Here is a 115,343-nt window from a genome sequence, read left to right as displayed (position 1 = left end):
GCCGCTGGCTGCCGCCGGACCTGGCCGCGCTGTCCGCGGAAGGCGGCACCGCGCACCGGCACATCGCCGGCTACTGCGGCCAGATCCGGCGCGTCGACGAGGGGCTGGGCCGGCTGCTGGACGCCCTGCGCAGCATGGACCTGCTCGACGACACAATCGTGGCGTTCACCTCCGACCACGGCAGCCACTTCCGTACCCGCAACTTCGAGTACAAGCGCTCCTGCCACGACGGTTCGATCCGGGTGCCGCTGGCCCTGCGCGGCCCCGGCTTCGCCGGCGGCCGGGTGCTCGACGCTCCGGTCAGCACCCTGGACCTGCCGCCGACCCTCCTGGACGCCGCTGGGCTCGACGTCCCGGAGGAGATGCACGGACGCTCCTTCCTGCCGCTGGTCCGCGACCCGGACGCCGACTGGCCGGAGGACGTCTTCGTCCAGGTCAGCGAGTCCGAGTGCGGACGGGCGCTGCGCACCTCACGGTGGAAGTACTACGTCGTCGACCCGGCGGCCGACGGCTGGCGCACCCGCTCCGGCAGCAGGTACGTCGAGACGGCGCTGTACGACCTGGCCCACGACCCGTACGAGCTCGACAACCTTGTCGGGCTCGCCTCGCACCGCGCGCTCGCCGACGGGCTGCGCGCACGGCTGCTGGCGCGGATCACCGCGGCGGGCGAGCCGGAGCCGGTGATCGAGGCGGCTCCGGAGCGGCGCGCGATGCAGCGCCGGGTCGATCCCACCGTGCACGGATTCAAGCTGGACGGCGTGCGCTTCGGGCACCAGCGCAAGCACCCCTGAACCCCGGTGGGGCGAGCCCATGGCGGCCGCTCAGGCGGCCGCCATGGGCGGGCAGATGCAGCGGACGCGACCGCAGCGCGGGCACACCGGCACACGTGCGGTCGCATGCTGCTGGGGTGGGTGACTGGTCATCTCGGATCCTCCGCCCGGCTGTGAGAACGTGATCTCCTACTCGTTAGACGCAGCGGGGAGCGATCAGGTTTATGGACAGTGGTGCCTGGGACGAACGCTATGCCGCGAAAGACCTCGTTTGGGGCGGTGAGCCCAACCGCTGGGTGGCGCGTGAGGTGGCGGAGATCACGCCCGCGCGGGCCCTGGACCTGGCCGCCGGCGAGGGGCGCAACGCGCTGTGGCTCGCGGCCCGCGGCTGGCGCGTGACGGCGGTCGACTTCTCGCAGGTCGCGCTGGAGCGGGGCCGGCGGCGCGCGGCGGAGCTGCCGCCGGAGGCCGCGGGCCGGATCCGGTGGGTACGGGCCGATCTGCTGGAGTACGCGCCGGAGGAAGGCGCGTACGAGCTGGTGGTCGTGGCGTATCTGCACCTGCCGGGCGCGGAGCGGCGCCGGGTGCTGCGGCGGGCCGCCGCCGCGCTCGCCGGCGGCGGCGAGCTGCTGGTCGTGGGGCACGACTCGGCGAACCTCACGGAGGGCACCGGCGGGCCGCAGGAGCCGCGGGTGCTCTTCACGGCGCAGGACGTGCTGGCGGACCTGGCGGACGAGCCGCTGGAGACCGTACGCGCCGAGCGGGTGCGCCGGCCGGTGGCGCAGGAGGCGGGGCCGCCGAAGGAGGCGATCGACGCCCTGGCCCGGCTGCACCGCCCGCTCTGAGACCGTCGCCGGACCCACCGGCCCCCGTGTGACCAGCCGTTGTTGACTTGAACCATTCTTCAAGTTGCACGGTGGGACACATGACGACGACCCTCACCGCACCCCGGCGAACGCCCGCCGCCTACGACGATCTGCCACGCCTCATGGGCCTGATGACCGGGGACGAGAAGCACGGCCCCGCGGCCACCTCCACCCTCGACGCCCTGTGGGTCCTCTACGACCGCGTGCTGCGGGTCACCCCCGCGACCGCCGAGGCCCCGGACCGCGACCGGTTCCTGCTCTCCAAGGGCCACGGCCCGATGGCGTACTACGCCGTGCTCGCCGCCAAGGGTTTCCTGCCCGCCGACTGGCTGCCCGGCTTCGGCTCGTACGACTCGCCGCTCGGCCACCACCCCGACCGCACCCTGCTGCCCGGCGTCGAGGTCGGCAGCGGCTCACTCGGCCACGGACTGCCGCTGGCCGTCGGCACCGCGCTCGGGCTGCGCGCCCGGGGGCTGTACGGCCGGCCGAGCCAGGACCCGCGCGTATGGGTGCTCGTCGGCGACGCAGAACTGGACGAGGGCAGCAACCACGAAGCCCTCGCCTACGCCGGCTCCACGGGCCTGGACTCCCTGCACACCCTCGTCCTCGACAACGCCTCCGCCACCCACGCCCTGCCCGGCGGCATCGCCGCCCGCTTCGAGGCGGCCGGCTGGTCCACCGCCACCGTCGACGGCCGCGACCACGAGGCGCTGTACGCCGCCGCCACCGCCCCGCACCCCGGGCGGGCGCGCGCCGTCATCGCCCGCGTCGAGCCCGCGCACGCCTGACCGACCCCCTCCTCCGGAAAGGACGCCCGACCATGGACACGATGCGCGAACGCTTCGCCTCCGTCACCTCCCGGCTGCTGGACGAGGAACCCCGGCTGGCCGTCGTACTCGCCGAGATCGGCACTGACGGCTTCGCCGCCGCGGCCCGGCGGCACCCGGACCGCGTGCTCAACGTCGGCATCCGCGAGCAACTGCTCGTCGGCGTCGGCGGCGGGCTCGCCCTGGCCGGGATGCGGCCGGTCCTCCACACCTTCGCCAGCTTCCTCGTGGAGCGCCCCTTCGAACAGCTCAAGCTCGACCTCGGCCACCAGGACGCGGGCGCGGTGCTGGTCAGCGCCTACGGTTCGTACGACTGGCCGGCCGGCGGCTACACCCACATGGCGCCCGGCGACATCGCGCTCCTCGACACCCTCGACGGCTGGACGGTGCACGTGCCGGGCCATCCGGACGAGGCCGGGACGCTGCTGCGGCAGGCGGTCGCCGCGGGCGACGACAAGGTGTACGTGCGGCTGTCCGAGCAGACGAACGCGGCGGGCCGGCCGGTCGACGGCGCGGGGTTCCTGACCGTGCGCGAGGGCCACGCGGGCGTGGTCGTGGCGGTGGGCCCGCTGCTGGACGACGTGCTGGCCGCGACCGAGGGCCTGGACGTGACGATGCTGTACGCCACGACCGTGCGCCCGTTCGACGCCGCCGCGCTGCGGGCCGCGGTGGGCGCGGGGCGCGCCGCGGACGTCGTGCTGGTCGAGCCGTACCTCGCCGGCACCTCCACCGCGTACGCGAACGACGCGCTGGCGGACGTGCCGCACCGGGTGCTGGGGCTGGGCACCGCACGGGGCGAGCTGCGGCGCTACGGCACGGTCCCCGAGCACCTGCGGGCCCACGGGCTCGACCCGGCGTCGCTGCGCGAGCGCATCGCGGCGTTCACCGGGGCGGCGGCCGGGACGCGGGCTGCGGCCTGACGTACGGGCCCCGGGCCCTCAGGACTCGCCGGCCAGCTCCGGGTGCTCCGCGAGCAGCCGGGGCGGGGCCGCCTGGCGCCAGGAGTCGGCGACGATGATCTGCAGTTCGTCGCGGTCCTCCAGGGCCTCGATCCGTACCCGCACCCAGGCGAACGGCGCCTCGTGGTCGGCGACCCAGAACTTCTCCGGCTCCGCCAGCGCCAGTTCGTCCCGCTCCACCTTGGGGCAGCGCACCGCGAACGACGTCTCGTCCTCCGGCAGGGTGAGGAACATCTTGCCCTTCACCCGGAAGGTGGGCATGCCCCACGCCAGCTTCTCCGCGGTCTGCGGCAGCGCCAGGGCGGTCTTGCGTACGTCCTCGGCGGTGAGGGTCATCGGTGCTCCCCCGTCGGTCACACGTGCTTGTCGAGCCAGTCGAGCAGGTCGTTTTGGACCTCGGCGCGGTTCGTCTCGTTGAGGATCTCATGGCGGGCGCCGGGGTATGCGCGCCAGGTCGGCTCGCGCAGGCCGGCGTAGCGGAAGTCCTCCAGCAGCTCGGCGACGTGGGTGAGGCCCTGGTTGCACGGATCCCGGTCGCCCACAGCGATGTGCACGGGCAGGTCGACGGGGATCCGGGCCACGTTGTACGGGTCGTTGATCTTCCGGGTGCCGAGCACCCAGCCCAGCGACAGCGCGACGTCGAACGGGAAGCCGCAGCGCTCGTCGGCGACGTAGGCGTCGACCTCGGCGGTGTCGCGGGAGAGCCATTCGAAGCCGGTGCGGTGCTCGTACGGGTCGTTGAACGACGCGAAGATCTCCGGCACGAAGTCCGAGAGCGCACCGCGCCCGCGCTCGGCCGCCTCGCCCGCCAGCCGGCGCACCGCGGTCTCGGTCTCCACGCCGGGCAGGCTGCGCAGGATGCCGGTGAGGACGAGGCCCGCCAGGCCCTCGCCGTGCTCCTGGGCGTAGTCGCGGGCGAGCATCGAGCCCATGCTGTGGCCGAGGAGGACGAAGGGCAGCCCGGGGTGGGCGGCGCGCAGCCGGTCGCCGACTGCGGTGAGGTCGTCGACGACGGCGCGCCAGGGGTCCGCGTCGCCGGTGGCGGTGACGCCGTAGCCGCCGGTGGCGGCGGCGGTGGCGCCGTGGCCGCGGTGGTCGGAGGCGGTGACGCCGTAGCCGTGGGCGGCGAGGAAGCGGGCGAACCGGTCGTAGCGCAGCCCGTGCTCCGCAGCGCCGTGCACGATCTGCACCAGCGCCCGCGGCCGGCCGCCTTCGGGCAGCCAGGTGTACGCGGCGACGGGGGTGCCGTCCGCGGCCTGCAGGTGGTCGGAGTGCATGCGGCTCGCCTTCCTCGCGATCGGTCCCGTCCCGTGCGGGACTTCCCGGCCCCAGCCTCTCTCGCCGGGCCGCCGTACACCAGATCAGCCGTCGAAGGAGATCACGAGGTGGTCCTCCACGGGGACGTAGCCGAGGCGCTGGTACAGGGCGTTGCTCGTGGGGTTGGCGAGGTCGGTGAACAGCAGGACGTGGAGGGCGCCTTCCGCCGCCCTGCGGCTGACGGCGGCGGTGACGGCGGCCGCGTAGCCGCGGCGGCGCAGCGGCGGCGGGGTGTAGACGGGCGCGACGCGGGCCATGCCGGCGACGGTGCGGGTGAGGCCGGCGTACGACACGGGCCGGCCGCCGTCCTCCCAGAGCGTCGCGCCGCCGTAGGAGAGCCGGTCGGCCACGGCCCGGGCCGGGTCCCCGGCGCCGCCGCCGGCCTCGGCGGCGAACTCCCGGGTCCACTCGACCAGCAGGTCCCGGTCCTCCTCGGTGGCGGGTCTGGCCCGCCCGGACGGCGCCGGATCCGGGGGTACCAGGTCCCCCAGCCGGTACAGCCGGTGCCGCTCCTCGACGGTGCCGCGCTCGCCGGTACGCGCGGTCCACGCGCCCGCGAACGCCTCGGCCGCCGCCCGCCCGGCGTTGACGCCGGTGGCCGGCAGCCCGGACGCCGCACGCAGCTCCGCCAGCTCCACGGCGGCGGCATCCGGCATCCGGGCCAGCACGAGCGGATACGGCGGGGTGGCCAGATACGCCCCGGCCACCCGGCCGTCCGGGGCCCGCCACCACCCGAACTCGGGCGTCCCGCCGCCGTACCGGTCGAGGCCGGCGGCGTCGAGCGAGGCGGCCACCGTCAGCAGGACGGTGTGCGGCGCGGGCTCCGCCCGCAGGAAGGGCCCCGCGGCGGCGGTGAAGGCGTCGAGGTCGTGCGTCGTGATCCAGCTCATGCCCCACCCTGCACCGCCACCGCGGACGAAGGCACCCGCATTTCCGCGCCCCGCCCCCGCGTTGCCGGATCCCGGCCACCGGCAGAGCGTGAAGCGGCCACCGGCGTAGCCGCCCGCGCCCTGCCGGGTCGGGCTGACGATCAGGGCTGCGGGACGGCCGGTTGCTCCACCTCCTGGATGCCGGGGCGGCCCGCCGTCACGTGGACGCGGGCGCGGGTGGTGACCGGGGCGCCGGGGGTGGAGACGTACGGGACGACGCGGTAGTCCGTGCGCCAGCTCTCGGGGGTCACCTCGCAGACGCCGTAGCCGCGCTGGACGTTGTGGAACCTCATGTGCGGGTTCTCCTGCAGCCAGACCCGGCCCCACTCGTCCTGGTCCGAGCCGTTGCCGCCCGAGGAGATGGAGGTGCCGAGGAACTCGACGCCGACGGTGGCCGAGTCGGGGTCGTCGAAGTCGTGCTTGAGGTCGGCGGCCACGCTGCGGTGGGCGTCCCCGGTGACGACGACGAAGTTGCCGATGCCGCGCTTCTCCACGCCGTCGAAGAGGCGTTGCCTCGCCGCGGCGTAGCCGTCCCAGGTGTCCATGCCGAACGCCTGCTCGATGCCCTCGGCGGAGTCGCCCTGCATGGTCATGATCTGGTTGGCCATCACGTCCCAGGTGGTACGGGACCGGGAGAGCCCGTCGAGCAGCCAGGCCTCCTGCTCGGCACCGAGCATGGTGCGCGCCGGGTCCAGCCGGTCGTCGCAGTCGAACTGCCGCCCGTCGCCGCACGCCTGGTTGTCGCGGAACTGGCGGGTGTCGACGACGTGGAACTGGGCGAGGGTGCCGTAGGACAGCCGGCGGTAGAGCTGTATGTGCGGGCCCGCGGGCAGGGAGGAGCGGCGCAGCGGCAGGTTCTCGTAGTACGCCTGGAAGGCGGCGGCGCGCCGGGCCGCGAACACGGCGCCGCCGACGTCGTCGCCGTCGAGGCCGTCGGCCCAGTTGTTGTCGACCTCGTGGTCGTCGAGCACCACGATCCAGGGGTGGGCGGCGTGCTCGGCCTGCAGGTCGGGGTCCAGCTTGTACTGGCCGTAGCGCACCCGGTAGTCGGCGAGCGAGTGGATCTCGCGGGCGGGCAGGTGGCCGCGGCCGGCGGTGCCCTGGCCGCCGCCCTCGTAGATGTAGTCGCCGAGGTGGACGACGACGTCGACGTTCTCCTCGGCGAGGTGGCGGAAGGCGGTGAAGTGGCCGTCGGGGTAGTTCTGGCAGCTGATGAAGGCGAAGGCCATCGAGGCGAGGGCCGCGTCCACGGCCGGCGCGGTCCTGGTGCGTCCGACGGCGCTGACGTGCCGGCCGGCCCGGAAGCGGTACCAGTACTCCCGGTCCGGCGCCAGGCCCTGAACCTCGGCGTGCACGGAGTGCCCCAGCTCCGGTACGGCCCACTCGGCCCCGGCGCGGAGGACCCGCCGGAACCGCGGGTCCTCGGCGAGCTGCCAGCTCACGGGCACCTTGTACCCGGGCATCCCGCCCGTGCCGTCCTCGGCGAGCGGCTCGGGCGCGAGCCGGGTCCAGAGCACGACACCGTCGGGCGCCGGGTCGCCGGACGCGACGCCGAGGGCGAACGGGTCGCCGCGGAAGCGGGGCTCGGCCCGGGCGGGCGCGGCGGACAGGGCGGCGAGGGGCAGCGCGGCGGCCAGGGAGAGCCCTGACCCGAGCGCGAGGAAACGGCGGCGGCTGAAACCCGGGGTGCTGGTGAAACGAGACACGGGGCCTCCCAGTGAGCGGTGCCTGAGTCCTGAGCGACGCGTGGGGGGCCGCCCCAACATAGGGGCGTGCGGGCGCAGTCGGCACCTCTTGCGGCTGTACCGGTGGAACGGGAACGGCGGGCGGGCGCGGCACACCCTGTCCGATATCGCTCGGCGCATTCCGTCGTAGGTATAGCCAAAGAAGATGCGAACAGGTTGCCGCAGGCAGGCACACGGGCAGGTTCGGCAGGTCACTGTCGAATCCCGGTCCCGAGGAGACAGATCATGACGCTCAAGAGGAACAGGAGTGGCGTAACTCCTCACAAGACAACTCCCGTGGAGGTCACTTTTCCGCCGATCTGGTGTCCGATTCCGGCACGGCTGCACCCCGAGGCGGCCGGTCTGGACGACCACATCATCGCCTGGGCACGCCACGCCGACCTGATCCGCGACGGGTCAGCCGTCACCCATTTCCACCGCGCCGGCTTCGGCCGGTTCGCCGCCGCCGTCTACCCCCGCGCCGACCGGCTGGAGCTGGTCGCCGAGTGGCAGGTCTACAACTGGATCGTCGACGACCAGCTCGACGAGGGCCACGTGTCCCGGACCCCCGCCCAGCGGCTGCACACCGCCGCCGAGCTGGGCGCCCAGCTCGACCCCGACCTCGACGCGCCGGCGCCCACCGGGCCCCTCGCCGCCGCGCTCGCCGAGCTGTGGGAACGCACGGCCAAGCCCCTCTCCCGGGCCTGGCGCGAGCGGTTCGCCGCGCACTACCGCGACTTTCTGTGGTACACGGTCCTCCCGCACGCCGAACCCGCACGGATCGCCGGCCAGTCGCTCGCCGACTTCGTACGGCGCCGGCGGCTCAACTCGGGCTGCGAGATGAGCTTCGACCTGATCGAGCCCGCGAACTCCGCCGAGATCCCGGCCGCGGTCGCCGCCAGCGACGCCTACCGGGCGGTCCGGGACGCCGCGAACGACGTCATCTCCTGGACCAACGACATCTACTCGGTGCACAAGGAGACCGCCCGCGGCGACCACGACCACCTCGCCGCCGTGCTGTGGCGCCTGCACGGCGGCACCTTCCAGGCGGCGCTCGACCGGGCGGCGGCCATGGTCGGGCAGCGCACCGAGGACTTCAGGTCCGCCTGCGAGGACGTACGCGGCATGCAGCCGCTGTTCGGCCCCGACCCCCACCGGTGGGCGGCCGTCGAGGACTCGCTCACCGATCTCGGCTCGTGGATCGCGGGCAGCCTCGAATGGCACGGCTGGTCGCCGCGCTACCGGGAAGTGGCCACCACGAGGGTCGGCAGCGCACCCGCCTACATAGAGCCGCACCTCGCCTAGGGGCGGCTCAGGACCCGCGCCACCACGCGACCAGCGTCCGCCACAGCGACGGCCGCCGTCGCCTGCCCGACTCCGTACGCGCACCCGCCGGGAGGCCGTCGGGCTGCGCCCCGGGCCCGGGGGCGGCGGCCCGGCCCGCGGGCTCCGGCGCGGTCGCGCTCGCCACCGCCGCCGGTACGCGCTCCTTCGCGGCCGGCGCCGGCACCCCGTCGGCGGGCACCGAAGGACCCGGCACCGCGGCTGCGGCCGGCTCGCCCGGGGCCGCGCCCGTACCCGGCCCGGGCGGGGTGAAGGTCACCGGCAGCTCGACCAGTTCGCGGGAGAGCAGCGACGTGCGGTGCTTCAGCTCCTTCTCCTCGACCGCCAGGCTCAGGTCCGGCAGCCGCGACAGCAGGGTGTCGATCCCTGTGTCGGCGATGGCCCGGCCGATGTCCTGGCCCGGGCACTCGTGCGGTCCGCCGCTGAACGCCAGGTGCGAGCGGTTGCCGTGCACCGGCACGTCGAGGTCGGGGCGGATCTCCGGGTCGAGGTTGCCGGCGGCCAGGCTGAGGATCAGCAGGTCCCCGGCCTTGATCTGCTGCCCGGCCAGCTCGGTGTCCCCGGTGGCGTACCGCCCGTAGACGGCGGTGAAGGGCGGCTCGTCCCACAGCACCTGCTCCAGCGCGTCCGGCAGCGTCATCTGGCCGCCCGCCAGGTTGCCGCGGAAGCGGCTGTCGGTGAGCACCATGCGCAGCGTGTTCGCGATCAGGTTGGCGGTGGTGGAGTACGCGGCGATCAGCACCAGCCGCAGATGCTCGACCAGCTCGTCGTCGCCGAGGCCCGAGTCGTGTGCCACCAGCCAGGAGGCGAAGTCGTGCCCGGGCGCCGCCTGCTTGCGCACGACCAGGTCACGGAGCGTCTGCACGATGTAGTCGTTGCTCGCGATCGCCGTCTCGGAGCCCTTGACCATGTCCCGGGCGGCCTCGACCAGTTGCGGGCCGTACGACTCGGCCATGCCGAGCGCCTTCGTCATCACCAGCATCGGCAGGTGCTCCGCGAACTGGCCCACCAGGTCCGCGCGGCCGGTGGCCGCGAACTCGTCGACGAGCTGTTCGGAGAAGCGGGTGACGTGCCGCCGGATGCCGTGCCGGTCGAAGCGCTTCATGCTGTCGGTGACCGCGGAGCGCAGCCGCCGGTGCTCGGAGCCGTCGACGAAGGAGCACATCGGCACCCAGGTGACCAGCGGCAGCAGCGGGTTGTCCGGGCCGACCTGGCCGTCCCGCAGGAAGCGCCAGTTGCGCGAGTCGCGGGAGAAGCGGGTCGGGTTGCGGGTGACGTCCAGCAGTTCGCGATAGCCGAGGACCAGCCAGGCGGGCAGGTCCCCGTGGACGAGGACGGGGGCGACCGCGCCGTGCTCGGCGCGCAGCTTCTCGTACAGCCCGTACGGGTTCGACGCGGCCTCGGGGCCGTGCATCCGGGCGGGGCCGTCCGCACCGCCGGCGTGCGCCGGACAGCCGGGCGGGGGCGCCGCGGCGGCCTGCCCGGCGTGCTTCTCGGGTGGGTCTGCTGCCGGTACGGGGCCGGAATCGGTCGTCACGACGCCTCCGTGGTCAGGGCGATGGAGTGCAGGAAGCGCACCAGGGACTTCAGGACGCTGCGGGAGGACTCCTGGTCGCGGGCGTCGCAGGTGATGAGCGGTACGTGCGCGGGCAGGTCGAGCGCGGCCCGTATCTCGTCCAGGGAGTGGGAGGGGGCGTCCGGGAAGCGGTTGACCGCGACCAGGAACGGCACGGCGCCCTCCTCCAGCCGGCCCAGCACGTCGAAGCAGGCTTCGAGCCGGCGGGTGTCGACCAGCACCACCGCCCCGAGGGCGCCTTCGAAGAGGCCCTGCCAGAGGAACCAGAAGCGCTGCTGGCCGGGCGCGCCGAACAGGTAGAGCACCAGCCGCTCGTTGAGGCTTATGCGGCCGAAGTCCATGGCGACGGTCGTCTCGCTCTTGTCCGGCACGCCGGCGAGGTGGTCCACCCCCTCGCCGGCCCGGGTCATCGTCTCCTCGGTCGTCATCGGCTCGATCTCGCTGACCGCGCCGACCATGGTCGTCTTCCCGACGCCGAACCCGCCCACCACCACGACCTTGACCGATGTCGTCGCCGAGGTGGGCAGGAGGTCCTCGCTGCGCGGACCCACGACGGCGTCAAAGCTGTTCGAGTCCATCCATTACTTCCTCGAGGAGTCGCAGGTCTGCCACGGGCGGCACGGTAGAGCGGGTCTCGACCGCGCCCTCCGCCATCAGGTCCGCGACGAGCACGGCCACCGCGCTGAAGGGCAGGCGCAGATAGGCGGTCAGCTCGGCGACGGACAGCGGTGCACGGCACAGCCGGACGATGGCCGCGCGCTCGGGCTGCATCCCGGGCGCCGGCTGCGCCCGGGAGATGACGAGCGTGACCAGGTCGAGTGCGCCCTGGGCGGCGGTGCCGCTGCGCCCGCCGGTGATGACGTAAAGCCGTTCGGGACCGTCGTCGTGCCACTCGTGGTCCGCTTCCTTCATATGGCCTGTCCGTCGCTCCGCGGTGGGCTTGTCAGATGTGCCCCGATGCGTGCGACGAGATCGCGCATGCGCTGGCCCATGAGGCCCGCGTCGACTCCTTCGTCGGCCGCGACCGCCAGATAGGCTCCGGCGCCCGCGGCCATGAGATAGAAGAAGCCGCCGCTGACCTCGATGACCAGCATCCGCATCTTGCCGTTGCTGTGCGGAAACACGCCGGCGATCGACTTCGCCAGGCTCTGCAGCCCGGCGCAGGCGGCCGCGAGCCGGTCGGCCGTGTCCGGCTCGGTGCCGTGCTGGGCCATCCGCAGCCCGTCGGAGGACAGGACCACGACGTGCCGGGTCTCGGGGACGCTCTCGGCCAGATCCCGGAGCATCCAGTCCATGTCCGCTCGCTGCGCCACGTCAGTCCTCCTCGCCCGATGATGGATTCGACGGTTCCGGTGCTCCGTCGCCGTGCCGGAGGCGGGCGGAGCGCTCCGGGCGTATCGCCTCGGCCGCCCCTTCCCCGCCGCGGGCGGAATCGCCCGGCTCCTGCGGCTCTGCCGCGCCGCCCGCGTCCCCGGCCTGCGGCTCGCCGTCCAGACCGCGGGTGAAGTCGCCGAGCCACAGGCCCGGTTCGACGCCGCGGCTCTCCGCCGCGCCGTTCTCGGTCCCGGCCGGCTCCGCGGTGGCCGTACGCCGTCCGGACGGCTGCCCGGCCGCCGCCGGGGCGGCCGGCGGCGCGAGCGGAGTCCGGCGGCGGCGCTGCGGCAGGCTGCCGGCGACCGGCTCGGCGTGCGCGGGCGGGGAGGGCTGCGGGCCCGCCTGCCGCGCGGGCGGCACCCGGTCCCGGCTGCGCTTGAGGCCAGCGCGCGCGTCGGCGCTGCCCTCGATCCCCGCCGGCGGCGGGGTGGGGTTGCGCAGCGGGCGCGGCCCGGAGGTGGCACCGATGCCGTGGGCCGTGCCGGTGGCGGGCGTGGTGGTGAGCAGGACCTGCGGCACGACGAGCACCGCGCGGACGCCGCCGTACGCGGACGGGCGCAGCGAGACGCGGAAGTCGTACGTCTGCGCCAGCCGGCCGACGACCGCGAGCCCGAGCCGCGGGGTCTCGCCGAGATCGTTGAGGTCGATGCCGGCCTGGGCCTCGGCGAGCATGTGCTCGGCGCGCTCGCGCGCCTCCTCGCTGAGGCCCACGCCGCCGTCCTCGATCTCGATGGCGACGCCCGACTGCACCTCGGTGGCGGACAGGTGGACCTTGGCGTGCGGCGGCGAGTAGCGGGTGGCGTTGTCGAGGAGTTCGGCGACGGCGTGGATCAGCGGCTCGACGGCCGAGCCGACGACGGCGACCTCGGCCACGGGGTGCAGTTCGACGCGCTGGTAGTCGATGATCCGGGACATGCCGCCGCGCAGCACGCTGTAGAGCGCGATGGCCTTGCCCCACTGGCGGCCGGGGCGGTCGCCGCCGAGCACGGCGATGCTGTCGGCGAGCCGGCCGACCAGCGCGGTGCCGTGGTCGAGCTTGAGCAGGTCGGCGAAGAACTCGTGCCGCCGGCCGTGCCGGTCCTCCATCTCCCGCAGGCTGCGCGCCTGCTGGTGGATGATGGCCTGCACCCTGCGGGCGATGTTGACGAAGCCGCGCTCGGCGGAGACACGCAGGTCCTCGGCGTTCTGCACCGCCTCGACGACGGCGCGCAGCGCGGCCGCGTGGGCGGCGCGCACCTGCGGCGTCAGGGACTTCTCCGCCTCTATGTCGGTGAGCACGTCCTCGGCGTACTCGCCCCGCTGCAGCCGCGCGACGGCCTGCGGCAGCAGGCCCGCGAGCCGCACCATCTCGGCTTCCTGGGCGGCGAGCCGGCGCTCCCACTCGGCCTGGTGGTCCGCGTGTCTGGCGTACAGCTCGCTGGCGGCCCGCCCGCGGCGCTCGGCCTCGGCGGCGGCGAACGCGACCACGAGGGCGGCGACGGCACCGCACACGGCGACGGGCGTACGCGCGTCGGCGGAGACGAGCGGCAGGGCGATGGCCGTGCTCACGACCACGACGGCGGTGGGTATCAGCCACCAGCGGACGAATCCCGTCCGCCGGCCGCCGGTGGCGGGTCCCGCTGGATCCATGAGCATCCTCAGGGTCGAACGACTGTGTGACGCCGAGCGGTCACACTGAGCATCGCAAGCAGCTTAGTGCGCTCCGCTTGCCGCTGGCATAGGTTCTCAGCATGTCCAACCAACGCCTGCCTCACGTTAGTTGACGATCACTCAGCGAACGGGTTCCGATCGATTTTCAGCCAGTACCGAGCAGTTCGAGCACGTCGGCATCCGTAAGCTGCTCGAACTCGTCGTACCAGAGCCCGACCGCGCCGAAGTCCGGCGGCGTGTACAGGCAGGTCACGTCGTCGGCCTCGCCCCGTACGGCCCTGAGCCCGGTCGGCGACGCCACGGGCACGGCCAGGGTGAGCCGAGCGGGCCCCGCCGCCCGGGCCGCGCGCAGCGCCGCGCGGGCGGTCGCGCCGGTGGCGAGCCCGTCGTCCACGACGACGGCCCAGCGCCCGGCGAGCGCCGGCGCGGGCCGGCCGCCGCGGTAGAGCGACTCCCGGCGGCGCAGCTCGGTGACCTCCCGCCGGGCGGTGGGCGCGAGGTCACGCTCGGTGAGCCCGGCCCCGGCGAGCGCCTCGGGGTCGTAGAGCGGCGGGGCGTCGCCCGCCACCGCGCCGAGGCCGTACTCGGGGTGGTGCGGGTGGCCGATCTTGCGGACGAGCAGGACGTCGAGGGGGGCGCCGAGGGCACGGGCGACCTCGTACGCGACGGGCACGCCGCCGCGGGGCAGCGCGAGCACCACGGCGCCGCGCGGGGCGCCGGCGGCGGGCGCGGGGCCGGCCTCGGGCCGGACGTCCCGCAGCCTCCGGGCGAGCGCGCGGCCCGCCTCGCTACGGTCGTGGAAGCGCATGGTTCCGCTCCGTCGGGGTTCCCCCGGTCACGTCACATTGTGCGACGGCCCGCGGGCTCACGCACCTCGCGCGCACGGTCCGGGGTACGGGCCCGGCCGTCAGCGGCGGCGCAGGTGCACCACCGTGGCGTCGAGGTCGCCGTGCAGCCCCGTGTGCAGGCCCCGGTGCGCGAGCACCGCGCCGCGCAGCACCTCCCCCGGCTCGCCGCCGGCCAGCACCTCGTACTCCGCGGCCGTGTCGAGCGCGGCGAGGCGCAGCGGCGGCGGCGACTCGTTGTAGCGCTGCGCCTGGAGCCAGGCGAGGACGACGACCTCGTCGGCGCGCTCGGGGTCGTCGCCGAGGACGTACTGCACCGCGCTCAGGCCCTCCTGCGGCTCCCGCAGCCGGTAGAGCCGGCCGAGCTGAACGGCGGGGCGGATCCGCTTGTACAGCTCCACCCAGCGGCCGGCCTCGGCCAGCTCCTCGCCGCTCCACCGCGCGAGGTCGCCGCCGACGCCGAGCACGCCGGCCATGGCGCTGACGAAGCGGTAGCGCAGGCTGCTGACACGGTCCTGCATCTGTTCGTTGGGGCTGTCGGTGACCCAGGCGGCCGTGACCCGGGCGGGGTGGATCTGGCCGATACCGTGCTGGATGGGCAGCCGGTCGAGCGGGTCGGTGTTGTCGGAGGTCCACACCTGGTCCGTACGGGACAGGATGCCCAGGTCGATCCGGCCACCGCCGCCCGAGCAGGACTCGAAGGCGACGTGCGGGTGGGCGGCGCGCAGCCGGTCGAGCAGGCCGTAGAGGCCCTGCACGTGCGGGACGGAGGGGTCGGTGTGCGCGCCCGGCTCGGTGAGGGAGCGGTTGAAGTCCCACTTGACGTAGTCGACGGGCGCGGAGCGCAGCAGCTCGTCGAGTTGCTCCCACAGATACGTCCGGACCTCGGGCCGGCCGAGGTCCAGCACGAGCTGGTGGCGGAACTCGGTGCGCCTGCGGTCCGGGCGGTGGTGCACCCAGTCGGGGTGGGCGCGGTAGAGGTCGCTGTCGGGGTTGACCATCTCCGGCTCGACCCAGATGCCGAAGTGCATGCCGAGTGCGTGGACCTCGTCGGCGAGCGGCTTCAGCCCGCCGGGGAAGCGGTCGGGGTTGGGTGTCCAGTCGCCGAGGCCGGCCTTCGCGTGGGTACGGGCGCCGAACCAGCCGTCGTCGACGACGAACAGCTCCACGCCCATCGCCGCGGCCCGCCGCGCCAGCTCGCGCTGGTGCTCCAGCTCGACGTCGAACTTGGTGGCCTCCCACGAGTTGTAGAGGACCGGCCGTGGGATGTGGGCGTCCGGCACGACGTGCGCGAGCTGCCAGGCGTGCCAGGCGCGGGACGCGGCGCCGAAGCCGCCGTCGGTGTAGAGGCCAGCGAAGACGGGCGCGGTGTAGGACTCGCCGGGTGCGAGCCGGACCAGCCCGGAGTCGTCGTGCCCGGCGCCGCCGACGGCCTGTACGACGCCGTCGGCGAGCTGCTGCACGGCGATGCGCCAGGACCCGGACCAGGCCAGCGCGCAGCCGTAGACCTCGCCGTGCTCCTCGCCCGCGGTGCCGTCGTCCAGGGCGATCCAGGGCAGGTGGCGGTGCGAGGTGTGGCCGCGACGGCTGCCGATGACGGTCTCGCCGGGGGTCAGCTCGGCGCGGGCGAGCAGGCTCTCGGCGGCCCAGCGGCCGTGCAGGTGGGAGAGCCGGCGGCGGTCGGCGCGGGGCAGCGTCCAGGCCGCGGAGTCGAGCCGCAGCAGCTCCAGCGCCGGGTCGTCGGGGCCTCCCTCGTGGACGGCGGTGGCCCAGCGCTCCAGCACGTCGGCGCCGGCACGCATGCGGTAGTGCAGGGTGACGGCGAGTCGGTGTACGGGGTCGTGGAAGGTGAGCCGCAGCACGTCGCCCTCGGTCTCGGCGCCGCGGAACTCCCACTCGCTGCCGCGCCCGCCGGCGCCGTCCGCGGCGCGTACGGCCAGCGCGGGCCGCACGAAGCGCGGGCCGCCCTCGACGGGGTACTCCTCGCGGCCGTCGAGGCGTGATTCGAAGGACCGGAAGCGCGGCGGCGGTTCGGCGGCCAGCGCCTCGGCGTCGGCGAGCGTGAGCCGCGGTCCCCAGTGGAGGTGCAGCAACTCGTCGCGCCGGTTCAGCCGCAGGGCGTAGCTGCTGTGCGGACCCGAAAGCAGCCAGATCCGACCGTTCCCACCGACCTCGACCATCTCATCTCCCATAACTCAACAGAGACACACAACATCGCAGCCGGGGGGGTCCTTGTCCAGCGTGCCTTTGTCGTACTGTCGAAGTGCCGCGCCCTCCCGACGTTACGGAGACCCGATGACGCAGACGACCGAGCCGGAGCTGACCGGTGTCCGCAACTTCCGCGACGTCGGCGGACTGCCCACCACCGGCGGCGGTCGGACCCGGACCGGCCGGCTCTACCGCAGCGGTCATCTGGCACACGCCACCGCCGAGGACGCCGCCTTCCTCGGCTCGCTCGGACTGCACACGGTCTTCGACTTCCGCAACGCCGCCGACATCCGCCTCGACGGCCCCGACATCGACCTGCCGGGCGTACGGAACGTCAACGTGCCGCTCAACGACCCCGCGGAGGGCAAGGAGTTCTGGAAGCTGGTCCGCGACGGCGACATACCGACGCTGCGCGCGCTGCTCGGCGACGGCCAGGCGGCGGCCCGCATGGAGGACTCGTACCGGGACATGATCCTCCACCGCAACGCGGAGCACTCCCGGGTCCTCCACGCGCTGGCCGACGACGGCACCCCCGCCCTGCTGCACTGCGCGGCGGGCAAGGACCGGGCCGGGCTGACGATCGCGCTCGCGCTGCTGGCAGTGGGCGTCGAGCAGGAGGCGATCGAGACGGACTACCTGGAGTCCAACGCGCAGCACCGCCGCTACCGGGTCCAGCGCGGCGAGGGCGCACAGGGCGGCACGTCGCCGGAGGTGATGGAGCTGCTCAGCCCGCTGTTCGACGCCCGGACGAGCTACCTGGGCGCGGCCTTCGCCACGATCGCCGAACGCTGGGGCACCGTCGACCGCTACCTCCACGAGGCCCTGCACCTGAAGGACACCACCCGCGACCGTCTGCGCGCCAACCTGCTGACCGCCTGAGCCGCGGGCCGCCGCCCGGATGCCGCGCCGTACGGGCCGCGGCCGTCCGGGCGGCAGGCAGCAGGGCAACCGCCGGTCAGCGGCCGGAGACCGCCTGCTTGGCCAGCGTGCGGCCGAACTCCCAGATCAGTCCGCCGCCCACGTGCGCCTCGTCCATCACGGACGTGAACGCATCCAGGAACCGCTGCACCTCCGCCTCTCCGATCACCAGCGGCGGCAGCAGCTTGATGACCTCCTGCCGGTCGCCGGAGACCTGGGTGAGGATGCGGTGGCGCTGCAGCAGCGGAACGACGATCAGCTGCGCGAACAGCCCCTTGCGGGCGGCCTGGAGCAGTGTCCAGCGCCCGCGCAGCTTCAGCGACGCCGGCTTGCCGAACTCGATGCCGACCATCAGCCCGCGCCCGCGCACGTCGTGCAGCAGCTCGTACCGGTCGATCAGCCCGGCGAGCTTGGTGCGCAGCAGGTCCCCGGTGTGCCGGGCGTTCTCGACGAGCCGCTGGTCCTCCAGGACGTGCAGTGTGGCGAGCCCGGCCGCCATCGCGGGCGCGTTGGTGCCGAAGCTCGCCGAGTGCACCAGCACGCGGTCCATGGACGAGTAGACCTTCTTGAAGATCCACTCGCGGCCCAGGGTGGCGCCCACGGGCACGTACCCCCCGGACAGCGCCTTGGCCAGGCACACGAGGTCCGGCTCGACGCCCTCCTCGTGGTCGTACGCGAAGAACTCCCCGGTACGCCCCATGCCCGTCTGCACCTCGTCCACGACGAGCAGCCCACCGTGCTTGTGCAGCAACTCCCGCGCCGCGCGCAGATACCCGGGCGGCGGCGCGTGCACGCCCTTGCCCTGGATCGGTTCGACCACGAGCGCCGCGACGTCCCCCGCGCGCACCTCCCGCTCCAGCGCGTCCAGGTCGCCCAGCGGGACCGAGGTGTCCGGCAGCAGCGGGGCGAAGCCGTCGCGGAACGCCTCGACGCCGTTGACGGAGAGCGAGCCGGTGGTCAGGCCGTGGAAGGCCTGGTCGCAGTAGAGGACGCGCGGCTTGCCGGTCGCGTAGCGGGCGAACTTCAGCGCGGTCTCCACGGCCTCGGTGCCGCTGTTGGAGAAGAACACCCGGTCCAGGTGCGGCGCGTACGTCAGCAGCTTCTCCGCCAGCAGCCCGGGCAGCGGCTGGCAGTCGAAGCGGGTGAGGTCGGCGAGGTCCAGGTCGAGCACGTCGTGCAGGGCCTTGCGGATCACCGGATGGTTGCGGCCGAGGCCCATGACGCCGAAGCCGGCGAGGAGGTCGAGGTAGTCCCGGCCCTCCTCGTCGTAGAAGTACGCACCCTGCGCGCGTACATAGGTCTTGTCGAACCCCAGCGTGTGCAGCATCCGCGGCAGTTGGTGGTTGAGGTGCCGGGCGTGCAGGTCGTACCGCTCCCCCCCGCGCTCGGCCAGCAGCGCCCCGATGTCGAAGCTCATCGCGTGCTTTCTTCCCTCTCCCTGGTACGGGCCGGCTCCCCGGCGCGGGCGGCGGGCACCCCGCCGACGGCGGCGGCGATCCGGGCCGGGGTCAGCCCGGCCCCGGCCAGGACCTCGGCCCGCTTGCCGTGCGGCAGGAACTTCTCCGGCAGGCCGAACGTGCGCAACGGCACGTCGACTTCGGCGTCCCGCAGCGCCCGCCCGACGGCCGCGCCCACGCCTGAGCTGACGCTGTTGTCCTCCACCACGGCGACGACGCGGAACCGGTCCGCCAGCGGCGGCAGGTGCCCGTCGACGGGCTTGACCCAGCGCGGGTCCACGACCGTGCAGCCCAGCCCGCGCGCGGCGAGCAGTCCCGCGGCCTCCAGACAGACGGACGCCATGGCGCCGGCGCCGACGAGGAGCACGTCCTCGCGCTCGTCGCGGCGCAGCACGTCCATGCCTCCGATGCGCGCGATCGCGGGTATCGGCTCGGACACCGTGCCCCGGGGAAAGCGGACGACGGTGGGCGCGTCGTCGACGGCGACGGCCTCGCCCAACTGGGCGCGCAACTGGTCGGCGTCGCGCGGGGCGGCGATCCGCAGCCCGGGGACGACCTGGAGGATCGACATGTCCCACATGCCGTGGTGCGAGGCGCCGTCCGGCCCGGTCACACCGGCCCGGTCGAGCACGAACGTCACCCCGCAGCGGTGCAGCGCGACGTCCATCAGGACCTGGTCGAAGGCCCGGTTGAGGAACGTGGCGTAGACGGCGACGACCGGGTGCAGCCCGCCGGTCGCCAGGCCCGCGGCGGACACCGCGGCGTGCTGCTCGGCGATGCCGACATCCCACACCCGCTCCGGGTACGCCGCGGCGAACGCGGCGAGCCCGGTGGGGTGCAGCATGGCGGCGGTGATCGCCACCACGTCGTCGCGTTCGGCGCCGATGCGCACCAGCTCGTCGGAGAAGACCGAGGTCCACGACGGTGCGCTCGGGGGCGCGACCGGCTCGCAGGTCAGCGGGTCCATGACGCCGACGGTGTGGAAGTGGTCGGCCTCGTCGTCCAGCGCGGGCTGGTAGCCACGGCCCTTCTCGGTCAGGCAGTGCACGAGAACCGGTCCGTGGAACCGCTTGGCGCGGCGCAGCGCGGACTCGACGGCGGCGATGTCGTGCCCGTCGACCGGGCCGACGTACTTCAGCCCCAGGTCCTCGAACATGCCCTGCGGCGCGAAGGCGTCCTTGAAGCCCTTCTTCGCGCCGTGCAGCGAGTCGTACAGCGGCTTGCCCACCACCGGTGTGCGGTCGAGCAGTTCCTTGCCCCACGACAGGAAGCGCTCGTAGCCGTCGGTGGTGCGCAGAGTCGCCAGGTGGTCGGCGAGGCCGCCGATCGTCGGCGAGTAGGAGCGTTCGTTGTCGTTGACGACGATGACCAGTGGTCGGTCCCGGGCGGCGGCGATGTTGTTCAGCGCCTCCCAGGCCATACCGCCGGTCAGTGCGCCGTCGCCGATGACGGCGACGACGTGGTCGCTGCTGCCCTGTACCTCATGGGCCTTGGCCAGGCCGTCGGCCCAGCCGAGGACGGTGGAGGCATGGCTGTTCTCGATCACGTCGTGGTCGGACTCGGCCCGCGACGGATAGCCGGACGGGCCGCCCTGGCCGCGCAGCCCGGAGAAGTCCTGGCGACCGGTGAGCAGTTTGTGTACGTACGACTGGTGGCCGGTGTCCCACAGGATGCGGTCGGCCGGCGAGTCGAAGACCCGGTGCAGCGCGAGGGTCAGCTCGACGACGCCGAGGTTCGGCCCGAGGTGGCCGCCCGTACGGGCGACGGCGTGGATGAGGAACTCGCGGATCTCCCCGGCCAGTTCGTCCAGCCGCTCCGGCGGGAGGGCCTTCAGGTCACGGGGGCCGCCGATGCTCTCCAGGAGCGACATCTCATTCTCCTCCCGCTCGCACTCCCCCTCGGGCGCGGTTGCCGCCGACGGTCTCCCGCGCGGCGCGCAGCGACTCCTTCAGCGACGCGGTGGTGGCGAGGATGGAGGTGGGTTCGTAGCCGCAGTGGGCCATGCAGTTGGCGCACCGGTCGTCCCGGCCGCGGCCGTACTTGTCCCAGTCGGTGTCCTCGACCAGCTCCCGGTACGTCGGCACGTACCCGTCGCTCATCAGGTAGCAGGGACGCTGCCAGCCGAAGAGCGAGTAGTTGGGGATGGCCCAGGCCGTGCACGGGAAGTCGACCTTGCCCTCCAGGAAGTCGAGGAACAGCGGGCTGTGGTTGAGCCGCCAGCGCTTGCGGTTGCCGCCGGCGAAGGCCTTCTTGAACAGCTCGCGGGTCTGCTCGACGCCGAGGAAGTGCTCCTGGTCGGGCGCCTTCTCGTAGGCGTACGCGGGCGAGATCATCATCTCGTCCACCTGGAGGTCGTCGTTGAGGAAGTCGAGGACCTCGACGACGGTCTGCGGGGTGTCGGTGTTGAAGAACGTGGAGTTCGTGGTGACCCGGAACCCGCGCCGCTTCGCCTCCTTCATCGCCGCCACGGCCTCGTCGAAGACGCCTTCCTTGGCGACCGACTCGTCGTGCCGCTCGCGCAGCCCGTCGATGTGCACGGCGAAGGCGAAGTAGGGCGAGGGCTCGAACTTGTCGAGCTTCTTGCGCAGCAGCATGGCGTTGGTGCAGAGGAAGACGAACTTCTTGCGGGCCACGAGCTGCCGCACGATCTCGTCGATCTGCGGGTGCATCAGCGGCTCGCCGCCCGCGATCGAGACCATCGGCGCGCCCGACTCCAGCACGGCGCCGACCGCCTGGGCCACCGGCATGCGCTGCTTGAGCACGCCCGCGGGGTGCTGGATCTTCCCGCAGCCTTCGCACTTGAGGTTGCAGGCGAAGAGTGGTTCCAGCTCCACGATCAGCGGGAACTTCTCCCGTCGCTTGATCGTCCGCTGCGAGAAGAGATAACTGGCAACCTTGAGCGATTGACGCAGTGGCATGGCCATCAGGTTCGCCTCCTGGGGATCATCACATGACGGTGCCATTCGAAGAATGCAGGAAGAACTGAGCTGAGCACGCGGTACGCGGCGATGCCACCGCGCAGCGTTCCGAAACGGACGAGTTCATGCTCGGGCGCGTCCACGACCACCCGGACGGCGGCCACCGGCCGGGTCCCGGAGGTCGCCACGGCCGTGCGCAGCGTGGCGGCCGACTCCATGTCGACGGCGACCGCGCCGCGCTCACGCAGCCGGGTGCGGCCGGCCGCGCCGCGTACGACGTGGTCGGTGCCGAGCAGCAGCCCGGTGTGCACCCGGGCGTCGAGGAGTGCGAGGGCGTCGAGCAGCGGCCCGTTGTCCGGGCAGCCGGTGGTCTCCGCGCCCTCGCCGTCGGCCCGTACGGCGCCGGCGACGACGACGTCACCGGGACGCATGTCCGGCAGCAGCCCGGCGCAGAAGCCGGCTGCGATCACGGGGGCCGCGTGGTACGGCTCCTCCGCCAGCCGGCGGGCCACCGCCCGCTCGGCCCGCTCGGGACCCATGCCGGTGCGCAGCACGGCGACCGGACCCGCGTCGCCGGCCGCGCCCTCGGCGGGGCCGGTGCCCGAGGCCAGCGCCCGGCGCTCGATGCCGAGCGCACAGACCACGAGCAGCGGCGCGGGGGCGTCGGGCATCAGGCCTCCCGGCCGTCACCGGCGGCCGGCGTCACGCCGGCTGTCGCGGACAGATAGCGGCCGAGCGCGGTGAGCGGGAAGACCATCCGGTACAGGTGGTAGTTGATGGAGAAGTCCCACGGGAAGCCGGTGCCGGTGAACTGCGGCTCGTCCCAGGACCCGTCCGGGAGCTGGGTACGGGCCAGCCAGGCCACGCCGCGCTGGACGGCCACGCTGTCGTGCTCGCCCGCGGCCAGCAGCGCGAGCAGCGCCCAGCCGGTCTGCGAGGCGGTGGAGTCACCGCGGGCGATCCACTTCGGGTCCGGGTACGAGCGCAGGTCCTCACCCCAGCCGCCGTCCTCGTTCTGCACGCTCTCCAGCCAGGCGACGGCCCGCCGGATCGCGGGGTGCGAGGTGGGCAGCCCGGCGGCGACCAGCGCGGGCACCGCGGAGCCCGTGCCGTACACGTAGTTGACGCCCCAGCGGCCGAACCAGCCGCCGGCCGCCTCCTGCTCGGCGAGCAGCCAGGCGACGCCGCGGCGGGCGTGCGGGTCGTCGGCGAGCTTCTCGCCGGCGAGCATCTCCACGACGTGCGCGGTGACGTCGGCCGACGGCGGGTCGATGACCTCGCCGAAGTCGCAGAACGGCAGCTTGTTGGGGAGCGCCGAGGTATTGTCCGCGTCGAACGCGCCCCAGGCGCCGTTCTTCGACTGCATGCCCGCCAGCCAGCGCACGGCGCGCTCCACGGCGGCGTCGACGCGCGCCTGGTCGGGGTGGGCGACGCGGCGCAGGGCGAGGACGACCTCGGCGGTGTCGTCGGTGTCGGGGTAGTTGTCGTTGTGGAACTCGAACGCCCAGCCGCCGGGGGTGAGCCCGGGGCGGCGTACGGCCCAGTCGCCGGTGGCCAGCACCTGTTCGGCGAGCATCCAGTCGGCGGCCTTGACGAGCTGGGGGTGGTCGGCGGGCACGCCGGCGTCGACGAGCGCGATGGTCGCCAGACAGGTGTCCCAGACCGGGGACTGGCACGCCTCGATCATCCGGACCGGGCCGTCGTCGCGCGTGTCTCCCGTGTCACTCGCGACGTCGGTGTCCGCCGCGGGCTTCTCCGCGGGGTCGGTCCAGACCGCGAAGCGGTCGAGGGATTCGAGACCGGCCTTCAAAACCGGGTGGTCGAGGTCGTAGCCGAGCAGGTGCAGCGCCATCACCGAGTAGACGGCGGGCGGCTGGATGCCGCCCCAGCAGCCGTCGCTCTCCTGCCGCTCGATGATCCAGCGGGCGCAACTGCGCAGCGCCGCCTTGCGCAGCGGGCGCAGCGCGACCTTGCGGTACACGTGCAGCGCCCGGTCCAGCCGCTGGAAGAGGCCGTCCCAGCTCGCCGCCGGCGCCTGCGGCCGGGGCGGGTTGGGCACGGCGGGGTCGGTGTGCAGCTCGTCGAGGGCGAACGGGGCGGCGTGCACGGGGCGCTTGGCGGAGACGACGGTCAGCGGCACGACCGTCTGCCGGGCCCAGCAGCCGAAGTCGTAGATGTTCAGCGGGAACCAGGACGGCAGGTAGATCAGCTCGGGCGGCAGCTCGGGCAGGTCGTCCCAGCGCCACCAGCCGAACAGCGCGAGCCAGATGCGGGTGAAGACGCGGGTCGCGGCGATGCCGCCGTGCGCGCGCACCCAGGCGGCGGCCCGCGCCATGTGCTCCTCGTCGGGCGCGTCGCCGGCCAGGCGGAGCGCGACGTACGCCTCGACGGTCGCGGAGACGTCGCCGGGGCCGCCGTAGAACGTCGCCCAGGCGCCCTCCGGGCCCTGCTCGCGGCGGACGAAGCGGGCGGCGGCCCGGGTGGTGTGCTCGTCCCGTACCCCCAGGAACTCGCGGAGCAGCAGATCCTCCGCGTCCATGGTGACGTTGGTCTCCAGGTCGCCCTTCCACCAGCCCTCGACGTCCTGCCGGCCGAGCAGGTTGGCGCTCGCCCGCTCGACGGCCTGCCTCGCGGCCAGTAAGGCAGCCGCCGCCCCTGCGGGGGCGGTGTCGGTTGCGTTGCCGCCATCGGCAGTGGCTTTCATGCACACCCCTTTCGAAGGGACGTCCGGACCCGGGCCCGGGCGTCGGTGTCAGTGCCGGCGTACGACGACGAAGTCGGCGAGTGCGACGAACCGTTCGCGGATGTCGTCGGGCATCTTCACCCCGTCGAGCGAGGTGAGAGCGCTCTCGTGCTGCCTTTGTGCCTCCTCCTGAGTCCACCGACGTCCGCCGGCTTCTTCGATCAACGCGGCCCGGGCCGCGAATTCTTCCTCGTCGAAGTCGCTTTCTGCACCGGTATTTCTGCCGTCGGCACGTTTGGCGTCGGCGGCGAGCGTCTTCGCCAGTTCGGCGGAGGCCGGGCCGCCAGCGGCGAGCGCCGCGCACACCGGGAGGGACTTCTTGCGCTGGCGCAGATCGCTCCACGTCTGCTTGCCCGTGACGGCGGGCTCGCCCCAGATGCCGAGCACGTCGTCGACGGCCTGGAAGGCCAGGCCCAGATGGAGGCCGAAGCGCTCCAGCCCGTCGGCCACCTCGTCGCCCGCGCCGCCGAGCACGGCGCCGATGGAACAGGCGCAGGCGATCAGCGCGCCGGTCTTGTTGCCCTCCATCTCCAGGCACTCGGCGACCGTGACGCTCTCGCGGTGCTCGTACGAGATGTCCTGTGCCTGGCCGTCGATGAGCCTGCGGGTGGCGGTGTTCAGCCGGCGGGCGGCGCGCGCCGCCTCGGGCGTGTCCAGTTCCAGCAGCAGTTCGCAGGCGAGCGCGAAGAGGGCGTCGCCGACGAGGATGGCCTGCGCGGGACCGTGCGCCTTCCACACGGTGTCGCGGTGGCGCCGCTGCTCGTCGCCGTCCATCAGGTCGTCGTGCAGGAGGGAGAAGTTGTGCACCAGCTCCACGGCGACGGCGCCGGGGACGCCGGTCTCGGCCGAGGCGCCGGCGGCCTCGGCCGCGAGCAGCGAGAGAAGAGGGCGTACGGCCTTGCCGCTGTCTCCCTCCGCGGGGTTGCCCTGCGCGTCGATCCAGCCGAAGTGGTAGGCGGCGACGGTGTCCATGGGAGGTACGAGCCGGTCGACGACGGTGCGCAGCACGGGGTTGGTCAGATCCCGGGCCTGGTCCAGCAGGGCCAGGACTCCGGCGGCGCCGGGGGTGGCCGCGGTGTCGGTGTCCGGTTCGGGACGGGGCACGTTCTCTCCTCCGATGACGGATCTCAAACTGCTTCCAGCAGGTTCCGCGGCACTTCTCGACCCAGGCCGCCGAGGGTCTCGCGGACCGCGGCGAGGCCGCTGAGAACGGCGCTCTCCATGGTCGCGGGCCATCCGGTGGCGGTCCACGCGCCCGCGAGTGCGAGGCCGGGCGCGTGGGTCCGGGGACCCGGGCGCAGCCGGCCGACGCCCGGTGCCGGGGCGAAGGTCGCGGTGCGCTCACGGGTGACGAAGAAGTCGCGTACCTCGGCGCCGCGGGCGTCGGGCAGCAGCTTCGCCAGCTCGGGGAGGTAACGCTCGCGCAGCTCGCCGACGGGCCGCTCGATGTCGTCCTGCGCGGCGGACTGGGAGACCGCCACGTACTGGCAGCCCCGGCCACCGGGGGTGTCGGCGAGGCCGGAGGTGTCCGTGCGGTCGAAGATCCACTGCACGGGGGTGCCGATCGCGGCGACGAACGGGGAGTGCAGCACCCGTCGGCCGTATACGACATGGAGGTTGAGGATGGGCGCGGTGCCGATCTGCAGCAGCCGGTCCTTGTGATCGAGCGCGCCGGCCGGCAGCAGTCCGTGCGCCTCGCGCTGCGGTACGGCGAGGACCACGGCGTCGGCGTCCAGCGTCGTGGGGGTGCCGCCCGCCCGCTCGGGTCCGGTCGCGACGTCGACCTGCCAGCCGCCGGCGGGGGTGCGGCGCAGCTCGGTGGCGCGGGTGCGCAGCATGATGCGGGTGCCGGACCGCTCCAGCCGGCGGCGGGCGAGCCTGTCGTGCAGTTCGCCGAGCGGGACCCGGGCCCAGCCGATGTCGGCGGCGCCGCGCTCGGTGAGCAGCCCGGTCCTGAACACCATCGCGGCCAGCCCGAGGGAGACCTGCGGGGCGAAGGCGTTGAGGGTGGCCACGCCGACCATGTCCCACAGCGCCGAGACGGCGCGCGGCGACTGGCCGTGCTGGTGCAGCCAGCTGGCGAAGTCCACGCCGTCCAGGGCGGGGTCGGCCGGGTCGAGCCGCCGCATCGCCAGCGCGGCGCGGCCCACGCTCGCGCGCTCGGCGAACGACAGGTGCGGATAGCGTGCGAGGCCGCCGGCCAGGTGCATCGGCACCGGCAGGTCGGTGCGGCCGAGCGTCCCGGCGCGCGGGCCGGGGCCCTTGCGGGCCGCGGTGGCCGCGTCCAGCACGCGCACCTCCAGGCGCTCCTGGAGCGGCGCGAGTCCGGTGCCGCCGACCTGGTCGAGGAACCAGCGGTACGCGGTGCAGCAACGCAGGTAGACGTGCTGGCCGTTGTCGACGGAGAGGTCGCCGCGGCGGAAGGAGAAGGCGAGTCCGCCCAGGCGCGGCCGGCCTTCGAGGAGCGTGACGTCGACTCCGGAGTCGGCGAGTCCCATCGCGGCCGTCATCCCGGCGAGCCCGCCGCCGACGACCACGGCCCGCGGCCGTCTTTCCGGGCCGGGATCAGCCATCACCGGCCACCTCCCCACCCGTGTCGACACCCACTATGTCTGGCCCTCCGGGCCGCGCCGCACACCTGGCGGGGCCGCGGCGCACACCCCTGCGCCCCGTGCGCCGCGGCGCACACCGAGGGCGCCTCCGGGCGCTCCCGATCCGTCTCGCGCGCCGCGTTTACGGGGCCCTCGTCCCGTACGTACGGCAGGGCCGCCGGAGCGGCGGACGCGGGGCTCACCGTGACCTCCGGCTCGCCTGCCGGGCGTCGACGCCGGCCAGGCCGCGGACCGCGACGTAGACCTTCTCCCGGCCCGGCAGCGACACCCGCCCGCGCAGCACGGCCTCGGGGTCGGCGGCGATCCGCTCCAGCAGCCGGTGGTAGATCCCGGCCATCGCCGCGACGCAGGCGCCGCTGCGCCGGTCGAGCATGGGCAGCAGCCGGTAGCCGTCGGCGAAGAGCGCGCGGGCGCGGCGCACCTCGAACTGCACCAGCCCGGGGAAGTCCGAGCCGGCGGGCGCCGCGTCGCCGTGGAAGCCCGCGGAGCAGCCGAACTTGGCGAGGTCGACGGCCGGCAGGTAGCCGCGGCCCTCGGCGGCATCCTCGCGCAGGTCGCGCAGGATGTTCGTCAGTTGCAGCGCGAGCCCGAGCGTGTCGGCGTAGCCCGGGGCGCGCTCGGAGTGCCGCGCGCCGGGGACGGTGCCGAACACGCCGAGGGAGAGCCGCCCGATGGCGCCGGCCACGCAGCGGCAGTAGTCCTTCAGGTCCTCCCAGGTCTCGTACTCCTGGCCGCGGACGTCCGCGAGGACGCCGTCGATCAGCTCGTCGAGCCCGCCGAGCGGGATCGGGAACCGGTCCGCGGCGTGGGCGAGCGCCACGGCGACCGGGTCGGTGTCGTCCTCGGCGACCTGGCCGGCCCGGATGCGGTCGAGCTGGCTCCGGGTGTCCTCCAGCCGGGCGCGCTTGGTCTCGGGTGGCAGCTCGCCGTCACCGATGTCGTCCACGCGGCGCGAGAACGCGTACAGCGCGGACATCGCCAGCCGCTTGTCGTACGGCAGGAGTCTGATGCCGTACGCGAAGTTCCGGGCCTGCCGGCCGGTGACGGCCTCGCAGTACCGGTACGCGGTGAGCACCTGTGCGGATGCGTAGGCCGCGCGCGACGGTGTCGTCACGGTGCGGTCACCCCTCTCGTCGCAGGGTCGACCCCACCTCGCGCAGCAGCCTGCGCCGGGTGGGCTTCGGGGGTCCGGGGAGCACGTCGTGGCCGGCGGCGGCGACGGCGGCGAGTGCCGCGCGCCCGCCGGCCACGAAGCCGGCGAGCAGCAGCCGCAGCCGGCCGCGCACGCTGGCGACGAGGGGCGCGCCCTCGTCGAGGAGCCGGGCGGCGCGGTCGGCTTCGTACCGGATCAGGGCGCGCACCGGCTCGTCTGCGCGGGGCCGGGCAAGGTCCGCTTCGGTGACGCCGAAGCGGCGCATGTCCTCGGCCGGGAGATAGATGCGGTCCCGGCCGAGGTCCTCGGTCACGTCCTGGATGTGCTCGACGATCTGCAGAGCGGTGCAGATCGCGTCCGAGCGCCGGATGCGCTCGGGACTCTCGGTACCGGTCACGGCGAGGACGAGCCGGCCGACCGGGTTGGCGGACAGCTCGCAGTAGCCCTCCAGCTCCGCGTACGTCTCGTAGCGCCGGACCTTCTGGTCCTGCCGGTTGGCCTGGAGCAGGCCGTGGAACGGCTGCGGGGACAGCCGGTGGCCGCGGACGGTGGGCCGCAGCCGCCGCAGCAGGGGGTGGCCGGGTGTGGCGCCGGGGGTGAAGACCCGCTCCAGGTCGGCCTCCAGCGCGTCGAGGAGGGCGAGCGTGTCGTCGGCCTCGTCCGGGCCGAGGCCGAGCGCGGCGGCGTCGGCGCCGCCGGGGGCGAGGTCCCCGTCCCCGATGTCGTCGACCAGCCGGGCGTAGCCGTAGAGCGCCATGAGGTCCGCGCGCCAGGCGCGGGGCAGGAAAAAGGGGGCCACGGGGAAGTTCTCGTCGGCGGCCTGGCCGAGTACGGCGCGCGACGGAGCGTCGTCCGCCGGGGTCACCGGCGACTGCCCTGGGCTGCCGCCCCCGGGGCGCAGACGGCGGGCGCACCTTCGAGCTGGGGTTTCGTCTTCGCCAAAGCCGTCACGCCTCCCGTTCTACACCGCGTACCCAGATGTGCCCATTCCGGACACGCCGCCGCCGGCGTCGTGACCCCGAGCAGGTCCGGGGCAACCCCCAAGCTCCCTTATCGCCCACATGCCGCCAAACAGCACCGGTCCAGCGTACGCCGTACAGGACGAAGACGCGGCATGCGGTGGTCACCTCAATGCGCCCGCGCCGGAAGAAGCGCGAAACGCCGTCGTGCGCAAGGGGTTTGCCGGGTCACACGGTCAGCCCGTCCAAGATCATGGCGAGCGTGCGGGTGACGATCGCCTCCTGCTGCGGGGGCGGCAGGTCGCTCAGCGGCCCGTCGAGGAGGAGCATGGCCAGCCCGTGCACCGAGGACCAGGCGGCGAACTCCGCGCCGGTCCGTACGCCCGGTCGCATCACGCCCGCGGCGTCGAGGGCGTCCATGGCGCCGACGAGCAACTGGAAGGAGCGGACGTCGCCCGGGTGGAGGTCCCCGACGCCGTCGCCGCCGGTCCACTTCTTCGGGTGCTGATCGACCCGGCAGAAGGCCGCGCGGTACATGCCCCCCTCGGTGACGGCGAAGCGGACGTAGCCGACGCCGAGCGCCGTCAGCCGGGCCTTGGCGGCCTCGGCGCGATGGGCGGGATCGGCGGGATCGCCGCCGCCGGAGTCCCGCTCGACCTCGGCGATCTCCTGCTCCATGGAGTCCGCGAGCCGCCGCTGCCCCTCGTCCTTGACCGCCTGGAGCAGATCGGCCTGGTTGGCGAAGTGGCGGTACGCGGCCGTCGGCGACACGCCGACGCGCCGCGCCGCCTCGCGCAGCACGACCGCCTCGGGCCCGCCCCCGCGGGCCAGCTCCGATGCCGCGTCGACCAGCGCGTTCCGCAGGTCCCCGTGGTGGTACCCGGCCTTCCCGCTCCTGCCCTCGCTCATAGCCGCATCATGCCTCATGTTGACAGCATTAACATTACCTGCAAGGGTCAATGTTAACGTCATAAACATGGGAAGGGGAGCACCGTGCTGACACGCATTGCGGAGCTCGTACTGCGCAGGACCCGGCTCGTGCTCACGCTCGCCGCCGTCGCGGTCGTCGCCATGGCGGCACTCGGCTTCGGGGCCTTCGGCAAGCTCAGCGCCGGCGGCTTCAGCGATCCAGGGTCGCCGTCGAGCAAGGCTCAGGAGGTGATCGACGACAGATTCGGGGGCGATACGAACCTGGTCCTGCTCGTCTCCGCCGAGTCCGGGGGGCTTGGCGGAGACGCGGCGCGCGAGCGCGGGCTGGAGGTGACCGAGGGGCTGCGGGCGGAGTCCACCGTCACCAGCGTCGTGTCCTACTGGGACCGCGGCGGCGAGGGGCTGACGTCGAAGGACGGGAGCCAGGCGCTCGTCCTCGCGCATGTCTCCGGAGGCGACGAGAAGGAGGCCGACCACGCCAGGACGCTGAGCGACGATTACGCGGGCACCCGCGACGGCGTCACCGTGCGGGCCGGCGGCGGGGCCGCGGTCGGCAACGACGTGTCCACGCAGGTCGCCGCCGACCTGGCGCTGGCCGAGTCGATCGCCGTACCCGTCACCCTCGTGCTGCTGGTCCTCGCCTTCGGCAGCGTCGTCGCGGCGCTGCTGCCGCTGGCGATCGGCCTGGTGGCCATCTTCGGCACGTTCGCCGAGCTGTGGGTGCTCGGCAGTCTCACCGACGTCTCGGTGTTCTCGGTCAACCTCACCATCGCGCTGGGCCTCGGCCTCGGCATCGACTACGGGCTGCTGCTGGTCAGCCGGTTCCGCGAGCAACTGGCCGCGGGCGACGAGGTGCCGGCGGCCATCCGGCGTACGGTGGCGACCGCGGGCCGTACGATCGCGTTCTCCTCCGCGACGATCGTCGCCGCGCTCGCCGCGCTGCTGGTCTTCCCGCAGTACTTCCTGCGCTCCTTCGCCTACGCGGGCATCGGCGTCGTGGCCATCTCCGCGGTCAGCGCCCTGGTGATCATCCCCGCGCTGCTCGCCGTCCTCGGCCACCGCGTCAACCGTGGCCGGGTCCCGGGCGCCCGGGCCATGCGGCGCACCGACGCGCCGCTGTGGGGCCGGATCGCCGGCGCCGTCATGCGCCGGCCCGCGCTCACCGCCCTGCCGGTGCTCGGCGTGCTGCTGCTGGCCGCCTCCCCGCTGCTGGGCGTCAGCTACGGCACCCCGGACGAGCGGGTGCTCCCGGAGAGCGCACAGAGCCGGCAGGTGGGCACCGCGCTGCGCGAGGACTTCGCCGTCGACGACAGCACCGCCATCGACGTCGTGACCACCGACGCCGTCGCCGGGCCCGACCTCACCGCGTACGCCACCGAGCTGTCCCTGCTCGACGGCGTCACCCGGGTCGACGCGAGCAACGGCTCGTACGCCGACGGCGCGGCCGGCCCCGCGAGCCCCGCCGCCGAGGGGCTCGGCCGCCCCGACGCCCAGCGGCTGACGGTCTCCGTCGAGCCGGCGCCCAAGTCGGGCGCGGCGCAGCAACTGGTCGAGGACGTCCGCGCGGTGGCCGCACCCGGCGGGGTGGAGACCCTTGTCGGCGGCACCGACGCGGAGCTGGTCGACGCCAAGGACAGCATCGGCAGCCGGCTGCCGCTGGCCGTCGGGATGGTCCTGATCACGACGTTCGTGCTGCTGTTCCTCTTCACCGGCAGCGTCGTCCAGCCGCTGCGGGCGGTCGTCCTCAACGCCGTCAGCCTGGCCGCGGCCATGGGCGTGATGGTGTGGATCTTCCAGGACGGCCATCTCGGCGGACTGCTGGGCTTCACGCCGCAGCCGATGGACACGGCGATGACCGTACTGATGTTCTGCATCGCCTTCGGCCTGTCGATGGACTACGAGGTCTTCCTCACCAGCCGGATCAAGGAGCTGCACGACGCCGGCGCGGACCCGGCCACGGCGGTGACCAGCGGGCTGGCCCGCACCGGCCGGATCGTGACCATGGCCGCCGGGCTGCTGGCCGTCAGCTTCTTCGCCTTCGGTACCGGCGAGGTCAGCTTCCTGCAGATGTTCGGCCTGGGCACCGGGCTCGCCATCCTCATCGACGCGATCGCGGTGCGCGGCGTGCTGGTGCCGGCCGCGATGCGGCTGCTCGGCAAGCGCGCGTGGTACGCGCCGCGCTGGTTGCGCCGGATGCACGGCCGCGTGGGCCTGAGCGAGGCCGGGCCCGGTCCCGCGGCGCCCGAGCCCGAGCCGGAGCGCGCACCGGCCGGGGTGTGAGCGTCCGGAACGTACGGCAAGGGCCCCGCCGCGACACGCGGCGGGGCCCTTCGGCGCGTACGCGCGGCTACCGCTTGGAGAACTCCTGATACTCCTTCAGCACCTCGTCCGTCGGCCCGTCCCTCACCAACTCGCCCTTCTCCAGCCAGAGCACCCGGTCGCAGGTGTCGCGGATGGACTTGTTGGTGTGGCTGACCAGGAACACCGTGCCGGCCTCCTTGCGCAGCTCGCGCAGCCGGGCCTCGGAGCGCTTGCGGAACCTCAAGTCGCCGGTGGCCAGGGCCTCGTCGATCATCAGGACCTCGTGGTCCTTGGCCGCGGCGATGGAGAACCGCAGCCGCGCCGCCATGCCGGAGGAGTACGTCCGCATGGGCAGGGTGATGAAGTCACCCTTCTCGTTTATGCCGGAGAAGTCGACGATGCTCTGGTACCGCTCGCGGATCTGCTCGCGGGTCATGCCCATCGCCAGCCCGCCGAGCATCACGTTCCGCTCGCCCGTGAGGTCGTTCATCAGCGCCGCGTTCACGCCGAGCAGCGAGGGCTGGCCGTTGGTGTAGACCTTGCCGCTGTGCGCGGGCAGCACGCCGGCGATGGCCTTCAGCAGCGTCGACTTGCCGGAGCCGTTGGAGCCGATCAGGCCGATGGCCTGGCCGCGGTACGCGGTGAAGCTCACCCCGCGCACCGCGTGCACCTCGCGCACCCTGCTGCTCTTGTCCCGGCGCAGGATGCGGTTCAGGGCGGCGGCGCCGCTGCCCTTGCTGCGGCCCCCGCCCTGCACCCGGTACACGATGTGCACGTCGTCCGCGATGACCGTCGGTACCCGCCCGTCGTCGGGCGTGTCGGCGTCGGCGCGGCTCGTCGGATGTTCAGCCACGGCCATATCGCTCCTCAGCCTTCCAGAAGAACACGAAACCGAGCACCCCGACCACCACTGCCCAGCCCGCCGCCAGCAGCCAGACGTGCGGCGGCAGGTAGCTCATCGGGTAGTCCCCCATGAGGGCGAAGCGCATGAGGTCCATGTATACAGCGGCCGGGTTCATCGCGACGAGGTCGGCGGCCCACTGCGGTGCGTCCGCCCGCACCGTCATCATGTACTGCAGCGGGAACATCACGCCCGAGCCGTACATCCAGGCGCGCAGGATGAACGGCATGAGCTGCGCCAGGTCCGGAGTGTCGCTGCCCAGCCGGGCCACGACCATCGCCAGGCCGGCGTTGAAGACGTACTGGAGCGCCAGGATCGGCAGGATCAGCAGCCACGTCCAGTCCGGGTACCAGCCGAAGGCGATCAGGATGACGGCGAGCACCGTCATCGAGTACAGGAGCTGCTGCAATTGCTGTAGCGAGAACGAGATCGGCAGGGCGGCCCGCGGGAAGTGCAGTGCCCGCACCAGGCCCAGGTTCCCGGAGATCGACTTCACGCCCGACATCACGGACTGCTGGGTGAACGTCCAGACGAACACCCCCGTGACGAGGAACGGGATGTAGACGTCGTTGCTCATCCCGGCGCGGCCGCCGAGCAGCACGCCGAAGATGAAGAAGAAGACCGTGGCGTTCAGCAGCGGTGTCAGCACCTGCCACAGCTGGCCCAGCTTCGCCTTGCTGTACTGCGCGGTGAGCTTGGCGCGCGAGAAGGTCATGATGAAGTGGCGGCGCGCCCAGAGCTGCCGCACGTATTCGGGCAGTCCGGGGCGCGCGCCGCTCACCGTGAGGCCGTACTTGGCGGCCAGCTCGGCCGGGGTCAGCCCGTCATCGGGATGGCGCTTGGGCGGAGCGCCCACTGCCGTTTCGCTCACAGTCGGTAACTTTCGTCCTCAGACACTCAACGGTACGAGCTTGTCAGATCACGGGCGGTCGTCCCAGCCGGGTCAGCCGCCACACCGTACGCCACTTCATGGGCTTGCGCGGCCCGCAGGGCGCGCGCCAGCCCTCTCGGAAGCCTACGAGCCATGATTTCAGCACAGCCGGCGAGGGGCTGCGTGCCACGGTGAGCAGGAACCAGACACCCAGATAGACGGGGACCAGCGGCGCGGGCAGGTTCCGGCGGGCCAGCCAGACGCGGTTGCGGGCCACGTTGTGGTGGTAGGTGGCATGTCTGCTGGGCGGCATCGTCGGGTGGTGCAGCACCATGTCGGCGCGGTAGTCGATGTGCCAGCCCGCATCCAGCGCCCGCCAGGCGAGGTCGGTCTCCTCGTGGGCGTAGAAGAAGTCGTCCGGCAGCCCGCCGACCTCCTGGAACACCTCCGTGCGCACCGCGTTGGCGCCGCCGAGGAACGTGGTGACGCGCGAGGAGCGCATCGGGTCGGAGGCGCGCAGCCGGGGCACGTGCCGGCGCTGGGTGACCCCGGTCTCGGGGTCGGCGATGCGGAAGCTGACGATGCCCAGGCGCGGGTCGGCGGCGAACGCCTCGCGCACAAGCCGGGCCGTGTCCTGCTGTGGCAGAAGACCGTCGTCGTCGAGGAAGAGCAGCACGTCGACGTCGCGGCCGCCGTCGCCGAACGCCTCGATGCCGACGTTGCGCCCGCCCGGGATGCCCAGGTTCTCCGGCAGCTCCACGACCCGGACGCCCTGCGGGATGTTCGGCACGGTCACGCCCTGGGCGACGACGACCACCTCGACCGGCGCGCCGTCCTGCTTGGCGACCGACTCCAGCAGCGCGCGCAGTTCCTCGGGGCGCTGGCCCATCGTGATCACGACCGCGCCGACCCTGACGTCCTCCGGACGCGTGGCCGCCGGCTGCCGGGGCTGGTGTTCATATGTCATTCGGCTCACCGCAACCTGCTGGAGGCCAGAATGCTGACCAGGTGAAGGAGGGTCTGCAGCATCGCTATCGCGGCGAGTACGGCGACACCGAGCCGGGAGAAGTACAGGTCCCCCTTGATCAGGTCGAGGATCGCCAGCAGGAGGATGACGAGTGACGCCTCGATCCCCAGGATCAGCCGGTGGAACTTCAGCGCCGACGCCGCCTTGCGGGCCACGGCGACGCCCGACGAGCGCGGCTCGGCCGCGGACTCCTTGACCGGCGGCAGGCCCTGCTGGTGGCGGGCGACGCCGACCAGGTCGGTCTCGGCCTTGATCAGCACCGCGCCCAGTGCGGCGAGCGTGCCGAGGAAGGCCCAGAGCCAGTCGACGGAGCCCTCGCCCCACGGGTCCGCGGCGCGCAGGCCGAAGCCCACGAGCACCGCGGCGTCGCAGAGGTACGCGCCGACCCGGTCGAGGTACACGCCGCCGATGGAGAACTGCTGCTTCCAGCGGGCGACCTCCCCGTCGACGCAGTCGAGCAGCAGGTACAGCTGGACCATCAGCACGCCCAGCAGGGCCCCGGCGATCCCGGGGACCAGCAGCGCCGGTGCAGCGAGGACGCCGGCGAGCGTCATGACGTACGTCAGTTGGTTGGGCGTCACCCGGGTGTTCACCAGGTGCCGGTCGACGCGCAGCGAGATCTCGCGCATGTACAGGCGACCGGCCCAGTGTTCACCGCTGCGCCGGTCCTTCACCCCCGGAGGGTGGACCACGGGCCGTAGCTCAGCTACCGATGGCTTTGGCATAGTCGGCGTAGGCGTCTCTGATCTCGTCGGTGGACAGGTCGAGGTGTTCGAGGATCGTGTACCGGCCGGGCCGGGTCTGCGGCGCGAACTCGATGGCCTTCACGAACTCGTCGTCCGCGAAGCCGATGTCGTCGGCCAGCACGGGCAGCCCGTGCCGGCGCAGCACCTGCGCCATCAGCAGCGCCGTCTCCCGGTCCCCGCGCAGGAACGTGGCGAAGGTCCCGCCGATGCCGCACTGCTCGCCGTGGAGCGCGCAGCGCTTCGGGTAGAGCAGGTCGAAGGCGTGGCTGATCTCGTGGCACGCACCGGAGGCCGGCCGGCTGTCGCCGGCGACGGACATCGCGATGCCGCAGAGCACCAGCGCCTCGGCGAGGATGACGAGGAAGTCGTCGTCGCCGATGCCGCCGGGGTGGCGCAGGACCGAGTCGCCGGCGCTGCGGGCCATCGCGGCGGCCAGCCCGTCGATGGGCTCGCCGGTCTCGCGGTGGGACAGCTCCCAGTCGGCGACGGCGGACAGCTTGCACGTCACGTCGCCGATGCCGGCACGGACGAAGCGCGCCGGCGCCTCGCGGATGACGTCGAGGTCGATGACGATCGCGATGGGGTTCGGCACGCCGTACGAGCCGCGCCCCGCGTCGTTGTCGAGCGTGGAGACCGGCGAGCAGAGGCCGTCGTTGGCGAGGTTGGTGGCCACGGCGACCATCGGCAGGCCGACGCGCGCGGCGGCGTACTTCGCGGAGTCGATGACCTTGCCGCCGCCGAGGCCGACGACGGCGTCGTAGCGGCCGGTGCGCTTGATGGAGTCGGCGAGCCGCACGGCGCCGTCGATGGTGCCGTCGGCGTCCGCGAACCAGTCGGCACCGGGCAGCGCCGGCGCGAAGCGGTCGCGCAGCGCCTGCCCGGAGCGCGGGCTGATGGCGAAGGCGAGCCGGCCCGACGGCGCGACGCGCTGGTCGGAGAGAAGGTCAGCGAGGTCGTCCAGCGCCCCGGCCCGGATGTCGACCGTCAGCGGCGACGGAATCAGGCGGGTCAGTACCGGCACGCGATCTCCCTGCCCTTGGCGAGGTCGTCGTGGTTGTCGATCTCGACCCAGGCGACGTCGCCGATGGGCTCGACGTCGATCCTGAAGCCGCGGTCGACCAGTTCCTGGTAGCCGTCCTCGTAGTAGAGGTCGGGGTCGCGCTCGAAGGTGGTCTTCAGCGCGTCGGCCAGTTCGTCGGCCGCGCCGCCCTCGATGAGCGTGACGCCGATGTACTCGCCGGTGGCCTCGGCCGGGTCCATCAGCTTGGTGATCCTCCGGACGCCCTTGTCGTCGGCGACGACCTTCATCTCCTCGTCGGCGAGCTTCTTGACCGTGTCGAGGGCGAGGATGATCTTCTTGCCGTCGCCGCGGGCGGCGAGCAGCGTCTTCTCCACGGACACGGGGTGGACGGTGTCGCCGTTGGCGAGGATCACGTCGTGCCTGACCGAATCCCGGCCGCACCAGAGGGAGTAGGCGTTGTTCCACTCCTCTGCCTTGTCGTTGTCGATCAGGGTGAGCTTCAGCCCGTAGGTTCGCTCCAGGGCCTCCTTGCGCTCGTACACGGCCTCCTTGCGGTAGCCGACGATGATCGCCGCCTCGGTGAGCCCGATCTCGGCGAAGTTGCCGAGGGTGAGGTCGAGGACGGTGGTCTCACCGTCGACGGGCACCAGGGCCTTCGGCAGGGTGTCGGTGTAGGGGCGCAGACGCCGTCCGGCGCCGGCCGCCAGCACGAGGCCGATCATGCGGGTTCTCCTGTTTCGTCGTGTACGGCGGGGGCTCCGGAGGAGACCCAGAAGCGGATGCTCTCGATGAGCACCACCAGCGCCACGGCCATCGCGATGGCCGCGAGCGCGAACGTGAAGCGCGTGCCGCTCAGCAGGGCTGCCGCCAGCGTGACCGCCAGCGCCCGTCCCTCGTGCCCGCCGATCGCCCGCACCAGGAGGCGCGGGGGCGCACCCGTGCCGCCGCGGATGCGGTACACGGTGTCGTAGTGATGGTAGGCGACCGCGGCCACCAGCCCGAAAGCCGCAGGAAGCGCTCCGTTCACCTCGGAGCGGGCGGCGAGGACGAGGACGAGGCCGTACTCGGCGGCCCGGAAGACCGGCGGCACGAGCCAGTCCAGCGGGCCGGCGAGCGGCCGGGCGACGGCGAGTGCCGAGGTCAGGATGTAGCCGGCCGCACCTATGAGAGGCCACCAGGAGCCGTACGGGGTGAAGAGCGCCAGCGCCACGAGGAGCACGCCGCCGGCGGCGGCGAGGGCGGGTGCGGCGTACGGCGGCAGGGAGCGCGCGGGGGCGCGCAGGGAGCGGGCGGCGGCTTCGGCGAGCGGGCCGGTGTCGGTCAGCTCGTCCAGCGCCCTGAGGGCCTGCTCGCTGCGGGGGACACGGCGCTTGAGGGAGCGCAGCACCCGGCCCGCGGTGGTGTAGGAGGCGGCGAGCCCCATGCCGACGAGCAGGACGACGAAGACGGCGCGCGGGGTGGTGACGGCGGTGAGCACGGCGATCAGCGCCCACCGCTCGCCGATCGGCAGCACGACCATGCGGCGCAGCCACACGGTCCAGCCGAGCCGGTCGAGCCGTTCGGAGAGTGCCGCGGTGGGGCTGGTGTTTGCCGCCGCGGCGGCGGTGCCGGCGATGGATTCGTTGAAGGCGAAGTCCACGACGTGCCGGCAGGTCTGCAGCACCATGGCGCCCAGCGCGAGGGCCCACACGTCGTCGCCGTCGGCGTTGGCGGCGCCGAGCGCGAGGCCCGCGAAGAAGGCGTACTCCTTGGCGCGGTCGAAGGTGGCGTCGAGCCAGGCACCCATCGTGGAGTACTGCAGCGAGTAGCGGGCGAGCTGGCCGTCGGTGCAGTCCAGCACGAAGGAAAGCATGAGCAGCACGCCGGCGGCGACGAACCCGGCCCGGGTGCCGGTGGCCGCGCAGCCGGCCGCGAGCACGGCGGTGGCCAGGGAGGCGGTGGTGACCTGGTTCGGGGTGAGGCCGCGGTTGGCGCACCAGCGGGCAAGGTAGCGCGAATACGGGCTGATGAAGAAGGTGGTGAAGAACCCGTCGCGGCTCTTGACCGCGGCGCGCAGCCGGGCCTTCTCCTCGTCCACGGCGGCGACCGCGTCCGTCGCCTTCGCCCGCGCCAGGGCGTCTTCCGGTACGGCCGCCACCAGCACACCCAGCTCCGGCCGGGCCAGCGGCCCGTCGGACTCCGCGAGCTGCGCGGCGGTCTGCTCGGTGACGCCGTCGAGGGTGTGGCTGCGCATCACCGCGCGGGAGAGCGCGCTGCGGGCCGCGGGCGTCTGCACCGCGACCACGCCGGACACGGCCGCGCCCGGGAAGCGGGGATCGGCGAGCGTGAGACGCAGGCTGTGCCGGTGGCCGACGAAGCGGCTGTCGACGAGCGCGACCCGGCCGTCCTCGGGCAGCAGCGCGAGGACAGTGGCCGCGTCGGCCACGTCCGCGGCGGTACGCACGTCGTCGTAGCCCAGCGACCTCAGGTCGCTCTCCAGGGGGGACCCGGGGACGGGCGGGCCGATCAGGATTGCGGTCCGCAGACGAACTCACTCCTTGGCAGGCGGGACGACAGGCGGGACCGCCCCTCCCCCGTCCGGCCGGGCGGCTGTCGGCAGAGGTTAGCGGATCCCTGGAACCACGGGTTCACCGCCCGTTCGCCTCGACCGGGTGGCGATCATCATTTCGCAGCTCGCGCCCGTGCTCCAAACCGGGGCGGTAGTGTTCCGCCATGACGTGGTTGATCACCGGCGGAGCCGGTTACATCGGCGCGCATGTCGTGCGGGCCATGGCGGGTGCCGGGGAGCGGGTCGTCGTGCTGGACGACGTGTCCACCGGCAATCCGGCCCGGCTGCCCGCGGACATACCGCTGGTACGCGGCACATTCCTGGACCGGCTGCTGCTGGACCGTACCTTCGCGCAGTACGAGGTCACGGGCGTGCTGCACCTGGCGGCCAAGAAGCGGGTCGGCGAGTCGGTGGAGCAGCCGCTCTCGTACTACCGGGAGAACGTGCACGGCCTGGGCGTGCTGCTGGAGGCCGTGGTGGCCGCCGGCGTCCGCCGCTTCGTCCTCTCCTCCTCGGCGGCCGTCTACGGCATGCCCGACGTCGACCTCGTCACCGAGGACACGCCCTGCCTGCCGATCAACCCGTACGGCGAGACCAAGCTCGCCGGCGAGTGGCTGCTGCGGGCCACCGGCCGCGCGCACGGGCTGGCCACCGCCTGTCTGCGCTACTTCAACGTCGCCGGGTCCGCCGCCCCCGAGCTGGCGGACACCGGGGTCTTCAACGTGGTCCCGATGTTCTTCGAGCGGCTGACCGCGCGCCAGCCGATGCGGATCTTCGGCGACGACTACCCCACCCCCGACGGCACCTGCATCCGGGACTACGTGCACGTCGTCGACCTCGCCGACGCCCACCTCGCGGCGGCCCGCCGCGTCGCCGCCCCGGCGGTCACCGGCGACCTCACGGTGAACCTCGGCAGCGGCACCGGCGTGTCGGTGCGGGAGCTGACCGACGTCGTCGCCGACGTCACGGGGCGGCGCGAGCACACCCCGGTGGTCCTCCCCCGGCGCGCCGGGGACCCGGCCCGGGTGGTCGCCTCGTACGACCTGGCGGCCAAGGAGCTGGGCTGGGTGCCGCGGCTGGACGTGCGCGCCATGGTCGAGTCCGCCTGGGCGGGCTGGCTGCACAGCCGTCCCGCGGCGCGGCGCGCCTGACCAGCCGAGACGTCCGCAGGAGCGTTTCCGCAGGTCAGACGATGAAAACCGACTTCATGTCAAGGTTTGGCGAATACCCCCTGCCCGTAGTTCACTGAGATCGTCGGGCAGGCACGAGGGCCTGTCCGCGACCGCCTGGGAACCGGAGGGCACGCGGCATGGGTGCAGGGCACGACCACTCCCACGGAGCGGGCGGCGGCACGGCCTCCGCCGCGCACCGCGGCCGGCTGCGCATCGCCCTGCTCCTCACCCTGTCGGTGCTGGGGCTGCAGGTGGTCGGTGGCGTGATCACCGGCTCGCTGGCGCTCGTCGCGGACGCCGGGCACATGGCGACCGACGTGGTCGGGCTGTCCATGGCGCTGCTGGCGATCCACTTCGCGAACCGGCCGACGAGCGAACGGCGCACCTACGGCTTCGCGCGGGCCGAGATCCTGGCGGCGCTGGCCAACTGTCTGCTGCTCTTCGGCGTCGGCGGCTACATCCTCTACCAGGCCGTGCTGCGCTTCATGGACCCGCCGGAGATCGAGGGCGGGCCGACCTTCGCGTTCGGTGTCGCGGGCCTGGTGGTCAACCTGATCTCGCTGGCCCTGCTGATGGGCGGCCGGCAGGAGAGCCTGAACGTGCGCGGCGCCTTCCTGGAGGTGCTGGCCGACGCGCTGGGCTCGGTCGCGGTGATCATCTCGGCGCTGGTCATCGTCACCACCGGCTGGCAGTACGCGGACCCGGTCGCCTCGCTCGCCATCGGCTCGATGATCATTCCGCGGACGTTCCGGCTGCTGCGCGAGGCGCTGGACGTGCTGCTGGAGGCGGCGCCGAAGGACGTGGACGTCTCCGAGGTACGGACGCACATCCTCGCGCTGCCGGGCGTGGTGGAGCTGCACGATCTGCACGTGTGGACGATCACTTCGGGCATGCCGGTGATATCGGCGCACGTGGTGGTCAAGGAGAACGTGCTGCAGTCGGTCGGTCAGGAGAGGTTGCTGCACGATCTGCAGGGGTGCCTCGGCGATCACTTCGATGTCGAACATTGCACGTTCCAGATCGAGCCCGTCGGACACGCCGAGCATGAGGCAAATCTCTGTCATTGAGCCGGCACCGGTAAGGCAGACTGAATGAGGCGTCCCGTCTTCTCCGCCCGCGGAGACCGGGGCGCCCACGCACAGGACGCCGTAGATCGGACGTAAAGGATGGTCATGCCGGCCGCTACCACCGAAGAGATCATGCTGGAGCTCGTCGACGAGGACGGCACCACGATCGGCACCGCCGAGAAGCTGTCCGCGCACCAGGCGCCCGGCCGGCTGCACCGGGCGTTCTCCGTGTTCCTCTTCGACACCGCGGGCGGGATGCTGATCCAGCAGCGGGCGCTCGGCAAGTACCACTCCCCCGGCGTGTGGTCCAACTCCTGCTGCGGCCACCCGTACCCGGGCGAGTCGCCCCTCGCCGCCGCGGCCCGCCGTACCTTCGAGGAGCTGGGCGTCTCGCCCGCGCTGCTCGCCGAGGCGGGGACGGTCACGTACCACCACCCGGACCCCGCCTCGGGGCTGGTGGAGCACGAGTACAACCACCTCTTCGCCGGGCTGCTGCGGGCCGAGCCGCGGCCGGCTGCCGACGAGGTCGGCGCGGTCGCCTTCGTCACACCGGACGAGCTGCTCAAGCGGCACGCCGAGAACCCGTTCTCGGCGTGGTTCATGACGGTGCTGGACGCGGCCAGGCCGGCCATCCGGGAACTGACGGGGCCGGCGTCGGGCTGGTGACGCCGGCGAGCGGGAGGGAGGCCCAGATCACCTTCCCGCCGTCGACGGTGTGCTGTACGTCGCAGGCACCGCCCGCCTCGCTCGTGATCGTCTTGACCAGCAGCAGTCCCCGGCCGCCTGTCTCGTCGTCGTCCGCCTGCAGGGCCTTCGGGCGGTACGGGTGCCGGTCCCGGACGGCGACGCGGACCCAGCCGGCGCTGACCGACAGCTCGACGCCGATCTCCGGGGAGAGCACTCCGGCGTGCCGGACCGCGTTCGTCACCAGCTCCGAGACGATCAGCAGCACGCCCTGCAGCAGGTCGTCGCCGAGGGGCACCCGCCGCCGGACGAGGAGGTCGCGTACCGCGTGCCGGCACTGGGGCACGGAGGAGTCGAGCGCCGGGGCGTCGAACTTCCAGGTTCCCTCGTACGCCGCCGGGACCACCTGGCCGGGCTCGGGTCTCAGGCCGCCGCCGTCGTTCACCGCCGGCACCTGCTTTCGCCACCACTCACCCTCCGAGTGTTGGCAATCACCGGAGCCCAACCCCCCATCGAGCAGAACTTGACTGGCTTTCGTCACCTTCCGACCGGCTGCGCAATGACCGGTCTGGGTTGAGATCGAAATAATCGGTTGCCGGTTCCCGTTGAACCGTCGTACCTTCACAGTGCCCTGCAGTCGACGATTGGAGCAGGTGTTGCTCGTCTGAGGTCTCTACGGCACCGTGCCCGCGGCATTTCCCGTGTGCGGCACGTGCGACCTCATGGCTTGAGCCACCTTCCTCTCCTGCAGGGCACCCTGCCCCGCTCCCGTTCCACCCGGCTCTCCCAGGTCGCCGTCCGGTGCCGACGCCGCCCCGTCGCACCCCTACGAGCCCACCGGGAGACGTCATGTCATTTCCCTCCACCCCGCGCGCCGCGGCCTCCGTCATCTGCACCGGCTTGGCCTTCACCTGGCCCGACGGCACCACCGTCCTCGAGGACTTCGACCTCGCGGTCGGCCCCGGCCGCACCGGGCTGATCGGCCGCAACGGCACCGGCAAATCCACGCTGCTGCGGCTGATGGCCGGGGAGCTGACCCCCGCCGCCGGCACCGTCAAGGCCGCGGGCACGATCGGCCACCTGCCGCAGAACCTCGTCCTGGACACCGCCGCGCGGGTCGACGAGGTGCTGGGCATCGACGGTGTGCGGCGCGCGCTGCACGCCATCGAGTCCGGTGACGTCGCCGAGGAGCACTTCACCGCCGTCGGCGACGACTGGGACGTCGAGGAGCGCGCCCGCGCCACCCTCGACCAGCTCGGCCTGGCGCACGTGGGCCTCGACCGCACCATCGGCGAGGTCTCCGGCGGCGAGTCGGTGCTGCTGCGGCTGGCCGCGCTGCTGATGCGCCGGCCGGACGTGCTGCTGCTGGACGAGCCGACGAACAACCTCGACCTGAAGGCCCGCCGCCGGCTGTACGCGGCCGTGGAGTCGTGGCCGGGCGTGATGGTGATCGTCAGCCACGACCGCGAGCTGCTCGACCGCGTCGACCAGGTCGCCGACCTGCGGGACGGCGAGGTCACCTGGTACGGCGGCAACTTCACGGCGTACGAGGAGGCGCTGGCCGTCGAGCAGGAGGCAGCCGAGCGCACGGTGCGCTCCGCGGAGGCCGACCTGCGGCGGCAGAAGCGCGAGCTGGCCGACGCGCACGAGAAGCTGAGCAAGCGCAAGCGGTACGCCGACAAGCAGTTCGCGAACAAGCGTGAGCCGAAGATCGTCATGAACCTGCGCAAGCGGGAGGCCCAGGTCTCCGCGGGCAAGCACCGGATCATGCACGAGGAGCGGCTGAAGGACGCCAAGGAGCGCCTCGGCGAGGCGGAGGCGGCGGTTCGGGACGACGACGAGATCCGCGTCGACCTGTCGTACACCGCCGTGCCCGCGGGCCGGGACGTGCTCATGCTGCGCGAGCTGGAGCTGCGCTATGGCGCGCGGGTCGAGGCGCTGCAGGTGCGCGGCCCGGAGCGGATCGCGCTGACCGGGCGCAACGGCGCGGGCAAGTCGACGCTGCTGCGGACGATCGCCGGCCAGCTCGCGCCGGTCGCGGGCTCGGCGTCGGTGCACGTGCCGCTGCGCTACCTGCCGCAGCGGCTCGACGTCCTGGACGACGCGCTGAGCATCGTCGAGAACGTGGCCCTCTTGGCGCCCGCGGCGACCAACCAGCAGATCCGCTCCCGGCTGGCCCGCTTCCTGTTCCGGCAGGGCCGGGCTGACCAGATCGTCGGCACGCTCTCCGGCGGGGAGCGGTTCCGCGCCACGCTGGCGGCGCTGATGCTGGCGGAGCCGGCACCGCAGTTGCTGATGCTGGACGAGCCGACGAACAACCTGGACATGGCGAGCGTGCGGCAGTTGGTGAAGGCGCTGGAGTCGTACGAGGGGGCGCTCGTGGTCGCCAGCCACGACGTGCGGTTCCTGCGCGACATCGGGATCACGCGCTGGCTGGTGCTGGACGAGGAGTTGAGCGACGTCGAGCCGCTGTAGGCGGAAGGCGCCGGACCGGCCCCCGCGGCCGGCCCCGGGTGCGCTGCCGGCCGTGAGAAGCTGCCGGGCATGAGCGAAGGCGAGCTGCAGAGCGGCGTCGACGGCGGCGTGGCGACGGTGGTCATCAGCAACCCGGCCAAGCGCAATGCGATGACCCCGGACATGTGGCGCGTGCTGCCCGGGCTGCTCGCGGGGCTGGCGGCGGACCGGGCGGTACGCGCGGTGGTGCTCACCGGCGCCGGCGGCACGTTCTGCGCGGGCGCCGACATCGGCTCGCTACGGGCGGGCAGCGAGGGCACGCAGGGCCTCGCCGAGGCCGCCGAGGAGGCGCTCGCCGCCTTCCCCAAGCCGACGCTGGCGGCCGTCCGGGGGCACTGCGTGGGCGGCGGCTGTCAGCTCGCGGCGGCCTGCGACCTGCGGTTCGCCGCCGAGGACGCGCTGTTCGGGGTCACGCCGGCGAAGCTGGGCATCGTCTACCCGGCGGGCGCGACACGCCGGCTGGTGCGGCTGGTGGGCCCGGCGACGGCGAAGTACCTGCTGTTCTCCGCCGAATTGATCGACGCCGCGCGGGCGCTGCGCACCGGCCTCGCGGACGAGGTGCTGCCCGCCGCGGAACTCGGCGCGCGGGTGGCGGAGTTCACCGCACTCCTCGCGGCGCGCTCGCAGCTCACGCAGGCGGCGGCGAAGGACTTCGCCGACACGGCCGGGGCCTACGGGGACGGCGGCGCGGCCGCCGACGCCGGGGCGGACGCGGCACGTATCGCACACTGGGCCCGGCAGGCGCGCGGGGCCGGCGACACCGCGGAGGGCGTCGCCGCCTTCCTGGAGCGCCGCGAGCCGCGCTTCACCTGGTCCGTCTGACGACCGCGCGACCCGGCGGCGTACGAACCGGCGGTCACGCCCCCTTCTCCCGCTAAGCGTCCGCTCAGTAGCCTGGCGGTATGACGTCACTCCCACCGCGCGCCGGCCGCCGCTGCCAACAGGTCCTCAACCCGCTGCACTCGGCGATCTACTTCGCGCCGGAGTTCACCGAGGAGTTCGCCGGCATCGGCATCGACGGCTGGCACGCCGCGTACTTCACCGCCCGGTCCGCCGCCATGGGCCCCGTCGGGCCCGGCGTGGTCACCGCCGCCTTCTACAACTACAGCCACCGGCTGGCCGCCCGGCACCTGCCCGCCGCCTGGACGACCGCCGACCCGGCCACCGTCCTGGCGGCCCGGCTGCGGGTCGCCGACGCCGTGCTGCGGCGGCTCCTCGGCGAGGAGACGATCGCCTCGCCGGAGCTGGCCGAGGCCGCCGGGCTGGCGCAGCGCGCGGCGGCGGGCGGCGAGCGCGCCGGGCGGCCGCTGTACGCGGCCGAGGCCGGTCTGCCGGTACCGGACGCCCCGCACCTGGCCCTCTGGCACGCCGCCACCCAACTGCGCGAGCACCGCGGCGACAGCCACGACGCGGTGCTGGCCCACGCCGGGCTCGACGGGCTGGAGTCCCAGGTCACCCACACCGCCTCCGGGTTCGGCTTCACCCCGGAGTTCGCCCGGTACTCGCGCGGCTGGGAGGCCGAGGAGTGGGCCGGGGCGCAGGACCGGCTGCGGGCCCGCGGGCTACTGGCCGCGGACGGCGAGCTGACCGAGGCGGGTACGGCGCTGCGCAAGGAGCTGGAGGACGGGACCGACCGGGTGGACCTCGCCCCGTACGCGCGGCTGGGCGCCGCGGGCGTGGCGCGGCTGACCGAGCTGGCCACCGGCTACACCACGGCCGCGCTGGCCGCGGGCGCGATGCCCAAGGACATCTTCGGCAAGGGCTGAGGTGCGGCCGGGACGCGGAACGGCGGGAGGCGGCCGGTGTTTGCGCAACGCTGCGACGGCTACCCGCAGTTCTCGACCCGAGTAGCGAGGTGAACAGCCATGCGAGCCATCGCCGACGGCCTGCGCATGATCGGCGGCGCCATCGCCACGATCGTGACTCTCCCCTTCCGACTGGCCGCCCGCCTCTTCGGCGCCGCCTCCCGGGGCGGCCGCAGGGCCCGCCGCCGCACCGTCTGACCACGCGTCGGCCCGGGGCCCGGGACGCGTCTTCGCCATGCTCCGGCGCCCATCCGGCCCTGTTCCGACCCGCCGGGCGACCGGGGCAGGTCCCGCCGGGCGCCCGGCTGTCAGTCGGACCTGCCACAATGCACTCCGCCACAGATGACAGAAAGCGGGGCGGACGTGACGGCGTCGGTATCGATTGAGGCCAGGATCGCCGAGGAGCTCGGCGTACGCGAGCGGCAGATCATTGCGGCGGTGCGGCTGCTCGACGACGGCGCCACCGTGCCGTTCATCGCCCGCTACCGCAAAGAGGCGACGGAGATGCTCGACGACGCCCAGTTGCGTACCGCCGATGAGCGGCTGCGGTATCTGCGGGAGCTGGAGGAGCGGCGGGCGGCGATCCTGGAGTCCGTACGCGGGCAGGGCAAGCTGACCGAGGAGCTGGAGGCGCAGATCCGCGCCGCCGACTCCAAGGCCCGGCTGGAGGACGTCTATCTGCCGTTCAAGCCGAAGCGGCGTACGAAGGCGCAGATCGCCCGCGAGGCCGGTCTGGAACCGCTGGCCGACGGGCTGCTCGCCGACCCCTCGGTGGCGCCGCCGGCCGCGGCCACCGCCTTCGTGGACGCGGACAAGGGCGTGGCCGACCCGGCCGCGGCCCTGGAGGGCGCGCGCGCGATCCTCACCGAGCGGTTCGGCGAGGACGCCGACCTGATCGGCGAGCTGCGGGAGCGGATGTGGACGCACGGCCGCGCGGCGGCCAAGGTGCGCGAGGGCAAGGAGGAGGCGGGCGCGAAGTTCTCGGACTACTTCGACTTCTCCGAGCCGCTGACGGACCTGCCCTCGCACCGCATCCTCGCCCTCTTCCGCGGTGAGAAGGAGGAGATCCTCGACCTCACCCTGGAACCCGACGCCCCCGGGGAGGCGGAGCAGGAGGGCCCGTCGGCGTACGAGCGCGCCATCGCGGCCCGGTTCGGCGTGGAGAACCGGGGCCGGCCCGCCGATCCCTGGCTCGGCGAGACGGTGCGCTGGGCATGGCGCACCCGCATCCTGGTGCACCTCGGCATCGACCTGCGGCTGCGGCTGCGCACGGCCGCGGAGGACCAGGCGGTCGACGTCTTCGCCGCCAACCTGCGGGACCTGCTGCTGGCCGCCCCGGCGGGTACGCGCCCCACGCTGGGCCTGGACCCCGGGCTGCGTACGGGCGTGAAGGTCGCCGTCGTCGACGCCACCGGCAAAGTCGCCGCCACCGCTACGGTCTACCCGCACGCCCCGGCCCGCAAGTGGGACGAGGCGCTGGCCGTCCTGGCCGAGCTGGCGCGCGTGCACGCGGTGGAGCTGGTCGCCATCGGCAACGGCACGGCCTCCCGGGAGACCGACAAGCTGGCCGCCGACCTGATCGCCGCGCAGCCCGAGCTGAAGCTGACGAAGGTGATGGTCTCGGAGGCCGGGGCGTCGGTGTACTCGGCGTCGGCGTTCGCCTCGCAGGAACTGCCCGAGCTGGACGTGTCGCTGCGCGGCGCGGTGTCCATCGCGCGGCGGCTGCAGGACCCGCTGGCCGAGCTGGTGAAGATCGACCCGAAGTCGATCGGCGTCGGCCAGTACCAGCACGATCTGTCGGAGGCGAAGCTGTCGCGCTCCCTGGACGCGGTCGTGGAGGACTGCGTCAACGGCGTGGGCGTCGACCTCAACACCGCCTCGGCGCCGCTGCTGGCGCGCGTCTCCGGCATCGGCGCGGGGCTCGCGGAGAACATCGTGGCGCACCGCGACTCCCACGGCCCGTTCAGCAGCCGCGCGGCGCTCAAGGACGTGCCGCGGCTGGGGCCGAAGGCCTTCGAACAGTGCGCGGGCTTCCTGCGCATCCGCGGCGGCGAGGACCCGCTGGACGCCTCCGGGGTGCACCCCGAGGCGTACCCGGTGGTGCGGCGGATGGTGAAGGCGGGCGGCGCGGAAGTGGCGGCGCTGATCGGCGACTCGCGGACGCTGCGATCGCTGAAGCCGCAGGACTTCACCGACGAGCGGTTCGGGCTGCCGACCGTGACGGACATCCTCAAGGAGCTGGAAAAGCCGGGGCGCGACCCGCGGCCGGCCTTCCGGACGGCGGTGTTCAAGGAGGGTGTGGAGAAGATCGGCGACCTGCAGCAGGGCATGGTGCTGGAGGGCGTGGTGACGAACGTGGCCGCGTTCGGGGCGTTCGTGGACGTGGGCGTGCACCAGGACGGGCTGGTGCACGTGTCGGCGATGTCGAAGACCTTCGTGAAGGACCCGCACGAAGTCGCCAAGCCCGGCGACATCGTGAAGGTGAAGGTGCTCGACGTGGACGTGCCGCGGAAGCGGATCTCGCTGACGCTGCGGCTGGACGACGAGCCGGGCAAGCCGGCGGGCGGCGGCGGCCGGGGCGGCGGGCGCGAGCGCGACCGGCAGGGTCCGCCGCGGCAGCGCGGCGGCGGCCAGGGCGGGGGCGGAGGCGGAGGCCAGGGCGCGGGCGGCGGGCGCCAGCGCGGTGGCAGCGGCGGCGGTGGCCGCCGCCGTGAGGCACAGCCGGAGAACAGCGAGATGGCGGACGCGCTGCGCCGCGCGGGCCTGCTCGGCGGCGGTGGCCGCAGCGGCGGTGGCGGCGGTGGCGGCAACGGCCGCCGCGGCAAGCGCTGATCGCCGGAAGCGGACGGTCCGGCCTCGCCCACGGGGTTGCGTGGGCGGGGCCGGCTGCTGCCGCGGGCGGTATCAGAGGCCGAGGAGGCCCTTGGTCAGGGTCGCCGCGCCGCCGGCGAGTCCGAGGATCAGCACCAGCCAGCGGGCGGGCGCCTCGGGCACCCGGTCGCCCAGAGCGCGGCCGATGAGCGCGCCCGCGGCGATGGCCGCCACGCACAGCGCCCAGGCGCCGGCCGACAGGTCGGGCGGGCCCTTCGCGGTGACCGAGACGATGTTGATGACGACGCCGTAGAAGAGCGCGTTCGGCACGAACTCCCGCACCGTCCAGCCCGCGTTCACGGCGTACAGCGAGACGGCGGGGCCGCCGATGCCGGCGGAGGAGTTCATGAATCCGCTCACCGCGCCCGCCGTGACCGCCCCGCCGGTGCCGCGCAGTGATTCGGCGCGGGCGCCTGCCATGACGAGCCCGACGGCGCCGCAGACCATGGCGCCCATGCCGGTCAGCAGTACGGGCGCGGGCAGCCGGGCGGCCGTGACGGCGCCGATCGGTACCGTGCAGACGGCGGCGGCGAGCAGCGGCACCATGGCGCGGGGCCTGACCTGCCGCCAGACGGTGGCCAGGCCGAATGCGCTGATGGCGCCGGCGGCGCAGTTGGAGAGCCGGACGCCCTCCGCCGGGCCGAGCACCAGCGCGAGGGCGGGCCCCGCGACCAGCGCGAGACCGATGCCCGCGAGCCGCTGCACGGACGCACCGAGCAGCAGGACTCCGGCCATGAACAGGACGTCACCGGTCACAGCAGCCCGGCCAGCCGGTAGAGGACGAGGGAGCCGGCCACGGCGACGTTGAGGCTGGCGCCGGTGCCGACCATGGGTATCTCGACGGCCTCGTCGAGCAGGTCGAGCGCGTCCGGCGGGATGCCGTGCTGCTCGTGGCCGAGCACCATCACCGTGGCGCGGCGCGCGGCCGGCAGGTCGGCCAGGCGCACGGCCTCGTCGGCGAGTTCGACGCCCAGGACCTCCTTGCCCGCGGCGCGCTGCCGCTCCAGCCAGCGCAGCGGGTCGCCGGTCCAGTGCACGCAGACGGGGCGGCGCAGCGTGTTGCCGCGGGCCAGCGCCTCGGGTACCCAGGGGAAGCGGGGTACGACGAGGCAGGCGCCGACGGCGTCACAGGTGCGCAGGAGCGTACCGAGGTTGGCGCCGTGGAGCGGCCAGAGGGGGGCGGCGTAGAGGTGGTCCCAGCAGGAGTGCGCGCGGGGGCGGCGGCTGCGCTTCAGCTCGCGGGGTGTGCGGGTGCGGATGGCCGGCGTGTCCCTGCCGGGCCGGCGGACCCCCGGACGGGCGCTCATCGGCGCGGGGCACGCGCCCCCTGAACGCTTGTAGTACTCACGTAATTCGGCATGCGAACAGAGTAGCGATCATCCTCGGCCGACCACCACCCCGCGCGTGATCCCGACCGGTGCGGCAGACTGCCGGGATGGATTGCGAAGTCATCGTGCTCGGCAGCGGCATCATCGGTCTGACCAGCGCGGTCGTCCTCGCCGAAGGCGGGCGGCGGGTCGCGGTGTGGGCTCGGGAGCCGGCGGAGGAGACGACGTCGGCCGTCGCGGGCGGGCTGTGGTGGCCGTACCGGATCGAGCCCGAACACCGGGTCGCCAGCTGGTCGGTGCGGTCGTTCGACGTGTACGCGCAGCAGGCGGAGCACGCCGCGGTGACGGGCGTGCGGATGCGGGCGGGGCTGCAGCTCGGCGCCGGACTCGCCGGCCTCGGGCCGTGGCGGCGCGCCCTGCGCGAGGTGCGGGCCGCCGACTCCGCGGAGTTGCGCGGGGAGTACGCCGCGGGCGTGCGCGCGACGGTGCCCATCGTCGACACCGGCACGCACCTGGCGCACCTGCGCGACCGGCTGACCGCGGCCGGCGGCCGGATCGAGCCGCGCGCCGCCGGCTCGCTCGACGAGGCCGGGCGGGCGGCCCCGTACGTCGTCAACTGCACCGGCCTCGGCGCCCGCGAGCTGGTGCCGGACCCCGGGGTGCGCCCGGTGCAGGGGCAGCTCGTCGTGGTGGAGAACCCCGGTGTCGAGGAGTGGCTGGTCTCGGCGTACAAGGACGCGACGGCCACGCTGTACGCGCTCCCGCAGCCGTACGGGCTCGTGCTCGGCGGCACGGCCGTGGAGGGCGCCTGGGGCACCGAGCCGGATCCGGCGGTGGCCGAGGGCATCGTGGCGCGCTGCGCGGGCCTCGTCCCCGAGGTCGCCCGCGCCCGCGTCCTCGGCCACCGCGTCGGGCTGCGCCCGGCCCGGGCCGCCGTGCGGCTGGAGGCGGAGCGGCTGCCGGGCGGTGCGCTGTGCGTGCACAACTACGGGCACGGGGGCGCCGGGGTGACGGTGGCGTGGGGCTGCGCCGAGGAGGCCGCGGGCCTGCTGGAGGGGTGAGCCCGGCAAGCCCCCCGCACACCCGCCCAAGGGCAGGCGGCCCTCCCGACGACCGAACCCCGGTACGGTCCACCCGTCGTACGTGCCGAGGCGGCCGCCCCCGGCCACTGCCGTGCCGGCCGCCCCGCCCCGTTCAGCGGCAGCGTTCGACGGGCCTGCCGTCGGCCAGCTCGTAGACCGCGCGCTGGTCCAGCAGCAGCGGCACCAGCGCGCGCAGCGGCTGCCGCAGCTTCACCAGCGCGCCGCCGCCCGGTCGTTCGCGGACCTCGATGCCGTGCAGCGCCAGTTCGTCGCCGACCGCGTCGTACTGCGCGGCGTCGAGTTCGTAGCCGCAGGGCGGGTCGTCGATGATCTGGCCCGGCGCGGGCGGCTCGTTGTCGGCACCGCCGAGGTAGACGGGGCCGGTGTCGGCGAGGCCGCGGGCGCGGGCCGCCGCGGTGGCGGTGGCCAGCCGGCCGCGATGGTCGGCGGCGTAGGCGAACGTGGCGTCGAGCGCGGTGAGCTGGGAGGTGACCCGGCGGCGGTGGTTGGCGGCGGGATCGCCGCGCTCGTCGTCGGTGAGCGCGGTGATGCGCGTCTCGACCAGCAGGCCGGCCGCGTGCTTGAGGCCGGCGGTGTTGCGCAGGATGCGCTCCTGGCCGTCGCCGGCGACCTGGCGGATGGGCTCGCCGGTCTGCGGGTCTGTCCAGATGCCGTAGACGCCGCTGCTGTAACCGGCCTCCTCGACGCCGGCGCGGACGTGGTCCTCGGTCAGGTGGCGGGCCTCGCGGTGGACGTCGTCGTGGGTGTTGAGGTTGCGCGGCCAGAGCGCGAGCACGTCCTTGACGTAGTACGGCTCGGTGGCGTCGAACTCGTGCAGGTCGTGGATGACGTCGGGGCGGTAGTCGCGGATGACGGCGGCCATGGCCCGGCCCTCGGCGGTCTGAAGCGCGACGTGGTCGCGGTTGACGTCGACGCCGTCGGCGTTGCCGCGGGTGTCGGCGGCGCGGCCGTCGGGGTTGGCGCTGGGGACGACGAGGACGGAGTTGCGGGCCAGGAAGCGGCGGGTCCCGGCGTCCTTGGCGTAGGCGAGGTCGCGCAGGCCGGTCAGGCATGCCTCGCGGCCGGCCGGTTCGTCGCCGTGCTGACTGCAGATGAGCAGGACGACGCTGCCGTGGGCGGCCTGCGCCGGCGTGGGCGGGCGGGGCGCGCCGATGCGGACGAGGTTCAGGGGGCGGCCCTGCTCTGTGGTGCCGATCCGGTCGACGGCGACGCGCTTGCTGCCCTCGGCCACGGTGGCCAGGAACTCCGCCTCCTCCTGCTCGCCGGTCCAGCGGGCGCCGCCGCTCTCCTCGAAGCCGGTGCGCGGCGGGTTGGCGGCCTCGGCGGGCGGGCCGGTGAGCGGCGCCAGCACGACGGCCGCGGCGCAGGCCGCGAGGGTGGCCGTGCGGAGCACGGTGAGACGGGGGGCGCGTAGGCGCATGGGCGGTCTCCCGGAGGCGGAGCGCGACGAGGGTGGCCAGAAGATAGCGGAGGGTGACCCGCCGCAGAAGCCTCCGCGCACGAAGTCTCCGCGGCCGCCCCGTATCCGGGCGGGTCCCGGTCTTTCACAGGACCGGTGAGACAGCAATATTGTTGGACCATGACCCAGGAGACGGAGGCGGCCGGGCTGACCGTGGACGAGCTGGCCGCACGCGCGGGTGTCACCGTGCGCACGGTCCGCTTCTACTCCACCCGCGGGCTGCTCCCCCCGCCGGTCATCGGCCCGCGGCGGGTGGGGCGCTACGGCCCGGAGCATCTGTCCCGGCTCGCGCTCATCGAGGAGTTGCAGCACCAGGGGCTGACGCTGGCGGCGATCGAGCGGTACGTACAGCAGTTGCCGCCGGGGCTGAGCGCCGAGGACCACGCGCTGCACCGCGCGCTGGTGGCCACCTGGGTGCCGGACGCGGAGACCGAGGTGAGCCGGGCGGAGCTGGAGCGGCGCGCGGGGCGGTCGCTGACCGACGACGACGTGGCGCGGCTGGCCGCGATGGGGGTGCTGGAGCGTACGCCGCCGGAGCCCGGTGCGTACGACGCGGCACCCGGCGCGGCCGGCGGCGGCGACACCTTCCGGGTCGACCCGGCGATCCTCCACCTCGGGGTACGGCTCCTCGACGTGCCCATCCGGCTGGAGACCGTCCTCACCGCCCGGGACGTGGTGCAGGAGCACTCCCGCGCGGTGGCCCGGGAGCTGACCCGGCTCTTCCACGACGAGGTGTGGGAGCCGTTCGGCGAGGCAGACCCCGACCCGGAGCAGGTCGAGACGATGAAGTCGCTGTCGGCGCACATGCAGCCGATGGTGGTGCAGGCGCTCGTGACGGCCTTCCAGCGGTCGATGAAGGCGGAGCTGCGGACGTCCTTCCCGGCGGAGTGACCTCCTCCCCCGCCGCGTGACCTTGCGCACGTGCGCCTGTGACCGGTGAGGTTCCCACCGGCGTTCTTTGCGCAACGACAGGTGCGAAGTCCGTGGCCGCTCTTGCCCGGGACCGACCGTGTTGTCATGCTCATCCGCGTCGCAGTCGCGAACCGCCGTCCGCGCCGAGGAGTTGGAGCATGAGCGCACGCCCCCGACGGGGACGCCGCTGGGCCTTCCCCGTACTCGCCGTCCTGCTCACCGCCGCGGGGCTCACCGTCCCCGGCGCCCTCGCCAGCCCCGACGCCGAGCCGGACGACGACCGCTTCAGCCTCGTCGGCGTCTCCTGGCCGGCCGGCGGCGGCGCGCTGGACGGCACGCCGCAGGTACGCACCCGGGACGCCGGCACCGGCCGGTGGACGGCGTGGCGGTCGCTGGAGGCCCAGCCCCGGCAGACCGAGCCCGGCACGCCCGCGCCGTCACGGGCCGCCACCGCGCCGCTGTGGGTGGGCGACTCCGACGCCGCCCAGGGCCGGCTGCTCCGCGGCGACGGCGAGACGGCGCCGCTGCCCGGGCGCGCCCGGCTGGAGCTGGTCGCCCCCGCCGACGGCCCCGGGGTGCCCGCGGAGCCCGCGTACACCACGACCGCGACGCGGCCGTCGATCATCTCCCGCACGCAGTGGGGCGCGAACGAGTCCTGGCGCGACGGCCCGCCCGAGTACGGCAGCAACACCAGGGCGTTCATCGTCCATCACACGGTGGACAGCAACGGCTACGCGTGCTCTGAGGCCCCGTCGATCATCCGCGCGATCTACCGCTACCACACCCGCACCAACGGCTGGAACGACATCGGCTACAACTTCCTCGTGGACAAGTGCGGCCGCATCTACGAGGGCCGCCGCGGCGGCGTCACCAAGCCGGTGACCGGCGCGCACACCCTCGGCTTCAACAAGAACACCAGCGGCGCCGCGGTCATCGGCTCGTACGGCTCCGCGTCCGTCCCCTCGAAGGTCACCCACGCGCTGGCCCGGCTCTCCAAGTGGCGCCTCGACGTCGCAGGCCACACCCGCACCGGCAAGGTCAGGCTGACCGCGGGGAAGTCCAACGGCAAGTACGACAAGGGCGACTCGACCACCGTCTACCGCGTCACCTCCCACCGCAGGCTCTATCCGACCGCCTGCCCCGGCGCGAAGCTCTACGCCAAGATCGGCACGATCCGCACCATGCGCGTCGGCTGAGTACGGACCGGCCCCGCCGCGCCGGCGACGGCGCGGCGGGGGCGAGGCCCGCTCAGACGGCGTCCATGAACGGCTCGCCCCGTTCCGCCTTCGCCAGCAGCAGCGCGGGCGGCTCGAAGCGCTCGCCGTACGCCGCCGCCAGCTCCCGCGCCCGCGCCACGAAGCCGGGCAGCCCGCCCTCGTAGCCGTTGACGTACTGCAGCACGCCGCCGGTCCAGGCCGGGAAGCCGATACCGAAGACCGAGCCGATGTTCGCGTCCGCGACGGACGTCAGCACGCCCTCCTCGACCAGCCGCACGGTGTCCAGCGCCTCGGCGAACAGCATCCGCTCCTGGAGGTCGCGCAGCGCCGGCGGCTCCTGGTCCGGCGTGGTGAAGTGCTCCCGCAGCCCCGGCCAGAGCCGGGTCCGCTTCCCGTCCTCGTAGTCGTAGAAGCCCGCTCCCCCGGCCCGCCCGGTACGGCCGAACTCGTCGACCATGCGGTCGATGACCGCCTCCGCCGGGTGCACGGGGTAGCTGCCGCCGGCGGCCTCGACGGCCGCGCGCGTCTCGTTGCGGATCTTCCGCGGCAGCGTGAGCGTCAGCTCGTCCAGCAGGGACAGCACCTTCGCCGGGTAGCCGGCCTGGGCGGCGGCCTGCTCGACGGTGGCGGGCTCGATGCCCTCGCCGACCATGGCGACGCCCTCGTTGATGAAGTGGCCGATCACGCGGGAGGTGAAGAAGCCGCGCGAGTCGTTCACGACGATCGGGGTCTTGGCGATCTGCCGGACGAGGTCGAAGGCGCGGGCCAGCGCCTCGTCACCGGTGCGCTCGCCCCTGATGATCTCGACCAGCGGCATCCTGTCGACGGGCGAGAAGAAGTGCAGCCCGACGAAGTCACCCGGGCGGGCGACGCCGTCGGCGAGCAGCGTGATGGGCAGGGTGGAGGTGTTGGAGCAGAGCAGGGCGTCGGGCGCGACGACGTCCTGGATCTCCTGGAACACCTTGTGCTTGAGCGCGGGGTCCTCGAAGACCGCCTCGATCACCGCGTCGCAGCCGGCCAGCTCCACCGGGTCGGCGACCGGGGTGATGCGGGCGAGCAGCGCGTCCCGCTTCTCCTGCGTCGTACGGCCCTTGGCGAGCTGCTTGTCGAGCAGCCCGGCGGAGTACGCCTTGCCCTTCTCGGCCGCCTCGACCGACACGTCCTTCAGCACCACCTCGATGCCGGCGCGCGCGCAGGCGTACGCGATGCCCGCGCCCATCATCCCGGCGCCCAGCACGGCGACCTTGGACACGCGCCGCTCGGCGACCCCGGCGGGCCGGGAGCGGCCGGCGTTGACGGCCTGCAGGTCGAAGAAGAACGCCTGGATCATGTTCTTGGCGGTCTGTCCGACGGCCAGGTCGACGAAGTAGCGGGCCTCGATGACCTGGGCGGTCTCGAAGTCGACCTGGGAGCCCTCGACGGCCGCCGCCATGATGTTGCGCGGGGCGGGGAACGGGGCGCCGCCGAGCTGCTTCTTCAGGTTGGCCGGGAACGCGGGGAGGTTGGCGGCGAACGCCGGGTTCTTCGGCGTGCCGCCGGGGATCTTGTAGCCGGGCTCGTCCCAGGGCTGCCGGGACTCCGGGTGGGCGTCGACGAACGCGCGGGCGGCGGCGCGCAGTTCCTCCTCGGTCCCGACGACCTCGTGCACCAGTCCGTTCTCCAGCGCCCGCCGCGGCCGGTACTGCGTACCCTGCAGCAGCACCTTCAGCAGCGCGTCGGTGATGCCCATCAGCCGTACGGTACGGGTGACGCCACCGCCCGCGGGCAGCAGGCCGAGGGTGACCTCGGGCAAGCCGATCTTCGAGCCGGGCGCGTCGAGGGCGACGCGGTGGTGGCAGGCGAGCGCGATCTCGTAACCGCCGCCCAGGGCCGCGCCGCCCAGGGCCGCGACGACGGGCTTGCCGAGCGTCTCGATGCGGCGCAGCGCGTGCTTGACGGTCATGCCGGCGTCGAACGCCTCGCGCGCGTGTTCCCTGTCGATGCGGATGAGGTCGTGCAGGTCGCCGCCGGCGAAGAAGGTCTTCTTCGCGGAGGCGAAGATGACGCCGCGCACGCCGTCCCGCTCGGCCTCCAGCCGGTCGGCGACGGCGGTGAGCGAGTGGATGAAGTCCGCGTTCATGGTGTTGGCGGACTGGCCCGGGTCGTCCAGGACGAGGGTGACGACGCCGGTGTCGTCCTGCTCCCAGCGGATCGTGTTCGTGTGGCTCATGGCGATGAGGTGATCTCCGTAGGCGGGGGGGCGGGACGGGGTCAGAGGCGCTCGACGACGGTGGCGATGCCCATGCCGCCGCCGACGCAGAGGGTGGCGAGGCCGTAGCGCAGGTCGCGGCGCTCCAGTTCGTCGACGAGGGTGCCGAGGATCATGGCGCCGGTGGCGCCGAGGGGGTGGCCCAGGGCGATGGCGCCGCCGTTGACGTTGACCTTCTCCGGGCTGACGCCCATGTCCTCGATGAAGCGCAGCACGACGGCGGCGAACGCCTCGTTGATCTCGATGAGGTCGATGTCCTCGATGCCGAGGCCGGCCCTGGCGAGCGCCTTGCGGGTCGCGGGCGCGGGCCCGGTGAGCATGATCGTGGGCTCGGAGCCGGTCACGGCGGCGGAGACGATACGGGCCCGGGGGGTGAGCCCGTACCGCCGGCCGACCTCGGCGGAGCCGACGGCGACGAGGGCGGCGCCGTCGACGATGCCGGAGGAGTTGCCCGCGTGGTGGACGTGGTCGATCCGCTCGATCCAGTGGTACTTCTGCAGCGCGACGGCGTCGAAGCCGCCGAGCTCGCCGATGTCCGCGAACGCGGGCTTCAGCTTGGCCAGACTGTCGGCCGTCGTGCCGGGCCTGATGTGCTCGTCCCGGTCCAGGACGGTGAGCCCGGCGCGGTCCACGACCGGCACCACCGAGCGCTCGAACCGGCCCTCCTTCCACGCCTCGACGGCCCGCTCCTGCGACATCGCGGCGTACTCGTCCACGTCCCGGCGGCTGTAGCCCCCGATCGTGGCGATGAGGTCGGCGCCGATGCCCTGCGGTACGAAGCCGACCTCCATGTTGGTCATCGGGTCGTTGAACCAGGCGCCGCCGTCCGAGCCGATCGGCACCCGCGACATCGACTCGACGCCGCCGGCGAGGATCAGGTCCTCCCAGCCGGAGCGGATCTTCGCCGCGGCGATGTTGACGGCCTCCAGACCCGAGGCACAGAAGCGGTTCTCCTGCACGCCGGCGACGCTGTCGGGCAGCCCGGCGGCGATGGCCGCGATCTTGGCGATGTCGGAGCCCTGGTCGCCGTGCGGGCTGACCACGCCGAGGACGACGTCGTCGACGGCGGCCGGGTCGAGATCGGGGAAGCGGCGGCGCAGCTCGTGGACGAGGCCGACGACGAGGTCGATCGGCTTGGTCCCGTGCAGGGCGCCGTTGGCCTTTCCGCGGCCGCGGGGGGTGCGGATCGCGTCGTAGACATAGGCGTCGGTGACGGACGGCCTGGCGGTTGTGGTCACGGTTGGTGCGCCTCTCAGGAGAGCAGGGAGCGGCCGATGATCTCTTTCATGATCTCGGTGGTGCCGCCGTAGATGGTCTGGACACGCCCGTCGGTGAAGGCGCGGGCCACGGGGAACTCGCTCATGTAGCCGTAGCCGCCGTGCAGTTGCAGACAGCGGTCCGCGGTGCGTTTCTGCAGCTCGGTGGCCCACCACTTGGCCATCGAGGCGTGTACCGCGTCCAGCTCGCCGGCCGTCAGGTCCTCGATGCAGCGGTCGACGAACGTACGGGTCACGGCGCACTCGGTGGCCATCTCGGCGATCTCGAAGCGGATGTGCTGGAACCGGCCGAGCGACCGGCCGAACGCCTCGCGCTCCTTGACGTACGCCGTGGTGGCCTCGACCAGGTGCTCGGCGGCGGCGACCGCGGCGACGGCGATGGCCATCCGCTCCTGCGGCAGGTTGGTCATGAGGTGGCCGAACGCGCCGTCGCGCTCCCCCAGCAGGTTGTCCTTCGGCACCCGTACGTCGGTGAAGAACAGCTCGGCGGTGTCCTGGGCCTTCTGGCCGATCTTGTCGAGGTTGCGGCCGCGTTCGAAGCCGGCCGCGCCGCGCTCGACGACCAGCAGGCTCAGCCCGTGCGCGCCGCCCTCGGGGGTGGTCCTGGCGACCACGACGACGAGGTCGGCGAGGATGCCGTTGGAGATGAACGTCTTGGCACCGTTGAGCAGCCAGTGGTCGCCGCGGTCCTCGGCGGTGGTGCGGATGCCCTGGAGGTCGGAGCCGGCGCCGGGTTCGGTCATGGCGATGGCGGTGATCAGCTCGCCGGTGCAGAAGCCGGGCAGCCAGCGCCGCTTCTGCTCGTCGGTGGCCAGGGAGGTCAGGTAGGGGCCGATGACGTCGTTGTGGAGGCCCACGGCCAGTCCTGCGGCTCCGGCGCGGGCGAACTCCTCGGCCAGCACGGCCGCGAAGCGGTAGTCGTCGTGCCCCCCGCCGCCGTACTCCTCGGGGACGGCGAGGCCGAGCAGGCCTTGCCGCCCCGCGGCGCGCCAGGCGTCGCGGGAGACGATGCCGTCGGCCTCCCATCTCGCGTAGTGCGGCGTGACCTCCTTGGCGAGGAAGGTCCGCACGGTCTCGCGGAAGGCCGTGTGTTCGGGCCCGTACAGCCGGCGCTTCAACGCTCCTCCTGGGTCGGGGCGGGGGTGAGGTCGGGGACGTCCCAGTCGCGGGCGACGGCCGCGGTGTCGGCGCCCGGGCGGGCGGGCGGCCGGTGCACGGCGCCGGGGGTGGCGGAGAACCGGGGCGCGGGGGCGGGCTGGACGGTGCCGTACTCCTCGGTGAAGGTGCCGCGGGCGGTGAGGTGCGGATGCTCGCGGGCCTCGCGCAGGGACAGCACGGGGGCGACGCAGGCGTCGGAGCCGGCGAAGACGTCGGTCCACTCCGCGCGCGTACGCTCCAGGAACCGGGCGGCCAGCCGCTCGCGCAGCTCCGCCCAGGCGGCGGGCTCGCCCCGGTCGGGCAGGGTGCCGGGGACTCCGAGGAGGCCGACGAACTCCTCGTAGAACGCGGGCTCCAGCGCGCCGACGGCCATGTACTGCCCGTCCGCGGTCTCGTAGACGCCGTAGAACGGCGCGCCGCCGTCGAGGAGGTTGGCGGCACGGCGGTCGTGCCAGGCCCCGGCCGCGAGCATGGCCTGGATCATCGAGGTGAGGTGCGCGGTGCCGTCCACGATGGCCGCGTCGACGACCTGGCCCTCCCCGGTGGTACGGGCGTGCTGCAGTGCGGACAGCACGCCGACGACGAGGTAGAGCGAGCCGCCGGCGTAGTCGCCGAGGAGGTTCGCGGGGATGGCGGGCGGGCCGTCGGCGGGGCCGATCATGCCGAGCGCGCCGGTGACGGCGACGTAGCCGATGTCGTGTCCGGCGGTCCCCGCCAGCGGTCCTTCCTGGCCCCAGCCGGTCATCCGCCCGTACACCAGCCGGGGGTTGCGGGCCAGGCACTCCGCGGGGCCGACGCCGAGGCGCTCGGCGACGCCGGGTCGGAAGCCCTCGACGAGGATGTCGGCGCGCTCGGCGAGGGCCAGCGCGGCGGCGGCGCCCGGCGCGGACTTGAGGTCGAGGACGACCGAGCGCTTGTTGCGGTTGGTGAGGTCGTGCGCGGGGTCGATGCCGAGTCCGGGGCCGCCGGGCCGGTCGACCCGGACGACGTCGGCGCCGAGGTCGGCGAGGAGCATGGCGGCGAACGGCCCGGGGCCGATTCCGGCCAGCTCGACCACGCGTACGCCGTGCAACGGGCCGTGCCCCGTGCTCCCCATCAAGCCCCCAGCGGTGTGACACCAACTGTGTAACACCAGAGATGATAAGAACACGTTTCAGTGGGCACAAGTGCGGGGACCCCCCGCGCGGGTCGGACACCGCCACGGGGGTACGGCAGCGGAAACAGCCGTCCGGCGCGTCGACGGGGCGGCGGCTCATGAACCACCCTGGGTCCCATGGCAGACGAGTCCCGCCCGCATGACCTCATCCTCTTCGGCGCCACCGGCTTCACCGGCGGCCTCACCGCGGAGTACCTGGCCCGGCACGCGCCGCCCGGCTGCCGCTGGGCGCTGGCCGGGCGCGACGCCGGGCGGCTGGCGGAGGTGCGCGACCGGGTGGCCGCGATCCGGCCGGAGTGGGGCGATCTGCCGCTGCTCACCGCCGACGCGGCGGACCCCGTGGCGCTGCACGGGCTGGCCGAGCAGACCCGGGTGGTGGCCACGACGGTGGGGCCGTTCCTGCGCCACGGCGAGCCGCTGGCCGCCGCGTGCGCCGCGGCCGGGACGGATTACGCCGACCTGACGGGTGAACCGGAGTTCGTCGACCGGGTGTACGTACGCCACCACGAGCGGGCCCGGGAGACCGGGGCCCGGCTGGTGCACTCCTGCGGGTTCGAGTGCACGCCGTTCGACCTCGGCGTGCGCTTCACCGTCGAGCAACTGCCGGAGGACGTGCCCCTGCGCATCGACGGCTTCCTGCGCGCCGCGGGCGGGCTCTCCGGCGGCACGCTGGCGTCCGCGCTCGGGGCCGTCTCCCGGCCGCTGCCGGGCGCACGTGCGGCGCGGGCCCGCCGCCGGGCGGAGCCGCGGGTGACGGAGCGCCGGGTGCGGGCGCCGTTGGGTGCACCGACGCGCAGCGGCGCGCTGCGCGCCTGGGGGCTGCCGCTGCCGACGCTGGAGTCGCGGGTGGTGGCGCGGTCGGCGACGGCGCTGCCGCGGTACGGGCCGGACTTCCGCTACCGCCACTACGCCGCCGTCAAGCGGCTGCCCGTCGCCGTGGGCACCGTGCTGGGCGCCGGGGCATTCGCCGCAGCGGCGCAACTGCCGCCGCTGCGGAAGCTGATGGCGTCCCGGCTGGCACCGGGCACGGGGCCGAGCGAGGAGCGCCGGGCGCGCAGCTGGTTCTCCGCCCGCTTCGTGGGCACGGGCGGCGACCGGCGGGTGGTGACGGAGGTCAGCGGCGGCGACCCGGGGTACGACGAGGCGGCGAAGATCCTGGCGGAGGCGGCGATGTGCCTCGCGTACGACCCGCTGCCGGAGACGTCGGGGCAGGTGACGACGGCGCAGGCGATGGGCGAGGCGCTGACGGAGCGGCTGGTGACGGCGGGGATGGGCTTCCGGGTCCGGGTCGCGTCGCCGTAGCGCCGGGGGCGCGTGGCGGCGCGGTCCCGCGGTGGACCGGCCCGCCGCCGTGTGGGTTCGCCCGCCCCGCGGCCGCAGTGCTGACGAGCCGGGTGTCCCCGGTTCGTACGGCCTACTCCTGCGCCGTCTGCACCTCCAGCGCCGCGTCCCGCACCTCCCGCTGCGGGTGGGCGCGCAGAGTGCGCAGCATGTCCCGCCAGGGCTCCGGCCAGCCCGCGCGCGTACCGCCGGCCTTCGTGAGCACGACCGCGAACAGGCCCTCCGCGTGCCCGCCCGCCGCCGTCAGCGCGCCGGCCGCCTCCGCCCGGGCCTCCGCCACGCCCGGCCTGGCGTCGCGGTCCAGCCGGTGGGCCAGCGTGCCCGCCGTGGCCTCGGCGAGCACCGGGCGCCCCTCGTGCAGCGCGGCGAGTTCCCGCAGCGCCGCCGTCAGCTCTGCCGCCCCGGCCTCCAGATCGACGGCCACCGTGCGCAGCACCGCCGCCTGCGGCACGAAGTCGTCGTCCACGGCGAGCACGTCGGCGAACGCGTGCAGCGTGGGCCGCAGCAGCGGGCGGCGAACCCGCGCCCGCAGGGTCAACCGCCGGACGAGGGAGACCAGACGCCGGCGCGCGGGCAGGTCGCGGTCCTGCTCCGCGTCCGGCTGGCCGACGGCGCGGACGCGGAGTTCACGCGCGGCGCGTACGACGGGCTCGCGCGCCGGATCGTCCGCGGGGGCGTTGATGGCCAGGGTGACCAGGGCGTCGGCCGCGGGCTCCCACGTGCCGCGGTTGCCGAGGTCGGTGACCGCGCGGCACAGCACGTCCGCGGCGGTCGGCGACCACGGCGCCCAGACGGCGAGGCTGGTGTACGCGGCCCAGGCGAGCTGCGGGTCGTCGGTGCGGCTCGCGGCCTCCACCAGCCCCGCGTACCGCGGCCGGTGCTCCTCGCGCAGGTCGCGCGGCTGCGGCCGGAGCAGCGGCAGCCGCACCTCCGGGTCGTCGGCCGCGGCGGTCTCCAGCATCCGCCACACCTCGGGCCTGCCGAGCAGGCCGACGGCGAAGGCCGCACACGCGGCGCGTACGTCACGGTGCTGCTCCGGCAGTTCGTACGCGCCGATCACCAGCGCCGCCGCGGCCCCGGCCGGCAGCCGGGTGGCGGCGATGCGGACGGCCTCCTTGCGGCTGGTCACCTTCGCGCCGGCCGCGGACCCGTCGGGGCCGGGCAGCAGCAGCGGGCGCAGGGCGGCCTCGACGCGCGAGGGCGCCGCGTGCCGGGTGGCGCGGGTGGCGGCGTACACGGCGACGCGGGCGCGGTCGCCGCCGGCGTGCGCGAGCAGCAGCGGCAGCGCCTCCGCGGGCCGGTCGGTCCACACCAGGGCGGCGAGCGCGGCCTCGGCGAGCGCGACGTCGTCCGCCCCGGTGTAGCGGAAGACGACGTCGAAGCCGTGGCCGGGTATGCGGGCGGCGTCCGCGAGGGCCCGGACGCGGTCGTACTGCGGCAGCCCGGGGTCGGCCGCCGCGCGGGCAAGCAGCCGGGCGGCGGCGTCCTGCTGGGCGGGCGTCCAGCGCTCGGGCGTGACGACGGGCGGGGTCCAGGACGCGCGCGCCGTCAGGAACCGGCCCCAGGGCGGGGTGTCGCCGAGGACGGCGTCCAGGAGGTCCGTACGGGTGCGGGCGAGCACCTGGTACACCGGCGGGAGGACCGCGGCGGACGGCTCCTGCGCCAGCAGCCGGCCGACGCGCTCACCGCGGCCGGCGTGTGGCTCCAGCCACAGCGACACGGCGGTGCGCACGGTCGCGTCGTTGCCGAACTGCACCGCCTGCCACAGGTATTCCTGCAGTTTGGGCATCTCCCAGGCGCGCCGCCCGAGCGCCCGCGCGAGCGCGAACGTCAGCCCGTGGTCGACCTTGTCCGCGCCCGCCTCCAGCCACGGTTCGAGGGCGTCGAAGACCTCGTGTTCCTGGCCGCGGCGCAGCGAGGTGTCCAGCCGGCCGAGGTCGGCGCCGCCGGTGTGGCCGGTGAGCCGGGTGATCGTGCGCAGCGAGAAGCTCACCAGCTCGGGCCGGCCGCCCGCGGCGTGCTCGCGGAGCAGCGCGACCGCCAGTGTGCGCAGCGCCCCGCGGGTGAGCGGGGAGGAGTCGCGGGCGGCGATCGCGTCGGCGGCGATCAGGTGGAGGTGGTCGGCGGCGTCGGCGGTGAACAGCGCGGGGTGGGTCTCGGCGAGCTGCCGCAGGGCGACGGAGCGTACCGGGTCCTGGTCGTTGCGCAGCCGCTCGGCCAGCAGCCGGACGGCGCTGGTGACGTCCTCGGGGTGGCCGGAGCGGGCGGCGTTGGCGACGAGCAGCCGGTACGCGTGGGCACGCTCGTCGGCGTCGGAGCGGCGCAGCGCGGCGAGCAGTTCGCCGCGCGCCTCGGCGACGGGCAGGCAGGCCACCGCGCTCAGCACGGTCGAGGGGTGCGCGTCGCGCTCCCGGGCCTGCGCGGCCATGCGGCGCGCCTCCGCCGCGCGGCGCCGGTGGGGCAGGGCGTCGAGGAGGTCGGCCGGGAAGTCGTCGCGGGCGGTGTCCCGTTCGGCCATGGCGGCGTCGAAGAGCGCCTCTCGGCGGGACGGCGGGGTACGGCGCAGCAGGTCGGTGAGCGAGGAGGTGTTCTCCTGCCAGAGCCGGGCGAGTTCGGTCAGCTCGGGCGGCGCGGCGGCGACGAGCCGGTCCAGCACGGTGCGCGGCAGCCGGGTCGCGGCAGTCCCCCGGCGGCGCTCCGGGGCGAGCAGCAGGCGCAGGGTGCGGCCGGGGTCGGCGGCCACGAGCCGGTTCAGCCGCTCGTGCACGAGCGGCTGGAGCCCGCCGTGGCAGAACCGCTCCAGCAGGTCCAGCACCCGGTCCGGGGCGGACTCGGCGAGCGGGGCGACGACGCCGGAGTACGCGGTCCACCACGCCGCCCGGCCGCCGCGCGCCAGCAGGCCCAACTGCCGCTCCGCCTCGTCCAGTACGGCCCCGGGGTGCCGACCGGCGAGGGCTGCCGGGCCGCTGAGCGCGGGCCAGAGCGCGGGCAGCAGGCGGCGTACGGTCTCCTCCGTGCACGCGGGCAGCAGCCGTGCGGCCTCGCCGTCGCCCCACTGCTCGCCGACCGGCCCGATCAGTGCTTCCGCGACGGCGGTGCGCCGGCCGCGGACCACGGCGCGGACGAGCTGCGTGCGCACGACGGCGGGTGCGTCCTCGAAGGCGGCGACGACGGCGTCGTCGGGCAGCAGGCCGCGCCGTACCGCCTTCATGCCCTGGGCGCGCACCGCTTGGTCGGGGTGGGCGAGCCGGGCGGCGAGAAAGGCGGTGTCGCGCCCGACGAGGGCGGCGAACGCCGCGAGCCGGCGGCCGTACGCGCCGTGCCCCTCCAGCCCGTCGAGGAGCGCGGCAAGTTCGCCGCGACCGGTGGCCCGGCGGGCGGCGAGGGCCAGTTCGCGCAGGCGCTGCGGGTACGGCAACGGTTCGAGGGCACGGATGAGGTCGTCGGCGTGAGGCTGCATGGGACCGCATTGTTCCGTGCCGGCCGCCGATCGGCGGGCGAATTCTTGTACGAGCCGGGGCGGGCGGCGGTCAGTCGAACGACGGCATCTCGTGGGTGCGGGTGCGCTTGATCTCGTACAGGCCGGGCACGCCGCCCAGCGTCAGCAGCCCGTCCCACAGCCGCAGCGCGTCGTCGCCGCGCGGCGTGGGCGAGACGACGGGGCCGAAGAAGGCGAAGCGGGCGCCGCCGGGCGGGGTGACGGCGAGGACGGGGCTGCCGACGTCGGTGCCGACCAGCGCGATGCCCTCGGCGTGCGAGGCGCGTACGGCCTCGTCGTACGCCTGTGACTCGGCGGCCGCGGCCAGTTCGGCGGGGAGCCCGGTGTCGTCGAGCGCGCGGGCAAGGCCGTCCCACTCGCCTCGCTCGTGCAGCCGCACGGCCAGGGCTGCGTAGTAGCGGCCGAGGGCGTCGGAACCGTGGTGCTCCGCGACGGCGGCGCAGACCCGCACCGGCTGCCGGAGGTAGTCGCCCCACTCCCCCTCGGGATCCTCGGGGTTGACCTCGCGGCCCTCGTTGAGGACCTCCAGGCTCATGACCCGCCAGCGCACCCGGATGCCGGTGAGCCGCCGCACCTCGGTCAGCCAGCGCGCCGTCGTCCACGTCCAGGGACACACGGGATCGAACCAGAAGTCGACCGCATGCGTGCCGTCGCCGGGGTCCGCCGCCTCGTCCGTCATCACTCCACCGTATCGAGGTGCAGGCGGACGAACCGGGGGCGGTACAGGGCGACGTTGCGGTGCACGTTGGCCGAGACGTTGTCGGCCGAGGCGTCCAGCCAGTTGACGTCGTAGCCGAGGAGCAGGCCGTCGCCGGAGCCGACGCCGGGATGCGCCTGCGGGTTGTACGCGGCGGCGCCGGAGCCGCCGGCCGCGTCCTCGGGCAGCGGCGGGGTGAACGCCTTGTCCGGCCCGTGCCACGGGCCCTCCGGCCGGCACGCCCAGTACGACGCGACGGTCGTCAGCCCGCTCCCGGCCGGCCCGCCCGCGTCCATCGTGAACAGCACCCAGGTGTCGCCCTGCCGCACGACGCTGAACGCGCTGCCGACGCCCTTGCGGCCGCCGTCGCCCAGCACCGGCCGTGAGCGGGCCGCCTCCTTGCTCCAGCGCTCGCCGTCCCAGTACCGCCACGCCGACCGGTCCGCGAGCCGCCCCACGGGCACGCGCGCGAGGTGCGCGCGGGAGCTGCGCTCGGCCTGCTCGGGGGTGCGGCCGTCGGTGCCGCCCCACACGTACGTGAAGTCCCCCCGCCGGACGGCCGCCGCGCCGTAGACGAGGCGGTCGGCCGGGTCGGCGACCAGCGACTGGTCGTCGACCTGGGTGATGCCCTCCAGTCGCAGGTCCGGCAGGGAGAGCGTGGCGACCTCGGTGGCCAGCGGTACGCCGTAGATCCACGGCTGCTGCGCCTCCTGCCGGTGCCACAGCAGCACCCGCAGCACCTGCTCGGAGGAGCCGGGCGTACGCGGCTCCACCACGGCGTGCACCGGCCAGCGCCACTGCCGCACCGGGGCGCCGGGTTCGGGGAAGAGGGAGGCGGGTGCGCCGGGGGCGCCGCCGAGGAGGGTGCGTTCGAGCCGGCCGTCCGCGGACATGACGAGGGCGGCGTTGCGGGTCCACGCGGGGGTGCCGAGGGAGGTGTCGCGCCAGGCGTGCTGCTGGCCCTGCTTGTTGGGCGGCGGCTGGACCTGCCCGAGGTACGGGTCGGAGACCAGCCACAGCGTCCGGCCGTCGGGCAGCTTGACGGAGTGGTTGCCGTCGCCGCCGGTCCAGTCGTCCGTGCGGGCGGCGTCGTCGCCGTAGCGCTCGAACTCGTCCGTCGTCGCGGCGTCGGCGCTCCAGCCGGAGACGGCCAGGCCGGTGCAGGCCCCGGCGTCGTCGCCGGAGTCGTCGTCGCCGAGCACGACGACGAGGCCCACGACGAGCAGCAGGGCGAGGGCTATCCCGGCGCCGGCGGTCTGGCGTCGCTCCATCGGGGCACGGTAACGGGCGGGGCCGGTGATCCGTAAGGCACCCCGTGGGACGCGGCCGGCGGCCGCCCGTAGGCTGGCGGCGTGGCGAAGCGAGACCTTGCGGTGTTCGACCTGGACGGCACCCTCACCGACACCCGGCACCGGCTGCACCACCTCGCGTCCTCCCCCAAGGACTGGGACGGCTTCTTCCGCGCGGCCCCTCTCGACCCGCCGCTGCCCGAGGGCGTTTCGCTGGCCCTCCAGTGGGCCGAGACCTGCGAGGTCTGCTACGTCACCGGCCGACCGGAGCGCACCCGCCGGGACACCGTGGCCTGGCTCGCCGCCCACGGCCTGCCCGAGGGCCCGCTGTGGATGCGCCGCGCCGCCGACCGGCGGCCGGCCCGGGTGGCGAAGCCCGAGCTGCTGCGCCGGGTGGCCCGCGGGCGCACGGTGGCGGTGGTCGTGGACGACGACGAGCCGGTCTGCCAGGCGTACGAGAAGGCCGGCTACCCGGTCGTACGGGCCGACTGGATGCCGCCCGCCGAGCCGCTGCGCGCGGCGCAGGAGGACGAGGGCCGCACGTAGCATCCGCCCGCACGGGACAACGCCCGCGATTCCCGGGCCGGATCGCGGCCCGCCCCTCCCGCGCCGCGGCCGGGCGACTACGCTCGGCGCACATGACCTCCCGCGACGACACGGACATCGACGACACGGGCCTCGACGAGACCGAAAAAACCGGAAAAGACCGGAAGGCCGGCATAGCCGCGGCCGCCACCGACGCGGGCGACCCCCACACGCCCGGCGCCGGTGACCCGGTCGAGGCGGCCGGCCTGCCCGACCCGCTCGACGACGACGGCGAGGACGGCGACGAGCCGCCGCCGCCCCGGCTGACCCCGCGGCAGGCGCGCCGCGTGCGGGCCCTGACCTCCGCCGGGGTGATGGTGGCCGTGGGCGTGGCGATGGTGGTGCGGTTCCGCCGGGAGCCGTCGCTGCTGACGTTCGCGCTCTACGGCGGCGCTCTCATCCTCTCCGGTACCGCGATCATGCTCAGCCGCGCCGGCCGCACCCGGGTCGCGATGGCGGTGCTGGCCGCCGGCTTCGCGTTCGTGGTCGCCGATCAGCTTCTGCGCTAGCGCCGCCGCGGTAGAGGGCGGCCGGGGCGGGTAGGTCATCGGTAGTACGCCGAGTGGGGGGTTCGTTGAACAAGAAGCACGCGGCCGCAGCGGCGGCGCTCCTGGTGCCCGCGGTCGCCGTCGCCGCGGTGCTGCTCGCCCGGTCGCACGGCGGTACCGAGGAACAGGCGCACCGCCCCCAGCCCCGCTCCTCCCCCGTCTCCCCGTCCGCGTCGCCCTCACCCGCCCCCACCGACGAGCCGTACGCGCCCGAGGGCCCGGTGCTCGGCGTGAAGCTGGACAACGCCGCGGCCGCCCGGCCGCACACCGGCCTGGAACAGGCCGACGTCGTGCACGTGGAGCGCGTCGAGGCCGGCATCAGCCGCTTCCTCGCCGTCTACGCCTCCGGGCTCCCCGACGTCGTCGGGCCGGTGCGCAGCGCCCGCGAGACGGACCTGGAGCTGCTCGCGCAGTACGACGACCCCGTACTCGCGTACTCCGGCGCGCAGTCCAAGCTCAAGCCGTACATCAACCGCGCCCCGCTGCGCCCGGTGCCGCCCGAGCAACTGCCCGGCGCGTACTTCCGCGGCACCGACCGGCCCATCCCGCACAACCTGTACCTGCGCCCCGAGCGCGTCACCGACGCCGCCCCCGAACTCGCCGGCATGGACGCCGCGTCGCTCTACGAGACCGGCGAGGCCCCGGCCGGCGGCCGGAAGACCGGCGAGCGCACGGTGGAGATGCCGGCCGCGAGCTTCACCTTCGACTGGTCGGCCGAACGCCGCGGCTGGGAGGTCTCCATGGACGGCACGCCGGCCACCAGCGGCGGCACCCGGCTCGCGCCGCCGACGGTGGTGATCCAGGAGACGACGATCCGCAAGGGCGGGTTCGGCGACCGGTGGGGCAACAACTCGCCGTTCACCGAGACCGTCGGCTCCGGCGACGCCACGGTGCTGCGCGACGGCCGCGCGTACGCCGCGGAGTGGGACCGGCCGACGGAGGCGGACCGCACCGTGTTCACGACGCCGGACGGCGAGCCGATGCCGGTGGCCGAAGGCCAGGTGTGGGTCGTGTACGTGCCGCGCGGCTGACCGCGCCGCGGGGCACCGCCCCGGCCGTTCGCGCCCTCACCCCGCGTCCATCCGCAGCACCGCCGCGCCCCTGACCCGGTCCGCCGCGAGGTCGTCAAGGGCGTCGTCCGCCCGGTCGAAGGGGTACGGGGTGACGGTCGCGCGCACCCCGTGCGCGTCCGCGGCAGCGAGGAACTCGCGGCCGTCGGCACGGGTGTTGGCGGTGACGCTGCGCAGCACGCGCTCGCGGAACAGGTGCCGCTCATAGTCCAGCTCCGGGATGGTGGTGAGGTGGATGCCCGCCACGCTGAGCGTGCCGCCGGCGTCCAGCGCCGCCAGCGCGACCGGCACCAGTTCGCCGGCGGGCGCGAACAGCACCGCCGAGTCGAACGGCTCCAGCGCCGGCTCGTCGGCCCCCTCCGCGGTCGCGGCGCCCAGCTCCAGCGCGAGCCGCTGCGCCGCCCGGGAGCGGGTGCGCACGTGCACCTCTGCGCCCTCGGCGAGGGCGAGCTGAGCGGTCAGGTGCGCGGACCCGCCGAAGCCGTAGAGGCCGAGCCGGCCGCCGCGCGGCAGGTGCGCCAGCCGCAGCGCGCGGTAGCCGATGATCCCGGCGCACAGCAGCGGCGCCAGCTCCTCGGCGGCGGGCTCCTTGGGCAGCGCGTACGCGTACGGGGCGGGCACCACGGCGTATTCGGCGTAACCGCCGTCCGCGTCCCAGCCGGTGTAACGGGAGTAGGGGCAGAGGTTCTCCTGGCCGCGCTCGCACCAGCGGCACTGTCCGCAGGTGTGGCGCAGCCAGGGGATGCCGACGCGGGATCCGATGCGCCGCTCGGCGGCGGCCCCGGCCGCGACGACTTCACCGACCGCCTCATGGCCGGGGACGACGGGCGTCTTGTGCGGCGGGAGGTCGTGGTCGCGGACGTGCAGGTCCGTACGGCAGACACCGCACGCCTCGACCCGGACGAGCAGTTCGCCGGGCCCGGGCTCGGGCACCGGCAGCTCCACCGGCTCCAGCCGGCCCTTCGCGGTGACGACCCAGGCCCGCATGGTCGTCGGCAGCGTGGCTCCCATGCCCCCATCCTCGCGGGCCCCGGTTCCCCCCGTCCACGACGCGCCGGGCGGTGCACTCCCCTGCGACCTCGGATGCCCCCGGCCGTACGCGCAGGGGTGTTCGAGGACGCCACGCCGGGTACCCGCAGGTCGCACTCGCGGAAGGAGATCGGAGGTGATCATCGGCAGCACGTGCCGTGATCGGTGAACGCCATGATCGTCGAAAGGACGTGCCTTGATGCGCATCGCATTTCTCGTCGCCCCCGAGGGTGTGGAACAGATCGAGCTGACCGAGCCGTGGCAGGCGGTCACGGAGTCCGGCCACACCCCCCGGCTGGTCTCCACCCGGCCGGGCCGGGCACAGGGGTTCGACCACCTGGACAAGGCGGACACCTTCGAGATCGACCAGGTTGTCGCCGATGCCACCGCCGACGAGTACGACGCGCTCGTGCTGCCGGGCGGCGTCGCCAACCCCGACTTCCTGCGGATGGACGCGGACGCCGTGGCCTTCGCCCGCGCGTTCTTCCGGGCGGGCAAGCCGGTGGCGGCGATCTGCCACGCGCCGTGGCTGCTGGTCGAGGCCGATGTCGTCCGCGGGCGCACCCTCACCTCGTGGCCGAGCCTGCAGACGGACATCCGCAACGCCGGCGGCACCTGGGTCGACGCACCGGTCCAGATCTGCACCGACGGGCCCAACACGCTGGTCACCAGCCGCAAGCCGGGTGACCTGAAGCCGTTCGGCGAGGCGTTCCTGTCGGAGTTCGCCAAGGCCGCGCAGGGCTGAGCCGGCCGGCGCGGCCGGGCCGCGGGGCGTCAGCCCCCGGGGCGGATCCTCGCGGTCCGGGTGACGCGGCGGACGCTCCACTCGAACCCGCCGCGGCACACCACCGCGTGCTGCTCGTCGGTCACGACGCCCTGGGTGCTGATGCGGGCCCGGTCGGCGGTGCCGGCGAGGACCGGGCGCAGCACCTGGACGGCTGACGAGCTGAGCTTGCAGGAGGCGATGAGCCGGCCGCGGGCGGGCGCCAGGTACTCGAACGAGGCGGACGCGCCGAGCGGCAGCACGCCGTCCAGTTCACCGGGCGCGTCGCCGGCGGAGAGGATCGCGGCGAGCGCGGCGGCGTCGACGAGGGTGGCGAGGCCGCTGGAGTGCAGCGAGCCGATGACGTTCCCGAGCACACCGGGGGCCTCGACGGCGACCTCGGCGGCGCCGTCGATGGCGCGGAGCACCGTGAGGCCGGCGGTGCGGTGGGCGGGGACGGGCTCTAACAGCGAGCGCGCCAGGGCGGTGGCATCCATGGAGACATGGTGCCGGGGGCCGGCGAAGGCGGCGGGTCCGGCAGGCCAACTCCGGCTGACCGGCAGGTTCCGTCAAGCCGCCGGGCGCCGGGCGCTCACTCCTTCGTGCGGGTGGCCAGCACCTCGTGCAGGTCGTACCTGACCGGCTCCTCCAACTGCTCGTACGTGCAGCTCTCCGGCGTACGGTCCGGGCGCCAGCGGCGGAACTGCGCGGTGTGCCGGAAGCGGGCCCCGTTCTCCATGTGGTCGTACGCGACCTCCAGGACCCGCTCCGGCCGCAGCGGCACCCACGACAGGTCCTTCTGCCCGCTCCACCGGCTCGGCGCCCCCGGCAGCCGCGCCGACTCGTGCGCGTCCTCCTTCGCCCAGTCGGCCCACGGGTGCGTCGCCTGCTCCTCGGGTGTCTCCATCCGCAGCGGCGCCAGCTCCTCGACCAGTTCGGCCCGCCGCTTCATCGAGAACGCCGCGCACACCCCCACGTGCTGCAGCACGCCCTTGTCGTCGTTGATGCCGAGCAGCAGGGAGCCGATCACGGGCCCCGACTTGTGCCAGCGGAAGCCGGCGAGCACCACGTCGGCCGTGCGCTCGTGTTTGACCTTGACGAGCACCCGCTCGTTCTGCCGGTACGGCAGATCGGTCGGCTTGGCGATTATCCCGTCGAGCCCGGCGCCCTCGTACTGCTCGAACCACTCCTCCGCGACCGCCAGGTCCGGCGTCGCCGGCGCGATGTGCACCGGCGCCGTGGCGTCGGCCAGCGCGCGCAGCAGCGCCGCGCGCCGCTCGGACTGCGGGGTGTCCAGCAGCGAGTCGTCGCCGAGCGCGAGGAGGTCGAACGCGACGAAGCTCGCCGGCGTCTGCTCGGCGAGCATCCGCACCCGCGAGTCGGCGGGATGGATGCGCTCGGTGAGGGTGTCGAAGTCCAGCCGGTCGCCGCGGACGATGACGACCTCGCCGTCCACGACGCACCGCTCGGGCAGATTGGCCTTCAGCGCCTCGACCAGTTCGGGGAAGTAGCGCGTGAGCGGCTTGCCGGTGCGGCTGCCGATCTCGACCTCGGCGCCGTCACGGAAGACGATGGCGCGGAAGCCGTCCCACTTCGCCTCGTAGAGCATCCCGGGCGGGAGCTTCTTCTGCGGCTTGGCGAGCATCGGCTTCACGGGGGGCATCACCGGCAGATCCATGTGCGCAACGGTAAGGCGGGATTCGGACATCCGCCTTACCGTTGCGCACATGGGTGCAGCGATTCAGCTCCGAGCGGGCGACAGAACCGTGCGGCTGTCCAGCCCGGACCGGGTCTTCTTCCCGGCGAAGGGCTACACGAAGCTCGACCTCGCGCGGTACTACATCGCCGTCGGCGACGGCATCGTACGGGCACTGCGGGACCGGCCGACGACGCTCGAGCGCTATCCCGAGGGGATAAGCGGTGAGTCGTTCTTCCAGAAGCGTGCGCCGAAGAACACACCCGACTGGATCCCCACCGCCCGCATCACCTTCCCGAGCGGCCGGTACGCGGACGAGATGTGTCCCACCGAACCGGCGGCGGTCGTCTGGGCGGCCCAGTACGGCACGCTGACGTTCCACCCCTGGCCGGTGCGGCGCGGCGACACCGAACACCCGGACGAGCTGCGCATCGACCTCGACCCGCAGCCCGGCACCGACTACGCCGACGCCGTACGCGCTGCGCACGAGATGCGCGCCGTCCTCGCCGACCACGGGCTCACCGGCTGGCCGAAGACCTCCGGGGGCCGCGGGATGCACCTGTTCGTGCCGATCGCGCCGCGCTGGACGTTCGTGCAGGTGCGCCGCGCGGTGATCGCCGCCGGGCGGGAGCTGGAGCGGCGGATGCCGGAGCAGGTCACCACCGCCTGGTGGAAGGAGGAGCGCGGCGAGAAGGTCTTCGTCGACTACAACCAGATGGCCCGCGACCGCACCATCGCCTCCGCCTACTCGGTGCGGCCTCACCCGCACGCGCCCGTCTCCGCGCCGCTGCGCTGGGAGGAGGTGGACGACGCCGAGCCGGACGACTTCGACCTGGTCACCATGCCGAAACGCTTCGCCGAGGTGGGCGACGTGCACGCGGAGATGGACGAGCACGCCTTCGACATCACCTCACTGCTGGAGCTGTCCGCGCGGCACGAGCAGGACCACGGCCACGGCGACATGCCCTATCCGCCGGACCATCCGAAGATGGCGGGCGAGCCGAAGCGCGTGCAGCCCAGCAGGGCGCGGCAGGAGGAGTGACCGCGGGAGCGGGACGGCGCGGCGGAACCCGTGCCCGGCCGCCCGGGCACGGGCCGCCCGACCTGCGGCGCAGGCGTGATCGTAGACTCTGCGCATGCGATTCGGACTCCTCGGCACCGGCCCCTGGGCAGAGCGTGCGCACGGCCCCGGACTGCAGGCACACCCGCGGGCGGAGATCGCCGGCGTGTGGGGCCGGCGTCCGGAGGCGGCCCGTGCGCTCGCCGACCGCTTCTCCACCCGCGCGTACGAGGACGTGGACGCTCTCCTCGCCGACTGCGACGCGGTGGCCGTCGCGCTGCCGCCCGACGTGCAGGCGCCGCTCGCGGAGCGGGCCGCCGCGGCTGGCTGCCACCTGCTGCTGGACAAGCCCGTCGCCACCGAAGTGGCCGCCGCCAGGCGGGTGGTGACCGCGGTGGAGCGCGCCGGGGTCGCCTCCGTGGTCTTCTTCACGCTCCGCTTCCGCGACGAGACCGCCGGCTGGCTGGCCGAGCGGGCCGGCGAGGAGGGCTGGCTGGTGGGCCGCGCCGACTGGCTCTCGCCGGTCTTCGCGGGCGCCGACTCCCCGTACGCGGCCTCGCCCTGGCGCGGTGACAAGGGCGCGCTGTGGGACGTCGGGCCGCACGCGCTGTCGATGCTGCTGCCGGTCCTCGGCGACGTGGACCCGGCGGCGCCCGGCGCCGTCACCTCCGCCCGTGGCCCGGGCGACACCGTGCATCTGACGCTGCGGCATGCCTCGGGCGCGTCCAGCTCCTGCACGCTGAGCCACACCATCCCGCCGCAGGCATCCGGTGTCACCGTGCAACTGCACGGCACACCGGGCGTGCAGACGGCTCCGGACCGGGACGACGACGGGCCCGTGCCCGCGTTCGTCCGGGCCGTGGACGCGCTGCTGGAGGCGGCCGAGAGCGGCCGGCCCGACCCCCGCGACGTACACCTCGGCATGCGCGTGACCGAAATCCTCGCCGCGGCCGAGGAAGGGCTGCCGGCCGCGGGGGCGTGAGCCTTCCGTAGGCGGCACCCCCGTTCTCCGTCGGCCGCGCTCCCGGACGTCCGGCGCGGCCGTGGCAGCCGGCCGGGGGGTGTAGCCGCGGGCTTACGGGGGACCCGTCGTGCGGAGGTGACAAGATGCTTCCCATCTTGCTGGTACTTCTGCTGGCGCTGCTCCTGTTCGGCCTGGGCTTCGCCGTGAAGGCGCTGTGGTGGATCGCGGTGGTCGTACTCGTTGTGTGGCTGCTGGGATTCGTGATGCGAGCCACGCCCACGGGCGGCGCCCGGCGCTCGCGCTGGTACCGCTGGTAGCCGTCGCCGAAAGGCCCCGTCGGGGCCCGCGAACTCGCGTCGAGAGAAGGGCCGTGGCCCCCGCCCGAGCGGCGGGGGCCATGGCTGTCTCCGGTGCCGCGTCAGGACCCGCCCCGGCCCTCGGCGGCGGTACGGGCCTCGGGGACGACGCCCAGCAGGCGCAGCCGGTCGAGCGCCGTCTGCCGCGAGGCGATCCCCGCGGCCCCGGCCGCCCACTCGTCCCACTCCGGCCAGCGCGCCCGGTCGAACCCGGCGCCCTCGTACTCGTCCTCCGCGAGCAACTCCCCCACCACGCGCATGCCGTCGGCGTCACCGAGTCCGGGCCATCCCAGATACTCGGTGCGCCACGCCAGCCGGTTCTCGCCGCCCACCGAGCGGTGCAGCAGGTGGGCGTCGAAGGCCAGCACGTCGCCCGGCTCCGTCGGCAGCACGGCCTCGGGCATCGGCCAGCCGGGGAACCCCTGGTTGGCGGGGTCGAGATCGTGGTACGCGGCGAGCCGGCGGGCGTACGCCGGGTCGTGCGACCCGGGCAGCACCCGCAGCGCGCCGGTCCGCGCGGTACGGGGCTCCAGGTGGGCCAGGAACGTCACGCCGGGCACGTCCGGGCCGACGTCCGTGTGCCAGCCGGAGTTGCCGGTGAAGCACACCGCGCTGGGCACCGCGGGCACGGTCATCCGCCCGCACAGCTCGGCGGAGCCCTGGAACAGCCGCGGGTCGTCGGCGATCAGCGACTGGCTGAAGGGCGTCCGGTCGGCGGCCAGCGGCACGTAGTCGCCGCGGATGCCGCCTTCGCCGTACGGGTCGGTGTCGGTGCCGAGCCCGCCGTAGGCGTCGGTGAGGCCGGCGGTCACCTCGGCGGTGAGCCGGTCGGTCTCCTCGTGCGTGAGCAGGCCGCGCAGCACCACGTACCCGAAGGCGCGGAAGTGCTCGATCTGTTGGTGGCTGAACAACGACGTCACGGCGTCGTCTCCTCTCGTCTCGATGGCAGGTCGTCTCGCGCATCGGAAGGGAGGAGGGCCACGGGCCCGTCAGCGTCAAACGAATCCGGTTCGCATGACGCCCACCGTAGCCACGCGGCGCCGCTGTCCGCCACGGGGTTTACCCGCCCGCGGCGTTCGGGGGTAGGCGCGGGCGGCGCGGGGCCAGTGCCTAGACTCGCCCCCGACCACTGATCTTGACCACATCGGGGGGTTAACGCCCATGGGCACGAAGAAGACCGCCATATCCACCGCCGCCGCGGGTCTGGCCGCGCTCCTGCTGGCCACGGGGTGCAGCGGGGACTCGGACGACGACACGGCCGGCTCCGGCGACGAGAAGGCACGGCCCCGCCCGGTGATCAGCGAGAGCCAGGCCCGCAAGGTGCTGGAGCACTACGTCGAGACCAACAACGCGGCCAACGCCGATCTGGACCGCAAGGCGCTCGGCGAGGTCGAGGGCGGCGCGCTGTACCAGCAGAGCCAGGCGCAGTACCGGCAGTTCCCCACGTACGAGAAGAAGTACCAGAAGCTCTACAAGAAGCCGTTCCACTACCGTGCCGACGAGGCCCGGTACTACATCCCGGCCCGCGGCGACTGGTACATGGTCGACGCCCCCGTGGAGGGCCCCGGCTACGACGAGGGCGATCGCAGCCTGCTGGTCTTCGAGCGTGCCGGCGGCGGCACATGGAAGAACGTCGCGTCCGTCGGCATCCAGGGCCGGATCCCCGAGGTCGCCCGCGGCGACGGCGGCCTGCCGACCGTGCTGGCCCCCGGCGCCGAGGTGGGCGCCACCGCGCTCGACGGCCTCGACGACGCCGTCAACGACCTCTATGTCTCGGGCGGCAAGAAGGACGGCAGGCTCCTCGCGGCCAGCGAGGTGCGCAAGAACATGGTCAAGGACCACAGCACCCGCCGGGACTGGATCAGGCCCGAGCACGACGGCTCCTTCGAGACCGAGTTCGAGACCCGGAACCGCAAGTGGGACGACGCGTACGAGCCCGCCTTCCCGGACGTCTACGCGCTGCGCACGGCCGACGGCGGCGCGCTGGCCGTCTTCAACTCGTACGACGCGCGCGTGGACTTCGCCACCCGGCCGGGCTTCCACATCGTCCCGGGGGAAGCCACCGGTCTGTACGTCAAGGAGAAGGAGCCGCTGGGCGTGCGGGAGTACTACGCCGTGCAGAACGCGGCGCACGTACCGGACGACGGCAAGGTCGAACAGCTCGGCGGCGAGGTGGAGATGATCGGCGCGAGCTGACGGGCCGCTCCCCCGTTGCGCTCACCAGTCCGCCGGGTCCGGCGGCGGGAATTCGACCGTGACCGCGAGCCCGCCCTCCGGCCCCGGCACGGTGGTCACCTCCGCGCGGTGCGCGGCGGCGACGGCGCCGACGATGGACAGCCCCAGGCCGTAGCCGCCGCCGGCCGCCCGCGGCTGGAGCCGCTGGAACGGCTCGTACAGGCCGGGGATGCGCTCCACGGGGATCCGTGGGCCGCTGTTGACCACCCGCAGCATCGGATAGCCCGTCTCCCTGACGTCCGTGGCGACCCGCACCCAGCCGTCGGGCGGGGTGTAACGCAGTGCGTTCTCCACCAGGTTGCCGGCGAGGCGGGCGATGAGCCGTTCGTCGCCGGAGGCGACCGCAGGGCGCAGCGAGGAGTGCAGGTCCAGGGTGCCTGGTGCGGCCCGGGTGCGGTCGTGCAGCACCTCGCATACGACCCCGGCGAGGTCGACGGGCTCGGCGGCGACCAGCCCGCTCTGGCTGCCTGCCAGCGTCAGCAGCGCCTCGATCAGCCGCTCCTGCTCCTCCCCCGCCGCGACGACCCGCTCGCACACGGCACGCAGCGACGCCGCGTCCGCACCCGGGCGGGACAGCGCCACCTCGACCATCGCGCGCTGCAGCGTCAGCGGCGTGCGCAGCTCGTGGGAGGCGTTGGCGACGAACCGGCGCTGGGCCTCGAACGCGGCGTCCAGCCGGGACAGCAGCCCGTCGAAGGTGTCGCCGAGGTCCTTCAGTTCGTCGTCGGGGCCCGCTATGGCCAGCCGCGCGTGCAGGTTGTGCTCGGAGATCCGCCGGGCCCGGCCCGCCATGATCCGTACCGGCCGCAGCACCCGGCCGGCCATCACCCAGCCCAGGGCGACGGAGACGGCCGTCATGAGGGCGAGCGCGATGCCGGACTGCGCGAGCAGGGCCTGCAGCGCGGCCTCGTGGCGCTCTGTGGCCACGTGCCGGATGTCCGGGTCGCTCTGGCCGCCGGCCTGGGGGGCGTCGAACCTGACGAGGACGCCCTTGGTGGCGTTGCCGCGGGCGACGAGCGCATAGGTGATGGCGAGCAGCGCGACGCCGGAGACGAGGAACAGCGCGCCGTACAGCAGCGTCAGCCGGAGCCGGACCGTCCAGCGGAACCGGCGGCCGGCGCGGCGGGCGGGCTCAGATCCGGTATCCGGCATGGGGAACGGTCTCGATCACCGGCGGGTCGCCGAGCTTGCGGCGCAGCCTGCTGACGGTGACCTTCACGGCGTTGGTGAACGGATCGGCGGCGCCGTCCCAGGCCCGTTCGAGGAGTTCCTCGGCGGAGACCACGGCGCCCTGCGCGGACAACAGCAGCTCCAGCACCGCGAGTTCCTTGCGCGACAGGTCGAGCCGGCGCCCGCCGCGGCTGGCGAGGTGCTGCGCGGGAACGAGGGTGAGGTCACCGCGGGTCAGGATCGGCGGCACGGCGTTCGACGGGCGCCGGGCGAGGGCCCGGATGCGGGCGATCAGCTCGGCGAACGCGAAGGGTTTGGTCAGGTAGTCGTCGGCGCCGAGGCCGAGGCCGTCGACGCGGTCGGCGACGGTGGTGGAGGCGGTGAGCATCAGCACCCGGGTGCGGCTGCCGTGCCGGGTCAGCGCGCGGCACACCTCGTCGCCGTGCAGCCGGGGCAGGTCGCGGTCGAGCACGATCACGTCGTACTCGCTGCTCGTGGCACGGTCGATGGCCTCCTGCCCGTCGTACGCGAGGTCCGTGTCCATACCGTCCTCGCGCAGTCCGGTGGCGACGGTCTCGGCCAGCTCCCGGTGATCCTCCACGATGAGCACACGCATGGCGTCAGCGTGCCGGAGACCGCATAAGTCCCCGGTAACAGCCGAGGTCACAGGGCTGGTGCGGCCGGGACCCAGCTCGCCCGGCCGGCTGGGCGGTGGAACTCCGGGAGCGGAGCCCCCGCTGCTCGGGGGGACAGCAGGGGCACCGCGGTCTGCGTGGACATCTCTGCGTAGCGGGGCACCGTGCCGATTCCCCCGGATCGGTGCACCGGTACGTCAGGTGGTGGCCAGAGCCTCGGTGGGAGGCAGCCGGGCGGCGCGCACCGCCGGGTAGAACCCGGCGAGTCCGCCGATGAGGAGCGTCGCGCCGATGCCGCCGGCCATCGCCCATACCGGCACCACCGTCGCCCAGTCCTGGGACGTGGCGTAGCCGACGGTCACCCCGATGCCCAGGACCACGCCGCCGAGGCCGCCGAGCGCGGACAGCAGCAGCGCCTCGCAGAGGAACTGGCTGCGGATCTGACCGCGGGTGGCGCCCAGCGAGCGGCGCAGGCCGATCTCGGAACGGCGTTCGAGGACGGAGATGACCATGGTGTTGGCCACGCCCACACCGCCGACGATCAGCGCCACCCCGCCGAGTCCCAGCAGCAGGCCGCTGAGCGTCTCGTCGGTGGCCTCCTTGGCCGCCAGGGCGTCGGAGGGGCGGGAGACGGTGGCCTCGTTGGGGTTCTCCGGGTTGGCGGTGGCGCCGAGGACCGACTGCACGTCCGCGACGGCGGATTCCTCGCTGCGGGTGTAGATCGTCGTGGGGGTGCCGGCGAAGCCCAGCTCGTCCTCCGCGACGTTCCAGCCGATCAGCGCGGCCGAATCCAGCTCCGGCACCAGCTCGTTGTACGCGGTGAGGCCCACGACCGTGAACCACCTGCCGCCCAGCCACACCTGCGAGTCGGACCCCGCCTCGTAGACCCCGAGCTGCTCGGCGGCCTTGGGGCCGAGGACCACCGCGGGGTAGCGGCTGGTCGCGCCGTTCAGCCAGTGGCCGTCGGTGATCTGCAGGCCGACGGACTCCGGCAGGTCGACACGGGCCGCGCTGACGCTGAGGCCGCCGGTCTGCTCTTCCGGGATCCGGTCGTTGCGGAAGACGTTCGCGTCGATGCGCCCGATTGCCGAGACGTTCTCGATCTCGGGGATGGCCCCGATCATGGCCACGGACTCCGCCGGCAGGCTGGCCTCGGAGCCCGAGAACGACTGCCCGGGGGTGACGGTGAGCAGGTTGGTGCCCAGCGCGTTCAGCCGGCGGTCCAGATCCTCCGTGGAGGAGGTGGAGATGCCGACGACGCCGATCATCGCGGCGATGCCGATGGCGATGCCGAGCGCGGAGAGGAACACCCGCATGGGCCGCGAGCGCAGCCCCGAGCCCCCGGCCCGCAGCACGTCCGCCGGGGTCATCCGGGCGGGCTTCGGGGGGGTGGGCGGCGGTGGCGCCGGCGGCTGCGCGCGGTCGAGCTCCGCCGTCGCGTGCGGCGCGGTCATCGGACGGCCTCCTGGGAGAGCCGGGCGGCCGGGAGGGCCGCGGCGGGGGCGGAGTCGTGCTCGATGCCGCCGTCCTTGAGGCGGACTTCGCGGGGCAGGGAGGCGGCGATGTCGCGGTCGTGGGTGATGACGACGACGGTGGTGCCTGCCTCGTGGAGCTGGTGCAGCAGCTCCATCACGACCGCCCCGGAGCGGGAGTCGAGCGCGCCGGTGGGCTCGTCGGCGAGGAGCAGGGGCGGGTCGCCGAGGACCGCGCGGGCGATGGCGACGCGCTGCTTCTCGCCGCCGGAGAGCTGGTGCGGCTCGTGGTAGAGGCGGTGGCCCAGGCCCACGCGGCGCATGGCCAGCTCGGCGAGGCGGCGCCGTTCCGAGCGGGTCCGGCCGCTGTAGAGCAGCCCGTCGGCGACGTTGTCGAGCGCCGGCACGCCGGGGGCGAGGTGGAACTGCTGGAAGACGAAGCCGATGGTGCCCGCCCGCAGGGCCGACAGCTCCCGGTCGCTGAGCCGCTCGATGTCGTGGCCGTCGATGCGGACGGTGCCCGCGGAGGGGCGGTCGAGCGTCCCCATGATGTTGAGCATGGTGGACTTGCCAGAGCCGGACGGGCCGACGACGGCCAGCAGCTCGCCACGCCGGATGACGACGTCGGCGGAACGGAGCGCGGCGACGTCCCCGTAGGTCTTGGTGACCCCGGTCAGCTCGACTACCGGAGGGGAGAGGACGGTCACTTCGGAACCCCCACGGACATGCCTTCCTCGATGCCGTCGCCGGTGACCTCGACCAGCCCGTTGGCGAACATGCCCAGCTCGACGGGCACGGCCTCGGTGCTCCCGCCCGCGGTCACCTTCTGCACCGCGTAGCCGCCGCCCTGCCGGGCGACGAGTGCGTTCACGGGCACCGCGAGCACGTCCTCGCGGGTGTCCGCCTTGAGCACCACGTCGACGGGCGCGGCCTGGTAACGGCCGAGCTTGTCCTGCTGGCCGACGCTCAACTGCAGGGGCAGCGTGGACTCCTGCTCCTCCTCGTCCTGGCCGCCCGCGGCGCCGGAGCCGGAACCCGCGGCGGCGGGCGGGGTGCCGATGTCCGTCACCTTGCCGTCCACGGTCGTGCCGTTGGGCAGCTCGATCTCGGCCTTGGTGCCGACCCGTACGAGGTCCTCGAACTGCGCGTCCAGCTCCACGGAGACGACCCGCTCGGTGCCGGTCCAGTCGAGGACCGCGCCCTCGGCCTTGGCGCCGGGCCAGGTCTGCAGCGCGGCGACGCGCCGGGCGCCCTCCGCGGTGACGGCGTCGCCGGCCTCGACGACGCCGGTCTGCTCCCGGCCCATGTCCTCCTGCCAGGCGGACACCGCGTCGGCGGTGTCCGAGCTGTAGGTCTCGTCGACGGTGAAGCCGGTGTAGCCGAGCTTGTCGAGGTTGCGTTCCAGCAACTCGACGTCACCGCCCTCGCTGCCGGCCGACAGCGTGCGGTACAGCGGTGTGTCGCCGTAGAGCAGCGGGACCTTCTCGCCGTCGACGCTGTACACGGTCTCGCCGCGCTTGATCGTGGAGCCCTCGTTGGGCGTCCAGGTGACGATCCCCGCGCCTGTGTCCGCGGCGCCGGCGCCGGAGTCCGCCGCGGTTCCGCCGCCGCCGGCCGGCTGGCCGGTGCCGGGGTCCGCGCCGGGGTCGGCGCCGCCGCCCGCCGGGGCGATCGCCACGACCGTGGAGACGTCGCCGTAGCCCAGGGTGCCGTCCACGGTCTCGCTGCTGGTGAGCGTCGTACGCTCCACCTGGGCCGTCGCTGCCGGTCCCGAGGGCCCGGCGGCGGGCTCTTCGGAGTCCTCGCCGCCGAGCGCGCCGGTGGCGGCGAGACCGGCCGCCGCGGCGACGCCGATCGCGATCACCACGATCAGCGCCATCCGCAGCTTGCGGCTCTTGCGCGCCGGCTCGGGGCCGCTCGGCGCGCCGTCGCCTCCGGCGGGCGGGGCCGCGGTGGCGAGTTCGCCGCCGGACCCGCCCGCCTCGGGGTCGCCGCCCGCGGTGAGCGGCCCGGGCGGCCGGACTTCCAGCGCGCCCGGTGGCCGTTCCCGCAGGTTCAGCTCCTCCGTCTCCTCACGGCTTGTCACTGCGGGCCCCCGCCGATCCGCATGCCGCCGCCGGGGTACTTGTCCTGGCATGCCTGCCGGGCCGGCTCGAACGTCGTCGGGTCGGCGGCACCGATGTCCACGACCATGCTGTTGCCCTCGATCTCCGGGTCGGGGAAGTCGGGCACGCCGTTCTGGCGGATGCACTCGGCCCACTCCGCGACCTTCTCGGAGTCCAGCGGCTCACCGCCGCCCGGGCCGCCCTGGCGCTGCGGCTGCTTGTCGCGGCAGGCTTCCTCCGCGGACTTGAACTCGGCGGACTCCGGGTCGAAGCCGCCCTGGTTGAACATGACGCCGCCGGTGTCCTGCACCGGGTCCTTGAACTCCGGCACCCCGTTGTCACGCATGCACTGCGCGTACTCGACCGCCTGGTCGAACGGGCTGCCCGGAGAGGCGGACGTGCCGCCGTCGGAGGAGGCGGCCTCGGAATCGTCGGAGCACCCCGCCAGCACGACACTGACGACGAGTGCGGACGAGGCGAGCAGGGTCTGCGCGAATGCGCGTTTGCGTGTGGTGAACATGGGCCCAAGTTCTACGCGAGCGCCGGTCACAGGGCGGATACAGAACGCCGCCGACGCAGGACGTCGGCGGCGGCTTTCATGAGAATTCCATGAATGGGGTTCTGTCGGCCGTGCTCAGCGCGCCGCGGGGGCGGGCCTTTTCCTCAGCAGAACTTCAGGCAAGACTGCCGGAACCGGTAGTCCGCTCCGCCGGGCCGGCCTTTTCGGCGCTGTCGGCGTCGTCGTGCAGCGAGATGGCCCGTCCGGGGCACCGGCCGGCGGCGCCGCGTACGGACCTGGCGAGCCCGGGGCCGGGGTGCGCGGTGGTGAGCAGCACCTTGCCGTCGTCCTCGGACTGGTCGAAGACCGCGGGCACATGCATCATGCAGAGCCCCGACCCCACGCACCTGTCGCGGTCGATCCGTACCTCCATCGTCGTCTCCCTCCCCGGCTGCCGGTCACCAGGCGACCGGCAGCCGCTCCAGGCCGTAGGCGGTCGCGTGCAGCCGGAACGGCACCTCCGCGGCCGGCGCGGCGAGGCGCAGGTGCGGGAAGCGGCTCAGCAGCGCCGCGTAGCCGATGCCGAGTTCCATGCGGGCGAGCGCGGCACCCAGGCAGTGGTGGACGCCGTGGCCGAAGGCGAGGTGGGCGGCGGGCTCGCGGGCGGGGTCGAAGCGGTCGGGGGCCGCGGTCAGGGCGCGGTCGCGGTTGGCCGTCGGCAGCGAGACGACGACGTGTTCGCCCGCCTTGACGAGTTGTCCGCCGACGGTGACGTCCTCCAGCGCGGTGCGGGGCGTGGGCGCGTGCGGCACGGTCAGGTAGCGCAGCAGTTCGTCGACGGTACGGTCCACGGCCCCGGGGTCCGCGCGGATCTCCGCGAGCCGATCGGGGTGTTCGAGCAGCACCAGGGTGCCGAGGCTCAGCATCCCGGAGACGTTGTCGAGGCCGGCGAGCATCAACAGCACGCAGACGCCGCGCAGTTCCTTGTCGGTGACGTCGGCTCCGTGGTCGCGTACGAGCATGCCGAGGAAGCCGTCGTCGGGGTCCCGGCGCTGCCGGGCGACCAGGGCGGCGAGGTAGCGCGAGAAGGCGGCGCCGGCGGCGGCCCGCGCCTGCCGGCTGCGGCCCTGGTCGAGGTGGTGACGGGCGCGGCGCAAGAACGCGTCGCGGTCGTCCCGGGGGACGCCGATCAGCTCGCAGAGCACCGCGCCGGAGACGGGGGCCGCGAACTGCTCCACGAGGTCGGCGGGCGGGCCCGCGCGCTCCACGGCGTCCATGCGGTCGGCGACGATCTCCTCGATCCGCGGGCGCAGGCGGCGGATCCGGCGGACCGTGAACTCCGGCGTGAGCATCTTCCTGAGCCGGGTGTGCTCGGGCGGGTCGTAGTCCATGAGCTGCCCGACCATGTCGTCCGGGCGGTAGTCGTCGGAGTTGGTCCCGTCCGTGCGCGCCGCGCGGCCGAAGCGGCGGCGGGTGGAGAACCGGACGTGGTCGCCGAGGACTTGGCGTACCTCGTCGTATCCGGTGACCAGCCAGACGTGCTCCTCGCTGTCGCCGGGGCCGACGTCGATCCTGGTGACAGGCCGTTCGGCGGCGATCCCGCGCAACTCCGCGGCGGGGTCGAAGCGCGTTCTGCGGGTGTAGACGGGCGCGGGCCCGGGGCGGCGTGGCATCGGATCCCCTACCAGGTGACGGGCAGCGCTTCGACGCCGTAGTTGGGCGCGAGCGTCCGGTAGCGCAGTTCTTCGGGCGGTACGGCCAGGCGCAGCCCGGGGAAGCGGTGCAGCAGCCGCGGGAGCGCGATCCGGAGCTGCACGCGGGTCAGCGGGGCGCCGAGGCAGTAGTGGATGCCGTGGCCGAAGGCCATGTGGGAGGTGACCTCGCGGGTGATGTCGAAGCCGTCGTGGCCGGCGCCGCCTCCGGCCGCCCGGTTGACGGCGAGCAGGGAGCAGACCACGACGTCGCCCTTCTTGATCACCGCGTCGCCGACGGGCACGTCCGCGAGCGCGGTACGCGGCGAGGAGGTGGCGATCACGGACACGTAGCGCAGCAGTTCCTCCACCGCACGGTCGGTCAGCTCCGGCTTCTCCAGCAGCAGCGCGAGTTGGTCGGGGTGGCTGATCAGGAGCATCGTGCCGAGGCCGAGGGTGCCGGCGACGTTCTCGTAGCCGGCGGCCATGAGCGAGGTGGCAATGCCGGTCAGCTCGGTGTCGCTGACGTCGTCGCCGTGTTCGCGGATGAGCATGCCGAGCAGGTCGTCGCCGGGCTCGCGGCGCTTGCGCGCGACGAGTTGGCCCATGTAGCCGACGTACGCCTTTCCGGCGGTCATCTGCTGTGTGCGGCTGCGGTTGCCGGCCCGGCTGATGTCGAGGTTGCGGGCCAGCTCCGCCTGGTCGTCGCGGGGCACGCCGAGCAGCGCGCAGCTGACGAGTCCGGGGATGGGCCAGGCGAAGTGGCGCATGAAGTCGGCGGGCCGCCCGGCGCGTTCGAGGGCGTCGAGGCGTTCGGCGACGATCTCCTCGATGAAGGGCTCCAGCCTGCGCATCCGCCGGTTGGTGAACTCGGCGGTGAGCATCTGGCGCAGCCGGGTGTGGTCCGGCGGGTCGTACTGCAGGAGGTTGCCCTCCTGGATCTGGCGCCGCCGGTCCTCCTCGGTGTCGGCGGGCGGCATGGTGCTGAAGCGGTCCGCGTCGCCGAGGATCTGGCGCACCTCCGCCTGCCCGGTGGCGACCCAGTCGCGGGGGGTTTCGAGCAGCGGTGTCTCCCGGCTCATCCGGCGCAGCTCGGGCAGGGGTTCGAGACCGTCCCTGCGGTTGTGTACGGGAATCTCCGGTGACTTGGCCACGCGCGCGCTCCTTCTCGCTGAATTCGTGCGTCTTTTCTGCACGCCGCCGGTTCCTGAGGGCGCGCTTTTCCGAACCGCACCGCGGGATACCGATTCCGGGGTGCCGGATTCCGTATCCCGCGGCGCGTTCGCATCATTTCTCTTCGGCCCCGTCCGGAATGCCGAGCCGCTCGGCAAGAATGCGGCCGATGTGCGCCGCGGGGGCGGATTTCAGCATTCCGAAATGGTTGGCCTCGATCTCGTGCGGTTCGACGTTTCCGGCGGCGTACGGCTTCCAGCTCTCGACCGCGTCGGCGACGGGGAGCCGCGCCGGGCGGTCCTCGGTGGCGACGAAGAGCAGCAGGTCGCCCGTCGTACGGCGTGGGGTGTGCTCGGGCGCGAACCCGGCCGAATTGCGCATGACCTGCTCCATCCGCGAGCGCAGCCGGCCGCCGACCCCGGGCACCGCCGCTTCGTCGCCGCCGGGGCCGAGGAGCCGGCCCTGCGGCGCGGAGGTGGCGGCGGCACGCCCTGCGGCGTCCTCGTTGGAGAACAGCGAGGTACCGGCGCCGCCGCCCGGGTACGCGTCCAGCAGGGCGAGCAGTTCCACGCGCTCGCCCTGCTCCTCCAGCCGGGCCGCGACCGCCTGCGCGAGCATGCCGCCGAACGACCAGCCGAGCAGGTGGTACGGGCCCTCGGGCTGCACCGTCCGCATCTCGTCGGCGTAGTCGGCGGCCATCTCGGCGACGCTCTTGGGCATCGGCTCCGGCCCCGCGAGGCCGCGCGCCTGGATGCCGTACACCGGCCGGTCCTGCGGGAGATGCGGCACGAGGACCGCGTAGCTCCAGGCGAGGCCGGTGGCCGAGTGCACGCAGAACAGCGGCGGACCGCTGCCCTCCGTACGCAGCGGGAGCAGCACGCCGAGACCGCCGCCGCCCTCGGGGCGGCGGGCCTGCGCGAGCGCCGCGTCGTGCGCCTCGGCCTGCCGGTCGCGTACGGTCAGGAGGCCCGTCGTGCTCCACCTGGCGCGCTCGCCGGTGCGCAGCATCCGCTCCCCCGCCGGGCCGTACGGGCAGGCCACGAAGTGCTCGCCGGTGAGCCGGGTGCTGCCGTGGTAGCCGCGGGCGAGGGTGGCACCGGCGACGTACAGGTCGCCGACGGCACCGGGCGGTACGGGGCGGAGCCGGTCGTCGAGGACGTAGACGCGGGTGTGGGGCCGCAGACTGCCGGTGGGCACCTCGGCGGGGAGGGGGGCGCCGGGGGCGGTGCGGTGGTGCAGCCAGGGTCCCGCGGTGCCGGGCGGGCCGTAGCCGGTGACCAGGGCGGCGTCCGGATGCCGGGCGCGCCATTCGCGGGCGTCGACGTCGGAGGCGGCGGTGCCGTCCTCGACGACGGTGACCTCCGCGAACGAGGGGTCGCCCGCGGGCAGTTCCGCCAGCGTCCACAGCAGGTCGCGGGTGGTGAGCGCGCGGCGGGCGGCGCGGGGGTCGGGCTTGCCGAGCAGGACGCTCTCGCCGGCGCAGAGCGCGCGGAGCAGCGGGGTCACCACGGCCTCGACCGGGGCGCGTTCGTCCAGGGTCACCTCCCGCGTGCCCGCGTCGGTCGCGGAGTCTTCGGGCCCGTAGGCGAGGTGGCTGACCAGCGAGCGGTGCTCGATGACGACGCCGGCGGGCACGCCGTGCGGTGTCGCGGAGTCCAGCAGCAGCGCGGCGTGGCCGGGCCGCGGCAGGGCGGGGCCCGGCTCGTCGGCGGGGCCCGGTCCCGCGTACGTGCCGCGGGCGGCGGCCAGGACGGGGTTGCCGAGGGGGACGACAGTCATCGCATGGTCGCCGGGCAGCAGTCCTGCGGTCGTCGCGGTGCAGATCAGCGCGCCGGGCCGGTGGCCGCGCAGGGGCGCGAGCGCCTGCATCGGCCGGTCGGGGTCGGTGAACAGGCAGGCGGCGCCGGCCTTGAGCACGCCGAGCAGCGCGACGGCGAGCCGGGCGCCCGGCGGCAGCGCCACGGCGACGATGTCCTCCGTGCCGACGCCGCGGGCGGCCAGCCGGCGGGCGAGCATCCCCGAGGCGGTGTCCAGCGCCCCGTACGTCAGCGCGCCGTCCTGGTCGGTGACGGCCACGGCGTCGGGGGTACGCGCCGCCCGGTCGGCGAGCAGGCCGACGACGGTGGTGTCCGGCAGCGGCGCCGCGGTGTCGTTCCACTCCCGTACGAGCCGGTGGTGCTCGGCCGGGTCCAGCAGCACGTCGACGTCGCCGAGGCGCACGTCCGGGTCGTCCGCGACCTGCCGCAGTACCCGCACCAGGCGGCGGGCGAGCGCGTCGGCGGTGGCGGCGTCGAACAGCTCGGCGGCGTAGCGCAGGTGGCCGTCCAGGCCGTTCCCGGAGCCGTCGGCGCGATACCACTCGCTGAGGGTCACCGACAGGTCCAGCTCGGACGCGGCGGGGCCGAGGTCGAGGCGGCCGGTGCTCAGCCCCGGCAGCTCGGAGGTGTCCTCCTCGTCGGTGGTGCCGTCGTGCACGTCGAGCATGACCTGCACCACGGGGTGCCGCGCCGCGGACGGCGGCAGCTCCAGCACGTCGACCAGGCGCTCGAAGGGCAGGTCCTGGTGGCGGCGCGCTTCGAGGTTCGCCTCCCGTACCCGGTCGAGGAGTTCGCGGAAGGTGGGGTCGCCGGAGGTGTCGGTGCGCAGCGCGACCGGGCCGGCGAAGGGACCCACGACACCTTCCAGCGCGCCCTCTTCGTCCCGCCGGGGCAGCAGCGCGCCCACGGTGACGTCGGTGCCCGCGCCCATCCGGGTGAGCAGCAGCGCCAGCGCCGCCTGCACGACGGTGAAGGCGCCTTCGCCGGCCTCGTCCAGCTCCGTCAGCCGCTCGTGTACGTCGCCCTCGACGCGCAGCGGAACCTGCCCGGTGCGGTGCGCCGCGAGCTGGGGCCGCGGCCGGTCGGCGGGCAGCCGCAGCTCCGGGGCGAGCCCGGCGAGGGTGTCCTTCCAGTAGGTCAGTTGGTCGCTGATCAGGCTCTCCGGGTCGTCCTCGCCGGCGAGGAGTTCGCGCTCCCAGAGCGCGTAGTCGGCGAACTGCAGCGGCAGCGGCGCACGTTCGGGCGTACGCCCCTCGCGGCGCGCCCCGTACGCCGCCGACAGGTCGCGCAGCAGGACGTCCAGCGACTCGTCGTCGGCGGCGATGCGGTGAACGACGAGGAGCAGCACGTGCTCCGTCTCCGACAGCGCGAACAGGGTCTGCGTCCACGGCAGCTCGCGGGTGAGATCGAAGGCGTGCACGGCGCGGGCCGCCAGCAGCTCCGGCAGCTCCGCCTCGGTCGCGGGGATCACCTCGGGCTCGGGCCGGGCGGCGGCCGCGCCGAGGACGCGCTGGCGCAGGTCGGCGCCGCCCTCTGCGACGAAGGTGGTGCGCAGCGTGTCGTGGCGGGCCCCGACGTCGCCGAGCGCCGCGCGGAGCGCGTGGCGGTCCAGCTCGCCGGTGAGGCGCAGCGCGACGGAGGTGCGGTACGCGGCGGAGTCCTCGGCGAGCCGGGACATCAGCCACGTCCGCACCTGGCCGGCGGACGCCGGGACCTCGTCCGGGTGCTCGACGGCACGCAGCGCGGGGCGGGTCTTCGACGCCAGCATCCGCGTCACACCCACGGGGGTGGGGGCGCCGAAGAACTGCCGCATGTTCAGCTCGGCGCCGAAGTCCTCCCGGACCCGCCCGGCGAGGCGCATCGCGAGGCCGGAGTCGCCGCCGAGGTCGAAGAAGTTGTCGTCGGCGCCGACCCGTGCCACGCCGAGGACCTCGGCGAAGAGGGCGCACAGGGCCTCCTCGGTCTCGCCCTCGGGCGCGCGGCCCGTGGCGCGCTCGGCGAAGTCCGGGGCGGGCAGGGCGGCGCGGTTCAGCTTGCCGTTGGGCGTCAGCGGCAGGCTGTCCAGGACGAGCACGGCGGCGGGCACCATGTGCGCGGGCAGCCGGGCGGCGGCGTGTGCGCGCAGCGCGTCGATGTCCGCCTCCGGGCCGCCGGGGACGACGTAGGCGACGAGGCGGCGGTCGCCGGGCCGGTCCTCGCGGACGACGACGGCGGCACGCGAGACGTCGGGGTGAGCGGCGAGGACCGCTTCGATCTCGCCGGGTTCGACACGGAAGCCGCGGATCTTGACCTGCTCGTCGGCGCGGCCGCGGAAGGCCAGTTGCCCGTCGGGCGTCCACGCGGCGAGGTCGCCGGAGCGGTACATGCGTGCGCCGGGCTCGAAGGGGCAGGCGACGAAGCGCTCGGCGGTCAGTCCGCCGCGGCCGATGTAGCCGCGGGCAAGACCGGGGCCGGCGATGTACACCTCGCCGGTGATTCCCTGGGGCACGGGCCGGAGGAAGTCGTCCAGCACGTAGGTGCGGGTGTTGCCGATCGGCCGGCCGATGGGGGGCGGCGGGTCGGCGGGGGCGACGTCCGCATCCAGCGGTGTGGCGGTGGTGATGACGGTGGCCTCGGTCGGCCCGTACGTGTTCCACACCCTGGCCTGCCGCGTCCAGCGCGAAGCCAGGTCCGCGGTCAGCAACTCGGCGCCCAGCACCCAGTTCCGTACGCCCCGCACCGCGGCCGGGTCGAGCACGCTCATGAGGGACGGCACCACGCTGGCCACGGACACACCCGCCCTGCGGACCATCTCCGCCAGCGCCGCGGGCTCCACGCGCTCCTCGTCGGACGCGAGGGCCAGCGTGCCGCCCGCGGCGAGGGTGACGGCGACGTCGAGGACGGCGGCGTCGAAGCTGAACGACGCGAACTGCAGCGCCGTCACGTCCTCCGCCATCCCCAGCACCGGCCGCATCGCCTCGGCCAGGTTCGCCGGGCCGCGATGGGGTACTGCCACGCCCTTGGGGCGGCCCGTGGAACCGGACGTGTAGATCACGTACGCGAGCTGTCCCGGCTCCAGCGCCGTACCCAGCGGCTCCACCGACTGCGCCGCGATCTCCCCGGCGACCTCGTCCAGCCGCACCGCGCCCTCAGGCGCCAGGTCGCCCGTGCTCAGCACCACCTGCGCGCCGCTGTCGGCGACCATGAACGCCAACCGCTCCGCCGGATACGCGGGATCCAGCGGCACATACGCACCCCCCGCCTTCCACACCGCGACCATGGCCGCGACCATCTCCACGCCACGCGGCAGACACAGCCCCACCCGCGACTCCCGGCCCACCCCCAACCGCCGCAGATACCGCGCCAGCCGATTCGCCCGCGCGTCCAGCTCCCCGTACGACACCTCCTCCGTCCCGCACCGCACGGCGACCGCCTCCGGGGCCTGCCCGGCCCGCTCCTCGAACCGGTCCAGCACCGACCCCGAAGGCAGCGCCAGCTCCGTGGCGTTCCACCCCGACACCACCGACTCCCGCTCCCCGGCCGCCAGCACCTCCACGTCCCCCACCCGCACCGACGGGTCCGCCGCAACCTGCTCCAGCACCCGCACCACCCGCTGGAAGATCGCCGTGGCCGCGTCGTGGTCGAACAGGTCGGGCCGGTAGTCGAGTTTGCAGCGCAGCCGGTCCCCGGCCGGGGTCACGACCAGCGTCAGCGGGTAGTGCGCCGCATCCCGGGACATGCCCGACGGTCGGATCGTCAACGCCTCGGGCCGGGCCGCCCCGGCGGGCGGCGGGGGGAAGCTCTCGTAGAGGACCAGCGTGTCGAAGACCGCGCCGGGGCCCGCGAGGCGCTGCACCTCCGGGAGCCCGAGGTGCTGGTGCGTCATCAGCTCCGACTGGCGCCGCTGCAGGTCCGCCAGCAGCTCCGTCACCGGCTGCCCGCCGTCGAGCCGTACCCGCACCGGCAGGGTGTTGAGCAGCAGGCCGACCATGGACTCGACGCCCGCCAGCTCCGCGGGCCGCCCGGCGGCGGTGGCGCCGAAGACGACGTCCGTGCGCCGCGCCAGCCGGGCCAGGACGAGCGACCAGGCGCCCTGCACCACGGTGTTGAGGGTCAGGCCCTCCGCACGGGCCAGGTCCCGCAGGCCCTGGGTGACGTGCTCGGGGACGTCACCCAGGACATGCTCGGGGAAGACGGGCGCCCGCGTCGGGTCGGCGGGGACGACGAGCGTCGGCTCGTCCGCGCCCGCCAGCTCGGCCCGCCAGGCGTCGCGCGCCGCGGCCTTGTCCTGGCGGCCCAGCCACGCGAGGTACTGGCCGTACGACGGCACTCTCCTCAGCCGCGAGGCGTCGCCCCCGGCCGCGTAGACGGCGGACAGCTCGGTGAGCAGGACGGGCATCGACCAGCCGTCCATGAGGATGTGGTGGAACGTCATCACCAGCCGGTGCCGGTTCTCCCCGAGGCGTACGAGGAGGAAGCGCATCAGCGGCGCGCTCGCCAGGTCGATCCGCTCGGCGAGCCGGCGCGCCGTGAGCCGGTCCAGCTCGGCCCGGACGTCGTCCTCACCGAGCCCCGACAGGTCCTCCTCCCGCCACGGCAGCTCCACGTCGCGCGCGATGACCTGCACCATCTTCGCTCCGCTGACCTGGCGGAAGCAGGCGCGCAGCGCGGCGTGCCGGGCGAGCAGCCCCTGCCACGACGCGCGCAGCCGCGCGGGCTCCAGCGGGCCGTCGATGTCCAGGGCGGACTGCACGGTGTAGACGTCGGGTCCGGTGCCGGCGAGCGCCGCGTGGAAGAGCATGCCTTCCTGCAGCGGCGACAGCGGCCACACGTCCTCGACCAGGGATCGGCTCATCGCACTCTCCTCATCAACGGCTTCGCGCCGGTCGGCCCGGCTGGGACTGCTCGTCGGCGAACGCCGCTTCGAGCTCTTCGATCTGGTTCTGGGCGAGGTCGAGCAGGGGGAAGTCGGAGGGCGTGTGCCCGCCGGCGTCCGGGTCCTCGGTGTGCGCGGCGAGCCCGGCCAGCAGCTCCAGCCAGGCGGCGCCCAGACGTTCGGCGTCCGCGGCGGCCAGCAGCCCTCCGGCCCACGACAGGGTCACCGTCAGCGCCGGGCCGGCGGGCCCGTCCTGCACGACGGCGCCCGCCTCCAGCGCGTGCGCCACGGGCATGCCGGCCGCTGCGGAGCCGCCGACCGCGGTCTCGCCGGCCGGCTGCCAGGCCCGTACGGGACCCGACGGGCCGGCGGCGGGGAAGCGGCCGAGGTAGTTGAAGCCGATCTGCGGCTGCGGCAGCGCCGCCATCGCGTCGGCCGTCTCGGGGTTGAGATGGCGCAGCAGCTCGTGGCCGAGGCCGTCGCCGGGGATCTCCTGTGCCTGCTCCTTGACGGACTTCAGCAGTTCGCCGGCCGCGGCGCCCCCGGCCCGTACGGCGTCGAGGTCGATGCCCGACGTCCGCAGCCGCAGCGGGTGCACGCCGGTGAACCAGCCCACCGTCCGCGTCAGGTCGAGGTCACCGACGGGTTCGCGGCCGTGGCCCTCGATGTCCACGAGCACCCCGTCGTCCCCACCCTGCCGCCACCCCGCGACCGCACCGGCCAGCGTGGCGAGCAGCACCTCGTGGACACCGCAGTGGAACACCCCGGGCGTACGGCCGACGAGCGTGGCGGCCTGGTCCGCGGGCACGGTCCAGGAACGGTTGCGCAGCGTCGGGGCGGTGTCGGCGGCGGGATCGAGCGGCCGGTGGCCCAGCGGCGGCTCGGGCTCGCCGAGCAGCGCCGTCCACCGCTCCAGCTCCGCCGCCCGTCGCTCGCTCGCGGCCTCGGTCACGAGCGTGCGGGCCCAGCGGCGGAACGACACCGCGACCGGGGCGAGTACGGGCTCCTCCCCCGCGGCCGCGGCCTCGCACGCAATCTGGAGGTCGGGCAGCAGGATCCGCCAGGACACCCCGTCGACCACCAGGTGGTGCACGGCGAGCACGACCCGCCCGACCCGCCCGGGGCCGGCGTCCAGCCAGGCCGCCTGCACCATCACGCCCGCCGCCGGGTCCAGCCGGGTGACCGCCTCGCGGGCCACGGCGCCCGCGACCTCGTCCAGGCCGTCGTCGGGCACGCCCGCGGCGTCGATACGGGTCACGAGGCCGGCGGCGTCGAGCGCACCGCGCTCGGCGACGACGAGCCGGGGGTCCGCCGCGTCGGACAGGTCGGTGCGGGCCCGCAGCATGTCGTGTGTGTCGAGCAACGCGCCGAGTCCCGCGGCCAGGACGTCCGCGGTGAGGTCCGCGGGGGCGCCGACGACGGTCCACTGCGCGAACCGGCCGCCCGCGACGCCCTCGCCGAGCCGCCGCATGACCGGGGTCCACGGCACCTCGCCGACGCCCACGTCCGCCACCGCGTCCGCGCCGTCCGCCGCCTGTACGACGAGCGCGAGGCGCTCCGGGGTCTTTTCCTCGAACACCTGCCGCGGCGTCAGCACCAGCCCCCCGCGGCGGGCGCGGGAGGCGAGTTGCATCGAGGTGATGGAGTCGCCGCCCAGTGCGAAGAAGCTGTCGTCCGGCCCGACCCGCTCCAGCCCCAGCACCTCGGCGAACAGCGCGCACAGCGCCGCCTCCGCCGCCGTGCGCGGCTCGCGGGTGGAGACCAGCCCGGCGAAGTCGGGGGCGGGCAGCGCCCTGCGGTCCACCTTCCCGTGCGGGGTGAGCGGCATCCGCTCCAGCGGCACGACCGCCGCCGGCACCATGTACTCGGGCAGCCGTTCGCGTACGTGGTCGCGCAGCACGGACGGCAGTTCACCGTCCTCGTACGGTCCGGAGGGGACGACGTACGCGACGAGCCGGGTCTCGCCGGGCCGGTCCTGCCGGGCGACGGCCACGGCCTGGGCGACGTCCGGGTGCGCGCCGAGCGCGGCCTCGATCTCGCCGGGCTCGATGCGGTGGCCGCGGACCTTGACCTGTTCGTCGGCGCGGCCGGCGAAGACGAGTTCGCCGCCGTCGGTCCAGCGCGCCAGGTCCCCGGTGCGGTACATCCGCTCGCCGGGCGTGTACGGGCAGGCCACGAACCGTTCCGCCGTCTGCCCCGGGCGGCCGCGGTAGCCGCGGGCCAGACCGGGCCCGGCGACGTACAGCTCGCCGGTGACACCCGGCGCGACGGGCTGCAGGAAGGCGTCGAGGACGTAGGCGCGGACGTTCGCCATCGGGGCGCCGATGGGCACGGGGTCCGTGCCGGGCGTCAGCGGGGTGCTCATCGCGGCGCAGACGGTGGCCTCGGTGGGACCGTACGCATTGATCATCCGCCGCCCCGGCGACCAGCGGTCCACCAGCCCGGGCGGGCACGCCTCGCCGGCGACGACAAGGGTTTCGAGGGTGTCCGGCAGTTCCTCGGCGACGGCGGGCACGCTCGGCGGGACCGTCACGTGGGTGGCGCCGGTGGCGCGGAGCGCGTCGCCCAGGGAGACCTGCGGGGGCAGTTCGCCCGCGGTGGGGACGACGAGGGCCGCGCCCGACAGCAGGGCCATGCACAGCTCGGAGACCGCGGCGTCGAAGCTCACCGACGCGAACTGCAGGACCCGGGAGCGCGGGCCGACCCCGAAGCGGTGGATCTGCGCGAGGCGGTCGGCGACGAGGTTGCCCAGGCCGCGGTGGGAGACGACGACCCCCTTGGGGGTGCCGGTGGAGCCGGAGGTGTAGATGACGTACGCGGCATGATCGACCGTCACCGGCCCGCCCCGCTCCTCCGCCCGCAACACCCCACCCGGAAAACCGGCCACCTCCGCCGCCACCGCCGGATCGTCCAGCACCACGGCTCGGACACCGTCCGGGAGCACGCCATACGTCCCCGACGTGCACAGCACCACCGCAGGATCAGCGTCCCCCAGCACGAACCCCAACCGCTCCACCGGATAGCCAGGGTCCACGGGGACGAACACACCCCCCGCCAACGACACCGCCAACAGCGCCACGACCAACGCCACCGACCGCTCCACCACCACCCCCACCCGAACCTCAGGCCCCACCCCCACCGCCACGAGGAACCGAGCCAACCGCCCCGCACGATCCCCCAACTCCCCATACGACAACGACACCCCACCCGCCACCACCGCCACCGCCCCCGACGACCGCACCACCTGAACGCCGAACAACTCGGGCAGCGGTGCGGCCGGCAGCGGGGCCCCGGTACGGTTCCACTCCTCGGTCACCAGCGTGCGGTTGGCGTCGGTGACGGCGCTCACGCGGCCGACGGGTGCGGTGGGGTCGGCGACCAGTTGCGCCAGCACGTGTTCAAAGGAGGCGAGGATGTCCTCGGCGCGGTCGCGGTCGAAGACGTCGGGGCGGTAGATGAAGTCGCCCTGGATGCGCTGGCCGGGGACGGCGATCAGCGTCAGCGGGTAGTGGCCGGTGTCCTCGGTGACGCCCGCGGGGCGGATCGTCAGCGCCTCGGGGTCGGGTGAACCGGCGGGCGGCGCCGGGTAGTTCTCGAAGACCACGAGCGTGTCGAACGTACCGCCCGCCCCGGCCGCCTTCTGCACCTCCTGAAGCCCGATGTGCTGGTGCGCCATCAGCGCCACCTGCCGCCGCTGAAGCTCGGCCAGCATGCCGGCCACCGGCTGCGCACCGTCGAGCCGGACGCGCACCGGCAGGGTGTTGATGAACAGCCCGATGATCGACTCCACGCCCGGCAGCTCCGGCGGGCGGCCCGCGGCGGTGGCACCGAACACCACGTCGTCCCGGCCCGCGAGCCGCGCCAGCACCAGCGCCCACGCGGCCTGCACCACGGTGTTCACGGTGACCCCGTGTGCCCGCGCCAACTCCGCCGCGCCCGCCGACAGCTCCGCGCCGAACGCGTAGCGCACCCGCTCCGGCAGCACCGGTGCCCGCACCGACTCCGCCGGCACGACGAGCGTCGGCTCGTCCGCTCCGGCAAGCTCGGCGCGCCACGCCTCCCGCGCCGCGTCCTCGTCCTGGCGGGCGAGCCAGCCGAGGTAGTCCGCGTACGAGGCGACGGCCGGCAGCCGGCTCCGGGCGCCGGCCGCGGCGTAGGCGGCGGAGACCTCGCCGATCAGCAGGGGCAGCGACCAGCCGTCCATGACGATGTGGTGGTTGCTGACCAGGAGATGGTGCCGGTCCGCGCCGAGCCGGACCAGCAGGAAGCGCAGCGGCGGCGCGGTGGTGAGGTCGAACCGCTCGGCCCCGTCCTCCTCCGCCAGCCGCCGCAGCTCGCGCGCCGCGTCGGCCTCGGCGAGCCCGGAGAGGTCGGCCTCGCGCCAGGGCAGCGGTACGTCACGGGCGATGACCTGCACCGCCTCGCCCGACGCGAGCCGGTGGAAGCTCGCGCGGAGGATGGGGTGCCGGTCGAGGACGGTCGCCCAGGCGGCGCGCAGCCGGTCCGTGTCCAGCGGGCCGTCGAGCGCGAGGGCGCGGCGGCCCTCGTAGACGTCGGGTCCGGCGTCGTCGAAGTCGGCGTGGAACAGCAGTCCTTGCTGCAACGGCGAGAGCGGCCACACATCGGCCAGCGTGGGAACGGAGGTTTCCAGTTCCTCCACGGCGTCCTGGGTGAGGGCGAGGAGCGGGAAGTCGGAGGGAGTGTGCCCGCCGGCCGCCGGGTCGTCGGCGTGGGCGGCGAGCCCGGCGAGCATCCGCAACCAGGTGGCGCCCAGACAGTCTGCATCCCCGTCGTCCAGCAGCCCGCCGGCCCAGGAGAGCGTCAGCGTCAACTCCGGTCCTTCGGGCCCGTCCTGGATGACGGCTCCCGCCTCCAGCGCGTGCGCCACGGGCATGTCGGGGGCGACGGAGCCGCCGAGGGCGGTGTCGCCGGCGGGCTGCCAGGCGCGTACGGACGAAGCCGGCGCGGCGGCGGGGAAGCGGCCGAGGTAGTTGAAGCCGATCTGCGGCCGCGGCAGGGCGGCCATGGCGGCGGCGGTCTGCGGGTTGAGATGCCGGAGCAGGTCGTGCCCGAGGCCGTCGCCGGGGATCTCCTGTGCCTGCTCCTTCACGGACTTCAGCAGCCTGCCGGCGGCGGCACCCCCGGCGAGGGCCTCATCGAGGCGTACGCCGCAGAGATCGAGGCGCACCGGATGGGAGCCGGTGAACCAGCCCACCGTGCGCGACAGGTCCACCTCCCCCGCCGACGCGCGCCCGTGCCCTTCGATGTCGACGAGCACACCGTGGCCCGTCGTGTCGGGCCGCCACCGGACGACGGCCCCGGCGAGGGTGGCGAGCAGCACCTCGTGCACCCCGGTGTGGAACGCGGCCGGTACCTGCCCGGCGACGACGGCGGCCTGGGCGGCGGGCACGGTCCACTCCCGGCGGCGCTGGGTCGAGGCCGTGTCGGCGACGGGGTCGAGGGGGCGGTTGCCGAGGGGTGGTTCCGGGGTGCCGAGGAGGTCGGTCCACGAGGGGAGTTCGGCGATGCGGTGGCTGGTCGCGGCCTGGGTGACGAGGTCGTGTGCCCAGTGTCGGAAGGGGGTGGGGACGGGGGCGAGGGCGGGCTGCCGGTTGTCGGCGAGAGCAGCGCAGGCGGCTTGGAGGTCGGGGAGGAGGATGCGCCAGGACACGCCGTCGACCACGAGATGGTGGACGACGAGGACCAGCCGGCCGACCCGGGACGACCCGGCGTCCAGCCAGACGACATGCGCCATCGCCCCCTTGGCGGGGGCCAGGTGAGCGACGGCGGTGCGGGCTTCGCGGGCGGCGAGCGCGTCGAGGTCGGTGATGCCGGCGGCGTCGATACGGGTGACGAGCCGGTCCGGGTCGACGGTGCCGCGTTCCGGGACGACGAGGCGGGGGTTCGCCGGCTCCGAGACGTCGGCACGGGCCCGGAGCATGGCGTGCGTGTCGAGCAGAGCGCCGAGGCCGCCGGTCAGTACGGGGCGGGTGAGAGACGCGGGTGCGCCGACGACCATCCACTGAGCGAAGTCGGCGTCCGCCGACCGTATGCCCTGTGCCCGCATCGCCGGCGTCCACGGCATCTCGCCGGTGTCCTGGGCGTGGGCGGCCGGGAGAGCCGACCGGGCGGCACCGGCGACGGCGGCCAGCCGCTCGGGGGTCCGCTGCTCGAAGACCTGCCGCGGGGTGAGCACGAGCCCTTCGCGGCGGGCGCGGGAGGCGAGTTGCATGGAGGTGATGGAGTCGCCGCCGAGAGCGAAGAAGTCGTCGTCCGCGCCCACGCGCTTGAGCGACAGGACGTCGGCGAAGAGAGCGCACAGCGTCTCCTCGGTCGCCCCTTCGGGCGCGCGGCCGGTCGCCTGCTCGGCGAGGTCGGGCGCGGGGAGCGCGGCGCGGTCGGTCTTTCCGTTGGGGGTGAGCGGAAGCGCGTCGAGAACCGCGACGACGGCGGGCACCATGTGCTCGGGCAGCCGGGTGGCGGCGAACTCCCTTACGGCGTCGGTCTCGACGCCGCCTTCGGCGGCGACGACGTAGGCGACGAGGCGGCGGTCGCCGGGGCGATCCTCGCGGACGACGACGGCGGTCTGGGCGACGGAGTCGTAAGCGGCGAGGACGGCTTCGATCTCGCCGGGCTCGATGCGGAAGCCGCGGATCTTGACCTGCTCGTCCGCACGGCCGGCGAAGTGCAGCAGACCGTCGCCGGACCACCTCGCCAAGTCGCCAGACCGATACATGCGTGCGCCGGGCTCGAAGGGACAGGCGACGAACCGCTCGGCGGTCAGTCCCCCGCGGCCGATGTAGCCGCGCGCAAGACCGGGACCGGCGATGTACAACTCACCGGTGATCCCCGGGGGTACGGGCCGGAGGAAGTCATCGAGCACGTAGACGCTCGTGTTGCCGATCGGGCGGCCAATTGCCGGGGGCGGGTCATGCGGCTCGATGCCGGCGTCCAGTGGGGTGGCGGTGGTGATGACGGTGGCCTCTGTCGGCCCGTACGTGTTCCACACCTGCGCCTGCCGCGACCAGCGCGATGCCAGGTCCGCGGTCAGCAACTCCGCACCCAGCACCCAGTTCCGCACGCCTTGGACCGCGGCCGGATCGAGGGCGCTGATGAGGGACGGCACCACGCTGGCCACCGAGACATCCGAGCTACGGATCATCTCTGCCAGCGCCCCGGGCTCCGCCCGCTCGTCGCTCGACGCAATCGCCAACGTGCCGCCCGCCGCCAGCGTGACGGCGACATCCAGCACCGCCGCGTCGAAGCTGAACGACGCGAACTGCAACGCCGTCACACCCTCCGCCACACCCAGCACCGGCCGCATCGCCTCCGCCAGGTTCGCCGGCCCCTCATGCGGCACCGCGACACCCTTCGGGCGACCCGTCGACCCCGACGTATAGATCACGTACGCGAGTTGATCCGGCTCCAGCGCCGTACCCAGCGGCTCGGCGGATTCCGCGGCGATCTCCTCCGCGATCTCATCCAGCCGCACCGCACCCTCAGGCGCCAGGTCGCCCGTGCTCAGCACCACCTGCGCGTCGCTGTCGGCGACCATGAACGCCAACCGGTCCTGTGGATACGCCGGGTCCAGCGGCACGTACGCGCCCCCCGCCTTCCACACGGCGAGCATCGCCACGACCATCTCCACGCCACGCGGCAAGCACAGCCCCACGCGCGACTCCCGGCCCACAGCGAGCCGCCGCAGATACCGCGCCAGCCGGTTCGCCCGCGCGTCCAACTCCCCGTACGACAGCTCCTCCACACCGCACCGCACCGCCACGGCCGCGGGTGCTCTCCGCACCCGCGCCTCGAACCGATCCAGCACCGAACCCGCCGGTACCGCCAACTCCGTGGCGTTCCACCCCGACACCACCGACGTGCGCTCCGCGGGCGACAACACCTCCACCTCGCCGACCCGCACACCGGGGTCCGCCACCAGCTGTTCCAGCACCCGTACCAGCCGACGGGCCAGTTCCTCGGCCTCGGCCGCCTTGAACAGGTCCGGCCGATACGTCACCCGCACATGCAGCCGGTCCGCGGGCACCACGCCGATGGCCAGCGGGTAGTGCGTGCCGGCCATGCTGCGTACCTGGGTGATCCCGATGGTGTCGTCCGCGGGACCCGTGCCGGGCAGCTCCAGGTCGTTGCGCGGGTAGTTCTCGAACATCAGCATCGTGTCGAAGGTCGCGCCGGGCCCGGCGAGTTCCTGGATCTCCTGGAGGCCCACATGCTGGTGCCCCATCAGCGCCGACTGCCGCCCCTGCAGGTCCGCAAGCAGCTCCGCCACCCGCTGACCACCGTCCAACCGCACCCGCACCGGCACCGTGTTGATGAACAACCCCACCATCGACTCGACACCCGGCAACTCCGCCGGACGACCGGCCACCGTCGCACCGAACACCACATCCGAACGACCCGCCAACCGCGCCAGCACCAACGCCCACGCCCCCTGCACCACCGAATTGACCGTCAACCCCACCCCACGCGCCCACACACCCAACGCAGCCGTCGTCTCGTCCGTGAGCCCGACGAGGCACTCCTCCGGCACGACGGGCTCGCGCCCCGGGTCGGCGGGCACGACGAGCGTCGGCTCGTCCGCACCGGCCAGTTCCCCCCGCCACGCCTCCCGCGCCGCGTCCTTGTCCTGCCGGCCCAGCCAGGCCAGGTAGTCGCCGTACGAGGCGGGGGGTCTGCGACCGGAGTCGGTGCCCCCGGCCGCGTAGACCTCGGACACCTCGTTGAAGACGACCGGCATCGACCAGCCGTCGGCCAGGATGTGGTGGCTGGTGAGGACCATCCGGTGCGCTCGGTCGCCGAGGCGGATCAGCAGGAACCGCAGCAGCGGTGCCCGCCCCAGGTCCATGGGCCGGTGGAGTTCCTCCGCCGCCAGCCGTTCCAGCGCGTCCGCCACCCCGGTCTCTGTCCCCGACAGATCCACTGTTCGCCAGGGCAGCGGCACGTCACGCTCGACGACCTGCACCGCCTCTCCCGACGCCAGCCGGTGGAAGCTCGCACGCAGGGCGGTGTGGCGGGCGAGGACCGTCTCCCAGGCGGCGCGCAGCCGCCGGGTGTCCAGGAGCCCGTCGAGGGCCAGGACGCGCTGGCTCTTGTAGACGTCGGGGCTGTCGTCGTCGTATGTGGCGTGGAAGAGCATGCCTTCCTGGAGGGGCGACAGCGGCCAGACGTCGGCGGGCGCGGGCACGGCCGCCTCCAGTTCCTCGACACCCTCCTGGGTGAGGGTGAGGAGCGGGAAGTCGGAGGGGGTGTGCCCGCCGGCGTCCGGGTCTTCGGAATGCGCGGCGAGCCCGGCCAGCAGCTCCAGCCAGGCGGCGCCCAGGCGTTCGGCGTCCGCGTCGGACAGCAGCTCGCCGGCCCAGGACAGGGTGATGCTCAACTCGGGCCCGGTCGTGGTATCACGGACGGCGGCGCTCGCCTCCAGGACGTGAGCCAGCGGCAGACCGGGGTCGACGGAGCCGCCGACGGCGGTGTCGCCGGAGAGCTGCCAGGCGCCGACCGGCCCCGAGGGGCCGCCGCCGGCGGCGAAGCGCCCGAGATAGTTGAAGCCGATCTGCGGCTGCGGCAGCGCCGCCATCGAGTCCGCCGTCTCGGGGTTGAGGTAGCGGAGCAGCTCGTAGCCGAGGCCGTCCCCGGGGACGGCGCGCGCCTGCTCCTTCACGGCCTTCAGCAGCACGCCCGCCGCCGTACCGCCGTCCCGTACGCCGTCGAGGTCGATCCCGGAGAGGGTTGCCCGTACGGGCCGGGCGCTGGTGAACCAGCCCACCGTCCGCGTCAGGTCGAGGTCACCGACGGGCTCGCGGCCGTGCCCCTCGATGTCGACGAGCACGCCGTCGTAGACGCCCTGCCGCCACCCCGTGACCGCACCGGCCAGCGTGGCGAGCAGCACCTCGTGGACGCCGCAGTGGAACGCGACCGGCGTGTGGCCCGTCAGCGTTTCGGCCTGTCCGGCGGGCACGGTCCACGTGCGCGAACGCAGGGTCGCAGCGGTGTCGCGCGCCGGGTCGAGCGCGCGCGTGCCGAGCGCGGGCTCCGGCGCGCCGAGCAGGTCGGCCCACGCGGCTGCCTCCGCCGCCCGCTCCGGCTGCCCCGCCTGCACCGCCAGCTCCCGCGACCAGCGCCGGAAGGACGTCGCCACCGGCTCCAGCTCCGGCTTGCGTCCCTGTTCCACAGCCTCGCACGCGGCCCGCAGGTCCGGCATCAGGATCCGCCACGACACCCCGTCGACCACCAGGTGATGGACCACCAGCGCGATCCGTCCGATCCGGGCGGGCCCCGCGTCCAGCCAGACGGCCCGGACCATGACCCCGGCCGCGGGATCAAGCCGCCCGGCCGCGGCGCGGGCCTCGCGCTCCGCGAGCGCGTCGAGAGCGCCGCCGTCGAGGTCGTCCGCGTCCGACACGTCGATATGGGTGACGAGCGCGGCCGGGTCGACCGAGCCCCGTTCGCCGACGGTCAGCCGCGGGTGTGCCGCGTCCGCCAGGTCGGTACGAGCCCGCAGCATGTCGTGCGCGTCGAGCACCGCGCCCACCCCGCCCGTCAGGGCCTCCAGTCCCAGTCCCGCGGGGGCGCCCACGATCGTCCACTGCGCGAACCCGGGCGCCGCGGCCCGTACGCCCAGCCGCCGCATGACCGGCGTCCACGGCACCTCGCCCACGCCGTCGTCCCGTACCGCAGGACGGCGCCGTGCCGACCCGGCGACCAGCGCGAGGCGCTCCGGCGTCTTCTCCTCGAAGACCTGCCGCGGCGTCAGCACCAGCCCTGCGCGCCGTGCCCGGGACGCGAGCTGCATCGAGGTGATGGAGTCGCCGCCCAGCGCGAAGAAGTCGTCGTCCGCGCCGGCCCGCTCCAGACCCAGGACCTCGGCGAAGAGCGTGCACAGCGTCTCTTCCGCCGCGCCCGCGGGCGCCCGGCCGGTCGCGCGCCCGGTGAAGCCGGGGGCGGGCAGCGCCGCCCAGTCGACCTTGCCGTTGGCCGTCAGCGGCAGCTCGTCCAGCACCACCACCGCCGCCGGAACCATGTACTCCGGCAGCACGGCGGAGATGTGCCCGCGCAGGTGCTCCTCCTCGACGGGACGCCCGTCCGGCACGACATAGCCGATGAGCCGCTTGTCGCCCGGCCGGTCCTCGCGCGCGACGACCACCGCCTGCGCGACATCCTCGTGGCCGGCGAGGACGGACTCCACCTCGCCCAGCTCCACCCGGTAGCCGCGGATCTTCACCTGCTCGTCGGCGCGGCCCGCGAAGTGCAGCAGCCCGTCGTCCGTCCAGCGCGCGAGGTCCCCGGTGCGGTACATCCGCCCGCCGGTGTCGGAGGGGCAGGCCACGAAGCGCTCGGCGGTCAGGGCCGCGCGCCCCAGGTAGCCGCGGGCGAGGCCGGGACCGGCGACGTACAGCTCGCCGACGACGCCCGGGGGCACCGGCTGCAGGAACGCGTCCAGCACGTACACCCGCCGGTTGGCCATCGGGCGGCCGATGGGCAGCACGGCGCCCGCGGTGTCGCCGGGGCGCAACACATGCCACGTCGCGCAGAGGGTGATCTCCGTGGGCCCGTACAGGTGCCGTACGGACAGCCCGGGGCACACCTCGCGGACACGCGCCACGGCCGCGGCCGACACCACGTCGCCGCCGGTGAGGACTTCACGCAGACCGGCGAAGCACTCCGGGGACTCCTCGGCGAGCACGCGGAACAGCCCGGCGGTGACGTGCAGTCTGCTCACGCCCGCGCCTGCGACGGCCCGGCGCACCCGCTCCGCGTCGACCACGCCGGGCTCGGCGATCGCGACCCGGCCGCCGGCGGCGAGCGGCACCCACACCTCGTACAGCGAGATGTCGAACGCGTGCGGCGCGTGCATCAGCACCGCCTCACCCGGGCCCGCGGCCCAGCCGCTCTCACCGGCCAGCACCACAACGGCGCCGTGCGGCACGGCCACCCCCTTGGGCGTCCCCGTCGAGCCGGAGGTGTACATCACGTACGCGACGTCCGCGGCGGCCACCTTGACGGGGGCGGCAGCCAGGCGGTCGGCGAGGGCGGCCGCGGTCGGCGGGTCGTCCACGACGACGAGCGCCGCGGCGGCGTCACCGGGGACCGCCGCGCGCGTCCGCCGGGTGCAGACCACGGCGGCGGGCGCGGAGTCGGCCAGCAGGAACGCGACCCGCTCCGCGGGGTAGCCGGGGTCCACCGGCACATACGCCGCGCCGGCCTTCCACACGCCGAGCAGCGCCACGAGCAGGTCCGCCGACCGCTCCATGACGACCGCGACCCGGTCCCCGCGGTGCACCCCGGCATCCGTCAGATGCGCCGCGAACCGCCCGGAGGCGGCGTCCAGCTCGCCGTACGTCAGCGTCCGCGGTCCGTCGGTCACAGCGGGCGCGCCCGGCGACCGTACAGCGTGCGCGGCGAACAGTTCCGGCACACAGGCGCCAGGCAGCGGCGCCCCGGTGGCGTTCCACTCCCCCACCACACGCGCCCGGTCGGCGTCGGCGACCACGTCGATCCGACCCACGGGCGCCGCCGGATCCGCGGCGATCTGCTCCAGCACCCGCACCAGCCGCTCGAAGACCGTCCGGGCCGCCCCCCGGTCGAACAGGTCGGGGCGGTAGTCGAGCTTGAAGCTCATCTGCTCGCCGGGGGCGGCGACGAGCGTCAGCGGGTAGTGCGCCGCCTCCTGGCCACCGGCCATGCGGATCGCGAACGTATCGGGGGCAGGGGCCCCTTCGGGCGGCAGGGGATAGTTCTCGTAGACGACGATCGTGTCGAAGACACCGCCGCCGCCGGCGATCCGCTGCACCTCGGGCAGGCCCACGTGCTGATGCGCGACGAGCGCGGACTGCCGGTCCTGGAGGGCGGCGAGCATCTCGGCCACCGGCTGTGCGCCGTCCAGCCGGACGCGCACCGGCAGGGTGTTGATGAACAGGCCGACCATCGACTCGACGCCCGGCAGCTCCGGCGGCCGTCCGGAAGCGGTGGCGCCGAAGACGACGTCCGTACGCCCCGCAAGCCGCGCCAGCACCAGCGCCCACGCGCCCTGCACGACGGTGTTGAGCGTCAGACCGCGGCTGCGCGCCAGCGCGACAAGGCCCACGTACAGCTCCTGCGGGATCTCGGCGATCAGGCTCTCCGGGGCGACCGGCAGCCGGCCGGGGTCGGCGGGTGCCACGAGCGTCGGCTCGTCGGCCCCGGCCAGTTCGGCACGCCAGGCGGCCCGCGCGGCGTCCTTGTCCTGCCGCCGCAGCCACGCCAGATACTCCCGGTACGACGTGACCGGCGGCAGCCCGCGCGTGTCACCACCCGCCGCGTACACCGCCGACAGCTCTCCGAGCAGCACCGGCATCGACCAGCCGTCCATGAGGACGTGGTGGCTGGTGACGACCAGGCGGTGCCGCTCGGCGCCGAGCCGGACGAGCAGCAGCCGCAGCAGCGGCGCGGCCGCCGGGTCGAACCGCTCGGCCCGCGCCCGGGCCGCCAGCCGCTCGGCCTCGGCGAGCGCGGCTGACTCCGGCCGGTCGGAGACGTCCGCCATCTCCCACGGCAACGTCACGTCACGCGCGATGACCTGCACCGCCTCGCCCGACTTACGCCGCCGGAAGCTGGCACGCAGCGCGGCGTGCCGCTCCAGCAACGCCTCCCACGACGTCCGCAGCCGCTCCGGGTCCACGGGGCCGACGAGCTCCAGCAGCCGCTGGCCCTGGTAGACGTCGGGGCCGTCCTCATCAAAGGCGGCATGGAACAGCAGGCCCTCCTGCAGCGGCGACAGCGGCCACACGTCCTCGACGGCGGATCGGGTCATCGCTCTTTCTCTCCTCACGGCGGATCGCTGGCTGCGGCTCGGGACTGACGGGTTCACGGCTTTTCCCGGGTTTTCGGGTTTACCGGGCCGGGGTCACAGAAGGTCGTCGTCGGCGAGGTCGGCTTCGAACTCGTCCACCTCGTCCTGGCCGAGGTCGAGCAGCGCGAAGTCGGACGGTGTGTGCCCGCCGGCCGCCGGATCCCCGGTGTGCGCGGCGAGCCCGCCCAGCAGCTCCAGCCAGGCGGAGCCCAGCCGTTCGGTCTCCTCGGCGCCGAGGAGACCGGCTGCCCGGCTCAGGGTCAGCGTCAGCTCGGGGCCGTCCGGGGTGTCGCGGACGACGGCGTTCGCCTCCAGCGCGTGCGCCACCGGCAGGTCCGGCGCGGCGGAGCCGCCGACGGCGGTCTCCCCGGCGGGCTGCCACGGCTCGGGGTCTCCGGCCCGGGACGCCGCGGGGAAGCGGCCGAGGTAGTTGAAGCCGATCTGCGGGCGCGGCAGGGCGGCCATGGCGTCGGCGGTCTCCGGGTTGAGATGCCGCAGCAGCCCGTGGCCGAGGCCGTCACCGGGCACGGCCTGCGCCTGCTCCTTGACCGCCTTCAGCAGCGCGCCGGCCGCCGGTCCGCCGGCCCGCGCATCGCGAAGGTCGACGGCGGAGGCGTCGAGGCGCAGCGGGTGGACGGCGGCGAACCAGCCGACCGTACGGGAAAGGTCCATGCCCCCGACCGGCTGACGGCCGTGGCCCTCGATGTCGACGAGCACACCGCGGTCCGTCGTGTCGGGCCGCCACTGGACGACGGCCCCGGCGAGGGTGGCGAGCAGCACCTCGTGCACCCCGGTGTGGAAGAGGGCCGGCGCGCGGACAGTGAGCGTCGCCGCCTGCTCCCCGGACACGGTCCAGACATGCGCACGCATGGTCGCCGCCGTGTCGACGGCGGGGTCGAGGGGGCGGTGGCCAAAGGGTGGTTCGGGGTCGCCGAGGAGGTCGGTCCAGGACTGGAGTTCCGAGACCCGGTCGTCGGTTGCCGCGTGGGTCACCAGTTCGTGTGCCCAGTGCCGGAAGGGGGTGGGGACGGGGTCGAGGGCGGGCTGCCGGTTGTCGGCGAGAGCAGCGCAGGCGGCTTGGAGATCGGGGAGGAGGATGCGCCAGGACATGCCGTCGACCACGAGATGGTGGACGACGAGGACCAGCCGGCCGGCCCGGGACCGCCCGGCGTCCAGCCAGACGACGCGGGCCATCGATCCGCCCTCGGGGCGCAAATTGGCGGCGGCGGCCCGGGCTTCGCGGGCGGCGAGCGCGTCGAGGTCGGCGGTGTCGGCGGCGCCGATACGGGTGACGAGACCGGCTGCGTCGACGGCGCCCCGTTCGGGGACGACGAGACGGGGGTTCGCCGGGTCCGACAGGTCGGTGCGGGCCCGCAGGACGTCGTGTGCGTCGAGCAGGGCGGCCACACCGGCGGAAAGCACGTCGAGAACCAGAGCGGGAGGTGCCCCGACGACCGTCCACTGAGCGAACCCGGGGTCCGCCGCCCGTACGCCGTGCGCCCGCATCACCGGCGTCCAGGGCGCGTCCCCGACGCCCGTATGCGCGACGACCGGAGCCGACTCGGGCTCGGCGACGACGGCCAGCCGCTCGGGAGTCTTGGCCTCGAAGACCTGCCGGGGGGTGAGCAGGAGCCCTTCGCGGCGGGCACGGGAGGCGAGTTGCATGGAAGTGATGGAGTCGCCGCCGAGAACAAAGAAGTCGTCATCCGCGCCGACCCGTTCCAGGCCCAGCACCTCGGCGAACAGCGCACACAGAGCGGCCTCGGCGGGATTGGCAGGAGCACGGCCGGAGACGCGGTCGGCGAGATCGGGCGTCGGCAGGGCGGCGCGGTCGATCTTGCCGTTGGGGGTGAGCGGCAAGGCGTCAAGAATGACGACGGCCGCGGGGATCATGTGCTCGGGCAGCCGGGTGGCGGCGAACTCCCGTACGGCGTCGGTCTCTACGCCGCCGACCACGTAGGCGACGAGCCGCTTGTCGCCGGGGCGGTCTTCGCGCACGACCACCGTGGCCTGCGAGACGTCGGGGTGGGCGGCGAGGACGGCTTCGATCTCGCCGGGTTCGATGCGGAAGCCGCGGATCTTGACCTGCTCGTCGGCGCGGCCGGCGAAGTGCAGCAGCCCCTCGCCGGACCACCTCGCCAAGTCACCCGAGCGGTACATGCGCGCGCCGGGCTCGAAGGGACAGGCGACGAACCGCTCGGCGGTCAGCCCACCACGGCCGATGTAACCGCGGGCAAGACCCCGACCGGCGATATACAACTCACCGGTGATCCCCGGGGGCACGGGCCGGAGGAATTCGTCCAGCACGTACGTGTGCGCATTGCCGATCGGGCGGCCGATGGCCGGAGGCGCATCATGCGACTCGATGCCCGCAGCCAGAGGGGTGGCGGTGGTGATGACGGTCGCCTCTGTCGGCCCGTACGTATTCCACACCTGCGCCTGCCGCGACCACCGCGAAGCCAGATCCGCAGTCAGCAACTCCGCACCCAGCACCCAGTTCCGCACCCCCGGCACCGCCGCCGGATCCAGAACACTCAACAGCGACGGCACCACGCTCGCCACCGACACACCCGCACGACGGATCATCTCCGCCAGCGCCGCAGGCTCCTCCCGCTCCCCGCTGGCGGCAACCGCCAACGTGCCACCCGCCGCCAGCGTGACCACCACGTCCAACACCGCCGCGTCGAAGCTGAACGACGCGAACTGCAACGCCGTCACACCCTCCCCGACACCCAGCACCGGCCGCATCGCCTCCGCCAGGTTCGCCGGCCCCCGGTGGGACACAGCAACACCCTTGGGACGACCGGTGGATCCGGACGTGTAGATGACGTACGCAAGTTGCCCCGGCTCCAGCACCGTCCCCAGCGGCTCAGCCGACTCCGCCTCGATGTCGGCCCCCACCTCGTCCAGCCGCACAGCGTCCTCAGGCGCCAGGTCTCCCGTGCTCAGCACCACCTGCGCGCCGCTGTCGGCGACCATGAACGCCAACCGCTCCGCCGGATACGCGGGATCCAAGGGCACATACGCACCCCCGGCCTTCCACACCGCGACCATGGCCGCGACCATCTCCACGCCACGCGGCAGACACAGCCCCACCCGCGACTCCCGGCCCACCCCCAACCGCCGCAGATACCGCGCCAGCCGGTTCGCCCGCGCGTCCAGCTCCCCGTACGACACCTCCTCCGTCCCGCACCGCACGGCGACCGCCTCCGGCGACCGCCGCACCCATTCCTCAACCCGGTCCAGCACCGACCCCGCCGACACTGCCAACTCCGTGGCGTTCCACGCCGACACCACCGACGCCCGTTCCTCGGCCGCCAGCACCTCCACATCGCGGACCCGCACATCCGGGTCCGCCACCAGCTGCTCCAGCACCCGCAGCAAGCGCCGCGCCAGCCCCTCCGCCTCAGCCGCCTCGAACAGATCCGGCCGATAGGTCACCCGGACTTCGAGCTGGTCGGCGATGTCGACGCCGAGCGTCAGGGGGTAGCTGGTCGCTTCCCGGGAGTCCAGGACGTCGATGGCCAGTGCGTCGGGGGCGGCGGTCTCCTCGGGTGGGCGCGGGTAGTTCTCGTAGACGACGAGGGTGTCGAAGGTCGCTCCCGCTCCGCCGAGCCTCTGGATCTCCTGGAGGCCCACATGCTGGTGCCCCATCAGCGCCGACTGCCGCCCCTGCAGGTCCGCAAGCAGCTCCGCCACCCGCTGACCACCGTCCAACCGCACCCGCACCGGTACCGTGTTGATGAACAACCCCACCATCGACTCGACACCCGGCAACTCCGCCGGACGACCGGCCACCGTCGCACCGAACACCACATCCGAACGACCCGCCAACCGCGCCAGCACCAACGCCCACGCCCCCTGCACCACCGAATTGACCGTCAACCCCACCCCACGCGCCCACACACCCAACGCAGCCGTCGCTTCCCGCCCGAGCCGCACCTCGGTCTGCTCCGGCAGCACCGCTGCCCGCGCCGGGTCGGTGGGCACGACGAGCGTCGGCTCCTCCGCACCGGCCAGCTCCGCGCGCCACGCCTCCCGCGCCGCGTCCTTGTCCTGTCTGCTCAGCCAGGCGAGGTAGTCCCGGTACGGGGCGGTGCGCTTGAGCGCGGAGGCGTCGCCGCCCGCCTCGTACACCGCGGACAGCTCGCCGAGCAGCACCGGCATCGACCAGCCGTCCATCAGGATGTGGTGGGTCGTCATCACCAGTCGGTGCCGCCGGTCCCCGAGCCGGACGAGCAGCAGCCGCAGCAGGGGCGGCATCGCGGGGTTCAGCCGTTCCGCGCGCTCCTCGGCGGCCAGTTTCGCCAGCCGGGCAGTGGCGTCCGGGCCGGTGGCGTCGGACAGGTCGGCCTCGCGCCAGGGGAGCCGGACCTCGCGGGCGATGAGCTGGACGGCTTCACCGGAGACGCGCCGGTGGAAGCTGGCCCGCAGGGCGCCGTGGCGGGCGAGCAGCGCCTCCCAGGAGGCGCGCAGGCGCGCGGCGTCCAGGGGACCGTCGAGGCCCAGGACGAACTGCACCGTGTAGAGGTCGGGGCCGGTGTCGTCGTAGCCGGCGTGGAACAGCAGACCCTCCTGCAGCGGCGACAGCGGCCACACGTCGAGGGCCGGGCGGGTGGCGGCGGCGTGGGTCTTCACCGGTGCAGTCCTCCTTCGATCGTGCCGGCGATCTCTTCGAGCTGTTCGACGTCGTCCTGGCCGAGGTCGAGGAGGGGAAAGTCGGAGGGGGTGTGCCCGCCGGCGGCGGGGTCCTCGGTGTGCGCGGCGAGGCCGGCGAGCATCTCCAGCCAGGTGTGTGCGAGGAGTTCGACGTCGCTCTGGTCGAGCAGGTCGGGCGGCCAGCCGAGGGTGAACGACAGCTCGGGGCCCGCGGCGGTGTCGCGGATGACGGCGTTCGTACCGAGCGCGTGCAGTATCGGCATGTCGGCCGGTGCGGTGCCGCCCACCGCGGTCTCGCCGGCGGGCTGCCACGCCTCGACCGGTCCCGCGGCACCCCCGGCGGGGAACCGGCCGAGGTAGTTGAAGGCGATCTGCGGCTGCGGCAGCGCCGCCATCGCGTCGGCCGTCTCGGCGTTGAGGTGGCGCAGCAGTCCGTGGCCGAGGCCGTCGCCCGGTACGGCCTGGGCCTGTTCCTTGACGGCCTTGAGCAGCCGTCCGGCGGCCGGCCCACCGGCGCGTACGTCGTCCGGGTCGATGCCGTGCAGGTCGAGCCGCAGCGGGTGGACGCTGGTGAACCAGCCCACCGTGCGGGACAGGTCGAGGTCCCCGGCCGGCTCACGGCCGTGGCCCTCGACGTCCACGAGCACACTGCCGCGTACTCCCGGCCGCCAGTGGGACACCGCGGCAGCGAGGGTGGCGAGCAGCACCTCGTGGACGCCGCAGTGGAAGAGAGCGGGCGTGCGCGCTGTCAGCGTCGCCGCCTGGTCCGGCGGGAGCGTCCACGACAGGTTCTGCAGCGACACGACGGTGTCGGTCACCGGGTCCGGCGGGCGGCCGGTCAGCGCGGGCGCGCGGACGCCGAGCTGCGCGGTCCAGCGCTCCAGCTCCGCCCGCCGCTCGTTGCTCGCGGCCTGCGCCGCCAGCTCCCGGGACCAGCGGCGGAACGACGTCGCCACCGGCTCCAGCTCGGGCTTCCGTCCCTCGCCCACCGCCTCGCACGCGGCCCGCAGGTCGGGCAGCAGGATCCGCCACGACACCCCGTCGACGACCAGATGGTGGACGAGGAGCGCGATCCGCCCCACCCGGGCGTGCCCGGCGTCGAGCCACACGGCGTGGATCATGACGCCGTTCGCCGGGTCCAGCCGGGCGACGGCCGCTCGCGCGGCCCGCTCGGCGAGCCCGTCCAGGTCGTCGACGTCCGAAGCATCGATACGGGTCACCCGGGCGGCCGGGTCCACCGAGCCCCGCTGCCCGACGAGGAGCCGGGGGGCCGCCTCGTCGGACAGGTCCGTTCTGGCACGTAGCACGTCGTGGGTGTCCAGCAGCGCGCCGATGCCGCCCGCGAGCGCCTCGGCGCCGAGGCCCGCGGGGGAGCCGACGACCGTCCACTGCACGAACTCCCGGCCCGCGGTCCGTAGCCCGAGCCGGCGCATCACCGGCGTCCACGGCACGTCGCCGACGCCGCTGTCCCCGCCGGCCGCCACCGGAGCCGCCGCCCGGGCGGCGGGCACGGCGAGGCGCTCGGGGGTCCGCTCGTCGAAGACCTGCCGGGGCGTGAGCACGAGTCCGGCGCGGCGGGCGCGGGAGGCGAGCTGCATGGAGGTGATGGAGTCGCCGCCCAGCGCGAAGAAGTCATCGTCGGCGCCGACCCGTTCCAGGCCCAGCACCTCGGCGAAGAGCGCGCACAGCGCCTCCTCGGTCTCGCCCTCGGGCGGGCGGCCGGTGGCGTGCTCGGCGAAGTCCGGTGCGGGCAGCGCGGTCCTGTCGATCTTTCCGCTGGTGGTCCGCGGCAGCCCGGGCAGCACGAGCACCGCTGCCGGAACCATGTAGTCCGGCAGTGCCGCCGCCACCTCCTCGCGCACCCGCCGCGGGTCGACGTCCTGCCCGTCCGGGACGACGTAGCCGACGAGCCGCTTGTCGCCGGACCCGTCGGCCCGCACGACGGCCACTGCTTCGACGACTCCGGCGGCCTCCCGCAGCGCGGCCTCGATCTCGCCCGGCTCGATGCGGTGGCCGCGGACCTTGACCTGTTCGTCGGCACGGCCCAGGAAGACCAGTTCGCCGCCGTCGGTCCAGCGCACGAGGTCCCCGGTGCGGTACATCCGCTCGCCGGGCGTGAACGGGCAGGCCACGAAGCGCTCCGCGGTCAGCGCAAGCCGTCCCAGGTAGCCGCGGGCGACGCCGGCCCCGGCCAGGTACAGCTCGCCCGCCACCCCGGGCGGCACGGGCTGGAGGAACGCGTCCAGCACGTACACCCGGGAGTTGGTGACGGGGCTCCCGATGGGAGGGGTGTCGCGGGTGTCACGGATCCGGCCGAGCGTGGAGGCGACGGTCGCTTCGGTGACGCCGTACTCGTTGAAGAGCTCGCGGCCCGCCAGCCAGCGCCGGCGCAGCTCGTACGACACGGGCTCGCCGCCGAGGACGACGCTGCGCAGATCCGGCAGGCCGGCGGGCGGGACTTCGGCGAGCAGGGTCGGGGTGGTGGCGACGTAGGTGACGCGCTCCTCGCGCATCAGCCGGGCCAGCTCGTCGCCGGAGAGGTCGAGCCGGACGGGGCCGAGCACCAGCCGGCCGCCGGTGCAGAGCACGGGCCAGATGTCGCTCATCGAGACGTCGAAGCTCGGCGACACCAGTTGCAGGACGCGGCTGCCGGGGCCGAAGCCGTACTGCGCGAGGCGGTCGGCGACGAGGTTGCGCAGGCCGCGGTGGGAGACGACGACCCCCTTGGGGGTGCCGGTGGAGCCGGAGGTGTAGATGACGTACGCGGCATGATCGACCGTCACCGGCCCGCCCCGCTCCTCCGCCCGCAACACCCCACCCGGAAAAC

Annotated in this window: 83 protein-coding genes (1 of these 83 running past the window's edge); 27 read left to right on the top strand and 56 right to left on the bottom strand. The window is 74.1% G+C overall.

The features are described from left to right. The 4 genes from ABGA99_RS19700 to ABGA99_RS19685 all read left to right on the top strand — a co-directional run. On the top strand, positions 1 to 791 hold the 3' portion of the coding sequence (locus ABGA99_RS19700) for a sulfatase-like hydrolase/transferase (RefSeq protein WP_347579367.1). 607 nt of this gene lie to the left of the window's left edge; only the last 791 of its 1,398 coding nucleotides appear in the window; its start codon lies off the left edge, out of view; the stop codon is at positions 789 to 791. A 203-nt stretch (positions 792 to 994) separates the two neighbouring features. Continuing rightward, entirely contained in the window at positions 995 to 1,615 is a 621-nt protein-coding gene (locus tag ABGA99_RS19695; RefSeq protein ID WP_347579366.1) for a class I SAM-dependent methyltransferase, read from the top strand. A gap of 80 nt (positions 1,616 to 1,695) precedes the next feature. Next, complete coding sequence (locus ABGA99_RS19690) at positions 1,696 to 2,424, top strand: transketolase (RefSeq protein WP_347583081.1); 729 nt, start codon at positions 1,696 to 1,698, stop codon at positions 2,422 to 2,424. A gap of 32 nt (positions 2,425 to 2,456) precedes the next feature. Continuing rightward, a complete protein-coding gene (locus ABGA99_RS19685; protein ID WP_347583080.1) occupies positions 2,457 to 3,383 on the top strand; it encodes a transketolase in 927 nt (308 codons plus the stop codon). Between the two features lie 18 nt (positions 3,384 to 3,401). On the opposite strand, the gene ABGA99_RS19680 is transcribed toward ABGA99_RS19685, so the two are convergent. From ABGA99_RS19680 to ABGA99_RS19665, 4 genes are all read right to left on the bottom strand, one after another. Further along, on the bottom strand, positions 3,402 to 3,758 hold the full coding sequence (locus tag ABGA99_RS19680; RefSeq protein ID WP_347579363.1) for an MmcQ/YjbR family DNA-binding protein: 357 nt from the start codon (positions 3,756 to 3,758) through the stop codon (positions 3,402 to 3,404). A gap of 17 nt (positions 3,759 to 3,775) precedes the next feature. After that, the gene (locus tag ABGA99_RS19675) at positions 3,776 to 4,699 is read right to left on the bottom strand and encodes an alpha/beta hydrolase (RefSeq protein ID WP_347579362.1); all 924 of its coding nucleotides are present in this window, start codon (positions 4,697 to 4,699) and stop codon (positions 3,776 to 3,778) included. Between the two features lie 84 nt (positions 4,700 to 4,783). After that, the gene (locus ABGA99_RS19670; RefSeq protein ID WP_347583079.1) at positions 4,784 to 5,629 is read right to left on the bottom strand and encodes a GNAT family N-acetyltransferase; all 846 of its coding nucleotides are present in this window, start codon (positions 5,627 to 5,629) and stop codon (positions 4,784 to 4,786) included. A 140-nt stretch (positions 5,630 to 5,769) separates the two neighbouring features. Continuing rightward, positions 5,770 to 7,374, bottom strand: a complete 1,605-nt coding sequence (locus ABGA99_RS19665) for an alkaline phosphatase D family protein (protein ID WP_347583078.1) — start codon at positions 7,372 to 7,374, stop codon at positions 5,770 to 5,772. 315 nt (positions 7,375 to 7,689) lie between these two features. Here ABGA99_RS19665 and ABGA99_RS19660 point away from each other — a divergent pair, with 315 nt between their 5' ends. Further along, positions 7,690 to 8,697 carry a hypothetical protein gene (locus ABGA99_RS19660; RefSeq protein ID WP_347583077.1) on the top strand — a complete coding sequence of 336 codons (1,008 nt, stop codon included), beginning with the start codon at positions 7,690 to 7,692 and terminating at the stop codon, positions 8,695 to 8,697. Positions 8,698 to 8,704: 7 nt separating this feature from the next. Here ABGA99_RS19660 and ABGA99_RS19655 read toward each other — a convergent pair whose 3' ends face one another. The 7 genes from ABGA99_RS19655 to ABGA99_RS19625 form a co-directional block, all read right to left on the bottom strand. Then, a complete protein-coding gene (locus ABGA99_RS19655) occupies positions 8,705 to 10,150 on the bottom strand; it encodes a cytochrome P450 (protein ID WP_347579433.1) in 1,446 nt (481 codons plus the stop codon). A gap of 119 nt (positions 10,151 to 10,269) precedes the next feature. Beyond that, positions 10,270 to 10,890: an ATP/GTP-binding protein gene (locus ABGA99_RS19650; RefSeq protein ID WP_347579358.1), complete on the bottom strand. Its 621-nt coding sequence runs from the start codon at positions 10,888 to 10,890 to the stop codon at positions 10,270 to 10,272. Continuing rightward, positions 10,871 to 11,224, bottom strand: coding sequence for a DUF742 domain-containing protein (locus ABGA99_RS19645; RefSeq protein WP_347579357.1), 354 nt, complete (start codon positions 11,222 to 11,224; stop codon positions 10,871 to 10,873). Before ABGA99_RS19645 ends, ABGA99_RS19650 begins: the two co-directional genes overlap by 20 nt. Next, positions 11,221 to 11,607 carry a roadblock/LC7 domain-containing protein gene (locus ABGA99_RS19640; RefSeq protein ID WP_027770884.1) on the bottom strand — a complete coding sequence of 129 codons (387 nt, stop codon included), beginning with the start codon at positions 11,605 to 11,607 and terminating at the stop codon, positions 11,221 to 11,223. The genes ABGA99_RS19645 and ABGA99_RS19640 overlap by 4 nt, the downstream gene beginning before the upstream one ends. Before the next feature lie 19 nt (positions 11,608 to 11,626). Further along, positions 11,627 to 13,315, bottom strand: a complete 1,689-nt coding sequence (locus ABGA99_RS19635; RefSeq protein WP_347579356.1) for an ATP-binding protein — start codon at positions 13,313 to 13,315, stop codon at positions 11,627 to 11,629. A gap of 166 nt (positions 13,316 to 13,481) precedes the next feature. Next, entirely contained in the window at positions 13,482 to 14,144 is a 663-nt protein-coding gene (locus ABGA99_RS19630; protein WP_347579355.1) for a phosphoribosyltransferase family protein, read from the bottom strand. A gap of 99 nt (positions 14,145 to 14,243) precedes the next feature. Next, positions 14,244 to 16,361, bottom strand: coding sequence for an alpha-galactosidase (locus tag ABGA99_RS19625; RefSeq protein ID WP_347579354.1), 2,118 nt, complete (start codon positions 16,359 to 16,361; stop codon positions 14,244 to 14,246). 115 nt (positions 16,362 to 16,476) lie between these two features. Here ABGA99_RS19625 and ABGA99_RS19620 point away from each other — a divergent pair, with 115 nt between their 5' ends. Further along, complete coding sequence (locus tag ABGA99_RS19620) at positions 16,477 to 17,268, top strand: tyrosine-protein phosphatase (RefSeq protein ID WP_347583076.1); 792 nt, start codon at positions 16,477 to 16,479, stop codon at positions 17,266 to 17,268. A 76-nt stretch (positions 17,269 to 17,344) separates the two neighbouring features. Here ABGA99_RS19620 and ABGA99_RS19615 read toward each other — a convergent pair whose 3' ends face one another. The 10 genes from ABGA99_RS19615 to ABGA99_RS19570 form a co-directional block, all read right to left on the bottom strand. After that, positions 17,345 to 18,724: an aspartate aminotransferase family protein gene (locus tag ABGA99_RS19615; protein WP_347583075.1), complete on the bottom strand. Its 1,380-nt coding sequence runs from the start codon at positions 18,722 to 18,724 to the stop codon at positions 17,345 to 17,347. Continuing rightward, positions 18,721 to 20,634, bottom strand: coding sequence for a 1-deoxy-D-xylulose-5-phosphate synthase (dxs, locus tag ABGA99_RS19610; RefSeq protein ID WP_347583074.1), 1,914 nt, complete (start codon positions 20,632 to 20,634; stop codon positions 18,721 to 18,723). Before dxs ends, ABGA99_RS19615 begins: the two co-directional genes overlap by 4 nt. A 1-nt stretch (position 20,635) precedes the next feature. Then, positions 20,636 to 21,688 (bottom strand): adenosyl-hopene transferase HpnH, encoded by a 1,053-nt coding sequence (hpnH, locus tag ABGA99_RS19605; RefSeq protein WP_347579350.1) that lies wholly within the window; start codon positions 21,686 to 21,688, stop codon positions 20,636 to 20,638. Next, positions 21,688 to 22,353, bottom strand: a complete 666-nt coding sequence (locus ABGA99_RS19600) for a 1-hydroxy-2-methyl-2-butenyl 4-diphosphate reductase (RefSeq protein WP_347579349.1) — start codon at positions 22,351 to 22,353, stop codon at positions 21,688 to 21,690. The genes hpnH and ABGA99_RS19600 overlap by 1 nt, the downstream gene beginning before the upstream one ends. After that, positions 22,353 to 24,386 carry a squalene--hopene cyclase gene (gene shc / locus ABGA99_RS19595; RefSeq protein WP_347583073.1) on the bottom strand — a complete coding sequence of 678 codons (2,034 nt, stop codon included), beginning with the start codon at positions 24,384 to 24,386 and terminating at the stop codon, positions 22,353 to 22,355. Before shc ends, ABGA99_RS19600 begins: the two co-directional genes overlap by 1 nt. A gap of 48 nt (positions 24,387 to 24,434) precedes the next feature. After that, positions 24,435 to 25,529 (bottom strand): polyprenyl synthetase family protein, encoded by a 1,095-nt coding sequence (locus tag ABGA99_RS19590; RefSeq protein ID WP_347579347.1) that lies wholly within the window; start codon positions 25,527 to 25,529, stop codon positions 24,435 to 24,437. A 23-nt stretch (positions 25,530 to 25,552) separates the two neighbouring features. Continuing rightward, positions 25,553 to 26,998, bottom strand: a complete 1,446-nt coding sequence (hpnE, locus tag ABGA99_RS19585; protein WP_347579346.1) for a hydroxysqualene dehydroxylase HpnE — start codon at positions 26,996 to 26,998, stop codon at positions 25,553 to 25,555. Between the two features lie 217 nt (positions 26,999 to 27,215). After that, entirely contained in the window at positions 27,216 to 28,151 is a 936-nt protein-coding gene (hpnD, locus tag ABGA99_RS19580; RefSeq protein ID WP_347579345.1) for a presqualene diphosphate synthase HpnD, read from the bottom strand. Between the two features lie 7 nt (positions 28,152 to 28,158). Beyond that, positions 28,159 to 29,055, bottom strand: coding sequence for a squalene synthase HpnC (gene hpnC / locus ABGA99_RS19575; protein ID WP_347579344.1), 897 nt, complete (start codon positions 29,053 to 29,055; stop codon positions 28,159 to 28,161). Positions 29,056 to 29,377: 322 nt separating this feature from the next. Next, positions 29,378 to 30,058 (bottom strand): TetR/AcrR family transcriptional regulator, encoded by a 681-nt coding sequence (locus ABGA99_RS19570; protein WP_347583072.1) that lies wholly within the window; start codon positions 30,056 to 30,058, stop codon positions 29,378 to 29,380. An 84-nt stretch (positions 30,059 to 30,142) separates the two neighbouring features. Between ABGA99_RS19570 and ABGA99_RS19565 the strand changes: the two genes are divergently transcribed. After that, positions 30,143 to 32,359 carry an MMPL family transporter gene (locus ABGA99_RS19565; RefSeq protein ID WP_347583071.1) on the top strand — a complete coding sequence of 739 codons (2,217 nt, stop codon included), beginning with the start codon at positions 30,143 to 30,145 and terminating at the stop codon, positions 32,357 to 32,359. 67 nt (positions 32,360 to 32,426) lie between these two features. On the opposite strand, the gene ABGA99_RS19560 is transcribed toward ABGA99_RS19565, so the two are convergent. Genes ABGA99_RS19560 through ABGA99_RS19530 form a run of 7 tightly spaced genes read right to left on the bottom strand, consistent with a single transcriptional unit; the run spans position 32,427 to position 39,470 of the window. Then, positions 32,427 to 33,239: an ABC transporter ATP-binding protein gene (locus tag ABGA99_RS19560; RefSeq protein WP_347579341.1), complete on the bottom strand. Its 813-nt coding sequence runs from the start codon at positions 33,237 to 33,239 to the stop codon at positions 32,427 to 32,429. Next, positions 33,226 to 34,137, bottom strand: a complete 912-nt coding sequence (locus ABGA99_RS19555) for an ABC transporter permease (protein WP_347579432.1) — start codon at positions 34,135 to 34,137, stop codon at positions 33,226 to 33,228. Before ABGA99_RS19555 ends, ABGA99_RS19560 begins: the two co-directional genes overlap by 14 nt. Positions 34,138 to 34,195: 58 nt before the next feature. Further along, positions 34,196 to 35,119: a glycosyltransferase gene (locus ABGA99_RS19550; RefSeq protein ID WP_347579340.1), complete on the bottom strand. Its 924-nt coding sequence runs from the start codon at positions 35,117 to 35,119 to the stop codon at positions 34,196 to 34,198. 5 nt (positions 35,120 to 35,124) lie between these two features. Then, entirely contained in the window at positions 35,125 to 35,904 is a 780-nt protein-coding gene (locus ABGA99_RS19545; RefSeq protein ID WP_051102912.1) for a CDP-alcohol phosphatidyltransferase family protein, read from the bottom strand. Next, the gene (locus ABGA99_RS19540; protein WP_047019334.1) at positions 35,882 to 36,946 is read right to left on the bottom strand and encodes an iron-containing alcohol dehydrogenase family protein; all 1,065 of its coding nucleotides are present in this window, start codon (positions 36,944 to 36,946) and stop codon (positions 35,882 to 35,884) included. The genes ABGA99_RS19545 and ABGA99_RS19540 overlap by 23 nt, the downstream gene beginning before the upstream one ends. Further along, on the bottom strand, positions 36,934 to 37,668 hold the full coding sequence (locus tag ABGA99_RS19535) for a phosphocholine cytidylyltransferase family protein (RefSeq protein WP_347579339.1): 735 nt from the start codon (positions 37,666 to 37,668) through the stop codon (positions 36,934 to 36,936). Before ABGA99_RS19535 ends, ABGA99_RS19540 begins: the two co-directional genes overlap by 13 nt. Further along, positions 37,665 to 39,470, bottom strand: a complete 1,806-nt coding sequence (locus tag ABGA99_RS19530) for a DUF5941 domain-containing protein (protein ID WP_347579431.1) — start codon at positions 39,468 to 39,470, stop codon at positions 37,665 to 37,667. The genes ABGA99_RS19535 and ABGA99_RS19530 overlap by 4 nt, the downstream gene beginning before the upstream one ends. A 188-nt stretch (positions 39,471 to 39,658) precedes the next feature. Here ABGA99_RS19530 and galE point away from each other — a divergent pair, with 188 nt between their 5' ends. From galE to idi, 3 genes are all read left to right on the top strand, one after another. Next, complete coding sequence (gene galE / locus ABGA99_RS19525) at positions 39,659 to 40,645, top strand: UDP-glucose 4-epimerase GalE (RefSeq protein WP_347579338.1); 987 nt, start codon at positions 39,659 to 39,661, stop codon at positions 40,643 to 40,645. Between the two features lie 158 nt (positions 40,646 to 40,803). Beyond that, a complete protein-coding gene (locus tag ABGA99_RS19520; RefSeq protein WP_347579337.1) occupies positions 40,804 to 41,733 on the top strand; it encodes a cation diffusion facilitator family transporter in 930 nt (309 codons plus the stop codon). 105 nt (positions 41,734 to 41,838) lie between these two features. Beyond that, entirely contained in the window at positions 41,839 to 42,399 is a 561-nt protein-coding gene (idi, locus tag ABGA99_RS19515; protein WP_347579336.1) for an isopentenyl-diphosphate Delta-isomerase, read from the top strand. Here idi and ABGA99_RS19510 read toward each other — a convergent pair. Next, positions 42,332 to 42,862, bottom strand: a complete 531-nt coding sequence (locus ABGA99_RS19510) for an ATP-binding protein (RefSeq protein WP_347579335.1) — start codon at positions 42,860 to 42,862, stop codon at positions 42,332 to 42,334. The two genes, idi and ABGA99_RS19510, sit on opposite strands and share 68 nt — an antisense overlap. Before the next feature lie 404 nt (positions 42,863 to 43,266). On the opposite strand from ABGA99_RS19510, the gene ABGA99_RS19505 reads away from it, so the two are divergent. The 5 genes from ABGA99_RS19505 to ABGA99_RS19485 all read left to right on the top strand — a co-directional run bounded on the left by ABGA99_RS19505 (position 43,267) and on the right by ABGA99_RS19485 (position 49,568). Next, positions 43,267 to 44,892, top strand: coding sequence for an ABC-F family ATP-binding cassette domain-containing protein (locus tag ABGA99_RS19505; RefSeq protein WP_347583070.1), 1,626 nt, complete (start codon positions 43,267 to 43,269; stop codon positions 44,890 to 44,892). A gap of 69 nt (positions 44,893 to 44,961) precedes the next feature. Further along, complete coding sequence (locus ABGA99_RS19500; protein ID WP_347583069.1) at positions 44,962 to 45,753, top strand: enoyl-CoA hydratase/isomerase family protein; 792 nt, start codon at positions 44,962 to 44,964, stop codon at positions 45,751 to 45,753. 80 nt (positions 45,754 to 45,833) lie between these two features. Beyond that, positions 45,834 to 46,697 (top strand): hypothetical protein, encoded by an 864-nt coding sequence (locus ABGA99_RS19495; protein ID WP_347579332.1) that lies wholly within the window; start codon positions 45,834 to 45,836, stop codon positions 46,695 to 46,697. Between the two features lie 99 nt (positions 46,698 to 46,796). Continuing rightward, positions 46,797 to 46,934: an LPFR motif small protein gene (locus tag ABGA99_RS19490; protein WP_347579331.1), complete on the top strand. Its 138-nt coding sequence runs from the start codon at positions 46,797 to 46,799 to the stop codon at positions 46,932 to 46,934. A gap of 144 nt (positions 46,935 to 47,078) precedes the next feature. Then, a complete protein-coding gene (locus ABGA99_RS19485; RefSeq protein WP_347579330.1) occupies positions 47,079 to 49,568 on the top strand; it encodes a Tex family protein in 2,490 nt (829 codons plus the stop codon). A gap of 72 nt (positions 49,569 to 49,640) precedes the next feature. Here the strand turns inward: ABGA99_RS19485 and ABGA99_RS19480 are convergent, their stop codons facing one another. Together ABGA99_RS19480 and ABGA99_RS19475 are read right to left on the bottom strand one after the other, a co-directional pair. Beyond that, the gene (locus ABGA99_RS19480; protein ID WP_347579430.1) at positions 49,641 to 50,342 is read right to left on the bottom strand and encodes a sulfite exporter TauE/SafE family protein; all 702 of its coding nucleotides are present in this window, start codon (positions 50,340 to 50,342) and stop codon (positions 49,641 to 49,643) included. Between the two features lie 17 nt (positions 50,343 to 50,359). Further along, a complete protein-coding gene (locus ABGA99_RS19475; protein WP_347579329.1) occupies positions 50,360 to 50,914 on the bottom strand; it encodes a TrmH family RNA methyltransferase in 555 nt (184 codons plus the stop codon). A 128-nt stretch (positions 50,915 to 51,042) separates the two neighbouring features. Between ABGA99_RS19475 and ABGA99_RS19470 the strand changes: the two genes are divergently transcribed. After that, complete coding sequence (locus ABGA99_RS19470; RefSeq protein ID WP_347583068.1) at positions 51,043 to 51,996, top strand: FAD-dependent oxidoreductase; 954 nt, start codon at positions 51,043 to 51,045, stop codon at positions 51,994 to 51,996. A gap of 133 nt (positions 51,997 to 52,129) precedes the next feature. Here the strand turns inward: ABGA99_RS19470 and ABGA99_RS19465 are convergent, their stop codons facing one another. Next, the gene (locus tag ABGA99_RS19465; RefSeq protein WP_347583067.1) at positions 52,130 to 53,458 is read right to left on the bottom strand and encodes a M14 family metallocarboxypeptidase; all 1,329 of its coding nucleotides are present in this window, start codon (positions 53,456 to 53,458) and stop codon (positions 52,130 to 52,132) included. Between the two features lie 159 nt (positions 53,459 to 53,617). Here ABGA99_RS19465 and ABGA99_RS19460 point away from each other — a divergent pair, with 159 nt between their 5' ends. Both ABGA99_RS19460 and ABGA99_RS19455 read left to right on the top strand, forming a co-directional pair. Further along, positions 53,618 to 54,388: a MerR family transcriptional regulator gene (locus ABGA99_RS19460; RefSeq protein WP_347579326.1), complete on the top strand. Its 771-nt coding sequence runs from the start codon at positions 53,618 to 53,620 to the stop codon at positions 54,386 to 54,388. Positions 54,389 to 54,567: 179 nt separating this feature from the next. Then, positions 54,568 to 55,605 (top strand): N-acetylmuramoyl-L-alanine amidase, encoded by a 1,038-nt coding sequence (locus ABGA99_RS19455; protein ID WP_347583066.1) that lies wholly within the window; start codon positions 54,568 to 54,570, stop codon positions 55,603 to 55,605. A 52-nt stretch (positions 55,606 to 55,657) separates the two neighbouring features. On the opposite strand, the gene ABGA99_RS19450 is transcribed toward ABGA99_RS19455, so the two are convergent. Genes ABGA99_RS19450 through ABGA99_RS19435 form a run of 4 tightly spaced genes read right to left on the bottom strand, consistent with a single transcriptional unit; the run spans position 55,658 to position 61,405 of the window. Continuing rightward, complete coding sequence (locus tag ABGA99_RS19450; protein WP_347579324.1) at positions 55,658 to 57,835, bottom strand: 3-hydroxyacyl-CoA dehydrogenase NAD-binding domain-containing protein; 2,178 nt, start codon at positions 57,833 to 57,835, stop codon at positions 55,658 to 55,660. A gap of 41 nt (positions 57,836 to 57,876) precedes the next feature. After that, positions 57,877 to 59,112, bottom strand: coding sequence for an acetyl-CoA C-acetyltransferase (locus ABGA99_RS19445; RefSeq protein ID WP_347579323.1), 1,236 nt, complete (start codon positions 59,110 to 59,112; stop codon positions 57,877 to 57,879). A gap of 14 nt (positions 59,113 to 59,126) precedes the next feature. Then, positions 59,127 to 60,269 (bottom strand): acyl-CoA dehydrogenase family protein, encoded by a 1,143-nt coding sequence (locus ABGA99_RS19440; protein WP_347583065.1) that lies wholly within the window; start codon positions 60,267 to 60,269, stop codon positions 59,127 to 59,129. Next, positions 60,266 to 61,405: a CaiB/BaiF CoA-transferase family protein gene (locus tag ABGA99_RS19435; RefSeq protein WP_347583064.1), complete on the bottom strand. Its 1,140-nt coding sequence runs from the start codon at positions 61,403 to 61,405 to the stop codon at positions 60,266 to 60,268. Before ABGA99_RS19435 ends, ABGA99_RS19440 begins: the two co-directional genes overlap by 4 nt. A gap of 177 nt (positions 61,406 to 61,582) precedes the next feature. On the opposite strand from ABGA99_RS19435, the gene ABGA99_RS19430 reads away from it, so the two are divergent. After that, complete coding sequence (locus tag ABGA99_RS19430) at positions 61,583 to 62,767, top strand: saccharopine dehydrogenase NADP-binding domain-containing protein (RefSeq protein ID WP_347583063.1); 1,185 nt, start codon at positions 61,583 to 61,585, stop codon at positions 62,765 to 62,767. 112 nt (positions 62,768 to 62,879) lie between these two features. Here the strand turns inward: ABGA99_RS19430 and ABGA99_RS19425 are convergent, their stop codons facing one another. The 3 genes from ABGA99_RS19425 to ABGA99_RS19415 all read right to left on the bottom strand — a co-directional run bounded on the left by ABGA99_RS19425 (position 62,880) and on the right by ABGA99_RS19415 (position 68,273). Beyond that, positions 62,880 to 66,266, bottom strand: a complete 3,387-nt coding sequence (locus tag ABGA99_RS19425) for a hypothetical protein (protein WP_347583062.1) — start codon at positions 66,264 to 66,266, stop codon at positions 62,880 to 62,882. 70 nt (positions 66,267 to 66,336) lie between these two features. Next, positions 66,337 to 66,984 carry a DsbA family protein gene (locus ABGA99_RS19420; protein ID WP_347583061.1) on the bottom strand — a complete coding sequence of 216 codons (648 nt, stop codon included), beginning with the start codon at positions 66,982 to 66,984 and terminating at the stop codon, positions 66,337 to 66,339. Beyond that, the gene (locus ABGA99_RS19415; protein ID WP_347583060.1) at positions 66,984 to 68,273 is read right to left on the bottom strand and encodes a DUF4185 domain-containing protein; all 1,290 of its coding nucleotides are present in this window, start codon (positions 68,271 to 68,273) and stop codon (positions 66,984 to 66,986) included. The genes ABGA99_RS19420 and ABGA99_RS19415 overlap by 1 nt, the downstream gene beginning before the upstream one ends. 102 nt (positions 68,274 to 68,375) lie before the next feature. On the opposite strand from ABGA99_RS19415, the gene ABGA99_RS19410 reads away from it, so the two are divergent. The 3 genes from ABGA99_RS19410 to ABGA99_RS19400 all read left to right on the top strand — a co-directional run bounded on the left by ABGA99_RS19410 (position 68,376) and on the right by ABGA99_RS19400 (position 70,455). Next, the gene (locus ABGA99_RS19410; RefSeq protein WP_347579429.1) at positions 68,376 to 68,837 is read left to right on the top strand and encodes a hypothetical protein; all 462 of its coding nucleotides are present in this window, start codon (positions 68,376 to 68,378) and stop codon (positions 68,835 to 68,837) included. Positions 68,838 to 68,929: 92 nt separating this feature from the next. Further along, complete coding sequence (locus ABGA99_RS19405) at positions 68,930 to 69,385, top strand: hypothetical protein (protein WP_347579317.1); 456 nt, start codon at positions 68,930 to 68,932, stop codon at positions 69,383 to 69,385. Between the two features lie 65 nt (positions 69,386 to 69,450). Further along, positions 69,451 to 70,455, top strand: coding sequence for a DUF3048 domain-containing protein (locus ABGA99_RS19400; protein WP_347583059.1), 1,005 nt, complete (start codon positions 69,451 to 69,453; stop codon positions 70,453 to 70,455). 36 nt (positions 70,456 to 70,491) lie between these two features. On the opposite strand, the gene ABGA99_RS19395 is transcribed toward ABGA99_RS19400, so the two are convergent. Then, positions 70,492 to 71,481, bottom strand: a complete 990-nt coding sequence (locus tag ABGA99_RS19395; protein WP_347579428.1) for a zinc-binding alcohol dehydrogenase family protein — start codon at positions 71,479 to 71,481, stop codon at positions 70,492 to 70,494. A gap of 241 nt (positions 71,482 to 71,722) precedes the next feature. On the opposite strand from ABGA99_RS19395, the gene ABGA99_RS19390 reads away from it, so the two are divergent. After that, positions 71,723 to 72,268, top strand: a complete 546-nt coding sequence (locus ABGA99_RS19390) for a type 1 glutamine amidotransferase domain-containing protein (protein ID WP_347579315.1) — start codon at positions 71,723 to 71,725, stop codon at positions 72,266 to 72,268. Positions 72,269 to 72,297: 29 nt separating this feature from the next. Here ABGA99_RS19390 and ABGA99_RS19385 read toward each other — a convergent pair whose 3' ends face one another. After that, positions 72,298 to 72,783: a hypothetical protein gene (locus tag ABGA99_RS19385; protein ID WP_347579314.1), complete on the bottom strand. Its 486-nt coding sequence runs from the start codon at positions 72,781 to 72,783 to the stop codon at positions 72,298 to 72,300. 95 nt (positions 72,784 to 72,878) lie between these two features. Further along, positions 72,879 to 73,964: an ATP-dependent DNA ligase gene (locus ABGA99_RS19380; protein ID WP_347583058.1), complete on the bottom strand. Its 1,086-nt coding sequence runs from the start codon at positions 73,962 to 73,964 to the stop codon at positions 72,879 to 72,881. A 49-nt stretch (positions 73,965 to 74,013) separates the two neighbouring features. Here ABGA99_RS19380 and ligD point away from each other — a divergent pair, with 49 nt between their 5' ends. The 3 genes from ligD to ABGA99_RS19365 all read left to right on the top strand — a co-directional run bounded on the left by ligD (position 74,014) and on the right by ABGA99_RS19365 (position 76,323). After that, positions 74,014 to 75,024 (top strand): non-homologous end-joining DNA ligase, encoded by a 1,011-nt coding sequence (gene ligD, locus ABGA99_RS19375; RefSeq protein ID WP_347579312.1) that lies wholly within the window; start codon positions 74,014 to 74,016, stop codon positions 75,022 to 75,024. A 94-nt stretch (positions 75,025 to 75,118) separates the two neighbouring features. Beyond that, positions 75,119 to 76,024: a Gfo/Idh/MocA family oxidoreductase gene (locus ABGA99_RS19370; protein ID WP_347579311.1), complete on the top strand. Its 906-nt coding sequence runs from the start codon at positions 75,119 to 75,121 to the stop codon at positions 76,022 to 76,024. A 125-nt stretch (positions 76,025 to 76,149) separates the two neighbouring features. Further along, on the top strand, positions 76,150 to 76,323 hold the full coding sequence (locus ABGA99_RS19365; protein WP_018840830.1) for a hypothetical protein: 174 nt from the start codon (positions 76,150 to 76,152) through the stop codon (positions 76,321 to 76,323). A gap of 101 nt (positions 76,324 to 76,424) precedes the next feature. On the opposite strand, the gene ABGA99_RS19360 is transcribed toward ABGA99_RS19365, so the two are convergent. Then, positions 76,425 to 77,282 carry a phytanoyl-CoA dioxygenase family protein gene (locus ABGA99_RS19360; protein ID WP_347579310.1) on the bottom strand — a complete coding sequence of 286 codons (858 nt, stop codon included), beginning with the start codon at positions 77,280 to 77,282 and terminating at the stop codon, positions 76,425 to 76,427. 241 nt (positions 77,283 to 77,523) lie between these two features. On the opposite strand from ABGA99_RS19360, the gene ABGA99_RS19355 reads away from it, so the two are divergent. Further along, entirely contained in the window at positions 77,524 to 78,558 is a 1,035-nt protein-coding gene (locus ABGA99_RS19355) for a hypothetical protein (protein WP_347579309.1), read from the top strand. A gap of 21 nt (positions 78,559 to 78,579) precedes the next feature. Here ABGA99_RS19355 and ABGA99_RS19350 read toward each other — a convergent pair whose 3' ends face one another. From ABGA99_RS19350 to ABGA99_RS19290, 13 genes are all read right to left on the bottom strand, one after another. Then, positions 78,580 to 79,749, bottom strand: a complete 1,170-nt coding sequence (locus tag ABGA99_RS19350; protein ID WP_347579308.1) for an ATP-binding protein — start codon at positions 79,747 to 79,749, stop codon at positions 78,580 to 78,582. After that, the gene (locus tag ABGA99_RS19345; protein ID WP_347579307.1) at positions 79,730 to 80,383 is read right to left on the bottom strand and encodes a response regulator transcription factor; all 654 of its coding nucleotides are present in this window, start codon (positions 80,381 to 80,383) and stop codon (positions 79,730 to 79,732) included. Before ABGA99_RS19345 ends, ABGA99_RS19350 begins: the two co-directional genes overlap by 20 nt. A 216-nt stretch (positions 80,384 to 80,599) precedes the next feature. Beyond that, positions 80,600 to 81,856 carry an ABC transporter permease gene (locus ABGA99_RS19340; protein ID WP_347579306.1) on the bottom strand — a complete coding sequence of 419 codons (1,257 nt, stop codon included), beginning with the start codon at positions 81,854 to 81,856 and terminating at the stop codon, positions 80,600 to 80,602. Further along, positions 81,853 to 82,581 (bottom strand): ABC transporter ATP-binding protein, encoded by a 729-nt coding sequence (locus ABGA99_RS19335; RefSeq protein ID WP_347579305.1) that lies wholly within the window; start codon positions 82,579 to 82,581, stop codon positions 81,853 to 81,855. Before ABGA99_RS19335 ends, ABGA99_RS19340 begins: the two co-directional genes overlap by 4 nt. After that, positions 82,578 to 83,960 (bottom strand): peptidoglycan-binding domain-containing protein, encoded by a 1,383-nt coding sequence (locus tag ABGA99_RS19330; RefSeq protein ID WP_347579304.1) that lies wholly within the window; start codon positions 83,958 to 83,960, stop codon positions 82,578 to 82,580. The genes ABGA99_RS19335 and ABGA99_RS19330 overlap by 4 nt, the downstream gene beginning before the upstream one ends. Beyond that, positions 83,957 to 84,499 carry a hypothetical protein gene (locus ABGA99_RS19325; RefSeq protein ID WP_347579303.1) on the bottom strand — a complete coding sequence of 181 codons (543 nt, stop codon included), beginning with the start codon at positions 84,497 to 84,499 and terminating at the stop codon, positions 83,957 to 83,959. Before ABGA99_RS19325 ends, ABGA99_RS19330 begins: the two co-directional genes overlap by 4 nt. A 154-nt stretch (positions 84,500 to 84,653) precedes the next feature. Then, the gene (locus ABGA99_RS19320; protein ID WP_347579302.1) at positions 84,654 to 84,911 is read right to left on the bottom strand and encodes a ferredoxin; all 258 of its coding nucleotides are present in this window, start codon (positions 84,909 to 84,911) and stop codon (positions 84,654 to 84,656) included. Between the two features lie 25 nt (positions 84,912 to 84,936). After that, entirely contained in the window at positions 84,937 to 86,151 is a 1,215-nt protein-coding gene (locus tag ABGA99_RS19315) for a cytochrome P450 (RefSeq protein WP_347579301.1), read from the bottom strand. Between the two features lie 8 nt (positions 86,152 to 86,159). Further along, positions 86,160 to 87,323 (bottom strand): cytochrome P450, encoded by a 1,164-nt coding sequence (locus ABGA99_RS19310; protein ID WP_347579300.1) that lies wholly within the window; start codon positions 87,321 to 87,323, stop codon positions 86,160 to 86,162. A 133-nt stretch (positions 87,324 to 87,456) separates the two neighbouring features. Further along, on the bottom strand, positions 87,457 to 93,993 hold the full coding sequence (locus ABGA99_RS19305) for an amino acid adenylation domain-containing protein (protein WP_347583057.1): 6,537 nt from the start codon (positions 93,991 to 93,993) through the stop codon (positions 87,457 to 87,459). 13 nt (positions 93,994 to 94,006) lie between these two features. Next, the gene (locus tag ABGA99_RS19300; protein ID WP_347583056.1) at positions 94,007 to 107,818 is read right to left on the bottom strand and encodes an amino acid adenylation domain-containing protein; all 13,812 of its coding nucleotides are present in this window, start codon (positions 107,816 to 107,818) and stop codon (positions 94,007 to 94,009) included. A 93-nt stretch (positions 107,819 to 107,911) separates the two neighbouring features. After that, the gene (locus tag ABGA99_RS19295; protein ID WP_347583055.1) at positions 107,912 to 112,495 is read right to left on the bottom strand and encodes an amino acid adenylation domain-containing protein; all 4,584 of its coding nucleotides are present in this window, start codon (positions 112,493 to 112,495) and stop codon (positions 107,912 to 107,914) included. Beyond that, positions 112,492 to 115,299: an amino acid adenylation domain-containing protein gene (locus tag ABGA99_RS19290; RefSeq protein ID WP_347583054.1), complete on the bottom strand. Its 2,808-nt coding sequence runs from the start codon at positions 115,297 to 115,299 to the stop codon at positions 112,492 to 112,494. The genes ABGA99_RS19295 and ABGA99_RS19290 overlap by 4 nt, the downstream gene beginning before the upstream one ends. Positions 115,300 to 115,343 lie beyond the last annotated feature (44 nt).

Source organism: Streptomyces sp. B5E4, assembly GCF_039871555.1.
Lineage (GTDB): Bacteria > Actinomycetota > Actinomycetes > Streptomycetales > Streptomycetaceae > Streptomyces.
The sequence above is the reverse complement of the archived record's forward strand: the minus strand, read 5'-3'. Positions and strand labels throughout refer to the sequence as shown.

Coding starts and splice junctions, on each gene's coding strand:
- ABGA99_RS19570 (WP_347583072.1), bottom strand. CDS start 30,058: ATGAGCGAGGGCAGGAGCGGGAAGGCCGGGTACCACCACGGGGACCTG.
- idi (WP_347579336.1), top strand. CDS start 41,839: ATGCCGGCCGCTACCACCGAAGAGATCATGCTGGAGCTCGTCGACGAG.
- ABGA99_RS19305 (WP_347583057.1), bottom strand. CDS start 93,993: ATGAGCCGATCCCTGGTCGAGGACGTGTGGCCGCTGTCGCCGCTGCAG.
- ABGA99_RS19635 (WP_347579356.1), bottom strand. CDS start 13,315: ATGGATCCAGCGGGACCCGCCACCGGCGGCCGGCGGACGGGATTCGTC.
- ABGA99_RS19395 (WP_347579428.1), bottom strand. CDS start 71,481: ATGCGGGCCTGGGTCGTCACCGCGAAGGGCCGGCTGGAGCCGGTGGAG.
- ABGA99_RS19425 (WP_347583062.1), bottom strand. CDS start 66,266: ATGCAGCCTCACGCCGACGACCTCATCCGTGCCCTCGAACCGTTGCCG.
- ABGA99_RS19695 (WP_347579366.1), top strand. CDS start 995: ATGGACAGTGGTGCCTGGGACGAACGCTATGCCGCGAAAGACCTCGTT.
- ABGA99_RS19535 (WP_347579339.1), bottom strand. CDS start 37,668: ATGATCGGCCTCGTGCTGGCGGCCGGCGCCGGACGGCGTCTGCGCCCC.
- ABGA99_RS19560 (WP_347579341.1), bottom strand. CDS start 33,239: ATGGCCGTGGCTGAACATCCGACGAGCCGCGCCGACGCCGACACGCCC.
- ABGA99_RS19690 (WP_347583081.1), top strand. CDS start 1,696: ATGACGACGACCCTCACCGCACCCCGGCGAACGCCCGCCGCCTACGAC.
- ABGA99_RS19670 (WP_347583079.1), bottom strand. CDS start 5,629: ATGAGCTGGATCACGACGCACGACCTCGACGCCTTCACCGCCGCCGCG.
- ABGA99_RS19640 (WP_027770884.1), bottom strand. CDS start 11,607: ATGGACTGGATGCTCCGGGATCTGGCCGAGAGCGTCCCCGAGACCCGG.
- ABGA99_RS19465 (WP_347583067.1), bottom strand. CDS start 53,458: ATGCGCCTACGCGCCCCCCGTCTCACCGTGCTCCGCACGGCCACCCTC.
- ABGA99_RS19490 (WP_347579331.1), top strand. CDS start 46,797: ATGCGAGCCATCGCCGACGGCCTGCGCATGATCGGCGGCGCCATCGCC.
- ABGA99_RS19340 (WP_347579306.1), bottom strand. CDS start 81,856: ATGACCGCGCCGCACGCGACGGCGGAGCTCGACCGCGCGCAGCCGCCG.
- ABGA99_RS19495 (WP_347579332.1), top strand. CDS start 45,834: ATGACGTCACTCCCACCGCGCGCCGGCCGCCGCTGCCAACAGGTCCTC.
- ABGA99_RS19615 (WP_347583075.1), bottom strand. CDS start 18,724: ATGAGCTTCGACATCGGGGCGCTGCTGGCCGAGCGCGGGGGGGAGCGG.
- ABGA99_RS19545 (WP_051102912.1), bottom strand. CDS start 35,904: ATGCCAAAGCCATCGGTAGCTGAGCTACGGCCCGTGGTCCACCCTCCG.
- ABGA99_RS19365 (WP_018840830.1), top strand. CDS start 76,150: ATGCTTCCCATCTTGCTGGTACTTCTGCTGGCGCTGCTCCTGTTCGGC.
- hpnE (WP_347579346.1), bottom strand. CDS start 26,998: ATGGCTGATCCCGGCCCGGAAAGACGGCCGCGGGCCGTGGTCGTCGGC.
- ligD (WP_347579312.1), top strand. CDS start 74,014: ATGGGTGCAGCGATTCAGCTCCGAGCGGGCGACAGAACCGTGCGGCTG.
- hpnH (WP_347579350.1), bottom strand. CDS start 21,688: ATGGCCATGCCACTGCGTCAATCGCTCAAGGTTGCCAGTTATCTCTTC.
- ABGA99_RS19450 (WP_347579324.1), bottom strand. CDS start 57,835: ATGAGCCACACGAACACGATCCGCTGGGAGCAGGACGACACCGGCGTC.
- ABGA99_RS19630 (WP_347579355.1), bottom strand. CDS start 14,144: ATGCGCTTCCACGACCGTAGCGAGGCGGGCCGCGCGCTCGCCCGGAGG.
- ABGA99_RS19650 (WP_347579358.1), bottom strand. CDS start 10,890: ATGGACTCGAACAGCTTTGACGCCGTCGTGGGTCCGCGCAGCGAGGAC.
- ABGA99_RS19385 (WP_347579314.1), bottom strand. CDS start 72,783: ATGGATGCCACCGCCCTGGCGCGCTCGCTGTTAGAGCCCGTCCCCGCC.
- ABGA99_RS19620 (WP_347583076.1), top strand. CDS start 16,477: ATGACGCAGACGACCGAGCCGGAGCTGACCGGTGTCCGCAACTTCCGC.
- ABGA99_RS19505 (WP_347583070.1), top strand. CDS start 43,267: ATGTCATTTCCCTCCACCCCGCGCGCCGCGGCCTCCGTCATCTGCACC.
- ABGA99_RS19645 (WP_347579357.1), bottom strand. CDS start 11,224: ATGAAGGAAGCGGACCACGAGTGGCACGACGACGGTCCCGAACGGCTT.
- ABGA99_RS19655 (WP_347579433.1), bottom strand. CDS start 10,150: ATGCACGGCCCCGAGGCCGCGTCGAACCCGTACGGGCTGTACGAGAAG.
- ABGA99_RS19600 (WP_347579349.1), bottom strand. CDS start 22,353: ATGCCCGACGCCCCCGCGCCGCTGCTCGTGGTCTGTGCGCTCGGCATC.
- ABGA99_RS19470 (WP_347583068.1), top strand. CDS start 51,043: ATGGATTGCGAAGTCATCGTGCTCGGCAGCGGCATCATCGGTCTGACC.
- ABGA99_RS19680 (WP_347579363.1), bottom strand. CDS start 3,758: ATGACCCTCACCGCCGAGGACGTACGCAAGACCGCCCTGGCGCTGCCG.
- ABGA99_RS19315 (WP_347579301.1), bottom strand. CDS start 86,151: ATGCCACGCCGCCCCGGGCCCGCGCCCGTCTACACCCGCAGAACGCGC.
- ABGA99_RS19430 (WP_347583063.1), top strand. CDS start 61,583: ATGGCAGACGAGTCCCGCCCGCATGACCTCATCCTCTTCGGCGCCACC.
- ABGA99_RS19500 (WP_347583069.1), top strand. CDS start 44,962: ATGAGCGAAGGCGAGCTGCAGAGCGGCGTCGACGGCGGCGTGGCGACG.
- galE (WP_347579338.1), top strand. CDS start 39,659: ATGACGTGGTTGATCACCGGCGGAGCCGGTTACATCGGCGCGCATGTC.
- ABGA99_RS19675 (WP_347579362.1), bottom strand. CDS start 4,699: ATGCACTCCGACCACCTGCAGGCCGCGGACGGCACCCCCGTCGCCGCG.
- ABGA99_RS19475 (WP_347579329.1), bottom strand. CDS start 50,914: ATGAGCGCCCGTCCGGGGGTCCGCCGGCCCGGCAGGGACACGCCGGCC.
- ABGA99_RS19485 (WP_347579330.1), top strand. CDS start 47,079: ATGACAGAAAGCGGGGCGGACGTGACGGCGTCGGTATCGATTGAGGCC.
- ABGA99_RS19390 (WP_347579315.1), top strand. CDS start 71,723: ATGCGCATCGCATTTCTCGTCGCCCCCGAGGGTGTGGAACAGATCGAG.
- ABGA99_RS19350 (WP_347579308.1), bottom strand. CDS start 79,749: ATGCCGGATACCGGATCTGAGCCCGCCCGCCGCGCCGGCCGCCGGTTC.
- ABGA99_RS19300 (WP_347583056.1), bottom strand. CDS start 107,818: ATGACCCGATCCGCCGTCGAGGACGTGTGGCCGCTGTCGCCGCTGCAG.
- ABGA99_RS19435 (WP_347583064.1), bottom strand. CDS start 61,405: ATGGGGAGCACGGGGCACGGCCCGTTGCACGGCGTACGCGTGGTCGAG.
- ABGA99_RS19455 (WP_347583066.1), top strand. CDS start 54,568: ATGAGCGCACGCCCCCGACGGGGACGCCGCTGGGCCTTCCCCGTACTC.
- ABGA99_RS19405 (WP_347579317.1), top strand. CDS start 68,930: ATGACCTCCCGCGACGACACGGACATCGACGACACGGGCCTCGACGAG.
- ABGA99_RS19370 (WP_347579311.1), top strand. CDS start 75,119: ATGCGATTCGGACTCCTCGGCACCGGCCCCTGGGCAGAGCGTGCGCAC.
- ABGA99_RS19685 (WP_347583080.1), top strand. CDS start 2,457: ATGGACACGATGCGCGAACGCTTCGCCTCCGTCACCTCCCGGCTGCTG.
- ABGA99_RS19480 (WP_347579430.1), bottom strand. CDS start 50,342: ATGGCCGGAGTCCTGCTGCTCGGTGCGTCCGTGCAGCGGCTCGCGGGC.
- ABGA99_RS19320 (WP_347579302.1), bottom strand. CDS start 84,911: ATGGAGGTACGGATCGACCGCGACAGGTGCGTGGGGTCGGGGCTCTGC.
- ABGA99_RS19355 (WP_347579309.1), top strand. CDS start 77,524: ATGGGCACGAAGAAGACCGCCATATCCACCGCCGCCGCGGGTCTGGCC.
- ABGA99_RS19325 (WP_347579303.1), bottom strand. CDS start 84,499: ATGTTCACCACACGCAAACGCGCATTCGCGCAGACCCTGCTCGCCTCG.
- ABGA99_RS19415 (WP_347583060.1), bottom strand. CDS start 68,273: ATGGAGCGACGCCAGACCGCCGGCGCCGGGATAGCCCTCGCCCTGCTG.
- ABGA99_RS19625 (WP_347579354.1), bottom strand. CDS start 16,361: ATGGTCGAGGTCGGTGGGAACGGTCGGATCTGGCTGCTTTCGGGTCCG.
- ABGA99_RS19380 (WP_347583058.1), bottom strand. CDS start 73,964: ATGGATCTGCCGGTGATGCCCCCCGTGAAGCCGATGCTCGCCAAGCCG.
- ABGA99_RS19520 (WP_347579337.1), top strand. CDS start 40,804: ATGGGTGCAGGGCACGACCACTCCCACGGAGCGGGCGGCGGCACGGCC.
- ABGA99_RS19345 (WP_347579307.1), bottom strand. CDS start 80,383: ATGCGTGTGCTCATCGTGGAGGATCACCGGGAGCTGGCCGAGACCGTC.
- ABGA99_RS19460 (WP_347579326.1), top strand. CDS start 53,618: ATGACCCAGGAGACGGAGGCGGCCGGGCTGACCGTGGACGAGCTGGCC.
- shc (WP_347583073.1), bottom strand. CDS start 24,386: ATGAAAGCCACTGCCGATGGCGGCAACGCAACCGACACCGCCCCCGCA.
- ABGA99_RS19420 (WP_347583061.1), bottom strand. CDS start 66,984: ATGACGGACGAGGCGGCGGACCCCGGCGACGGCACGCATGCGGTCGAC.
- ABGA99_RS19550 (WP_347579340.1), bottom strand. CDS start 35,119: ATGACATATGAACACCAGCCCCGGCAGCCGGCGGCCACGCGTCCGGAG.
- dxs (WP_347583074.1), bottom strand. CDS start 20,634: ATGTCGCTCCTGGAGAGCATCGGCGGCCCCCGTGACCTGAAGGCCCTC.